Here is a 114,756-nt window from a genome sequence, read left to right as displayed (position 1 = left end):
CCACGGCGCCTTCGGCGCGCTGGCGTTCGGCATCGGCACCAGCCAGGTCGAGCACGTCCTGGCCACCCAGACGCTGCCGCTGGCCCCCTTCAAGACCATGGCCATCACCGTCGACGGCGAACTGCCCGACGGCGTCACCGCCAAGGACCTCATCCTCGCCATCATCGCGAGGATCGGCACCGGCGGCGGCCAGGGCTACGTCCTGGAATACCGCGGCTCCGCCATCGAGAAGCTGTCGATGGAAGCCCGCATGACCATCTGCAACATGTCCATCGAGGCCGGTGCCCGCGCGGGCATGATCGCCCCGGACAAGACCACGTTCGACTACCTGGAAGGGCGCGCCCACGCCCCCCGGGGCGAGGACTGGGACGCGGCGGTCGCGTACTGGAAGACCCTCAAGTCCGACGAGGACGCGGTCTTCGACGCCGAGGTCGTCATCAAGGCCGACGAACTGGCCCCGTTCGTCACCTGGGGCACCAACCCCGGCCAGGGCGCGCCCCTGTCGGCCAACGTCCCCGACCCGGCTTCGTACGAGGACGCTTCGGAGCGCCTGGCCGCCGAAAAGGCCCTGGAATACATGGGGTTGACCGCGGGCCAGCCGCTGCGCGACATCGACGTCGACACCGTCTTCGTAGGTTCGTGCACCAACGGCCGCATCGAGGACCTGCGCAACGCCGCGGCCGTCATCGAGGGCCGCAAAGTCGCCGACGGCGTACGGATGCTGGTCGTCCCCGGCTCGGTCCGGGTCGCCCTGCAAGCCATGGACGAGGGCCTGGACAAGGTGTTCACGGCCGCCGGCGCCGAATGGCGGCACGCGGGCTGCTCGATGTGCCTCGGCATGAACCCGGACCAGCTGGCCCCCGGCGAGCGCTCCGCGTCCACCTCCAACCGCAACTTCGAGGGCAGGCAGGGCAAGGGCGGCCGCACCCACCTGGTGTCGCCCCAGGTCGCCGCCGCGACCGCGGTCCTCGGCCATCTGGGCTCGCCCGCCGACCTGTCCGACGCCCGTACCCCCGTGGAGGCCTGAGAACCATGGAAGCTTTCACCACGCACACCGGCCGGGCCGTTCCGCTGCGCCGCTCCAACGTCGACACCGACCAGATCATCCCGGCCCACTGGCTGAAGAAGGTCACCCGGGACGGCTTCGAGGACGGCCTCTTCGAGGCCTGGCGCAAGGACCCCGAGTTCGTCCTGAACAAGCCCGAGCGCGAGGGCGCCACGGTTTTGGTGGCCGGCCCCGACTTCGGCACCGGCTCCTCCCGCGAGCACGCGGTGTGGGCGCTCCAGAACTTCGGCTTCAAAACCGTGATCTCGTCCCGCTTCGCCGACATCTTCCGTGGCAACTCGCTGAAGAACGGGCTGCTCACCGTAGTTCTCGACCAGAAAGTCGTGGACGCGCTGTGGGAGCTGACCGAGCGCGATCCCGACGCCGAAATCACCGTTGACCTGGAGGATCGCCAAGTTCGCGCGGAAGGCGTCACCGCCGACTTCGAACTCGACGAGAACGCCCGCTGGCGGCTCCTGAACGGCCTGGACGACATCTCCATCACGCTCCAGAACGAGCCGGACATCGCCACCTACGAGGCCCGTCGACCGGCTCACAAGCCGAGCACGATCCAGGCCTGAACCGCCTATTGACCCCCCTTCGGCTGCATCGCGCCCCCTGATTTCCGGATTGATTTCCGGGCAGGGGGCGCGTCGCGTTTTGGGCTCCGGGGGTGACGTCAACTAGCCTTGTGCGCAGGGCAGATGGCCGGATAGTCGCTTGCGCGACCGAGGGGGCGTACGGACGTCCCCGAGTCGCCGGATTCGCTCAGTTGCCCCCGCCGGAGGTGACAACTCGCCTCAGATGGCACAATCGACGCATGGAACGCGACAGCCAACTCAAGCTCTACGGGCTGGTGGCGGACCAACTGAAAGAAGCGCACACAAGGGTGCGCGAACTGCAAGTCCCGGAGGGCGTACGGATGGCGCTGTCCCGGAAGCTGCTGGTCATAACAGCGGCTGCCAAACACGATCTCGCCGATGCGGCAAGGCGTCTGGACCGGTTGTTGAAGGACCTCGACGAGGGCCGATTCCCCGAAGGCGACTGAGCCGTAAGGAACTAGGCGAGAGCCGACTTCGTTGCGGCACTAGGGTGATTAGCCCGTTTCGTGTTTGATTTGCGGTATATATCTGCCTAACGTGCGAAAAGGCCTGGACACTTTCGCTCAGGCAATGTCTCCGAAGGGGAAGACGTGAACAAGGCGCAGCTCGTAGAAGCGATTGCCGACAAGGTCGGCGGCCGTCAGCAGGCCGCGGACGCGGTGGACGCGGTGCTGGACGCGGTCGTCCGCGCAGTCGTCGCCGGGGACCGCGTCTCGGTCACCGGTTTCGGCTCGTTCGAGAAGGTCGACCGCCCGGCCCGTTACGCCCGCAACCCGCAGACGGGTGAGCGCGTCCGGGTCAAGAAGACCTCGGTTCCGCGCTTCCGCGCGGGCCAGGGCTTCAAGGACCTCGTCGCGGGCTCGAAGAAGCTCCCGAAGAACGACGTGGCCGTCAAGAAGGCCCCCAAGGGCAGCCTCTCGGGCGGTACTTCCACCCGGACGACCGTCAAGAAGGCCGCGGCCAAGAAGGCCACGACCGCCAAGAAGGCGACCGCCAAGAAGACCGCGGCGGTGAAGAAGACCGCTGCCGCGAAGACCACGGCGGCGAAGAAGACCACCGCCAAGAAGGCGACCGCCAAGAAGACGACGGCGACCGCCAAGAAGGCCGCGCCGGCGAAGACCGCGACCGCCAAGAAGGCCACCGCGAAGAAGACCGCGCCGGCCAAGAAGACCGTCGCGAAGAAGGCGCCCGCGAAGAAGACCACGGCGCGCAAGACCACCGCCAAGAAGGCGACCGCTCGCAAGAAGTAGTCACCAGCGGCAAGGCTCAAGCGCCGGGCCGGGCTCCCCTCGGGGAGACCCGGCCCGCGGCCGTTTCCGGCCAAGTCGCCGCGCGGCCGCCCCGCAGGGCCCGCCGCGCGGGGCTCAGAACGTTTGCAGCGTCACCAGCGTGATGCGGAGTTCCGCGCCCGAGCCCTCGGTCTCGATACGGACCCGCTGCCCGGCCCGCAACAGCCGCAGCCCGCCCGCGTCGAAGGCCGGCGCCCCGAAGTCCACCGGGGTGCCGTCGTCGAGCAGCACACTGCCGCTGCGGGTCTCGGAGTCGTATGTGTACGCGGTCGCCTGCATACCGGTCAGCCTAGGGCCTGTCCGGCGGATCCGGTCGCCGTCGGGAGACCTCGGCAGACGGGCGGGCCGGGACCGCGCGCCCCAGGCGGGATCCGCCGGTCGGGCCCCTAGTGCCCCCGTACGGGGTCCAGGGCGCCCAGCAGGGCCGTGGTGGACGGGCCCACCCCCAGGGTGAGGGCGGTGCGCAGATCGGCGCCGGTGTCCACGTCCCGGCGTACCGATTCCACGTCCGCGAGCAGGATTTCGCCGGCGCCCGATGCCGAATGGGCCGTTCGTGAGGGGCCGCCGAAGAACGGGTCCAAATCCTTGCCGGGAAGGGCCGAAAGGAAAGTCGTGCCGATTCCGGCCGCGTCCGCGAGAAATGCCCGCGGAAATGCCCCGGCCGCGGCGAGCACCCGGCCCAGCTCGGCGGGGCGCAGCGCGGGCAGGTCCGCGTTGAGGGCGGCCACGGGGAGCGCCCGGCGCGCGCGTACCCGGCGCGCCCCGTGCGCGAGGGCCGCGTTGAGACCGGCGCCGGGGGAGTCGGGCACGACGCGGGCGCCGAGCGCGGCCAGTTCGGCCCCGGCCAGGCGGTCGTCCGTGACGACCGCCACATCGCGCACCGCCGGGCAGGCGAGGGCGGCCGCCACGGTGTCGCGCGCGAACGCCAGGGCGAGCCGCGGCCGCAACTCGTCGCCGACGGCGGCCGCGAGCCTGCTCTTGGCCAGCGCCAAGGGCTTGAGGGGGATGACGAGGGACCAGCGGGCAGCTGTGGCGGTGTTCGTGGCGTCCCCTCCGTCCGGGCGCCGCCCCGGGTCGGCCGGACGGCGGCGGCTTCATTGTCACCCGCCCGGACGGCCGCCGTGCGGACCGGGGCGTACGGTGTTCTCGACAGACCAGGGGCCTGGGGCGACACTTGCCCCCAGCAGCAACCCAGCGTCCGTTCCCCCGGGTCCCGCAGCGGCCCGGCCGGGGTCCACAGAGGAAGGTGTCCGAGTGTCCCGCCGCAGAATCGGCTTCTGGTACCGCCTGGCGGCGGTCATCGCAAAACCGCCGCTGGTCGTTCTGTTCAAGCGGGACTGGCGGGGAATGGACAACATTCCGGCCGACGGCGGATTCATCACCGCCATCAATCACAACTCGTATCTGGACATGTTCTCGTACGGGCATTTCCAATACAACACCGGACGCGTGCCCCGATTTTTGGCGAAGGCCGCGCTTTTCAAGGCACCCGGTGTGGGGATCCTGCTGCGCGGGACGGGGCAGATTCCCGTCTACCGCGAGTCGACCAACGCGGTCGGCGCCTTCCGGGCCGCCGTGGACGCCGTGGAGCGCGGTGAATGCGTCGCGTTCTACCCCGAGGGCACCCTCACCCGCGACCCCGGCCAGTGGCCGATGACCGCGAAGACCGGTGTCGCGCGGGCCGCCATGCTGACGCGGGCGCCCGTCATCCCGGTCGCCCAGTGGGGCGCCAACCTGGCGATGCCGCCGTACGCCAAGGAGAAGAAGGTCCGCTTCTTCCCGCGCAAGACCCTCCAGGTGAAGGCCGGTCCGCCGGTCGACCTCGACCGGTACTACGACAAGGAACCGACGCCCGAGGTCCTCAGGGAGGTCACCGAGGTCATCATGGCCGCGATCACCTCCCTGCTGGAGGAGTTGCGGGGCGAGCAGGCCCCGGAGAAACCGTACGATCTGCGCGAAGTCCGCGCACGGCAGCGCCGCGAGGCCGCCGGGGAGGGCTCCAAGTGACACACGGCACCACCAAGGCAGCGGTCTTCGGGACGGGTTCGTGGGGCACGGCGTTCGCCGTGGTCCTCGCCGACGCGGGCTGCGACGTGACCCTGTGGGCCCGCCGCCCCGACCTCGTCGAAGCGGTCAACTCCACCCGCACCAACCCGGACTACCTGCCCGGCATCGAACTCCCCGCGTCGGTACGGGCCACCACCGACCCCGCCGAGGCCGCGGCCGGCGCCGACTTCACCGTCCTCGCCGTCCCCTCGCAGACGCTCCGCGACAACCTCGCCGCCTGGGCGCCGCTGCTGGCCCCCGACACCGTGCTCGTCTCCCTGATGAAGGGCGTCGAACTCGGCACCGCCAAGCGGATGAGCGAGGTCATCGCCGAGGTGGCCAAGGTCTCGGAGGACCGCGTCGCCGTGGTCACCGGGCCCAACCTGGCCAAGGAGATCGCCAAGCGGATGCCGGCCGCGGCCGTCGTCGCCTGCCGCGACGAGGCCGTCGCCCAGCGCCTCCAGGCCGCCTGCCACACCCCGTACTTCCGCCCGTACACCAACACCGACGTGGTCGGCTGCGAACTGGGCGGCGCCGTCAAGAACGTCATCGGGCTCGCCGTCGGCATCGCCGACGGGATGGGCCTCGGCGACAACGCCAAGGGCTCGCTCATCACCCGCGGCCTCGCCGAAACTACCCGGCTCGGCCTCGCGATGGGCGCCGACCCGCTGACGTTCTCCGGACTCGCGGGCCTCGGTGACCTCGTCGCCACCTGCTCCTCGCCGCTCTCGCGCAACCACACCTTCGGCACCAACCTCGGCAAGGGCATGACGCTCCAGGAGACCATCGCGGTCACCAAGCAGACCGCCGAGGGCGTCAAGTCCTGTGAATCCGTGCTGGATCTGGCCCGTCGGCACGGGGTGGACATGCCCATCACGGAGACCGTCGTCGGCATCGTCCACGAGGGGAAGCCGCCGGTCGTCGCGCTCAAGGAGCTCATGAGCCGCAGCGCCAAGGCCGAGCGGCGCTGACCGCGCCGGGCCCCGCGGCCGTGGATCCGACGCTTCGAACGGGTACCCTCAACGCGATATGAGCAGCGAGAACCTCCCCCAGAGCCCTGAGAAGCAGTTCCGCAAGCCGCGGGTGGCCGTGGTGTTCGGCGGCCGCAGTTCGGAACACGGCATCTCGGTCGTGACCGCCGGTGCGGTGCTGCGCGCCATCGACCGTACGAAGTACGACGTGCTGCCCATCGGCATCACGACGGACGGCCGCTGGGCGCTCACCGCCGACGAACCGGAGCGGATGGCGATCACCGACCGGCGCACCCCCAGCGTCGAGGAGCTCGCCGAGTCCCCCGAGGGCGGCGTGGTCCTGCCCGTGGACCCGGGCAGTCGCGAAGTCGTCTACAGCGAGCCCGGATCGGTTCCCAAGGCGCTCGGCGAGGTCGACGTCGTCTTCCCGATGCTGCACGGCCCCTACGGCGAGGACGGCACCCTCCAGGGCCTCCTGGAACTGTCCGGCATCCCGTACGTCGGCGCGGGTGTCCTCGCCTCGGCCGTCGGCCAGGACAAGGAGTACATGAAGCGCGTCTTCACCTCCTTCGGGCTGCCCGTCGGGCCCTACCTGGTGGTGCGTCCGCGCGAGTGGGAGCAGGACGAGAAGGGCGCCCGCCAGCGCATCGCGGACTTCGCGGGTGAGCACGGCTGGCCGCTGTTCATCAAGCCGTCCCGGGCCGGCTCCTCGTTCGGCATCACCAAGGTCGACTCCTTCGAGGGCCTGGACGAGGCCATCACCGAGGCCCGCCGCCACGACCCCAAGTTCCTCGTCGAATCGCTGCTGCGGGGCCGCGAGATCGAGTGCGGGGTCCTGGAGTTCGAGGACGGGCCGCGGGCGAGCGTGCCGGCCGAGATCCCGCCGGTGACCGCCCACGACTTCTACGACTTCGAGGCCAAGTACATCGACTCGGCGGCCGGCATCGTGCCCGCCCCGATCGGTGAGGACGCCACCGCCGAGGTGCAGCGCCTGGCCGTCGAGGCCTTCGAGGCGGCCTCCTGCGAGGGCCTGGTCCGCGCGGACTTCTTCCTCCAGGACAACGGCGAGTTCGTCATCAACGAGATCAACACCATGCCGGGCTTCACGCCGATCTCGATGTACCCGCGGATGTGGCAGGAGAGCGGCGTCGAGTACGCGGACCTGGTCGACAAGCTCATCCAGGCGGCGCTGCGCCGGCCGACGGGGCTGCGCTAGGGCACGTCGAGCGTCTTGGGGATCGCCTTGTCGACAGGGGCGCCGAACGGCTGGAGCACGGAGGCGTCGTGCTCGTACCGCGCCCCTGTCAGCAACTCGACGTAGGGCTCCCGGTACTGGGTGATGAAGCGCGGCCCCTGCGCGCGTGCCTGCACGGTCCAGGAGACCCCCTCCACCTGGACCCCGGGGTACTTCGGATCCGCCACCTCGTCGGGGCGCGGGATCCCGCAGCGCAGTACGATCTCCGCGTCCCCGTCCCCCCACCGGGCCGTCAGCGGCGACTCCGGGGAGGGGTCGTGCCGCTTCTGGCCGGCCACGGTGTCGGGCAGGAGCTTGTCCAGGGCCGTGCAGGCGGCCGCTTCCTTCGCCGAGGGCGACGGAACCGCCACCTTCGCGGAGGCGTCGGACGAAGAACAGCCCGCGGCCGCCAGGAGGGCGACCACGGGCAGGACGAGAAGCGGCCGGCGGAAGGAAGTCACCGGCCCAGGGTAAGCGGGGGCTACAGATGGACGACCGGGCAGGTCAGGGTTCTGGTGATGCCGTCCACCTGCTGGACCTTGGCGACCACCATGCGGCCCAGTTCGTCGACCGTCTCGGCCTGGGCCCGCACGATCACGTCGTAGGGCCCGGTCACGTCTTCGGCCTGGATGACCCCCGGGAGCTTTGCGATGGCCTCGGCGACGGTCGACGCCTTGCCCACCTCGGTCTGAATGAGGATGTACGCCTGTACCACGGAACCTCCAGGGCGGCCACGAGGATCATGTGGGGGAGAGAAAGAGACGCCACGGTACCGCGTCGCCCCGGGCGACGGGGAGACCCGCGCGAGCGGCCGCTCGTGCCGAGCAGCGAGAGCGGCCCTGAAGTTGACGTATGTGTTGACGGTACCCATGCACGTGACCGCTCGCGACCGCAAGCGCACGGGGGCAGAAGAGGTACGACGATGAGAGGTGGGACACGGTGAAAGGCACTGTGGGCGAGTTGGGGGAGTTCGGGCTCATCAGGGAGCTGACCTCGCGGCTCACCACCACCCCCGCGGTCCGGCTGGGGCCGGGCGACGACGCCGCGGTCGTGACCGCACCCGACCGCAGGGTGGTCGCCAGCACGGACATCCTCCTGGAGGGGCGGCACTTCCGCCGCGACTGGTCGACCGCGTACGACGTGGGCCGCAAGGCCGCCGCGCAGAACTTGGCCGACATCGCCGCCATGGGCGCGGTGCCGACCGCGGTGCTCCTCGGCCTGGTGGTGCCGGCCGAACTGCCGGTGACCTGGCCCACCGAGCTGATGGACGGCATCCGCGACGAGTGCCAGGTCGCGGGCGCCGCCGTGGTCGGCGGCGACGTGGTGCGCGGGGACACGATCACCGTGGCCATCACCGCGCTCGGCGACCTCCGCAACCACGAGCCGGTGACCCGGGCCGGCGCCAAGCCCGGCGACGTCGTCGCGGTGACGGGCTGGCTGGGCTGGTCCGCGGCGGGCTACGCGGTGCTCTCGCGCGGCTTCCGCTCGCCCCGCGCCTTCGTCGAGGCCCACCGCCGCCCCGAACCCCCGTACCACGCGGGCCCCGCCGCGGCCGGGCTCGGCGCCACCGCCATGACCGACGTCAGCGACGGCCTGGTCGCAGACCTCGGGCACATCGCCGAGTCCAGCAAGGTCCGCATCGACCTGCGGTCCGGGCTCATCGACATCCCGACGCAGATGAGCGACATCGGGCAGGCCGTCGGCGTGGACCCGTTGCAGTGGGTGCTCACCGGCGGCGAGGACCACGCGATCGTCGCGACGTTCCCGCCGGACGTGAAGCTGCCCGCCCGCTGGAAGGTCATCGGGGAGGTCCTCAACCCGTCCGCGCTGCCCACGGTCACCGTGGACGGCGCCCCCTGGACCAGCAAGGGCGGCTGGGACCACTTCGGGGACGATCCCGAATGAGCCCCCGCACCCCCCGCATCCCCCGTGTGCTGACCGTCGCCGGGTCCGACTCCGGCGGCGGCGCAGGCGTCCAGGCCGACCTCAAGACGATGCTGGCGCTCGGCGTGCACGGCATGAGCGTGCTCACCGCCGTCACCGCGCAGAACTCGCTGGGCGTCCAGGGCGCCTGGGACCTTCCGGCGGAGGCGGTGCGGGCCCAGTACCGGGCCGTCGTCGACGACATCGGCGTCCAGGCCGTGAAGACCGGGATGCTCTCGTCGGCCGTCCTCGTCGCGGCGGTCGCCGAGCTGCTGGCCGGCACCGACGCCCCCGTCGTCGTGGACCCCGTGGGCGTCTCCAAGCACGGCGACCCGCTGCTCGCGGCCGAGGCGCTCGACTCCGTACGCACCGAGCTGCTGCCCACCGCGACCGTCGCCACCCCCAACCTGGACGAGGTGGCGCAGCTCACCGGTGTCCGGGTCCAGGACGAGGACGGAATGCGGCGGGCGGCCGACGCGATCCTGGAGTTCGGGCCGCGCTGGGCGCTCATCAAGGGCGGACACTTCCCCGGTGACGCGGTCGACCTGCTCAGCGACGGCACCGAGGAGCACTGGCTGCGGGCCCCGCGCCTGGACAACCGGCACACCCACGGCACCGGCTGCACGCTCGCCTCCGCCATCGCCTCGGGCCTGGCCAAGGGCCTCGCGGTCCCGGAGGCGGTCCGGGCGGCCAAGGAGTACGTCACGGGCGCGATCGCCGCGGGGTTCGCGCTCGGCGGGGGTATCGGCCCGGTCGACCACGGCTGGCGCTTCCGCTAGCACAGGAGCAGGAGCAGGAGCGGGTTTCGGCGCCCGCTCCTGCGGGCCGCCCGGCTCCGGGTACGGCAAAAAGCCGGTCCACCGAGGTGGACCGGCTTTTCAAGGCAACCGCAGGGGCTGCGCTACGACAGACGTCGCAATTAGCGCGAGACCTTGCCGGCCTTGATGCACGAGGTGCAGACGTTGAGCCGCTTCGGCGTCCGACCGACCACGGCACGCACACGCTGGATGTTCGGGTTCCAGCGACGAGACGTACGGCGGTGCGAGTGCGAAATGTTGTTGCCGAAGCTCGGCCCCTTGCCGCAGACGTCGCAGTTGGCAGCCACGGGTCACTCCAAAAGCTTCAGATGCATTAAATGCACTTACAGTGAATCCGGCGCACCGGAATCAGAGATCTGAAGTGGCTTGCCGGGGGAATTGGCCCGACTCTCGCCGGGCAACCGAAGCAGCATACAACGCCTGCTCCTGAGATACGAAACTACCACGGTCCCGGCCGCCCCCGCCCCGGCCCCCGGCCGCACCGGGTCTACCCTGCGCTCAGAGCCTGTGTCCGCACCCCCGACACGGGCTCTCATCCGCTCCCCGCCCACAAGGAGGACCACCAGGTGCCGCAGACCTTCGATGCCGTCGCGGTACGCGGCTGGTGCGCGCTGGCGCTGGACGCACTGGGCCGGGACCGCGAGGCGATCGACGCGATCAACGTGTATCCGGTCGCGGACGGAGACACCGGCACCAACCTCTATCTGACGATGGAGTCCGCGGCACAGGCCGTCGAGGCCGTCTTCGCGGCCTACCCCGAGCCGCCCGTGTACGCCGGCGTCCCGCCCACCGCCGACGTCGTACGGGCCATGGCGCACGGCGCCCTGATCGGCGCCCGCGGCAACTCCGGCACGATCCTCGCCCAGCTCCTGCGGGGCATGGCCGAGGTCGTCGCGGCGGGCGAGGGCGATCTGGCCCTGGCCCTCGACCGGGCCGCGTCCGCCGCCTACCAGGCGGTCGCCCACCCCGTCGAGGGCACCGTCCTCACCGTGGCCACCGCCGCCGCGAAGGCCGCCGCGGGCTCGAACGGCACCCCGGCGGCGGTGGCACAGGCCGCCTACGCGGGCGCCCGCGACGCCCTGGACGCCACGCCGTCGCAGCTGGCCGCCCTCGGGCGCGCGGGCGTGGTGGACGCGGGCGGGCGCGGTCTGGTCACGATGCTGGGCGCCCTCGTCCAGGCCCTCTCCGGCGAGGCCCCCGTGGCCCGCCGCGAGGCTCCGGTGCCGGTGCCCGTCGACGACTGCCCGGCCGAGGCGGCCGGGGCGGGGCCCGCCTTCGAGGTGATCTACCTCCTGGACGCCGACGACGCGGCCGTGGACCGGCTGCGCGCCCGGCTCGACCGGCTGGGCGAATCCCTGGTGGTCGTCGGCGGCGACGGCCTGTGGAACGTCCACGTCCACGTCGACGACGCGGGCGCCGCAGTGGAGGCCGGGGTCGAGGCGGGCCGGCCCCACCGGATCCGCATCACGCACTTCGAGCAGCGGAGCGCGGTCGAGCCGCCCCGCGAACAGGTCCAGCGGGCCGTCGTCGCCGTCGTACCCGGCGAGGGGCTGGCGGGGCTGTGCTCCGAGGCCGGCGCGACGACCGTGCTCGCCCGGCCCGGCGAGGCCCCGGCGAGCGGCGAACTCGTCGAGGCGATCCGGCGCGCGCACGCCCGCGAGGTCGTGCTCCTGCCGAACGACGCCGAGCTGCGCCACACGGCCGCGGCCGCCGTGGAGCAGGCCCGTGCCGAGGGCATCCGGGTCGCGCTCATCCCGACCCGGGCCGCGGTCCAGGGCATCGCGGCGCTCGCCGTGCACGCCCCCGAGCGGCGCTTCGACGAGGACGTCGTCGCGATGACGTCGGCGGCCGGTGCCACCCGCCACGCCGAACTCGCCGTCGCGGAACGGCAGTCGTGGACCATGGCCGGCGTCTGCCAGGCCGGGGACGTGCTCGGCCTCATCGACGGGGACGTCGTCGTCATCGGCCAGGACCTCGCCGCCACCGCCCGTACCGTCCTGGACCGGATGCTGGCGGCGGGCGGCGAACTGGTCACCCTCGTCCTGTCCGCCGACGCCCCGCCGGACCTGGCCGCCCAGCTCGAATCGCACGTCAGCAGGGCCCACTTGGCGGTCGACACCGTGGTGTACGAGGGCGGCCGCCAAGGGGTGCCGCTGCTGATCGGCGTGGAGTAGCACCCCGGTCGCGGGGGCCCGTGCCGTGCGCGGCACGGGCTTGACCAGCGGTTATCCACAGGCTTTGGCGGGCTGTCAGTCCGGTGGTGTGCAATGGATCGCGTGCCTGCGCTCGAAGAACCACTGAAGAAGCTGCTCGGCGGACCCACCGCGAAGGTGATGGCCGAGCACCTCGACCTGCACACGGTCGGCGACCTCCTGCACCACTACCCCCGGCGCTACGAGGAGCGCGGCCAGCTCACCAAGCTGGCCGAGCTGCCCCTGGACGAGGACGTCACGGTCGTCGCCCAGGTCGCCGACGCCCGGGTGCACACCTTCAACGGCGGGCGCGGCCAGCGCCTGGAGATCACCATCACCGACGGCAGCGGCCGGCTCCAGCTGGTCTTCTTCGGGCGCGGCATCCACAAGCCGCACAAGGAACTGCTGCCCGGCAGCCGGGCGATGTTCGCCGGCAAGGTGTCGATGTTCAACCGGCGCATGCAGCTCGCCCACCCCACCTACGCGAAGCTCGGCGCCGACGCGGCCGAGGGCGAGGACACGGCGGACATCGACTCGTGGGCGGGCGCGCTGATCCCGATCTACCCGGCCTGCAAGGGCCTGGAGTCCTGGAAGATCGCCAAGGCGGTCGACGCGGTGCTGCCCAGCGCCCAGGAGGCCGTCGACCCGCTCCCCGAGTCCCTGCGCGAGGGGCGCGGCTTCGTGCCGCTGCCCGAGGCCCTGCTCAAGGTCCACCGGCCGCACACCAAGGCCGACATCGAGGACGCGCGTCAGCGCCTCAAGTGGGACGAGGCCTTCGTCCTCCAGGTGGCGCTCGCCCGCCGCCGCCACGCGGACGGCCAACTCCCCGCCGTGGCAAGGCGACCGGCCCCCGGCGGCCTGCTCGACGCCTTCGACGCCAAGCTGCCCTTCACGCTCACCGAGGGACAGGAGAAGGTATCCGCGGAGATCTTCGGCGACCTGGCGACCGAGCACCCCATGCACCGCCTGCTCCAGGGCGAGGTCGGCTCCGGCAAGACGATGGTCGCGCTGCGCGCCATGCTCGCCGTCGTCGACTCCGGGGGACAGGCCGCGATGCTCGCGCCCACCGAGGTCCTCGCCCAGCAGCACCACCGCTCGATCACCGAGATGATGGGCGAGCTCGCCGAGGGCGGCCTGCTCGGCGGGTCCGAGCAGGGCACCAAGGTCGTGCTGCTCACCGGCTCGATGGGGATGCCGGCCCGGCGCCAGGCCCTGCTCGACCTGGTCACCGGCGAGGCGGGCCTGGTCATCGGCACGCACGCCCTGATCGAGGACAAGGTGCAGTTCCACGACCTGGGCCTGGTCGTCGTCGACGAGCAGCACCGCTTCGGCGTCGAGCAGCGCGACGCCCTGCGCGGCAAGGGCAAGCAGCCCCCGCACCTGCTCGTCATGACGGCCACGCCCATCCCGCGCACGGTCGCCATGACCGTCTTCGGCGACCTGGAGACCTCCGTCCTCGACCAGCTGCCCGCCGGCCGCTCGCCCATCGCCAGCCACGTCGTCCCCGCCCAGGACAAGCCGCACTTCCTGGCCCGTGCCTGGGAGCGGGTCCGCGAGGAGGTCGACAAGGGACACCAGGCGTACGTGGTGTGCCCGCGCATCGGGGACGACGAGGAGGAGGCGAAGACCGCCAAGGGCACGAAGAAGGCGGAGGACGCCGAGACCGCCGACAAGCGGCCCCCGCTCGCCGTGATCGAGACCGCCGGCCAGTTGGCCAAGGGGCCCCTCCAGGGCCTGCGCGTCGAGATCCTGCACGGCAGGATGCAGCCGGACGACAAGGACGCCGTGATGCGCCGGTTCGGCGCCGGCGAGGTGGACGTCCTGGTGGCCACCACCGTCATCGAGGTCGGGGTGAACGTGCCGAACGCCACCGCGATGGTGATCATGGACGCCGACCGCTTCGGCGTCTCCCAGCTCCACCAGCTGCGCGGCCGCGTCGGCCGTGGCTCCGCGCCCGGCCTCTGCCTGCTCGTCACCGACATGCCCGAGGCGAGCCCGGCCCGGGCCCGGCTCAACGCCGTCGCCGGCACGCTCGACGGCTTCGAGCTCTCCCGCATCGACCTCGAACAGCGCCGCGAGGGCGATGTGCTGGGCCAGGCCCAGTCCGGCGTCCGCTCCTCCCTGCGGATGCTCACCGTCATCGATGACGAGGAGGTCATCGCCGCGGCCCGCGAGGAGGCCGTCACGGTGGTCGCCGCCGACCCCGAGCTTGAGCATCTGCCGGGCCTGCGCACGGCTCTGGACGCCCTGCTCGACAAGGACCGCGAGCAGTACCTCGACAAGGGCTGAGAGACTGGGGGAGCACATCCGACGCGGGAACCGCACGGACCGCAGGAACCGCACGGGCAACCTCACGGACCGCACGCGCAGACCGCACGGACAACCTCACGGCCCGCAGGGACCGCATGGACACGGACAAGGACTGAGATGACCCGCGTGATCGCCGGCCGGGCCGGTGGACGCCGCCTGGCCGTACCGCCGGGCACCGGCACCCGCCCCACCTCCGACCGGGCGCGCGAGGGCCTCTTCTCCACCTGGGAGGCGCTGCTCGGCACGCTCGACGGCATCCGGGTCGCCGATCTGTACGCCGGGTCGGGAGCCGTGGGCCTGGAGGCGCTCTCGCGGGGCGCGGCCCACGCCCTGCTCGTGGAGGCCGACACCCGAGCCGCCCGCACGGTCCGCGAGAACGTGGCCGCGCTCAAACTGCCGGGCGCCGAGGTGCGTACCGGCAAAGCGGAGCAGATCGTGACAGGACCGGCGCCCGCCGACCCCTACGACGTGGTCTTCCTCGATCCGCCGTACGCCGTCACCGATGACGATCTTCGGGAGATCCTGCTCACACTCGGTCGTGGGGGCTGGCTCACGGAGGACTGTCTCGTCACCGTGGAGCGCAGCACCAGAGGCGGAGCCTTCGGCTGGCCCGAAGGGTTCGAAGCGCTGCGGGCCCGTCGTTACGGCGAGGGCACGCTTTGGTACGGTCGCGCCGCCTCCACGTGCGAGAACGCACCACGAGACACCCCATGACCGGACCGGAGAGCGAGGGACATCAGTTGCGCCGCGCCGTCTGTCCGGGGTCCTTTGACCCCATCACCAACGGACACCTCGACATCATCGCCCGCGCCTCCCGGCTGTACGACGTCGTACATGTCGCGGTGATGATCAACCAGTCGAAGCAGGGCCTGTTCGCCATCGAGCAGCGGATCGAGCTGATCCGTGAGGTGACGGCCGACCTCGGCAACGTGGAGGTCGAGTCCTTCCACGGCCTGCTCGTCGACTTCTGCAAGGAGCGGGACATCCCCGCGATCGTCAAGGGCCTGCGGGCCGTCAGCGACTTCGACTACGAGTTGCAGATGGCCCAGATGAACAACGGGCTCTCCGGCGTCGAGACCCTGTTCGTGCCGACCAATCCGACGTACAGCTTCCTGTCGTCCTCCTTGGTCAAGGAGGTGGCGACCTGGGGCGGAGACGTCTCCCACCTGCTGCCGGCCGCCGTCCAGGAGGCCCTGGTCGCCCGGCTCGCCGAGAAGCGCGCGGCCGAGCGGTAGGGAGCGGATCGCTGACAGTCCGTCATCCGGTGTCGGGCGGGCGCCGACTGGCCTTACAGTCGTCCCGTCCGTCTCCAATCCCTTAGAAGAGTGGCGATCACCGGTGGACGTGCAGAAGAAGCTCGACGAGATCGTCGAGGTGGTCGGCAGCGCCCGGTCCATGCCCATGTCGGCCTCGTGCGTGGTCAACCGCGCCGACCTCCTCGCGATGCTGGAAGAAGTGCGCCAGGCCCTGCCCGGCTCGCTCGCCCAGGCCCAGGAGCTCATCGGCGGCCGGGAGCAGATGGTCGAGCAGGCCCGCCAGGAGGCCGAGCGGATCATCGAGTCCGCGCACGCGCAGCGGGGCACGCTGATCTCGGACACCGCCGTCGCCCGCCAGTCCCAGGACGAGGCCGACCGCATCCTCGACGAGGCCCGCCGGGAGGCCGAGGAGATCCGCGCCGAGGCCGACGACTACGTCGACTCCAAGCTCGCCAACTTCGAGGTCGTCCTCACCAAGACCATCGGCTCGGTCGACCGCGGCCGGGAGAAGCTGCTCGGCCGCGGCCCCGGCCTGGACGACCAGGGCCACACGGACGAGGACGCCCCCGAGTACAGCTCGGACCCGGGGACCCTGATCCACCGGGCGGACGAGTACGTCGACGCCAAGCTGGGTGCCTTCGAGGCGGTGCTGGCCAAGACCCTCGAAGCGGTCGGCCGCGGCCGGCTCAAGCTGCACGGCAGGACCGCGTCCGACGAGCTGGGCGCCCACATGGCCGCCCAGGACGCGGCGGGCGGACTGCACCAGCACACCAGCGACGCCGACTATCTGGCCGGCCTGGCCGAACTCGCCGAGCCCGAGCCGGCCGCCGCCCACGCCGCCGCCGAGCCGCACATCCCGGCCCAGCAGCAGCCCCCGGCCTACGACCCCTACGGCTACCAGCAGCCGCAGCAGGACCCGTACGCCTACCAGCCCCAGGCCCAGCAGCACGACCCGTACGCGCAGTACGGGTACGCGCAGCAGGATCCGTACGGCTACGACCAGGGCCAGCAGTACGCGGCCGCGGACGCCGGGCAGTACGGGATGCCTCCACAGCCGCAGCACCAGCCGCAGCAGGCCGCGCTCGACGAGACCAGCCTCTTCGACACCAGCATGATCGACCTGGACCAGCTGCGCGCCTACGAACAGAGCCACGGGCAGAACCGCTCCTAGCCCGTCGGAACAGCGTCGGAACGGCCCGCCGGACAGCCCGCCGTCGCCGGCCGGAACGGGGCAACCGGACCGGATTGGGTCTATCGCGGCCGGTCCAGTATCCTGGTTCTTCGGTCGCGCGTACGTCCGCGATCCAAGCTGCCCGATTCGCTGCGCGAAGCCGGTGGCAGCCACTCCACGAACCTGAAAGCGGGAAGAACCCTGAGCACGCGCCTCGACCACCGCAATCCCCTCGTGTTCGACACACACGAGCTGGGACGGCGTCCCGGTGCGCTCCAGCGTCTGACCCGCACCGTGGAGGCCCCGAAGGAACTCGGGATTCCCGAGGTCATCCACGTGCCCGAGGGCAGGCCCGTGGACATTGAGCTCCGCCTGGAGTCGGTCATGGAAGGGGTGCTTGTCACAGGCACCGCCCGTGCATCGGCCGAGGGTGAGTGCGTAAGGTGTCTGGAGCCGCTTCAGCAGGACGTTGAAGTGGATTTCCAGGAAATGTTCTCGTACCCCGACACCGACGACCGGGGCCGCCGCAAGGCAGCCGCGGACGACGATGCCGAGGACGACGAGGACATGATTCCGCTTGAGGACGGCCTGTTCGACCTTGAGCCTTTGCTGCGTGATGCGGTAGTGCTCGCACTGCCGATGCAGCCGGTGTGCCGGGAGGACTGCCCGGGGCTGTGTTCCGAATGTGGAGCGCGCCTGGCGGACGACCCGGACCACCACCATGACGCCGTCGACATTCGTTGGGCGGCACTGCAGGGACTCGCCGGGACCATCCAGGACGGCGAGAAGGACAACATGAGCGGCACTGCGTCTGACGTGCAGGATGCCGCCGAGAAGCAGGAGAAGTAGCCGTGGCTGTTCCGAAGCGGAAGATGTCGCGCAGCAACACGCGCCACCGCCGGTCGCAGTGGAAGGCTGCGGTCCCCACCCTGGTTGCGTGCGAGAGCTGCCATGCGCCGAAGCTCCAGCACATCGCGTGCCCGAGCTGCGGTACGTACAACAAGCGCCAGGTCCTCGAAGTCTGAGCGGCTGGTGAGAGGCCCGATGTCTGAGTCCAACGCCAAAAAGGCGGACAACAACACGGCCTCGTCCCACACGCTTCTGGAAGGGCGGCTCGGGTATCAACTTGAGTCCGCCCTTCTGGTGCGTGCGCTCACCCACCGTTCGTACGCGTACGAGAACGGCGGTCTGCCGACCAATGAGCGGCTTGAGTTCCTCGGGGACTCGGTGCTCGGTCTGGTCGTCACGGACACGCTGTACCGCACCCACCCCGACCTTCCGGAAGGCCAGCTGGCCAAGCTCCGGGCTGCGGTGGTCAATTCTCGTGCGCTCGCGGAAGTGGGCCGTGGGCTCGAACTCGGCTCCTTCATCCGGCTCGGCCGGGGTGAAGAGGGCACGGGCGGCCGGGACAAGGCTTCCATCCTCGCCGACACCCTCGAAGCGGTGATCGGCGCTGTCTATCTCGACCAGGGTCTTGAGGCGGCGTCCGTGCTCGTCCACAAGCTGTTCGACCCCCTGATCGAGAAGTCCTCGAACCTCGGAGCCGGCCTGGACTGGAAGACCAGTCTCCAGGAGCTGACGGCGGCCGAAGGGCTCGGCGTCCCCGAGTACCTGGTCTCCGAAACCGGACCCGACCACGAGAAGACCTTCACTGCTGCCGCCCGCGTCGGTGGTGTCTCGTACGGCACCGGCACCGGCCGCAGCAAGAAGGAAGCGGAGCAGCAGGCCGCCGAGTCGGCGTGGCGGGCCATTCGCGCCGCTGCCGACGAGCGGGCCAAGACGGTGGCCGAGGCTCCCGTCGCCGCTCCGGCCGATGGCGGGTCGCCGACCCCCGCCGCCGGCGGCACGGCGGCCTGACCGCCCCTTCCTCGCGCACCCCGTCCGGCGCTCCGGCGCCGGGCGGGGTTTCGTGCTGCCGGGGGCCGCCGCGACCCCACCGGCGCCGCGGGGGTAATCTGCGCCCATGCCTGAGCTGCCTGAAGTCGAAGTGGTCCGGCGCGGTCTGGAACGCTGGGTGGCCGGGCGCACCGTGGCGGACGTCGAGGTGCTGCATCCCCGCGCGGTACGCCGTCACCTCGCCGGGGGCGACGATTTCGCGGCCCGGCTCAAGGGCCACCGGATCGGAGTCGCGCGTCGGCGCGGCAAGTACCTGTGGCTGCCGCTCGCGGACACCGACGCCTCCGTGCTCGGACACCTCGGGATGAGCGGTCAGCTCCTGGTGCAGCCGACGGACGCACCGGACGAGAAGCACCTGCGCATCCGGGTGCGCTTCCAGGACGACGCGGGCACCGAGCTGCGCTTCGTCGACCAGCGCACCTTCGGCGGCCTCTCGCTGCACGACAACACCCCCGACGGCCTTCCGGACGTCATCGCGCACATCGCCCGGGACCCGCTGGACCCCGAGTTCGACGACGAGGCCTTCTTCGTGGCGCTGCGGCTCAAGCGCACCACGGTCAAACGGGCCCTGCTCGATCAATCGCTCATCAGCGGTGTGGGCAACATCTACGCCGACGAGGCGCTCTGGCGCGCGAGGCTGCACTACGACCGTCCGACCGCGACCCTGAACCGCCCCAAGGCGGCCGAACTCCTGGGCCACGCACGGGACGTGATGAACGCGGCGCTCGCCGTCGGCGGCACCAGCTTCGACAGCCTCTACGTCAACGTCAACGGCGAATCCGGCTACTTCGACCGCTCGCTCGACGCCTACGGCCGCGAGGGCGAGCCGTGCCGGCGCTGCGGAACGCCGATGCGCAGGCGGGCCTGGATGAACCGGTCCAGCTACTTCTGCCCGAAGTGTCAGCGGGTCCCGCGCGCCACGTCGTAGCTCTGCTGCGCGTCGAGCACCGACGGCATCCTGTCCTCCACGAAGTGGATGAGCGCGAGCAGCCGTTCGGCCACCTCGCGCCCCAGCGGGGTCAGTTCGTAGTCGACCCGGGGCGGATTGGTGGGCTGCGCCTCGCGGTGGACGAGCCCGTCGCGCTCCAGTGAGTGCAGCGTCTGGGAGAGCATCTTCTCGCTGACGCCGTCGACCCGCCGCCGCAGCTCGTTGAAGCGGAGGCTCCCCTCGTGCAGCGCGCCCAGCGTCAGGCTGCCCCAGCGTCCCGTGACGTCCTCCAGGGTGCGCCGCGACGGACAGGACTTGGCGAACACGTTGAACGCGAGGTCGCCGTCGGCGCCGTCCTCGACGGTGACCCCGCCCGTGCGGGTGGAACTGGGGGAAGTCTCATCCATACCGTCACCATACGCCCCGACAGCGATTCCGCCCAGGTTGCGCTAACCAAAAGTTAGTGCTTACCTGAGTGCAGCGCCAACGGCGTCGCCGCCGCTGCACCGGCCCCGGCCCGCGCGCCTGCTCAGCCGCCCTGCCACGCCTTGTTCCATGCCCTGTCGCATGCCTTTGAGGGGAACCGCCGTGCTCACTCCTGTCGTCTCGATCGCCTACCACTCCGGCTACGGCCACACCGCCGTCCTCGCCGAGGCCGTCCGTACCGCGGCCGCCGAGGCCGGGGCCACCGTGCACTTCGTCAACGTCGACACCATCACCGAGGCCGAGTGGGAGCTGCTCGACGGCTCGGACGCCATCGTGTTCGGCTCGCCCACCTACATGGGGACCGCCTCCGGCGCCTTCCACCAGTTCGCCGAGGCCAGCTCGAAGCGCTGGTTCACCGACGCCTGGCAGGACAAGCTCGCCGCCGGCTTCACCAACTCCGGCTCCAAGAGCGGCGACAAGGGCCACACCCTGCAGTTCTTCCAGACCCTCGCCGCCCAGCACGGCATGCACTGGGTCAACCTCGGCCTGAAGCCCGGCTGGAACGTCTCGACGGGCTCCGAGCACGACCTGAACCGGCTCGGCTTCTTCGCCGGGGCCGGCGCCCAGACCAACAACGACGAGGGACCCGAGGCCGTCCACAAGGCCGACATCGCGACCGCCGAACACCTCGGCCGCCGCATCGCCGGGACCGCCCGGGTCTTCGTCGCGGGCCGGGCGGCCGTCGGCGCCTGACGGTCCCGGCCGGACGGTACTCGCGCGCCCCCACCGGGTGATCGAATTCCGCACAGCCGAAAGGGCCCCCTCCGTTCGTGACGGAGGGGGCCCTTTCGCGTTCCCGCGCGTACTCCCGGTGCGCCTTGCGGTGTCTACGGTCGAATTACCGAACCTGGGTGACGAATGACCGAGTGAATGGATCAATTGCGCCCATGCGCGGTGCGCCCGGGCGAATGATCAAAAGCCGAAGTCCTGGGTCCACCACGGGCCTCCGGGGCCGAAGTGCACACCGACGCCCAGGGACTTGTACGCGCAGTTGAGGATGTTCGCGCGATGGCCCGGGCTGTTCATCCAGGCGTCCATCACGGCTTTGGCGTCGGCCTGACCGCGGGCGATGTTCTCGCCGCCGAGGCCCTGCACGCCGGCCTTCGCGGCCCGGTCCCACGGGGTGTGGCCGTCCGGGTCGGTGTGGTCGAAGAAACCACGGGCCGCCATGTCGTCACTGAAGGCGGTGGCCAGCGCGGCCAGCGCCGGGTCCGCCGCCACGGGACTGCAACCCGCCTGCGCCCGCTGCTGGTTGACCAGGGACATCACGGTCGCGGCGGCCGACACCTCGGCGCTCGGCAGCTGCACGCGCTGCGCGGGCGCGGCGGTCGGCGGGCTGCTCGGGGGAGTCGCCGGCTTCGACGGCGCGGGGGCCGGGGCCTCGGACTTCTTCTGCGGGGCGGGCGGCGCGGAGGGAGCGGTGGAGGCCGGCGCCGACGGCGTGGCCGAGGCGCTGGGGGAGGAGGGCGCGGCTGACGGCGCCGACGACGCGGCCCGGCTCGACCCGGCCGGCGTGGGCGCCGCCTCGGTCGGCTTCCGCGACTCGCTGCCCTGCGGCCGTACGTCGGGGGTGCGGCTCGCCTGGACCCGGGGGCCGGTCATCGTGTCGCCGCTCACCTTGTACGTACCGCCGCCGGGCAGCAGACCCGAGGCGACGGCCACGGCACCCACGGCCACCGCCGCGGAGACGCCGAGCAGCCCGGTGCGCACGGGCGCGGCGGCCCGCTTCCTCCGGCGTGACCCACCCCGGGGCCGCGCGCCCTGCCCCGCCGGGGCTTCGGCGGGCGCGGGGTCGGCGGCGGAGCGACGATGGCGTCCCATCTGCGGTGCCTTCCTCAATGCCGGGGCAATGCCTGACGCATTGCCGCTCGGGCCGCGGTCGGCCCGAAATGATCAAATAGCCACTAACCCATACGGGTGAGGCCGATTGCGTCGCGACTGTACGCCATGGCCCATGGGGGCGAAGTGCCGCGTGAGCAATTGGCCGGTTAGCGTGCACGTATGAACGAAGATGCGCACGGAGATGTTCGAGTCACGGCCTGGGTGCGCGGGCGAGTACAGCAAGTCGGCTTCCGCTGGTTCACCAGGGCAAATGCTCTGGAGATCGGCGGCCTCCGAGGGTTCGCCCTCAATCTGGACGACGGGCGCGTCCAGGTCGTCGCCGAGGGGCCACGTGAGAATTGCCACCGTTTGCTGGAGTGGCTTCGCTCCGGCGACACACCGGGGCGGGTCGACGGAGTGACCGAGATCTGGGACACAGCCCGCGGCGGTTACGACAGCTTCGCGATCCGCTGAGCCGGGGCCCCGTCGTGCGCGAGCCGGCCGAGGTGACACCCCGCGTCCGGCTCGCAACCACGCGCTGACCTCGAACGATCTGGCTGTTGCCATCTCGCGTCCGGCGTGGAAGGCTGCGGCAGTAAGGACGATCTCCACGCCCCCGGGGCTCCGAGGAGAGGCAGCGCCGCCCGGTTCGCGGCCGCGTGCCCCCGGATTGCCCATGGATACGGGGCGTGATCGTGTTGACCGTCAAACTTTTTGGTGAGACTCTGGAAGCCCCGCGCACCTTAGCTGTTTGGCATGAAGAACCGCAGTCAAGTCCAAGCACCGCGGGTGCGATTCCCTCACGACCCACACCGCTTCGGTCGGTCACTCAGTGTGGAGGACCATCCATCATGGCAAAGGCGCTTCTCGGTTACGTCGGCGGTTCCGACCCGCGACTCCTCGCCGAGATGCGACGGCTCCAGCAGCGCGTCCAGGACCTTGAGTCCGAGCTCAACCGGATTCAGTCCGAGAACGACGTGCTCGCCGCTGCCGCCGCTTCGCACCGCGGAGATTCGCTGCTCGAAGGCATCGACATCGACGTCCCCCAGGCGGAGCCCGCCCTCACCTGATCCAGAGGTGGGAGAGGCTTCGTTCTCTCGTCGAGATCGAGAGATCCGCAAGACCTGCAATGTATTGCAAGGGACGCTTCGGCGTCCCTTCTTTCTTTCCGCCGGCGGGTGCCGAAGGGGTGGCCCGCCTTTCCCTTCACGCTCTGATCTGCCCTGGACCTTCCTGGGCGAAACCGGGAGCTGAAGGTAGAGTCCGGCGGCGTGCACCTCAAGGCCCTCACCCTGCGCGGATTCAAATCATTCGCCTCCGCGACCACGCTGAAGTTCGAGCCGGGCATCACCTGTGTGGTGGGGCCCAATGGATCAGGCAAGTCCAATGTCGTGGACGCGCTGAGTTGGGTCATGGGTGAGCAGGGCGCCAAGTCGTTGCGCGGCGGAAAGATGGAGGACGTCATCTTCGCCGGGACGACCGGCCGCCCGCCGCTGGGCCGGGCCGAGGTCTCCCTCACCATCGACAATTCCGACGGCGCGCTGCCCATCGAATACGCCGAAGTCACCATCACGCGGATCATGTTCCGCAACGGCGGCAGCGAATACCAGATCAACGGAGACACCTGCCGGCTCCTCGACATCCAGGAACTGCTCTCCGACTCCGGCATCGGCCGCGAGATGCACGTCATCGTCGGACAGGGCCAGCTCGACTCCGTGCTGCACGCCGACCCGATGGGCCGGCGCGCCTTCATCGAGGAGGCGGCCGGCGTCCTCAAGCACCGCAAGCGCAAGGAGAAGGCGCTGCGGAAGCTGGACGCGATGAAGGCCAATCTGGCCCGTGTCCAGGACCTCACCGACGAGCTGCGCCGCCAGCTCAAACCGCTCGGCCGGCAGGCCGCCGTGGCCCGCCGCGCCGCCGTCATCCAGGCCGACCTGCGCGACGCCCGGCTGCGGCTGCTCGCCGACGACCTCGTCCGCATGCGGCAGGCGCTCAGCGCCGAGATCGCCGACGAGGCCGAACTGCTGCGCCGCAAGGAGAGCGCGGCCGCCGACCTCAAGGCGGCCCTCGCCTGTGAGGCCCAACTGGAGGAACAGGTAAGGCGGTTGGCGCCCCGGCTCCAGCGTGCCCAGCAGGCCTGGTACGAGCTGTCCCAGCTGGCCGAGCGGGTGCGCGGCACGATCTCGCTCGCCGACGCCCGGGTCAAGAGCGCGCGCGCCCAGCCCCCCGAGGAACGGCGCGGCCGCGACCCCGAGGACATGGAGCGCGAGGCCGCCCGGATCCGTGAACAGGAGGCCGAGCTGGAGGCCGCGCTCGAAGCGGCCGAGCACGCCCTGGAGGACACCTCGGCCCACCGCGCGGACCTGGAGCGGGAACTCGCCGCCGAGGAACGGCGTTTGAAGGATGTGGCCCGGGCCATCGCGGACCGCCGGGAAGGGCTCGCGCGGCTGCACGGCCAGGTCAACGCGGCGCGCGGCCGGGCGGGTTCCGCCCAGGCCGAGATCGACCGGCTTGCCGCCGCGCGCGACGAGGCGGGCGAGCGGGCCGCGCTCGCCCAGGAGGAGTACGAGCGGCTCAAGGCCGAGGTGGACGGCCTCGAAGCCGACGACACCGAGCTCGCCGGCGCCCATGACGCGGCCAAGCGGGAGCTGGCCGCGGCCGAGGCGGCGCTGGGCGGCGCCCGCGAGGAAGCCACCGCCGCAGAGCGGAAACGTGCCGCCGTCGCCGCCCGGCACGACGCCCTCGCGCTCGGACTGCGCCGCAAGGACGGCACGGGCGCGCTGCTCGGCGCCCGCGAGGCGCTGACCGGACTGCTCGGCCCCGCCGCCGAACTGCTCACCGTGGCCCCCGGCTACGAGGTGCCGCTCGCCGCGGCCCTCGGGGTCGCCGCCGACGCGATCGCGGTCAGCGGCCCCTCCTCGGCCGCCGAGGCCATCCGGCTGCTGCGCAAGCAGGACGCGGGCCGCGCCGCCCTGCTCCTGAGCGGCGCCCCCGAGGACGAGGACGAGCGGCCGGCGCGCGGCGAGGGCCCGCCCCGCGCCGCCGACCTCGTGCGCGGACCCGCCGAACTGATGCCGGCCGTACGGCACTTGCTGCGCGGGGTGGTCGTGGTCGCCACCCTGGAGGACGCCGAGGACCTCGTCTACGCGCGGCCCGCACTCACCGCCGTCACCGCCGACGGCGATGTACTCGGCGCCCACTTCGCGCACGGCGGCTCGGCCGGCGCACCCAGCCTCCTGGAGGTCCAGGCCGCCGTCGACGAGGCCGCCGCCGAGCTCGCCGACCTGGCCGTACGCTGCGAGGAGCTGGCCGGGGTCCAGCGGGCGGCGGAGGAGCGCCGTGGCCAACTGGCCCTGGAGGTCGAGGAGTTGGGGGAGCGGAGGCGGGCCGCCGAGAAGGCGCGGTCCGCGGTGGCCCAGCAGCTCGGGCGGCTCGCCGGGCAGGCCCGTGGCGCGGCGGGCGAGGCCGAGCGGACCGCTGCCGCCACGGCCCGCGCCCAGGAGGCGCTGGAGCGGGCGACCGAGGAGGCCGAAGAGCTGGCCGAGCGGCTTCTGGTCGCGGAAGAGCTGCCGGTCGAGGAGGAGCCCGACACCTCGGTGCGCGACCGGCTCGCGGCGGACGGCGCCAACGCCCGCCAGACCGAGATGGAGGCCCGCCTCCAGGCCCGTACCCACGAGGAGCGCGTCAAGGCGCTCGCCGGGCGGGCCGAGGCGCTCGACCGCGGGGCCAGGGCCGAGCGCGAGGCACGGGCCCGGGCCGAGCAGCGGCGCGCCCGGCTGCGGCACGAGGCGGCGGTCGCCGAGGCCGTCGCCTCGGGTGCCCGGACGCTGCTCGCCCATGTCGAGGTGTCCCTGGTGCGGGCCGACCGGGAGCGGGCCGGCGCGGAGACCGCGAAGGGGGAGCGGGAACAGGAGCTGGCCGCGGCCCGCGGGGCCGGCCGGGACCTGAAGGCGGAGCTCGACAAACTCACTGATTCAGTTCACCGCGGCGAGGTACTAGGAGCTGAGAAGCGGCTGCGGATCGAGCAGCTGGAGACCAAGGCGCTGGAGGAGCTGGGGGTCGAGCCGGCCGGGCTCGTGGCCGAGTACGGGCCCGACCAGTCGGTGGCCCCCTCTCCGCCCGCCGAGGGAGAGGAGCTGCCGGATGACCCACTGCACCCGCGCAACCAGCCCGTCCCGTATGTGCGGACCGAGCAGGAGAAGCGGCTCAAGGCAGCCGAACGGGCGTATCAGCAGCTCGGAAAGGTCAATCCGCTCGCCCTTGAGGAGTTCGCGGCCCTGGAGGAGCGCCACAAGTTCCTTTCCGAGCAGCTGGAGGACCTCAAGAAGACCCGGGCCGACCTCCTTCAAGTCGTGAAGGAGGTGGACGAGCGGGTCGAGCAGGTCTTCACCGAGGCCTACCGGGACACGGCCAGGGAGTTCGAGGGTGTGTTCTCGCGGCTCTTCCCGGGTGGCGAGGGCCGGCTGATCCTGACCGACCCGGGCAACATGCTGGCCACCGGAGTCGACGTGGAGGCACGTCCGCCGGGCAAGAAGGTCAAGCGTCTCTCGCTGCTCTCGGGCGGCGAGCGGTCCCTGACCGCGGTGGCCCTGCTCGTCTCCATCTTCAAGGCCAGGCCCAGCCCGTTCTATGTGATGGACGAGGTCGAGGCCGCCCTGGACGACACCAACCTCCAGCGGCTCATCCGGATCATGCAGGAGCTCCAGGAGTCCTCCCAGCTGATCGTGATCACGCACCAGAAGCGGACGATGGAGGTCGCCGACGCGCTGTACGGCGTCTCGATGCAGGGCGACGGCGTCTCCAAGGTCATCAGCCAGCGGCTCCGCTGAACGCGGTGGAGCCGGGCAGTCGGCGCGCCCCGAGCAGTTGTTCAAGTCTTGAAAGAATCCTGGCGGGTCGTCCCCGAAAATTCGCAACCGACCAGGTATTGACTTAGAAACTTGAAGGCATAGTCTCTGCAACGTTGTCTTTACGTTCAAGTGGTGGGTGACCGGAAGTTGTGCGCCACTTAAACGGAGTCCCCTCACCCCCGGCGGCGTTGCCGGGCGGCCCCAGGAGTACACGTGACCAGTACCGCGCAGGCGCAGGCGTCCGGAGGCGGCCACTCCGCCCCGGACCACCTCGGCCATGTCATCTTCATCACGGCGGCTGCCGCGATGGGCGGCTTCCTCTTCGGCTACGACAGTTCCGTGATCAACGGCGCCGTAGAGGCGATCCGTGACCGGTACTCCATCGGCTCCGGGACGCTCGCCCAGGTCATCGCCATCGCCCTGATCGGCTGTGCGATCGGTGCCGCCACCGCGGGCCGGATCGCCGACCGCATCGGCCGCATCCGCTGCATGCAGATCGCGGCGACCCTCTTCACCATCAGCGCCGTCGGCTCCGCACTGCCGTTCGCGCTGTGGGACCTCGCCTTCTGGCGGATCATCGGCGGCTTCGCCATCGGCATGGCCTCGGTCATCGGCCCGGCCTACATCGCCGAGGTCGCCCCGCCCGCCTACCGCGGCCGGCTCGGCTCCTTCCAGCAGGCCGCCATCGTCATCGGCATCGCGATCTCCCAGCTCGTCAACTGGGGCATCCTCAACGCCGCGCACGGCGACCAGCGCGGCAAGCTCATGGGCCTGGAGGCCTGGCAGGTCATGCTCGGAGTGATGGTCGTCCCGGCCGTCCTGTACGGGCTGCTCTCCTTCGCCATCCCCGAGTCGCCGCGCTTCCTCATCTCGGTCGGCCGTGACGCCGACGCCAAGAAGGTCCTTGCCGACGTCGAGGGCAAGGACGTCGACCTGGACGCCCGCGTCGCCGAGATCGAGCACGCGATGCGCTCCGAGCACAAGTCGAGCTTCAAGGACCTGCTCGGCTCGAAGATGGGCTTCCTGCCCATCGTCTGGGTCGGCATCGGCCTCTCGGTCTTCCAGCAGCTCGTCGGCATCAACGTCGCGTTCTACTACTCCTCGACGCTGTGGCAGTCCGTCGGCATCGACCCGTCGAGCTCGTTCTTCTACTCGTTCACCACGTCGATCATCAACATCATCGGCACCGTGATCGCGATGGTCCTGGTCGACCGGGTCGGCCGCAAGCCGCTCGCGCTCGTCGGCTCCATCGGCATGGCGATCGCCCTCGCGGTGGAGGCCTGGGCGTTCTCCGCCCACCTCGTCGACGGCAAGCTCCCCAACACCGAGGGCGTCGTGGCACTGATCGCCGCCCACGTCTTCGTGCTCTTCTTCGCCCTGTCCTGGGGCGTGGTGGTCTGGGTCTTCCTCGGCGAGATGTTCCCGAACCGGATCCGCGCCGCCGCCCTCGGCGTGGCCGCGGCCGCCCAGTGGATCGCCAACTGGGCCATCACCGCGAGCTTCCCGAGCCTGTCGGACTGGAACCTGTCCGGCACGTACGTCATCTACGCGATCTTCGCCGCGCTCTCGATCCCCTTCGTGCTCCGGTACGTCAAGGAGACCAAGGGCAAGGCGTTGGAGGAGATGGGCTAATCCCCGCTGCCCCTCTCTCCTCTCGCCCAACCGCCCCGGCTCGCCCGTCGAGCCGGAGCGGTTGGGTGCTGAATTCCTGATTCCGGGTCATCCGTGCCACGCTCTTGATCATGGAAAAGAGAACCGACCCCGTCGCCGTCTTCACCTTCGTCGGCGTCGGCGCGGCCGTGCTGCTCCCGGGGATATCGCTGCGCGAAGACGCCTCGCCCGTCCTGGGGTTCGTGATCACCGGCCTGCTCTTCCTCGTCGTCAACCAGGCCATCCGGTGCTACCCGACGGACATCCGCAGCGCCCCGCCCGTCATGCTCCTGATCCTCGGGGCCGTCGGCGTCGTCCAGGACACGCTCCTGTGGCTGCTCGCCGGATGGGTCGGCGGCAAGGTGGACGGGTACGAGGTCGACGGCTTCGGGACGGCCCTGCTCGGCGGACTGATCGTTCGGACCGTGGTGCTCGCCCTCATGGCTCTCGCACCGCGCCGGACGGAAGACGCGGAACCGGCCTAGAGCGCCGGAAGCACCCGGTCGCAGAACAGGTGGAGGCTGTTCCAGGCCTCGTCGATGGGCATGCCGCCGCACAGGGGGTGCAGGACGAGACTGTCGGAGCCCAGCGTGGCGCACTGCTCCGGGGTCAGCACCCGGTAGACGCCCTCGGCGCGCAGTTCGGCCACCGTCGTCGCCGCGGACTTCACCGCCGAGCGGATGTCCTTGGACTGCCAGGACGCGTACATCCGCGCCTCGTGCAGGAAGTGCCGGCCGTACTCGGCCCAGGTCCGGTCGGGGTCCTCACTGATGTGCAGCAGGGGCGTCGCCGCCGCCGGCATCATGCAGAAACCCTCGGTGCCGTACTCGGCGAGCTTCTCGTTGTAGTACGCCTCCAGGTCGGGCAGATGGGCGCTCGGGAAGAACGGCAGGCCGAGCCGGGCCGCCCGGTTCGCGGCCGCCCACGAGGAGCCGCCGACCAGGAGCATCGGATGCGGCTCGGTGAACGGGCGCGGGGTGATCCGCACTTGACGGCCCCGGAAGGTGAACTCCTCGCCGCTCCACGCCTTCAGGAGGGTTTCCAGGAGTTCGTCCTGGAGCTTGCCGCGCCGGCCCCACTCCACGCCCTGCTGCTCGTACTCGGCGGGCCGGTAGCCGATCCCGGAGACCGTCACCAGGCGGCCGCCGCTCACCAGGTCGAGCACCGCGATGTCCTCGGCCAGCCGCAGCGGGTCGTACAGCGGCCCGATGATCGCCGAGACCGTCACCGCGATGCGGCGGGTGGCGCCGAAGACCGCGCCCGCGAAGGCGAAGGGGGAGGGCAGCCAGTTGTTGTCCGTGCCGTGGTGCTCCTCGGTCTGGACGGTGTCGACGCCCCGGTCGTCGGCGAACGCCGCCATCTCCAGGGCCGCCCGGTAGCGGGCGGACAGCGACTGGGAGGTGGCGTCCGGGTCCACCAGGTTCATGCGTACGACCGTGAACGGCATGGAAAAGTCCCCCTCCACCGGGCGGGTTCCAGGGGAACCCCGGGCGAAGGGGGACGGTAGCTGACGAGGCGTCAGACAGCCAGGGTCTCGGCGGACTTGGCGGCGTCGGAGGTGCCGGGAGCCTCGGCCCCGACCACCGGCGGCTTGGGCAGCACGACGTACAGCAGGCCGGAGATCACGATGGTGGCGACCCAGCCGAGGCCGTACTCACCGACCGGGTTGTTCGCGGAGAGCGGGCCCGTGAACCAGTCGGACTTGGTGAACATCAGGCCGCCGACCAGGCCCACCGCCCAGGCGATGACAGCGGCGGGGGAGAAGCCGGCCTTGTACCAGTAGGCGCTCGTACGCGTCGTGTCGAGCAGCGCCTTCGCGTCGTACTCGGTGCGGCGCAGCATGTCCGCGCCGAACACGCCGACCCAGGCCGAGAACGCGACGGCGAGCAGCGAGAGGAAGGCGATGAAGGAGCCCATGAAGCTGGTGGCGACCAGCATCAGGATGCCGCCGAAGACCAGCGAGATGACCGCGTTGACGGAGACCGCCCAGTGCCGCGGGATCTTGAAGCCGAGGGTCTGCGCGGTGAAGCCCGCCGAGTACATCGACATCGAGTTGATGAGCAGCATGCCGACGAGCGCGATCAGCAGGTAGGGCACCGCGATCCACATGGGCAGGATCTCGCCGAGGAAGGACACCGGGTCGGCGGCCGAGGCGAGGTCCGGCGTCGAGACGGCCATGACCGCGCCCATCAGGACCATGGGAAGCACCACGATGCCGGCGCCGCCGATCGAGTTGCCCACGATCGCCTTCGAGGAGGCGGTGCGGGGCAGGTAGCGGGCGAAGTCGGGGGCGGAGGGGATCCAGCTGACACCGCCCGCGGCGATCATGCCGATGCCCGCGACCATCAGCGAGGTCTTGCCCGCCGGCTGGTGGACGACGGCGGACCAGTCGGTGTTCAGCACCAGGTAGACGAGCACCAGGACCGAGAACGCGCCGAACAGGAACGTCGCGTACTTGTTGCACTTCTGGACGACGTGGATGCCGAGGCCCGAGATGGCGAACGTGATGACCACGAAGACGGCGAGCGTGACGATGATCAGGAACGTGTTGCTCTTGATCCCGAAGAGGATGTCGAGCACGGTCAGCACCGCATAGGCGCCGGTCACCGCGTTGATGGTCTCCCAGCCCCAGCGCGCCACCCAGATCAGGGAGCCGGGCAGCAGATTGCCGCGCTGGCCGAACACCGCGCGCGACAGCGCCATGCCGGGGGCGCCGCCGCGCTTGCCCGCGATCCCGATGAGCCCGACCAGGCCGTACGAGAGGATGGGCGCGCACACGGCGACCACGATCGCCTGCCAGAAGTTGAGCTTGTACGCGACGACGAGGCTGGCGCCCATCGTGAGCAGCAGCACGCTGATGTTCGCGGCGACCCAGGTGGGGAAGAGCTCGCGGGTTCTGGCGGTGCGCTCCGCGTCCGGCACGGGCTCCAGGCCACGTGTTTCCAGGGCGCTCTGCGCTTCGTCGGGGGAGCCGGTGTCGTTCATGGGGGTGGAGTTCCGTGCCTCTCGCTCGGCTCGACGCTGAGCCGGTGGGGGTAGTCGAAGGGGACTCTACGCGCGTTGATGCAGCTACCTCTATCGTACTTTAATCTGACACCTGCCCCATAATTCCCTTCCGTTCTCGGAGGAAGGTACAAACTGGGCCCTCGCGGACTCGTACCCGATACTGGGAGCGTTATGGAATTCGTCATCCTTGCTGTAGTCATCGCCCTGGTCGCGGTCGGCGCGATCAGCGGGCTCGTGGTCAGCAGCCGCAAGAAGAAGCAGCTGCCGCCCACCGCGCCGCCGAGCACGCCGACCATCACAGCCCCGCCCGCAGAGCCTCAGGTCGGTGAGGACGCCGCGGAGACGGCGGAGGAACCGCGCCGCACCATCGAGGAGGTCGGCCTTCCCGAGGCTCCCGCCACCCCGGTCGTCATCGAGGAGCCCGCCGCCCCCGAGGCGCCGGCGCTCGATGTGCCGGAGCCGACCGCCGGCCGGCTCGTCCGGCTGCGGGCCCGCCTCGCCCGCTCGCAGAACTCGCTCGGCAAGGGTCTGCTCACCCTGCTCTCCCGCGAACACCTCGACGAGGACACCTGGGAGGAGATCGAGGACACCCTGCTGACCGCCGACGTCGGCGTCGCGCCCACCCAGGAGCTGGTCGACCGGCTCCGCGAGCGCGTCCGGGTGCTCGGCACCCGCACCCCCGACGACCTGCGCACCCTGCTGCGCGAGGAACTCCTCTCCCTGCTCGGCACGGACTTCGACCGCGAGGTCAAGACCGAGGGCGGCGAGACCGTCCCCGGCGTCGTCATGGTCGTCGGCGTGAACGGCACCGGCAAGACCACCACCACCGGCAAGCTCGCCCGTGTCCTGGTCGCCGACGGCAAGTCCGTCGTGCTCGGCGCGGCCGACACCTTCCGTGCCGCCGCCGCCGACCAGCTCCAGACCTGGGGCGAGCGCGTCGGCGCCCGTACCGTGCGCGGCCCCGAGGGCGGCGACCCCGCCTCGATCGCGTTCGACGCCGTCAAGGAGGGCATCGCCGAGGGCGCGGACGTCGTGCTCATCGACACCGCGGGCCGGCTGCACACCAAGACCGGCCTCATGGACGAGCTCGGCAAGGTCAAGCGCGTCGTGGAGAAGCACGGCCCGCTCGACGAGGTGTTGCTGGTGCTCGACGCCACGACCGGGCAGAACGGCCTGGTCCAGGCCCGCGTGTTCGCCGAGGTCGTCGACATCACCGGCATCGTCCTGACCAAGCTCGACGGCACCGCCAAGGGCGGCATCGTCATCGCCGTCCAGCGCGAACTGGGCGTCCCCGTCAAGCTCGTCGGACTCGGCGAGGGCGCGGACGACCTGGCCCCGTTCGAGCCGGAGGCGTTCGTCGACGCGCTGATCGGCGACTGAGCCCCGTCCCTGGCACACCGACGCCCCGCCGCATCTGCCCGATGCGGCGGGGCGTCGGCGCGTTCACGGCCTAGGCCGCCGAACGGTGGCAGATGTACGCCAGCGTGCCGAGCAGGAGGCGGGCCTCCGGGGGGCGGGTCGCGGTGTCGAGCGACGGCGGGCGCAGCCAGTTCACCTCGCCCGACGGCGGCGCCGGCACATAGCTGCCGCGCGGCGGGCAGCGCAGGTCGAGGACCGCGTCGTCCCAGCCCATCCGGTAGAGCAGCCGGGGGAGTTCGGCGCAGGCGCCCGGCGCGACGTAGAAGTGGGTGCGGCCGGTGGGCGTCGAGGACACCGGGCCCAGGGGCAGCCCCATGCGCTCCAGGCGCACCAGTGCCCGCCGGCCCGCGGGGGCCGCCACGTCCAGCACGTCGAAGGTCCGCCCGACCGGCAGCAGCACCGCGGCGCCCGGGCACTGCGACCAGGCCTCGGTGACGTCGTCGAGCGTGGCCCCCGCCGGGACCTCGGGCGTGAAGGCGAGCGGATGGGCGCCCGGCTCCGTGCACGTGGAACTGCCGCACGAGCAGGCGCCGTTCAGGGCCCGGGCGCCCGGCGCCACGGCCCAGCCCCACAGGCCGGTGTACTCGGCGACGGCCGTGACCTCGCTGGTGCGGGTCGTGCGTGTGGAGCGGCCGCGGCGCCAAGAGCCGGGCCGGGTCTCCCTGATGCCCCGGCTGCCGCCGATCGTGAAGCCCATGCCCCCTCCAACGGGTCTGCCGCGTCGGTGGTTACGACGCCAGTGACGTGGTCGTGACGATCCGGAGTTTTCCCGTCACTTTCCGTTTCCGCCAGGTCGGACGCGGTCGTGAAAGGGGTGGTGCGATGCGCTTCGTGCGCCCCGGCTCACTCCGCTCCACCCGACGCTGATCGTCATGTGTCAAGTGAATCGCGCCTGGCGGCAAGGGAGTTCATTCGATGGGGTGGCGAATGGTGGCGTTTCTGGAATCGCCATGGCCGGACGGGTGATCGTAGGATTACCGTCGGTACACAGACCTGGGGGGTGGGCGCACCCGTGGGTATGCCGGAGGCAAGGCGGTTTCCGGTCCGAGCGGGTGCAACCGCGGGACAGGGGGCCCAACTAGCGGCATTCTGATAGGGGTTCGCGCGATCGACGCACAACCGACGCACATGAGGCTTCAGCAGATTGGGGGCGTTCCAGTGGGCGGCAGTGGGGCTAGCGGGACGAGCGCCGGAAAGCGCCCCAACGAACAGCTGGGTTCGTGGTTCGTACGGAGCGGCTGGTCGAAGGGCGAGCTGGCGCGCCAGGTGAACCGGCGGGCGCGCCAGATGGGCGCCCACCACATCAGCACCGACACCTCCAGAGTCCGGCGCTGGCTCGACGGCGAGATGCCGCGCGAGCCCATTCCGCGCATCCTCTCGGAGCTGTTCTCGGAGCGCTTCGGGAGCATCGTCGCGATCGAGGACCTCGGCCTGCGCCAGGCCCACCAGTCGCCCTCGGTGTCCGGTGTCGACCTGCCCTGGGCCGGGCCCCAGACGGTGTCGCTGCTCAGCGAGTTCTCGCGCAGCGACCTCATGCTCGCCCGGCGCGGCTTCCTCGGCACCTCGCTGATGCTGGCCGCGGGCCCCGCCCTGATCGAGCCCATGCAGCGCTGGCTCGTGCCCTCCCTCGCGGGCGAGCCCGGGCCCCCGGAGACCGCCGCCAGCGCGCGGCGCCCCTCCCGGCTCTCCCGGCCCGAGCTGGAACTGCTCGAATCCACCACCGCGATGTTCCGCCAGTGGGACGCCCAGTGCGGCGGCGGACTGCGCCGCAAGGCCGTGGTCGGCCAGCTCCACGAGGTGACCGACCTGCTCCAGGAACCCCAGCCGGCCGACACCTCCAAGCGCCTGTTCAAGTGCGCGGCCGAACTCGCGGAGCTCGCGGGCTGGATGAGCTACGACGTCGGCCTCCAGCCCACCGCCCAGAAGTACTTCGTGCTGGCTCTGCACGCCGCCAAGGAGGCGGGCGACAAGCCGCTCGGCTCGTACATCCTGTCCTCCATGAGCCGCCAGATGATCCACCTCGGCCGGCCCGACGACGCGCTCGAACTCATCCACCTCGCCCAGTACGGCAGCCGCGACTGCGCCACCGCCCGCACCCAGGCCATGCTGTACGCGATGGAGGCCCGCGCCTACGCCAACATGGGCCAGCCCAGCAAGACCAAGCGCGCCGCCCGGATGGCCGAGGACACCTTCGGTGACGCCGGGCTCGACGGCGAGCCGGATCCCGACTGGATCCGCTTCTTCTCCGAGGCGGAGCTCAACGGGGAGAACGCCCACTCCTACCGCGACCTCGCCTATGTGGCCGGCCGCAGCCCCACCTACGCCTCGCTCGCCGAGCCCGTCATGGAACGGGCGGTCGCCCTGTTCGGCAAGGACGAGGAGCACCAGCGCAGCTACGCCCTGAACCTCATCGGGATGGCCACCGTGCACCTGCTCAAGCGGGAGCCCGAGCAGTCGACCGTGCTGGCCGAGCAGGCCCTCAGGGTCGCCAAACGGGTCCGCTCCGAGCGGGTCAACACCCGGCTGCGCAAGACCGTCGACACCGCCGCGCGCGACTTCTCGGACGTGGCCGAGGTGGTGCGGATGACCGACCTGCTCACCAAGGAGCTGCCCGAGACGGCCGAGGCCGTCTGACCCGCCCGCCGTCGCCCGGCCCCGCGACGGCATACAAGACCCCGGCCGCGACACCTACCCCGTTCAGCCCGACTCGGCTCCCCCACGCCAGGTCAAACGGGTGGCGTCGCGGCCGGTCCGCCAGGTGCGGGCGCCTTCGGAGGGCGGCCGCCGCACCCCGGCCGATCCGGCAGTTCACGGGCGCGTAACACGCCCGCCTCCTTCGTCACCGCGGTGAAACATCGAGCGGCATCGACGGAAACCGCGCTGGGACAACCTCATGGCGCATAACCGGCCCCCGGCCAGTTCCCGCCCGAGTAACGCCCCCGCACGGGCCGTACCGACGACGAGGAGACGCCGATGCCTCCAGGCATCACGCTCGCGGCTGCCGCTCCGCAGCTGTCCAGCGCCAACACCGGATTCATGCTGATCTGCTCAGCGCTGGTGATGATCATGACGCCCGGCCTCGCCTTCTTCTACGGAGGCATGGTCCGCGTCAAGAGCACCCTCAACATGCTGATGATGAGCTTCATCAGCCTCGGCATCGTCACGATCCTGTGGGTGCTCTACGGATTCAGCCTGACCTTCGGCGAGAGCAACGGCTTCATCGGCTGGTCCAAGGACTACTTCGGGCTCAGCGGCATCGGCCTCGTCCAGCTCTGGCCCGGATACACCATCCCGATCTACGTCTTCGCCGTGTTCCAGCTGATGTTCGCGGTCATCACGCCCGCGCTCATAAGCGGGGCGCTCGCCGACCGCGTCAAGTTCACCGCCTGGTCCCTGTTCACCGCCCTGTGGGTCACCGTCGTCTACTTCCCCGTCGCGCACTGGGTGTGGGCCTCGGACGGCTGGCTCTTCAAGAAGGGCGTCATCGACTTCGCCGGCGGCACCGCCGTGCACATCAACGCGGGTGCGGCCGCCCTCGGCGTGATCCTCGTCATCGGCAAGCGGGTCGGCTTCAAGAAGGATCCGATGCGGCCGCACAGCCTGCCGCTCGTCATGCTCGGCGCGGCCCTGCTGTGGTTCGGCTGGTTCGGCTTCAACGCCGGCTCCTGGCTCGGCAACGACGACGGCGTGGGCGCCGTGATGTTCGTCAACACCCAGGTCGCCACGGCCGCGGCCATGCTCGCCTGGCTGCTCTACGAGAAACTGCGCCACGGCTCCTTCACCACCCTCGGCGCCGCCTCCGGCGCGGTCGCGGGCCTCGTCGCGATCACCCCCGCGGGCGGCTGCGTCAGCCCGCTGGGCGCGATCGCGGTCGGCGCTATCGCGGGCGTCCTGTGCGCCATGGCCGTCGGCCTCAAGTACCGCTTCGGATTCGACGACTCGCTCGACGTCGTCGGCGTCCACATGGTCGGCGGGATCACCGGCTCGCTGCTCATCGGCCTCTTCGCCACCGGCGGCGTACAGTCCACCGCCAAGGGCCTCTTCTACGGAGGCGGCCTCGACCAGCTCGGCAAGCAGGCCATCGGAGTCGGCGCGGTCCTCGGCTACTCCCTCGTGGTCTCCGCGGTCCTCGCCTTCGCCCTCGACAAGACGATCGGGATGCGGGTGCCGGAGGACGACGAGGTCTCCGGCATCGACCAGGTCGAGCACGCCGAGACCGCGTACGACTTCAGCGGCGCGGGCGGCGGCACCATTCCCCGCAAGGCCGTGCCGGTCCCGGGTGACGTGGCAGCGAACAAGAAGGTGGACGCATGAGGCTCATCACCGCGGTCGTCAAACCGCACCGGCTCGACGAGATCAAGGAGGCCCTCCATGCCTTCGGCGTCCAGGGCCTGACCGTCACCGAGGCCAGCGGCTACGGCCGCCAGCGCGGCCACACCGAGGTCTACCGCGGCGCCGAGTACACCGTCGACCTCGTCCCCAAGATCCGCATAGAGGTCCTGGTCGAGGACGAGGACGCCGAGGAACTCATCGACGTCGTGGTCAAGGCGGCCCGCACCGGAAAGATCGGCGACGGCAAGGTGTGGAGCGTGCCCGTCGAGACCGCGGTCCGGGTACGGACCGGCGAACGCGGACCTGACGCACTGTAGGGGCGTCCGGTGGGCCCCGGCGGGGCCGTGCCCACCGACGACACCCCGGGAACACGGCAAGGAGCTGCTGGGTGACGAGCGTTGAAGTGAGTACCGGATCCAACGACGGCGACTCGGAGCCCGGTGGTTACGCGGCGGCCCGGCTGCGCCTTCTCACCGAGAAGGGGCGGTCCGGGCCGCCGCGCCGCACGGCCCTGTCCCGGCTGACCGACGCCTGGCTGGCCACCCTGTTCGCCGGCGCGGTCGAGGGGGCCGGGGTGGGCGGGGCCGCCCTGGTCGCGGTCGGCGGCTACGGACGCGGCGAACTCTCCCCGCGCAGCGACCTCGATCTGCTGCTCCTGCACGACGGGCGGGCCGACGCCGGGGCCCTCGCCCTGCTCGCCGACCGGCTTTGGTACCCGGTGTGGGACCTCGGCCTCGCCCTCGACCACTCGGTGCGCACCCCCGCCCAGGCCCGCAAAACGGCCGGCGAGGACCTCAAGGTGCAGCTCGGCCTCCTGGACGCCCGCCATGTGGCCGGCGACCTCGGCCTCACCACGGCGCTGCGCACCACCGTCCTCGCCGACTGGCGCAACACCGCCCCCAGGCGGCTGCCCGAGCTCGACGAGCTGTGCCGCGAACGGGCCCAGCGCCAGGGCGAGTTGCAGTACCTGCTCGAAGGCGACCTCAAGGAGGCCAGGGGCGGGCTGCGGGACGCGACCGCCCTGCGCGCGGTCGCCGCCTCCTGGCTCGCGGACGCCCCTCGCGAAGGCCTCGCCGAGGCCCGGCGCCGGCTGCTCGACGTGCGCGACGCGCTGCACCTGTGCACCGGCCGCGCCACCGACCGCCTCGCCCTCCAGGAGCAGGACGCGGTGGCGGCCGAACTGGCGCTCCTGGACGCTGATGTGATGCTCCGTCAGGTATCGGAGTCGGCCCGCGTCATCTCCTACGCCGGTGACGTCACCTGGCGCGAGGTCGGCCGCGTGCTGCGCGCCCGCTCCGCCCGCCCCCGGCTGCGCCAGCTGTTCGGCGGCGGGCGCCCCGGCGCCCCCGAACGCACCCCGCTCGCCGAAGGCGTCGTCGAACAGGACGGTGAGGTCGTCCTCGCGCTCGCCGCCCGCCCCGAGAAGGATCCCGTCCTCGCGCTGCGCGCCGCCGCCGCGGCCGCCCAGGCGGGCCTGCCCATCTCCCTGCACGCCGTACGCCGTCTGGCGGCCACGGCGGCCCCGCTGCCTACGCCCTGGCCCGCGGAGGCCCGCGACCGGCTCGTCTCGCTGCTCGGCGCGGGCGAGTCCACCGTCCCCGTGTGGGAGGCCCTCGAAGCGGAAGGGCTCGTCACCGCGCTGCTTCCCGACTGGGAACGGGTGCGCTGCCGGCCCCAGCGCAACGCCGTGCACACCTGGACGGTGGACCGCCACCTCGTCGAGACCGCGGTACGCGCCTCCCGGCTCACCCGCCGGGTGCACCGCCCCGACCTGCTCCTGGTCGCCGCCCTCCTGCACGACATCGGCAAGGGCTGGCCCGGCGACCACTCGGTGGCCGGCGAGACCATCGCCCGCGACGTCGCCACCCGGATCGGCTTCGACGCCGCCGACGTGGCCGTCGTCGCCACCCTCGTACGCCATCACCTGCTGCTCATCGAGACCGCGACCCGGCGCGACCTGGACGACCCGGTCACCGTGCGCTCGGTCGCCGAGGCCGTCGGCTCGACGGGCACCCTGGAACTGCTGCACGCCCTCACCGAGGCGGACGCGCTGGCCACCGGGCCGGCCGCCTGGTCGTCGTGGCGCGGCTCCCTCGTCGCGGACCTGGTCAAGCGGGCCTCGGCGGTCCTCGCGGGCGAGCCCGCCGACCCCGAACCCCCCGCGGTCACCGCCGAACAGGAACGCCTCGCCGTGGAAGCCCACCGCACCGGCGGCCCCGTCCTCGCGGTGCGGGCCCGCGCCGACGGCCCGGACGAACACGAACCCCTCGGCGTCGAGCTGCTCATCGCCGTCCCCGACCAGCCCGCCGTGCTGCCCCTGACGGCCGGGGTGCTGGCCCTGCACCGCCTCACCGTCCGCGCCGCCGACCTGCGCGCGGTCGAGCTCCCCGACCCGGTCGGCGGCCCGGTCCTGCTCCTGGACTGGCGGGTGGCCGCGGCCTACGGCTCGCTGCCGCAGGCCGCCCGGCTGCGGGCCGACCTGGTGCGGGCGCTCGACGGCTCCCTCGACATCGAGGCCCGCCTGGCCGAACGCGAGGCCGCCTACCCGCGCCGCCGCGCCGCCCCGGCCCCGCCGGCCCGGGTGACCGTCGCACCCTCGGCCTCCCGGCACGCCACCGTCATCGAGGTCCGCGCCCAGGACGTCCCCGGTCTTCTGCACCGCATCGGACACGCCCTGGAGGGCGCGGGCGTACGGGTGCGCTCCGCACACGTCTCGACGCTCGGCTCCAACGCCGTGGACGCCTTCTATGTCACGGACGCGGAGGGCGCGGCCCTCGGCGCGGGGGAGGCGGCCCGGGTGGCGGGGCAGCTGGAGGCGGCCCTGGGAGAGGTGCCCCGGCCCGCGTGAGCAAGCCCGGCGGGGGAAGGGCTGTGCAGGCACCCCCGCGTACCCCCACCCGCCGGGATACCCTGGGGTTCGTTCACCCGACCGCCCCACGAGCCGAGGACCCGCGACCACCGTGTTCGATACCCTTTCCGACCGCCTGAGTGCGACGTTCAAGAACCTCCGGGGCAAAGGACGCTTGAGCGAGGCGGACATCGACGCCACGGCGCGCGAGATCCGCATCGCTCTGCTTGAGGCCGACGTCGCGCTGCCCGTAGTCCGCGCCTTCATCAAGCAGGTCAAGGAGCGCGCGTCCGGCATCGAGGTCTCCCAGGCCCTCAATCCCGCCCAGCAGGTCATCAAGATCGTCAACGAGGAGCTCATCGGCATCCTCGGCGGCGAGACCCGGCGCCTGCGGTTCGCCAAGACCGCGCCGACCGTGATCATGCTCGCGGGCCTCCAGGGTGCCGGTAAGACCACCCTCGCCGGAAAGCTCGGCAAGTGGCTGAAGGGGCAGGGCCACTCCCCGCTCCTGGTGGCCTGTGACCTCCAGCGCCCCAACGCCGTCAACCAGCTGAGCGTCGTCGCCGAGCGCGCCGGAGTCGCGGTCTACGCGCCGGAGCCGGGCAACGGCGTCGGCGACCCGGTCAAGGTCGCCAAGGACTCCATCGAGTACGCCCGTTCCAAGCAGTACGACGTCGTCGTGGTCGACACCGCCGGACGCCTCGGCATCGACCAGGAGCTGATGCAGCAGGCCGCGGACATCCGCGACGCCGTCAGCCCCGACGAGGTCCTCTTCGTCGTCGACGCGATGATCGGCCAGGACGCGGTCAACACCGCCGAGGCCTTCCGCGACGGCGTCGGCTTCGACGGCGTGGTGCTCTCCAAGCTCGACGGCGACGCCCGCGGCGGTGCGGCGCTCTCGATCGCCCACGTCACGGGCAAGCAGATCATGTTCGCCTCCAACGGCGAGAAGCTGGAGGACTTCGACGCCTTCCACCCGGACCGGATGGCGTCCCGCATCCTCGACATGGGTGACCTGCTCACCCTGATCGAGCAGGCGGAGAAGACGTTCAGCCAGGCCGAGGCCGAGAAGATGGCCTCCAAGCTGGCGTCCAGCAAGGGCGGGAAGGACTTCACGCTCGACGACTTCCTGGCCCAGATGGAGCAGGTCCGCAAGATGGGCTCCATCTCCAAGCTGCTCGGCATGCTGCCCGGCATGGGGCAGATCAAGGACCAGATCAACAACATCGACGAGCGCGACGTGGACCGCACCGCGGCCATCATCAAGTCGATGACCCCCGGCGAGCGCCACGACCCGACCATCATCAACGGCTCGCGCCGCGCCCGTATCGCCAGGGGCTCCGGCGTCGAGGTCAGCGCGGTCAAGAACCTCGTCGAGCGGTTCTTCGACGCCCGCAAGATGATGTCCCGGATGGCCCAGGGCGGCGGCATGCCGGGCATGCCGGGGATGCCGGGCATGGGCGGCGGCCCCGGCCGGCAGAAGAAGCAGGTCAAGCAGGGCAAGGGCAAGCGCAAGAGCGGCAACCCGATGAAGCGCAAGGCCGAGGAGGCCGCGGCCGCCGAGCGCAAGGCGCAGGGCGGCGCGCTCGGGCTTCCCTCCGCCGAGGAGCAGAAGAACTTCGAGCTGCCCGACGAGTTCAAGAAGTTCATGGGCTGACCGCCCGCGTACGACTGTGTGGGGCGCCTTCCGGTGGATCGGGAAGGCGCCCCACGCGTATGCGGGCACCCCGTCAGGACCCGCCCGGAATGCCTTATTTATGCGGGTCTCCAATAATGGCGCGTACCGGCCATGAGGAGAGCACGTGCCCACTTCCGTACCCCCGCGCGACCGCCCCGACCAGCCGTGGCGCTCGGAAGGGGCGCCCCCGCCGCCCGCGCCGAAGAAGAAGATGCCCGGCGGCTGGGGCCGGCTGATCCTCACCGCCCTGATCGTCTACCTGATCACCAACCTGATCCTGTCGTTCTTCAACGACGGCGACGAGCCGACCGTCTCGTACACCGAGTTCAGCAAGCAGGTCACGGCCGGAAACGTCTCCAAGATCTACGCCAAGGGCGACGCCATCCAGGGCCAGCTCAAGAACAAGGCGCCCGTCCCCTCCGGCGAGGGCAGCGGCGACTACACGAAGTTCACCACCCAGCGCCCCACCTTCGCCGACGACGACCTGTGGGCCCAGCTGACCAAGCAGAACGTCACCGTCACCGCCGAGCCCGTCGTCGAACACCGCAGCTTCCTCGCCAACCTGCTCATCTCGCTCGCCCCGATGCTGCTGCTCGTCGTCCTGTGGCTGTTCATCGCCCGGCGCATGAGCGCGGGCCTCGGCGGGGGCGCCGGCGGGATGCTCGGCCGCAAGACGCCGCCCAAACCGGTCGAGATGGCCGAGGACAAGCGCACCACGTTCAAGGACGTGGCCGGCATCGACGAGGTCGAGGGCGAGCTCAACGACGTCGTCGACTTCCTCAAGAACCCCGGCGCCTACCACGAGATGGGCGCCCGCATGCCCGGCGGCGTCCTGCTCGCGGGCCCGCCCGGCACCGGCAAGACGCTGCTCGCGCGGGCCGTCGCGGGGGAGGCCGGGGTGCCGTTCTTCTCGGCGTCGGCCTCCGAGTTCATCGAGATGATCGTGGGCGTCGGCGCCTCCCGGGTCCGCGAACTGTTCGCCGAGGCCCGCAAGGTCGCCCCCGCGATCGTCTTCATCGACGAGATCGACACCATCGGCCGGGCCCGCGGCTCCGGCTCCGGCATGGGCGGCCACGACGAACGCGAACAGACCCTCAACCAGATCCTCACCGAGATGGACGGCTTCACCGGCTCCGAAGGCGTCATCGTGCTCGCCGCCACCAACCGGGCCGACGTCCTGGACCCGGCGCTCACCCGGCCCGGCCGCTTCGACCGCATCGTCCACGTCAGCCCGCCCGACCGGGGCGGCCGCGAGGCGATCTTGAAGATCCACACCCGTGAGATCCCGATGGCGCCGAACGTCGACCTGGAACAGGTCGCCCGCACCACCCCCGGCATGACCGGAGCCGACCTCGCCAACCTCGCCAACGAGGCGGCCCTGCTCGCCGTCAAGCGCCAGCAGCGCGAGGTCACCCAGTCCGACCTCTCCGACGCCCTCGAAAAGGTCCAACTCGGCGCGGAGCGGCCCCTGGTGATGCCGTACGAGGAGCGCCGGCGCACCGCGTACCACGAGAGCGGGCACGCGCTGCTCGGCATGCTCCAGCCCGGCGCCGACCCGGTCCGCAAGGTCACCATCGTGCCGCGCGGCCGCGCCCTCGGCGTCACCCTGTCGACCCCGGACGCCGACAAGTACGCCTACACCGAGGAATATCTGCGCGGCCGCGTCATCGGGGCGCTCGGCGGCATGGCGGCCGAGCAGATCGTCTTCGACGTCATCACCACCGGCGCCGAGAACGACCTGGAACAGGTCACCAACATCGTGCGCGGCATGGTCGGCCGCTGGGGCATGAGCGAGAAGATCGGCCCGCTGTCCGCGCTGCCGGGCGACGCCCAGCAGGCGTACGGGCTCTCGGCGGCGCCCGGCACCCTGGACACCATCGCCGTCGAAATGCGCCGCATCGTCGACGAGTGCTACGACAAGGCGTGCCGCCTCCTGCGCGAGAACCGCGACAAGCTGGACGCCCTCGCGGAGGCCCTGCTCGCCAACGAGACCCTGGAGGAGGCCGCGGCCTACCGCGCGGCCGGCATCCCGCGCCTGTCGAAAACGGAGGCCTAGCCGCGCGCGGACCCCGGGCGCCCCCAACTCCCTTACTTCGCAAGGTGGTTACCGGAAGCTCACGGCGTGCGGGCGATCAGATAGCGGAAGACGTTCGGCATCCACACCGTGCCGTCGCGGCGCACGTGCCCGTGCAGCGCCTCGACGATCTCCTTCTCCACCTGCGCCTGATCGGTGGCGCGGGCCGCCGCGTCGAAGGCGCCGGTCGACATCAGACCCCGTATCGCGCTGTCCAGATCCGCGTAGCCGAACGGGCACGCCACCCGGCCGGAACCGTCCGGCCTGAGCCCCGCGCGGGCCGCCACGTCCTCCAGGTCGTCGCGCAGGCTCGGCCGCCAGCGCGGCGCATCGCTCACGCGGGTCGTGAGCCGGGTCGCCACCCGCAGCACCGCCGAGGTGGCACACCGCTCCGGCGGCCCCCATCCGGCGAGCACCACGGGGCTGTCGCGCTCCGCGAGCCCCACGGCCTCCTCCAGGGCGGGCACCAGGTCTTCCGTATCGCCGGCCGCACAGCCGACGGGCTCGAAGGCGGTGATCACGTCGAACGGGGGCGAGTCCGGTTCCGCCGCGTCGGCGGGACCGCCCGCGACCAGCCGGGCCGCACCCCGCCCCGTGGCGCCCCGGCGCCCGGAATCCGGGGCCAGCCGCTCGCGCGCCAGCGCCAGTCGCGCGGCCCGCTCCGGGCCGTCCACGCCGGTCACCGCCGCGCCGCGCGAGGCCGCGATCAGCAGGGCGAGCCCCGAGCCGCAGCCGAGGCCGAGCAGCCGGGTCTGCGGGCCCACGTCGAGCCGTTCGTAGGCCGCCTCGAAGAGGGGGACGAGCATCCGTTCCTGGATCTCCGCCCAGTCCCGCGCGCGCCCGGTCGTGCCCGCCGAAGGGGCGGTGGCCGTGCGGGAGTGATGCCGGACGAGCGTTGGTGTCATGGAAAGCGCCCCAATCCGCCGAGAGGTCAGCTGTGCCCTGATTGACAGCCCCCCGTGAATGTCCGTACGCACTTCCCCCGTATGCCAGGGAACTCCGCATCCCGGCCCGCGTCCAGAGGGCGGAGCCATCAACCGCGCCCCAGCCCCCGGCCGGAAGGCGATTCACGCTCCACCACGCGGGCGCCGTACCATTCGCGCCATGGCAAAGGCACCCGTTCTCACGCCCCAGGCGGAAGACTTTCCGCGCTGGTACCAGGATCTGATCAACAAGGCCGAGCTCGCGGACAACGGCCCGGTGCGCGGCACCATGGTGATCCGACCGTACGGCTACGGCCTCTGGGAGCGGATGCAGCAGGAGATGGACGCGCGCATCAAGGACGCAGGCGCCCAGAACGCCTACTTCCCGCTCTTCATCCCCCAGTCTTACCTGACTCGCGAAGCTGAGCACGTCGAGGGCTTCGCGCCCGAGCTCGCGGTGGTCACCCACGGTGGCGGCAAGGAGCTCGAAGAGCCCGTCGTGGTCCGCCCCACCTCCGAGACGATCATCAACGCCTCCTTCTCGAAGTGGGTCCAGAGCTACCGCGACCTGCCGCTGCTCATCAACCAGTGGGCGAACGTGGTCCGTTGGGAGATGCGCCCGCGCGTCTTCCTCCGTACGAGCGAATTCCTGTGGCAGGAGGGGCACACCGCCCACGCCACCTACGAGGAGGCCCGCGACTACGCCGCGCGCATCCACCGGGACGTCTACGCCGACTTCATGATCAACGTGCTCGGCATCGACGTCGTCCTCGGCCGCAAGACCGCCAAGGAACGCTTCGCCGGAGCCATCAACACCCTCACCCTGGAAGGGATGATGGGCGACGGCAAGGCCCTTCAGATGGGCACCAGCCACGAACTGGGCACCAACTTCGCCAAGGCCTTCAACACCCAGTACCTGTCCAAGGACGGCAACCAGGAGCTGGTCTGGCAGACCTCCTGGGGCGTCTCCACCCGCATGGTCGGCGGCCTGATCATGTCGCACGGCGACGACAGCGGGCTGCGGGTGCCGCCGCGGCTCGCCGCCGTCCAGGTCGTCGTGATGGCGATCAAGGGCGACGAGGCCGTCGCCAAGGTCCGCGAGGTCGGCGACCGGCTCAAGGCCGCGGGCCTGCGCGTCCAGGTCGACGACCGGATCGACACCCCCTTCGGCCGCCGCGCCGTCGACTGGGAGCTCAAGGGCGTCCCGGTACGCGTCGAGATCGGCCCCCGCGACCTGGAGGCGGGCACCGCGATGCTGGCCCGCCGCATCCCCGGCGGCAAGGAACCCGTCTCCCTCGACGCCCTCGCCGAACTGCTGCCCGCCCTCCTCGAAGAGGACCAGGCGCTGCTCCTGGAGCAGTCCCGCGAGCGCCGCGAGTCCCGCACGAGCGACGTCGCCACCCTCGCCGAGGCGGCCGAAGCCGCGATCGCCGGCGGCTGGGCACGCATCCCGTGGGCCGACCTCGGCCCCGAGGGAGAGGCCAAGCTCGCCGAACAGGCCGTTTCCGTACGGTGCCTGGTGGCCGAGGACGGGTCCGTGCCCGACGCCGACGACGCACCCGGTACCGTCGCGATCGTGGCCCGCGCCTACTGAGACCGCGCCCGCGCCCCCGGGGGAGCCCGGCCGGCACAGGTGGCGCACAGGCCACCGACAGTCGGCCGAAACCCCTCTTGCGCGCCGGCCGGCGACGTCCGACAACGGTCGTTCCGGCGTGGGAAGTTCCCCTACACGCCGGGGCGTACCCGCCGCTACGTCATACCTTGGTGTGAGCTGTGAGCCTTCTCCGCAGATCAGCGCACCCGCCCTCGTCCGCACGCATCAATGCCAACTGACGGGTACGAGCAAATTATTTGGGATGCCCCGGAATAGGAACACAGCGGCCCTGCGGCTCGTTGTCACGACGTGAGCACGACACCACCTGTTCTCGCCGCAGAGCTGGCACAGGCGTGGGCCGACATTCAGCGGTACCACTCCGAGCTGCCGGACCTAGCCGCGCCCGAGTCCCTGATCGGAGAGTCGTCGTCCGCCTGTGGCGCCGAGCTCTCCTTCGAGCGACTGCTCCATGAGGCAGTCCACGGCATTGCCGCCGCCCGCGGTGTACGCGACACCTCCCGCGCCGGCCGCTATCACAACCGGAGGTTCCTGGCGATCGCCGAGGAGCTCGGCCTCGACCATCCGGAGGAGCCGCATCCCAGCAGCGGCTTCTCCCTGGTCACGCTGAACGCCGAGGCAAGGCGCCGCTACCGGCCCACCATCGAACGGCTGCAGCGTGCGCTCAAGGCGCACACCGTCGCCACCGCCGCCGACACCAAGCGCTCCTTCCGCGGGCCGGCCGCCCGGCACGGCTCCTCCGGAGGCGGCGTCCGGGTCAAGGCGGTCTGCGACTGCGGGCGCAACGTACGGGTCGTCCCGTCCGTGCTCGCCCAGGCGCCGATCGTCTGCGGCGGCTGCGGCAAGCCGTTCCGCATCCCGGAAGGGGCCGAGGTGGTCGCCGCGGCCGGCTGACCCCGGGCCCGGCCGCCGGCAGGGGCGGCAGGTCCGGGGGAGCGGGCCGCCCGGGGGTGCCCCACGGACCCCCGGCGTGCGCACTCCAGGCGTGTGGCACAATGGCTAGCTGTACTCGACAGCCGCATAGGAACCCTCTCGCCTCCGGCTGACGCGTCCATCGGGCACCCGAGTACCGCAACCCCACGTGGCATCTCATGTGCCCAACCACGTCAAGACCAGGAGACACCACTCCAGTGGCAGTCAAGATCAAGCTCAAGCGCCTCGGCAAGATTCGCCAGCCGCACTACCGCATCGTCGTCGCCGACGCCCGCACTCGCCGTGACGGTCGCGCGATCGAGGAAATCGGTCTGTACCACCCGACGTACAACCCGTCGCGCATCGAGGTCGACGCCGAGCGTGCGCAGTACTGGCTGTCCGTCGGCGCCCAGCCGACCGAGGCCGTCCTCGCCATCCTGAAGCTCACCGGCGACTGGCAGGCGCACAAGGGCCTCCCGGCCCCCGCGCCGCTGCTCCAGCCGGAGGCGAAGGAAGACAAGCGCGCTTCCTTCGAGGCCTTCGCCAAGACCCTTGAGGGCGACGACGCCAAGGGTGAGGCCATCACCCAGAAGGCGAAGAAGACCGAGAAGAAGGCGGACGAGGCCGAGGCCGCCGCCGAGTCGACCGAGGCCTGAGCATGCTCGAGGAGGCTCTCGAGCACCTCGTGAAGGGCATCGTCGACAACCCCGACGACGTGCAGGTCGCCTCGCGCAACCTGCGCCGGGGGCGCGTGCTGGAGGTCCGGGTCCACCCCGACGACCTCGGCAAGGTGATCGGCCGCAACGGCCGCACCGCTCGCGCCCTGCGCACCGTCGTGGGCGCAATCGGCGGTCGTGGTATCCGCGTCGACCTCGTCGACGTGGACCAGGTCCGCTGACCAGTAGGGTCGCTTTACCTAGATACGCCGGCTCCGGGCCGGGGAGGGCTACTCGCCCGCCCCGGCCCGTAGTCGTATTCCGGGCCATAGTGGTACGAAGGCCGCGGCCGTCACGAGGCCGCAGTTGTCCGAAGGAGAAGCAAGCGTGCAGTTGGTAGTCGCGCGGATCGGCCGCGCCCACGGCATCAAGGGCGAGGTCACCGTCGAGGTGCGCACCGACGAGCCCGAGCTGAGGCTCGGCCCCGGCGCCGTCCTCACCACCGACCCGGCGTCGGCGGGCCCGCTCACCATCGAGACCGGCCGGGTGCACAGCGGCCGGCTGCTGCTGCGCTTCGAGGGCGTGCGCGACCGCACTGCCGCCGAGGCCCTGCGCAACACCCTGCTCATCGCCGACGTCGACCCGGCCGAGCTGCCGGAAGAGCCCGACGAGTACTACGACCACCAGCTCATGGACCTGGACGTGGTCCTCGCCGACGGCACCGAGGTCGGCCGCATCACCGAGATCACCCACCTGCCCTCGCAGGACCTCTTCATCGTGGAGCGGCCCGACGGCAGCGAGGTCATGATCCCCTTCGTCGAGCAGATCGTCACCGAGATCGACCTCCAGGAGCAGCGCGCGGTCATCGACCCGCCGCCCGGCCTGATCGACGACCGCGCCGTGATCGCCTCCGCACGCGACGAGGAGACCGACGCGTCCCAAGAGCCCGGCACGGGTTCCCGGAACACCGAGGACGCCGGCTGATGCGGCTCGACGTCGTCACGATCTTCCCCGAGTACCTCGAACCGCTGAACGTCTCCCTGGTCGGCAAGGCCCGGGCCCGCGGGCAGCTCGACGTCCACGTCCACGACCTGCGGGACTGGACGTACGACCGGCACAACACGGTCGACGACACCCCTTACGGCGGCGGCCCGGGCATGGTCATGAAGACCGAGCCCTGGGGCGACTGCCTGGACGAGGCGCTCGCGAACGGTTACGAATCCGGCGCGACCGGCCCGGTCCTGGTCGTCCCCACGCCCAGCGGCCGCCCCTTCACCCAGGAACTCGCCGTCGAACTCGCCGAGCGGCCCTGGCTGATCTTCACGCCGGCCCGCTACGAGGGCATCGACCGCCGCGTCATGGACGAGTACGCCACCCGGCTGCCCGTGTACGAGGTGTCCATCGGCGACTACGTCCTGGCCGGCGGCGAGGCCGCGGTCCTGGTGATCACCGAGGCGGTGGCCCGGCTGCTGCCCGGCGTCCTCGGCAACGCCGAGTCCCACCGCGACGACTCCTTCGCGCCCGGCGCCATGGCCAACCTCCTCGAAGGGCCCGTCTACACCAAGCCCCCCGAGTGGCGCGGCCACGGCATCCCCGAGGTCCTGCTCAGCGGCCACCACGGCAAGATCGCGCGCTGGCGCCGGGACGAGGCGTTCAAGCGCACCGCCCAGCACCGGCCCGACCTCATCGAGCGCTGTGCGGCCACAGCCTTCGACAAGAAGGACCGCGAAACCCTCTCCATCCTCGGCTGGGCCCCCGAGCCCGGCGGCCGATTTTGGCGCAGGCCGCCGGACGTGGAAGAATAGGCCGCTGCCGTACGCTCAGCCGGCGCCCCTGCCACAGGGGGAACGACGCCCGCCCTTCGCGCACAGCACCCCATTCATCTCGAATTCCGCTGATGACCTGTGGCATCAGTGAGGAAGTAGTCAGTCATGGCAAGCCTGCTCGACTCCGTCAACGCCGCCACGCTGCGCAGCGACGTCCCGTCGTTCCGCCCGGGTGACACCGTCAACGTCCACGTCCGCGTGATCGAGGGCAACCGCTCCCGTATCCAGCAGTTCAAGGGCGTAGTCATCCGCCGCCAGGGCGCCGGTGTCTCCGAGACCTTCACGGTCCGCAAGGTCTCCTTCTCCGTCGGCGTCGAGCGCACCTTCCCGGTGAACTCCCCGATCTTCGAGAAGATCGAGGTCGTGACCCGCGGTGACGTCCGTCGCGCCAAGCTCTACTACCTCCGTGAGCTGCGCGGCAAGGCCGCGAAGATCAAGGAGAAGCGCGACCGCTGAGCCCCGGCTCACACCCGCGCACGGGCCTGACGGCGGCCGGATAAGCTCTGGCCCCGATGGACACCGAAGCACAGCACACGGAGCGCGACCCCTCCGCGGCCCCCGAACCGGGGCCGGCGCAGGGGCCGCGCTCCGCGCGTTTCTCCACCCTGGCCGGCCTCCTGGAAGGCCCCTGGCGCAAGACCGGGGCGCTGTTCGCGCTCTGCGTCGTCTTCCTGCTGCTGCTCAGCCACTTCGTGGTGCAGCCCTTCCTCGTCCCCAGCGGCTCGATGGAGAACACCCTCCAGGTCGGCGACCGGATCCTCGTCAACAAGCTCGCCTACCGCTTCGGGGGCACGCCCCGGCGCGGTGACGTCGTCGTCTTCGACGGACGGGGTTCCTTCGTACGAGAAGGCGACGAAGGGAACCCGTTGGGGCGTGCGGTGCGTTCAGCAGGAGCGGCCCTCGGCCTGACCGAGCCCGCCGAGACCGACTACGTCAAGCGCGTCATCGGCGTGGGCGGCGACCACGTGGTGTGCTGCGACCGGCGGGGGAGGATCCAGGTGAACGGCACGGCCGTCGACGAGCCCTATCTGCACCCCGGAGACCGCCCCTCCCAGGTGCCCTTCGACATCGTCGTGCCCGACGGCACCCTGTGGGTCCTCGGCGACCACCGCTCCCGCTCCAGCGACTCCCGCGACCACCTCGGCGACCCCGGCGGCGGCATGGTCCCGGTGGACCGCGTCATCGGCCGGGCCGACTGGATCGGCTGGCCCCTCGGCCGCTGGACCTCCCTCGGCGACTCCGGTGCCTTCACGGACGTACGGGACCCGGGCGGGGCCCATGGGTAGCCACGGGCGCTCGCGCCCCGCCGCCCCCGCGGGCGGCGACCAGCCACTGCCCACCGGCACCCGGCCCACCTCCGCCCCGGCCGCCCCCGGCCGGCGCGGCCAGAGCGGCCGGGCCGAGCGGCGCAGGCTCGCCCGCAAGGTCAAGCGGCGCAGACGCCGCTCCGCGGTGCGCGAGATACCGCTGCTGATCACCGTCGCGCTGCTCATCGCGCTGGTCCTGAAGACGTTCCTCGTCCAGGCCTTCGTGATTCCCTCCGGCTCGATGCAGCAGACCATCACCATCGGCGACCGCGTCCTCGTCGACAAGCTCACCCCCTGGTTCGGCTCCCAGCCCGAACGGGGCGACGTCGTCGTCTTCAAGGACCCCGGTGGCTGGCTGAAGGACGAACCGAAGACGTCCTCCGGCCAGGACCCCGTCGTCGTCAAACAGGTCAAGGAGGGCCTGACCTTCATCGGACTGCTGCCCTCCGACAACGAGCAGGACCTCATCAAGCGCGTCATCGGAGTCGGCGGCGACACCGTCAGATGCTGCGACAAGGACGGCAAGGTAACCGTCAACGGGCATGCCCTCGACGAGCCGTACGTCTTCACGCCCTCCACCGATCCGCCCGCCCTCATCCAATTCGAGGTAAAGGTTCCCCAGGGCCGGATCTTCGTCATGGGGGACCACCGGTCCAACTCCGCGGACTCCCGCTACCACCTCGACGACGGTCGGCACGGCACCGTGCCGGTGAGCGGTGTGGTGGGCCGCGCAGTGGTCGTGGCCTGGCCTTTCTCGCACTGGCGCAGACTCGAAGTGCCACCCACCTTCGGCTCGGTGGCCGCCGCGCCCGGCGGTTCCGCGGGGGCCGAGTCGCATAGGGTGTCGTCCCGGGATCCGGCGGCGCAGCCGGACCAAGCGACCCAGCCCCCGACCCCTGCGGAACTCCCGCTCGTTATGGGGGTGGTGGGCCTGAGCCTCGTACGGGCCAGGCGGTGGCACAGAGTGAGGAGTGGATGTGGGGGATTTGGCGGTCGGCGCACGATCCGGACGCGAAGAGCCGGAGGAGCGGCCGGAGCAGCAGCTCGCCGATTCCTCCCCGGGCGGTCCCGCGGCGGGCCACGGCATTGCGGACCCGGCGAACAGCCCCCCGGCCGAGCACCTGGTGCCGGTGCAGGACAGCGGCCGGGGCGACGGCGGATCCGGTGGCGAAGGACCCGGTGAGGGCGAGGGGCGCACCCCCAAGAAACCGCGCTCCTTCTGGAAGGAACTGCCGCTGCTCATCGGCATCGCGCTGGTGCTCGCCCTGTTGATCAAGACGTTCCTCGTCCAGGCCTTCTCGATCCCGTCCGACTCGATGCAGGACACCCTCCAGCGCGGGGACCGGGTCCTGGTCGACAAGCTCACGCCGTGGTTCGGCGCCGAGCCGCAGCGCGGCGAGGTCGTCGTCTTCCACGACCCGGGCGGCTGGCTCGACGGCGAGCCCACGCCGAACCCGAACGCCGCGCAGAAGTTCCTCTCCTTCATCGGCCTGATGCCGTCCGCCGAGGAGAAGGACCTGATCAAGCGGGTCATCGCGGTCGGCGGCGACACCGTCGAGTGCAAGAAGGGCGGCCCGGTCACGGTCAACGGCAAGACCCTGAAGGAGCCGTACATCTTCCCGGGCGACAGCGCCTGCGACGACATGCCGTTCGGGCCGATCAAGGTGCCCAAGGGCCGGATCTGGGTGATGGGCGACCACCGCCAGAACTCGCTGGACTCCCGCTACCACCAGGAACTGACCGGTGCCGGCACGGTCTCCACCGACGAGGTCGTCGGCCGCGCCTTCACCATCGCCTGGCCGCTCAACCGCATCGACTGGCTCGGCGTCCCCGACACCTTCGACCAGCCGGGCCTGAGCGCGATGGGCACCGCGGCGCCCGCCGCCGTCGGTCTCGCGGGCGCGGTGCCGATGGTGCTGTGGCGCCGCCGCAAGCTCGTTCAAGCGCAGGTCAAGGCGGAAACCCCGGCAGCCAAGGGCTGACCCGCGGGCATACCGCCGGGTAGGGTGCGGTCCCGGAATGTCGATCTCCGGGGTCCCGGGACGCCACGCGCGTCCCGGGGCGCTGCCGGCAAGGGAGCGCTGCGATGAGCGGTAACGGACAGGACCGCGACGGCCACGGCCGCAGTCTCGGCAGTGTGCTGTCGGGGGTGGCCGTGGCCGTCGGCTGCGTCCTCTTCCTCGGCGGCTTCGCCTGGGGCGCCGTGCAGTACAAGCCGTACACCGTGCCCACCCAGTCCATGTCGCCGACCGTGAAGGCGGGCGACCGGGTGCTCGCCCAGCGCATATCCGGCGGCGATGTACGGCGTGGTGACGTCGTGGTCTTCAACGACCCGAAGTGGGCCAACGTGCCCATGCTCAAGCGCGTCGTCGGCATCGGCGGCGACCACGTCGCCTGCTGTGGCACGGACGGCCGCCTCACCATCAACGGCAAGCCCCTGGACGAACCGTATCTGCACGGCGCGCAGGCCTCCGGTACGCCCTTCGACGCCAAGGTCCCGGCAGGCCAGGTCTTCCTCCTCGGTGACGACCGGCTCGTCTCGCTCGACTCCCGGGTCCACCTGGACGACGCCGCCAACGGCTCGGTCCCGCTGAGCACGGTGACCGCCCGCGTGGACGCCGTCGCCTGGCCCATGGACGGCATGCTGGCGCGGCCCACGAGCTTCGCGGAACTGCCCGGCGGCATCTCCTCGCCCGGGCCCCTGAAACTGGTCCTGGGCGCCATCGTGGCCGGCGCGGTCCTGATCGTGGCCGGCGCCGCCCACGGCCCCCTCGCCGGCCTCGCCCGCCGCCGCAGGAACCGCACCACAGCGCCCGCCGGAAGGTGAACCCCGTGACCGCACCGCGCAAGGTCGCCCGGGTCGTTCTGCTCGACCCCGACAACCGCATCCTGCTCATGCACGGCTACGAGCCCGAAGACCCCGCCGACACCTGGTGGTTCACCCCCGGCGGCGGCCTGGAGGGCGACGAGACCCGCGCCGAGGCGGCCCTGCGCGAACTCGCGGAGGAGACCGGGATCACAGACGTCGAACTCGGCCCCGTCCTGTGGCAGCGCGTCTGCTCGTTCCCCTTCGACGGGCGCCGCTGGGACCAGGACGAGTGGTACTACCTGGCCCGCACCACCCAGACCGAGGCCGCCCCGACCGGCCTGACGGAACTGGAGCGGCGCAGCACCTCGGGGCTGAGGTGGTGGACCTCCGCCGAACTGTCAGCGGCGCGTGAGACGGTGTACCCGACCAGGCTCGCCGAGCTGCTGCGCACGCTGCTCGACGAGGGTCCTCCGCACGCGCCGGTGGTCCTGGCCCCGGAAATCGTCTAGGGGCCCAGGGGGCTGACGCACAATAGGGGGACGCACGGCTGAAGGGGAACATGCCATGAGCGCCGAGGACCTCGAAAAGTACGAGACCGAGATGGAGCTGAAGCTCTACCGGGAGTACCGCGACGTCGTCGGTCTGTTCAAATACGTGATCGAGACCGAGCGCCGTTTCTACCTCACCAACGACTACGAGATGCAGGTGCACTCGGTCCAGGGCGAGGTGTTCTTCGAGGTGTCGATGGCGGACGCCTGGGTGTGGGACATGTACCGGCCGGCCAGGTTCGTCAAGCAGGTCCGGGTCCTGACCTTCAAGGACGTGAACATCGAGGAGCTGAACAAGAGCGATCTCGAACTGCCGGGGGGCTGAGCGCGGACGCGGTGAACAGCAGGGCACTGCCGCGGTGAAGGCCGCGGTGAACGGCCGGGCACTGCCGCGGTGAAGGGCTGAGCTCTGGCCGCGGGTGAGGGGCCGAGCGGGCCGGGGAGACGGAGTGAGCTCTGGCCGCGGCAAGGGGCCGAGCGGGCCGGGGCGACGGGCTGAGCGGGGGCGCGGGACGGCGGAGGAACCCCTTCGGGTGGCGGAGTTTTCCACAACCGGAGGGTTGTCCACCAAGATCCACTTCCCGGCGCCGGATGCGTGAGAGTCGGTGCCGGAGGTGGTGCCGGATGAACGCTCGCGGAGCTCTCGGAAAATACGGCGAAGACCTGGCGGTACGGCTGCTCGAAGCGGCCGGAATGACGATCCTGCAACGCAACTGGCGCTGCGGCAGGACCGGCGAGATCGACATCGTCGCCCACGACGACACGTCCCCCGGCGGGCCCGTGCTCGTCATCTGCGAGGTCAAGACACGCAGGGCCGGCGCCTACGAACACCCCATGGCCGCCGTCACCCCCGCCAAGGCCGACCGCCTCAAACGCCTCGCCGGCCACTGGCTCGCCGACCACGGAGGACCACCTCCCGGCGGCGTACGCGTCGACCTCGTCGGCGTCCTCCTGCCCCGCAAGGGCGCACCCCGCGCCGAGCACGTGCGGGGGGTGGCCTGACATGGGATTCGCTCGCACCTGCTCGGTCGCCCTCGTCGGCGTCGAAGGAGTCGTCGTCGAGGTCCAGGCCGACCTCGAACCCGGCGTCGCCGCCTTCACCCTCGTCGGCCTCCCCGACAAGAGCCTCGCGGAGAGCCGCGACCGGGTACGGGCCGCCGTCGTCAACTCCGGCGACACCTGGCCCCAGAAGAAGCTCACCGTCGGCCTCAGCCCCGCATCCGTCCCCAAGAGCGGCGCCGGCTTCGACCTCGCCATCGCCTGCGCGATCCTCGGCGCCGCCGAACGCATCGACCCCCGCGAACTCACCGACCTCGTCATGATCGGCGAGCTCGGCCTCGACGGCCGCGTACGGCCCGTGCGGGGCATCCTGCCCGCCGTCCTCGCCGCCGCCGAAGCCGGCTACGAACAAGTCGTCGTCCCCGAACAGACCGCCGCCGAAGCGGCCCTCGTCCCCGGCATCTCCGTCCTCGGGGTGCGCAGCCTGCGCCAACTCGTCGCCGTCCTCACCGACGAGCCCGTACCCGAAGAAGAACCAGCCGAGAAGGGCCGCCCCGACGCGATGCTGGCCGGCCTCGTCGTCCCCGGCGCCGGAGCGGGCACCGGCCTCGCCGCCGGCCCCCGCGACGCCGACCTCGACCTCCTCGACGTCGCGGGCCAGCACGCCGCCCGCGCCGCCCTCGAAATCGCCGCCGCGGGAGGCCACCACCTGCTGCTCTCCGGCCCCCCGGGAGCCGGCAAAACCATGCTCGCCGAACGGCTCCCCGGCATCCTGCCGCCCCTCACCCGCCAGGAATCCCTCGAAGTCACCGCCGTCCACTCCGTCGCCGGAATCCTCCCGCCCGGCGAACCCCTCGTCCGCCGCGCCCCCTACTGCGCCCCGCACCACTCCGCCACCATGCAGTCCCTCGTCGGCGGCGGCAACGGCCTGCCGCGCCCCGGCGCCGTATCCGTCGCCCACCGAGGCGTGCTCTTCCTCGACGAAGCGCCCGAATTCGCCGGCAAAGCCCTCGACGCCCTCCGCCAGCCCCTCGAATCGGGCCACGTCGTCATCGCCCGCAGCGCCGGAGTCATCCGGCTCCCCGCCCGGTTCCAGATGATCCTCGCCGCCAACCCCTGCCCCTGCGGCCGCCACACCCTGCACGGCGCGGGCTGCGAATGTCCCGCCTCCATGATCCGCCGCTACCAGGCCAGACTCTCCGGCCCCCTCCTCGACCGCGTCGACCTCCGCGTCGAAGTCGAACCAGTACGCCGCGAAGACCTCCTCGGCGGAGGCGGCCGCGGCGAGCCCAGCGCCGTCGTCGCAGCCCGCGTCCTCGCCGCCCGCGAGCGCACCGCGGCCCGCCTGGAGGACACCCCCTGGAGCAGCAACAGCGAAGTCCCCGGACACGAACTGCGCACCCGATGGCTCACCGCCCCCGGCGCCCTCACCGGCGCCGAACGCGACATGGAGCGCGGCCTGCTCACGGCCCGCGGACTCGACCGGGTCCTGCGCGTCGCCTGGACCATCGCCGACCTCGCCGGGCACGACCGCCCCGACGCGGACCACGTCGCCCTCGCCCTGGAGCTGCGCACCGGCATCTCCCGAGGCGCCCCCATGCCGGTGGGGGTGAGCCTGTGAGCACGTATGACGACGAGCACACGGGCCGAGAGGAGCCCCTGGCGGCCGGCCCGCCTGTCCGCACGCCAGTCGGCATGCCTTTCGACAACCCTTCCGGTACGTCTTCCGGCCGGGAGCACCCCGGTCCGGGTTCCAATCCCGTACCCGATCCCGTACCCGGTGCCGTACCCGGACTCGAACCCAGGTCCCGGGCGAACCGCACCGGGGCGGACCCCGAACGCCTGGCCAGAGCCGCCCTCACCCGCGTCATCGAACCCGGCGACGAACGCGGCGGCCGCTGGCTGCGAACCTTCGGCGCCGTCGAGCTGCTGCGCCGCCTCACCTCGCCCGAAGGGCCCGAGGACGATCCGCCCGGCGCCAGCGCGGCCCGGCTCGACGCCCACCGCCGCCGGGCCGCCCTGGCCGACCCCGAAAGAGACCTGGCGACCGCCGCGACGGTCGGCGCGCGCTTCCTCGTCCCCGGCGACGAGGAATGGCCGAGCCAACTCGACGACCTCGCCGACGCCCGACCCGTCGGCCTGTGGGTGCGGGGCCATGCCGACCTGCGGATATGGGCACTGCGCTCCGTCGCCGTGGTCGGCGCCCGGGCCTGCACGCCCTACGGGGCCCACATGGGTGCCGTGCTCGGCTCCGGGCTGGCCGAAAAGGGATGGGTCGTCGTGTCCGGGGCCGCCGCCGGCATCGACGGAGCCGTGCACCGCGGCGCCCTGGCCGCCGGGGGAGCCACCATCGCCGTCCTCGCCTGCGGAGTCGACGTCATCTACCCGCGCGGACACGCCGAGTTGATCGCACGCATCGCCGAACAGGGCCTCCTCGTGGGCGAATTGCCGCCGGGAGACCACCCGACACCCAGCAGATTCATTCTGCGCAACCGGGTCATCGCCGCCCTCACCCGCGGCACCGTGGTCGTCGAGGCCGAGTACCGCAGCGGCTCGCTCGTCACCGCCCGCGCCGCGCAGAAACTCGGCCGCTTCACGATGGGCGTCCCCGGCCCCGCCACCAGCGGACTCTCGGCCGGCGTCCACGAACTTTTGCGCGGTGAGGCCACCCTGGTCACCGACGCGGCGGAAATCGTCGAACTCGTTGGAGAGATGGGTGAACTCGCCCCCGCCCGCCGTGGCCCCGTACTGCCCCGGGACCTTCTCGCCCCAGCCGCCGCACGTGTCCTGGAAGCGTTGCCCTCCCGCGGCACCGCTGCCATCCGCGACCTCGCCCGCGAGGCCGGAACCAGTACGGACGAAGCGCTCGGCCGTCTCTACGAACTGCACTCGCTCGGCTTCGTCGAACGCGTCGGTGACAACTGGAGGTTGACGCCGGGCACGCTCCAGGCCGCGGCTGCCCGGCGAGGCGGTGCTTGACCAGGGGCATTCGGGTGACAAGGTGAGCAGGCGATGTCCACCACGGGCCGCACGGCAGCGCCTTCCGGGCCGGCGCGCGGCACCGCGGCCCCCACCTGCGCGTGCGCCGGTAACGGCCGGTGCGACCGGGCCCGCCCACCCGGCGCTCGCGCACCGCGACGGTCCAGTCACGCTACGCTCACAAGGATCCCCGACCGGAAACAACCCCCGCTCACGTCACAGCAGAACGGCTCAAGGCAACGCATGCCCCAGCACATCTCCGGGTCTGATCGCACGGCAGCTCCCCCGGCTGCCCGCGGCAGCGGCACCGTGCGGCCACCGGCACCCTCGTCCGTCGACGAGCTGTGGCGGTCGTACAAGGCCACCGGCGACGAGCGGCTGCGCGAGCAGTTGATCCTGCACTACTCGCCCCTGGTCAAGTACGTCGCGGGACGCGTGAGCGTGGGCCTGCCGCCCAACGTCGAACAGGCCGACTTCGTCTCCTCCGGAGTCTTCGGGCTCATCGACGCGATCGAGAAGTTCGACATCGAGCGGGCCATCAAGTTCGAGACGTACGCCATCACCCGGATCCGCGGCGCGATGATCGACGAGCTCCGCGCCCTCGACTGGATCCCGCGCTCCGTACGTCAGAAGGCACGCGCCGTCGAGCGTGCCTACGCGACCCTCGAAGCGCAGCTCAGACGCACCCCGTCGGAGGCGGAAGTCGCCTCCGAAATGGGCATCGCCGTCGAGGAACTGCACGCCGTATTCAGCCAGTTGTCGCTCGCCAACGTCGTGGCGCTCGAAGAGCTGCTGCACGTCGGAGGCGAGAGCGGCGACCGGCTCAGCCTCATGGACACGCTGGAGGACACCTCCGCCGACGACCCCGTCGAGGTCGCCGAGGACCGGGAGCTGCGCCGGCTGCTCGCCCGCGCGATCAACACGCTGCCCGAGCGTGAGAAGACCGTGGTCACGCTCTACTACTACGAGGGCCTCACCCTCGCCGAGATCGGCAATGTCCTCGGGGTCACCGAGAGCAGGGTGAGCCAGATCCACACCAAATCGGTGCTTCAGCTGAGGGCCAAACTGGCGGACGTCGGGCGCTGAGGGGCCCAGGCGAATCGTCCCTGCCGATCCCGTTCGGCGCCCGGCCGTAAAGTGGAGCAGTGCCCAGGATCCGAGCGGCCTCCGTGGCCGAGCACCGCACCATGCAGCGCGACGCCCTGCTGGACGCCGCACGATCGCTGCTGTCCGAAGGCGGAACGGAAGCGCTGACCTTCCCCGCCTTGGCCGAGCGCACGGGGCTCGCCCGCTCCTCCGTGTACGAGTACTTCCGCTCGCGCGCCGCGGTCGTCGAGGAACTGTGCGCCGTCGACTTCCCGCTGTGGGCCGCCGAGATCGAAGGCGCGATGCAGCGGGCCGACACCCCCGAGGGCAAGGTCGAGGCGTACGTACGCCACCAGCTCGGCCTTGTCGGCGACCAGCGCCACCGGGCCGTGGTCGCCATCTCCGCCAGCGAACTCGACGCCGGGGCCCGCGAGAAGATCCGCGCCGCCCACGGCGGCCTCATCGCCATGATCGTCGAAGCCCTGGCCGACCTGGACCACGACCAGCCCCGGCTGGCCGCGGTCCTCCTCCAGGGCATCGTCGACGCGGCGGTCCGCCGCATCGAAGCAGCGCCGACGGAGTCCCCCGCCGCGATCGCGGACGCGGCAGTGGCGATGGCTTTGACGGGCGTCAGAGGCTGATGCTGGGGGGCTCCCCCCCGCCCCCCGCCCCCCTCCCCACACCTTCCCCACCCCCTCACCCCGGCTCAACCACCCCCACTACCGGCAGCAGCCGTGATCGTGCGGCCCGGTGTAGGAGCAGGAGCGGGTTCATGTAGATGTCGCCTCTTCTCAGCCCCCAGTGCAGACAGCCCTGTGGGCAGTGCGAGGGGGCTTCGGTGGTGGTGGCGACCACCTCGCCCGCGGTTACCTCTTCGCCCTCCTTCACCTCGGCCCGCACTGGTTCGTAGGTCGTTCGCAGCGGGGCTCCCCCTGGTGGGGGTGCCGTACCCGACAGAGTGATCGTGAGGACGCCCCGGCCTGCCACCTGCCCCGCGAAGGTGACGCGGCCGGGGGCGGCGGCGCGGACGGGGGTGCCTGGAGGCGCGGCGAGGTCGATGCCGCGGTGACCGGGGCCGTACGGCATGGACGGCGGTGCCCAGGGGTGGATCACCGCGGGCGGGACGACCGGCCAGGCGGCCGCGGTGGTCAGGGCGGTCAGGGTCAGCAGAAGTGGCCGGTGTCTGGGGGAGTGCCTGTGGAAGTACATGGGGAACAGGGTCCCGGGCGGGAGCGATCGGCGTGGATCTTGCTCGGTAGCTGTGGAGTACTCCCCGGTTGTGGACAACGCCGTCACCCGGCACTGCGCGGGCCCTGTTCAACGCCGTCCCCCGCACTGCGCGGGCCTGTTCAAGGTCCTTACCCCGCACCGTGCGGGCCTGTTCAAGGTCCTTACCCCGCACCGTGCGGGTCCCGAACAAGGCCCTCACCCGGCCCCGTGCGGGTCCCGTACCAGGTCGCCACCCAGCACGGCGCGAGTTCCGTACAGCGCCGTCACCCGGCACTGTGCGGGTCCCGTACACTTCTTGTGGCGATCCGGGTGACCGGATCGACTTCGCACGCCCCGCCGGCGGTCTCACCACCATCGCCGGCCGCGCCTCTCGGTCCTCAACCCACGCAGGGTCCAGGGCACGGCGCACCGGGGCGTCAGGCGCGGCAGCCGACCGGCGGCCGCGGTAACCGAGTACCTCAAGGAGTACGGCCATGGCCGTCGTCACGATGCGGGAGCTGCTGGAAAGCGGCGTCCACTTCGGTCACCAGACCCGTCGTTGGAACCCGAAGATGAAGCGCTTCATCTTCACGGAGCGCAACGGCATCTACATCATCGACCTGCTCCAGTCGCTGTCGTACATCGACCGCGCCTACGAGTTCGTCAAGGAGACCGTCGCGCACGGCGGCTCCATCATGTTCGTCGGCACCAAGAAGCAGGCGCAGGAAGCGATCGCCGAGCAGGCGACGCGCGTGGGCATGCCCTACGTCAACCAGCGCTGGCTCGGCGGCATGCTGACCAACTTCTCCACCGTCTACAAGCGTCTGCAGCGCCTCAAGGAGCTTGAGCAGATCGACTTCGAGGACGTCGCGGCCTCGGGTCTCACCAAGAAGGAGCTCCTGGTCCTCTCGCGCGAGAAGGCCAAGCTGGAGAAGACCCTCGGTGGTATCCGCGAGATGTCGAAGGTTCCCAGCGCCGTCTGGATCGTCGACACCAAGAAGGAGCACATCGCCGTCGGTGAGGCGCGCAAGCTCCACATCCCGGTCGTCGCGATCCTCGACACGAACTGCGACCCCGACGAGGTCGACTACAAGATCCCGGGCAACGACGACGCGATCCGTTCCGTCACCCTGCTCACCCGCGTGATCGCCGACGCCGTCGCCGAGGGCCTCATCGCCCGTTCCGGTGCCGCCACGGGCGACTCGAAGCCGGGCGAGAAGGCGGCCGGCGAGCCGCTCGCCGAGTGGGAGCGCGACCTGCTTGAGGGCGACAAGAAGGCTGACTCCGAGGAGTCCGCCGAGGCTGCGGCCCCCGCGGCCGAGGCTGCTCCGGCCGCCGAGGCCGAGAAGCCGGCCGAGGCCGCTGCCGAGGCTCCGGCCGCCGAGGCCACCGAGGCTCCGGCCGCGGACGCCGAGCAGGCCTGACCCCTTAACCGGGAACCACAGGTTCGGTAGTTGACGGCGGGGGCCACAAGCCCCCGCCGTCGACCCGTAGCCCCGCAGATCTTCGTAGATCTTTCTAGACTCCGAGAGAGAAACACAGACTCATGGCGAACTACACCGCCGCTGACGTCAAGAAGCTCCGTGAGCTCACCGGCGCCGGCATGATGGACTGCAAGAAGGCCCTGGACGAGGCCGACGGCAGCGTCGACAAGGCCGTCGAGGCCCTGCGCATCAAGGGTCAGAAGGGCGTCGCCAAGCGCGAGGGCCGTTCTGCCGAGAACGGCGCCGTCGTCTCCCTCATCTCCGAGGACAAGACTTCCGGCGTCCTGGTCGAGCTGAAGTGCGAGACGGACTTCGTCGCCAAGGGTGACAAGTTCCAGGCCGTCGCCGCCGAGCTGGCCAAGCACGTCGCCGCCACCTCCCCGGCCGACATCGCCGCGCTGCTCGCCTCCGAGATCGAGGCCGGCAAGACCGTGCAGGCGTTCGTGGACGAGGCCAACGCCAACCTCGGCGAGAAGATCGTCCTGGACCGCTTCGCGCAGTTCACGGGCGGCTACGTGGCCGCGTACATGCACCGCACCATGCCTGACCTGCCGCCGCAGATCGGTGTCCTTGTCGAGCTCGACAAGGAGAACGCCGAGGTCGCCAAGGGCGTCGCCCAGCACATCGCCGCCTTCGCGCCGAAGTACCTCACCCGTGAGGACGTTCCGGCCGAGGTCGTCGAGACCGAGCGTCGCGTCGCCGAGGAGACCACCCGCGCCGAGGGCAAGCCCGAGGCCGCGCTCCCGAAGATCGTCGAGGGTCGCGTGAACGGCTTCTTCAAGGACGCCACGCTCCTCGGCCAGCCGTACGCGCTGGACAACAAGAAGTCCGTCGAGCAGGTTCTGAAGGAGGCGGGTGTCACCCTGAAGCGCTTCTCGCGCATCAAGGTCGGCATCTGAGTCCGTTCGGCGTTCGACACTAGACCCCGCTAGGGTCTGAGGCAGTCGTCCGCGCACGCGACGGACGACGGCAGATCTGACGAGGAGGCCATTGCCGCTAGGGACCACGAGTACCCACCGGCAATGGCCTTCTTCGTATGTGCACGAGGAGATCCCCATGAATCAGGGCGCGGACGCCGCCAAGGCCGATCACTCGGCCGACCACAAGCGCGATGACGGCAAGGTGGCCGGGCGCTTCATGCTGAAGCTTTCCGGTGAGGCGTTCGCCGGCGGTGGGGGGCTCGGTGTCGACCCCGACGTCGTGCACAACATCGCCCGCGAGATCGCCGCAGTCGTCCGGGACGGGGCGGAGATCGCCGTCGTCATCGGCGGAGGCAACTTCTTCCGGGGCGCCGAGCTCCAGCAGCGCGGCATGGACCGGGCCCGCTCGGACTACATGGGCATGCTCGGCACGGTCATGAACTGCCTCGCCCTCCAGGACTTCCTGGAGAAGGAGGGCATCGACTCGCGCGTCCAGACCGCCATCACGATGGGCCAGGTCGCCGAGCCGTACATTCCGCTGCGGGCCGTGCGCCACCTGGAGAAAGGCCGCGTCGTGATCTTCGGCGCGGGCATGGGCATGCCGTACTTCTCCACCGACACCACCGCCGCCCAGCGTGCCCTGGAGATCGACGCCGAGGCCATGCTGATGGGCAAGAACGGTGTGGACGGGGTCTACGACTCCGACCCCCGGACCAACCCCGACGCGGTGAAGTTCGACGCCCTTGAGTACGGCGAGGTCATCACCCGGGACCTGAAGGTCGCGGACATGACCGCGATCACCCTGTGCCGCGACAACAACCTCCCGATCCTCGTCTTCGAGCTCCTGACGGCCGGCAACATCGCGCGCGCCGTCAAGGGTGAGAAGATCGGCACGCTCGTGAGCGACCAGGGCACCCGGGCCTGACCGGGGGATGGACAATCCCCTGCCGGTCGGACACCGTGCAGGGAAAGACGCTGGTTATCCAGGGCCCAAGGGGCTCAGGTCGCACTGAGAACTCCCGGCCCACCCAAGACATGCAGGAGCAAGTGGTGATCGAAGAAATCCTCCTCGAAGCCGAGGAGAAGATGGAGAAGGCCGTTGTGGTCGCCAAGGAGGACTTCGCCGCGATCCGCACCGGCCGTGCGCACCCGGCCATGTTCAACAAGATCGTGGCGGACTACTACGGCGCGCTGACGCCGATCAACCAGCTCGCCTCGTTCTCCGTACCGGAGCCGCGCATGGCGGTCGTGACCCCGTTCGACAAGAGCGCGCTGCGCAACATCGAGCAGGCCATCCGCGACTCGGACCTGGGCGTCAACCCCAGCAACGACGGCAGCATCATCCGCGTGAACTTCCCGGAGCTGACCGAGGAGCGCCGCAAGGACTACATCAAGGTCGCGCGCACCAAGGCCGAGGACTCCAAGGTGTCGATCCGCGCCGTGCGCCGCAAGGCGAAGGACGCCCTCGACAAGCTCGTCAAGGACAAGGAGTCCGGCGAGGACGAGGTCCGCCGTGCGGAGAAGGAGCTCGACGACACCACCGCCAAGTACGTGGCGCAGGTCGACGAGCTGCTCAAGCACAAGGAAGCCGAGCTGCTAGAGGTCTGATGAACGACTCTTCCTGGGGGGCTCCGCCGAGACCCGAATACTGGGGAACCCCCGAGGGGCCTTCCCAGGGGGCGTTCCCGGCGGGGCCTGCATACGATGCGTATGACGCCCCGCCGGTGTCGCGGACACAGCCGATGCCGGTCGTGCCCGACCTCGGCCGAGGCGCCGAAGACCGCGAACGTGACCTGGGGGCCGCTCTGCCGGGCGGCCCTGACTTCCGCGACGAGCCGCCGCAGGAGCCCATGGCAAGCCCTCCGCCCGTGCCGCCCGTGCCCGCCCAGCCGGAGAAGAAGAAGGCGGGCCGCGATCTGCGCTCCGCGATAGGGGTCGGCGTCGGCCTCGGCGTGGTCATCATCGCGTCGCTGTTCATCGTGAAGGCCGTCTTCGTCGGGGTCATCGCGGTCGCCGTCGTCGTCGGGCTGTGGGAGCTGACCAGCCGCCTCCAGGAGCGCAAGGAGATCAAGGCGCCCCTGGTGCCGCTCGCGGTCGGCGGCGCGGCGATGGTCGTCGCCGGGTACGTCGGCGGCGCCGAGGGCGCGTGGGTGGCGATGGCGCTCACCTCGCTCGCGGTGCTCGTGTGGCGGATGACCGAGCCGCCCGAGAACTACCTGCGGGACGTCACCGCGGGCGTCTTCGCCGCGTTCTACGTGCCGTTCCTCGCCACGTTCGTGGCGATGCTGCTCACCGCGGACGACGGCCCCTGGCGGGTGCTCACCTTCCTGCTCCTGACCGTGGTCAGCGACACGGGTGCGTACGCCATCGGCTGGCGCTTCGGCAAGCACAAGCTGGCCCCGCGCATCAGCCCCGGAAAGACCCGCGAGGGACTGTTCGGAGCGGTGTCGTTCGCGATGGTGGCGGGCGCCCTGTGCATGCAGTTCCTCATCGACGACGGCACCTGGTGGCAGGGCCTGCTGCTCGGCCTCGCGGTCGCCGCGAGCGCCACGCTCGGCGACCTCGGCGAGTCGATGATCAAGCGGGACCTGGGCATCAAGGACATGGGCACGCTGCTTCCCGGCCACGGCGGCATCATGGACCGCCTCGACTCCCTGCTGCCCACGGCCCCGGTGGTGTGGCTGCTGTTGGCGGTCTTCGTAGGAACTGGCTGACCTGCGTTTTCTTATCGCTTTGAACGGTTGAGGGCTCCTCGTCCACAGGACGGCGAGCCCTTTTCCGTACGTCTGAGACACTTGAGGAACCATGCCCAAGCCCGGAGAACTCACTTTCGTCGCCCCCCGCGGAGCCAAGAAGCCGCCGCGGCACCTCGCCGACCTCTCGCCCGCCGAGCGCAAGGAAGCCGTCGCCGCGATCGGCGAGAAGCCGTTCCGCGCCAAGCAGCTCTCGCAGCACTACTTCGCGCGGTACGCGCACGACCCGGCGGAGTGGACCGACATCCCGCTCGCCGCGCGCGGCCGGCTCCAGGAGGAGCTGCTGCCCGACCTGATGTCCGTCGTGCGGCACATCTCCTGCGACGACGACACCACCCGCAAGACGCTGTGGAAGCTGCACGACGGGACGCTCGTCGAGTCCGTCCTGATGCGCTACCCGGACCGGGTGACCATGTGCATCTCCTCGCAGGCCGGCTGCGGCATGAACTGCCCGTTCTGTGCCACCGGCCAGGCGGGCCTGGACCGCAACCTGTCGACCGCCGAGATCGTGCACCAGATCGTCGACGGCATGCGCGCGCTGCGCGACGGCGAGGTGCCCGGCGGCCCGGCGCGCCTGTCCAACATCGTCTTCATGGGCATGGGCGAGCCGCTCGCCAACTACAAGCGGGTCGTCGGCGCGATCCGCCGCCTCACCGACCCCGAGCCGGACGGCCTGGGCCTGTCCCAGCGCGGCATCACCGTCTCCACCGTGGGCCTGGTCCCGGCCATGCACCGCTTCGCCGACGAGGGCTTCAAGTGCCGCCTCGCGGTGAGCCTGCACGCCCCCGACGACGAGCTGCGCGACACCCTCGTCCCGGTCAACACCCGCTGGAAGGTCCGCGAGGTCCTCGACGCCGCGTGGGAGTACGCCGAGAAGTCCGGGCGCCGCATCTCCATCGAGTACGCCCTGATCCGCGACATCAACGACCAGGCGTGGCGCGGTGATCTGCTCGGCCGGCTCCTCAAGGGCAAGCGGGTGCACGTCAACCTCATCCCGCTGAACCCGACGCCGGGCTCCCAGTGGACGGCCTCGCGGCCCGAGGACGAGAAGGCGTTCGTCGAGGCCATCGCGGCCCACGGCGTGCCCGTCACCGTCCGCGACACCCGCGGCCAGGAGATCGACGGAGCCTGCGGCCAGCTCGCCGCCTCCGAGCGGTAGCCCGCAGCGGGCCGACGAGGGGCCGGCATCCGTAGGGGCGCCGGCCCGGGGCCGTGCCGGGGCCGTTGTCCGAAGGGCAGAACGGCCGGAGGCAGGTCAGGGGGCCCGTGTAACCTGGCTGGAAACATCTGCATATTCCGACAGGGGAGCGCCACAGCGCTGAGAGTGCGGTACCCGCAAGGGATACGGACCGCAGACCCTCTGAACCTTGCCCCGGTCATTCGGGGTAGGAAGTTCGGCGATTACTCAAGCTGTTGCGCCCTGCCCGCACGACCCCGCGTCGTGCGGGCAGGGCCGCGTCTCTTCCTGGTCATCTCCAGGAGGAATGAAGAAATGCGCAGTACCAAGAGGCTCGCGGCCGGCGCGCTCGCCGCCGCCCTCGGGGTCACCACGCTCGCGGCCTGCGGCGGATCGGACGGCACGAAGGCGTCCGGTACGGCCAGTGGGTCCGGCGGCAAGACCGTGACGCTCGTCAGCCACGACTCGTTCAACGCCTCCGCCCCGGTCCTCAAGGCGTTCACCGCCGAGACGGGGTACACCGTCAAGGTCCTCAAGAGCGGGGACGCGGGCGCGGCCCTCAACCAGGAGATCCTCACCAAGGGCTCCCCGCGCGGCGACGTGTTCTTCGGCGTCGACAACACCCTGCTCTCGCGCGCCCTCGACAACGGCATCTTCACCTCGTACGAGGCCAAGGGCCTGGACCGGGTGCCCGCCGATGTCCAGCTGGACAAGGACAAGCACCGGGTCACGCCCGTCGACACCGGCGACATCTGCGTCAATTACGACAAGAAGTACTTCGCGGACAACAAGCTCAGCCCGCCGCAGTCCTTCGACGACCTGATCAAGCCCGAGTACAAGGACCTCCTCGTCACGGAGAACGTGGCGACCTCGTCCCCGGGCCTCGGCTTCATGCTCGGCTCGGTCGCCAAGTACGGGGACGGCGGCTGGCAGGACTACTGGAAGAAGCTGAAGGCCAACGGCGTCAAGGTCGTCGACGGCTGGGAGCAGGCCTACAACACGGACTTCTCCGGCTCGGCCGGCGGCAAGAAGGCCAAGGGCGACCGCCCGCTGGTCGTCTCCTACGCCTCCAGCCCGCCCGCCGAGGTGATCTACGCCGACCCGAAGCCGGCGGAAGCCCCCACCGGCGTCGCCACCGGCACCTGCTTCCGCCAGACCGAGTTCGCGGGCCTGCTCAAGGGCGCCAAGAACGAGGCCGGCGGCAAGGCGCTCCTGGACTTCCTGATCTCCAAGAAGTTCCAGGAGGACATGCCGCTCCAGATGTTCGTGGACCCGGTCGCCAAGGACGCCGCCCTGCCCGCGGAGTTCACGAAGTACGGCGCGAAGATCACCGAGTCGACGACCGTCGCCCCCGACAAGATCGCCAAGAACCGTGACCAGTGGGTCAAGACGTGGTCCTCGCTCGTCCTGAAGTAGACGACCCCGAGCCGGACCGCCCCGAGCCGGACCACCCCGAGCCGGACCGCCCCGGGGGCGAGGCGCGGCCGGGCGCGGCGCGGCGCGGTGCGCTGCGCCGCGGCGGGGTGCGCTTCGCGCTCATGGCGCCGCCGCTCGTGTTCTTCGCGCTGTTCTTCGCCTGGCCCGTGGCCGCCATCGTCGGCCGCGGGCTCAAGGCGGACGGCGCCTGGCAGTTCGGCCGGGTCACCGAGGTCCTCGGCGACCCGGACATCGGCCACGTCCTGTGGTTCACCACCTGGCAGGCACTCGCCTCCACCGCGCTGACCCTCGTGATCGCCCTGCCCGGCGCCTATGTCTTCGCCCGCCTCGACTTCCCCGGCAAACAGCTCCTGCGGGCCGCGGTCACCGTCCCGTTCGTGCTGCCGACCGTCGTCGTGGGCACCGCGTTCCTGGCGCTGCTCGGCCGCGGCGGGCTGCTCGACCAGCTGTGGGGCGTGCGCCTGGACACCACGGTGTGGGCGATCCTGCTCGCGCACGTCTTCTTCAACTACGCGGTCGTCGTACGCACCGTCGGCGGCCTGTGGTCCCAGCTCGACCCCCGCCAGGAGGAGGCCGCCCGCGTCCTCGGCGCGTCCCGCCTCGCGGCCTGGCGCAAGGTCACGCTGCCCGCGCTCGGCCCGGCGGTCGCCGCGGCCGCGCTCATGGTCTTCCTCTTCACCTTCACCTCCTTCGGCGTCGTCCAGATCCTCGGCGGCCCCACCTTCTCCACCCTCGAAGTGGAGATCTACCGCCAGACCGCCGAACTCCTCGACCTGCCGACCGCGGCCGTCCTCACGATCGTGCAGTTCGCGGCGGTGGGCGCGATCCTCGCCGTGCACGCCTGGACGGTACGCCGCCGCGAGAGCGCCCTGAAGCTCGTGGACCCCGCCCAGACGGCACGCCGACCGAGCGGCGCCGCCCAACGCGCCCTGCTCGCCTCGGTCCTGGCGGTCGTCGCCCTGCTGATCCTGCTGCCCATCGGTGTCCTGATCCAGCGCTCCCTGGACACCCCCGACGGCTACGGATTCGGCTACTACCGGGCGCTCCAGGCCGCCGGTGACAACGGGAGCTTCCTCGTGCCGCCCATCGAGGCGATCGGGAACTCGCTCCAATACGCCCTCGCGGCCACCGCCATCGCGCTGGTCGTCGGCGGGCTCGCGGCGGCCGCCCTCGCCCGGCGCGGCACCGGCCGCCTCATGCGGAGCTTCGACGCTCTCCTCATGCTGCCGCTCGGCGTCTCCGCCGTGACCGTCGGCTTCGGCTTCCTGATCACCCTCGACAAGCCGCCGCTCGATCTCAGGACCTCCTGGATCCTGGTGCCGCTCGCCCAGGCGCTCGTGGGCACGCCCTTCGTCGTACGGATCATGCTGCCGGTGCTGCGCGCGGTGGACGGCCGGCTGCGCGAGGCGGCGGCCGTGCTCGGCGCGTCCCCGCTGCGGGCCTGGCGCGAGGTGGACCTGCCGCTGGTGCGCCGGGCGCTCCTGGTCGCGGCGGGGTTCGCCTTCGCGGTCTCGCTCGGCGAATTCGGCGCGACCGTCTTCATCGCCCGGCCCGACCACCCGACGCTGCCCGTCGCGGTGGCCCGCCTGCTCGGCCGGGCCGGCGACCTCAACTACGGCCAGGCGATGGCCCTCAGCACGATTCTGATGGTGGTGTGCGCGGTGTCGTTGCTCGTCCTGGAACGCATCCGGACCGACCGGAGCGGGGAGTTCTGATGCTGAAGCTCGACGGTGCGACCGTACGGTTTCGACAGCGGGCCGCGCTCGACGCGGTCGACCTGGAGGTCGCCGACCACGAGACGGTGTGCGTGCTCGGGCCCAGCGGCAGCGGCAAGTCGACCCTGCTGCGGGTTGTCGCGGGTCTCCAACCCCTGGACGCCGGACGGGTGTTGCTCGGCGGCGCGGACCAGGCCGGGGTGCCGGTGCACAAGCGCGGGCTCGGCCTGATGTTCCAGGACCACCAGCTCTTCCCGCAGCGTGACGTCGCCGGGAACGTGGCGTTCGGGCTGCGCATGCGGGGCGCCGCGCGGGCCGAACAGGCTTCCCGGGTACGGGAGTTGCTCGCCCTGGTCGGTCTTCCCGGGGCGGAGCGGCGGGCCGTCGCCGCGCTCTCCGGCGGTGAGCAGCAGCGCGTCGCCCTCGCCCGGGCGCTGGCGCCCTCGCCGCGCCTGCTCATGCTGGACGAACCGCTGGGCCAGCTCGACCGCACCCTGCGCGAGCGACTGGTCGTCGAACTCCGTTCCCTGTTCGGCCAGTTGGGCACGACGGTCCTTGCCGTCACGCACGACCAGGGCGAGGCCTTCGCCCTGGCCGACCGGGTCGTGGTGATGCGGGACGGCCGCATCGCGCAGACCGGTACGCCCCTGGAGGTCTGGCAGCGCCCCGCCTCCGAGTTCGTGGCCCGCTTCCTGGGCTTCGAGAACGTGGTGCCGGCGACGGTGACGGGGGCGGTGGCGGCCACCCCCTGGGGGAAGGTGCCGGTTCCCTCCGGCTCTCCTCAGGGCGAGATGCGCCTGCTGCTCCGCCCCGCGGGCATCCGGCTCGTCCCCTCCCGGGACGGCCTGCCCTGCGAGGTCGTCGCGCGCACGTTCCGGGGCAACCACGTGGCCCTCCAACTGCGGCCGGGGGCCGGGCCGTTGCTGGAGGCCGAGTGCGACTTGGCGGGGGCGCCGGAGGTCGGCTCCGGGGTGGGAGTCGCCTTCGCGGCGGGCGGGGTCGTGGTCCTGGCGGAGGAGTAGCGGCCCTGCGACCCGGATCGCTCCGGGCCCGGCCCCACCCCCCGGGCGCTCGTGTTGGGCCTGGCCCTGGTTCTGCGGGGGCCCGCCCCAGCCCCTCCCCGTCCTCCCTTCCCGGCTGCAACACTCTGCGGCCGCGCCGCGTGGCTCCGGGGCGGAACGTGGGGGTGGGCGCGACTCCGGGGGCTGCGCCCCGGGCCCCTTGGCTCGGGTGCGGATCGCGCGTGGCTGCTCGCGCAGTTCCCCGCGCCCCCAACCCGGTTCTCCAACCCGGTTCTCGTCCGTCCGCCGTGCGCGGCTGGTCGCGCAGTTCCTCGCGCCCCTGTAGGTGGCACCGAATGTCTCGGTGCGGGCCGGCGTCGGGCATTTTCAGCCCGTCCGGCGTTTGAGGACGAGCGCCGTTCAGGCGCGATACGGGGTCCGGGGCGGAGCCCCGAACCGGGGGGTGCAGGGGGCGGAGCCCCCTGTGGGGGTTCGAGGGGCGCAGCCCCTCAAGGGGGTCTGGGGCGGAGCCCCAGGGGCTGAACCCTTCAACCCGGCCGCACGGGCGGGAGGGTGGGCAAACATCCCCCCCCCAGGCGGAGCCAAGGGCGGCTAGCCGACCCGGGCCGGCTCCTTCGGGGCCACGGCGTCCGCCGTGTCGGGCGTGCCGAACCACGCCACCGCCACCGCCCCGCCGACCGCCAGCACGAAGCCGAGGACCGCCATCCAGGCGAGCCCCGCCCGGGACGCGTCCCCGAGCCACAGCACCCCGATCGCCCCCGGCAGCACCGTCTCGCCCACCACCAGCGCCGCCGTCGCCCCGTTCACCGAGCCGATCTGCAGAGCCACCGTGTGCAGGTACATCCCGCCGATGCCGGCGACCAGAATCGCGTAGAGGGCCGGGTCGGCGAGGAGGGTCCCGGCGTCGAAGGGGTCCACGCCGTCCAGGATCCGTACGCCCACCCCGAGCGCACCGAAGCCGAGCCCGGAGAGCAGCCCCGCCAGGATCGCGGCGCGCGAGCCCAGGAGACGTACGACCACGGTGCCCCCGGCCATCAGGAGGAGCGCGATCGCCAGCAGCCACCAATGCGTGGCCGACTCGGTGTGCCCGCTGCCCTCGTGACCCGCCGCCGAGGCGAGCAGCACCAGCGCCGAGCAGACCACCCCGATCGACGTCCACTCCGCACGGCTCAGCCGGATGCCGAGCAGCTTGACGCTGAGCACCGCCGTGATCACCAGGTTCGCGCTGATCACCGTCTGGGAGAGGAAGAGGGGCAGCAGCCGGGCGGCCAGTGCGCCGAGCCCGAACCCGACGAAGTCGAGGACCGTACCGACGATGAACTCCCAGGTCATCGCGGCCTTGGCGGTGGACGACAGGCTCGGCCCGCCGTGCTGGGTCCGGTCGGCGGCGGCCGCGTCGCGGTGGGCGGACTTGCGGGACCCGACGGCTTGCAGGACCGAGCCCGTGCCGTAACAGACCGAGGCGGCGATGGCGGTCAGCAGACCGAGCAGCACAGAGGACTCCGTTCCTGGCGGGGGCAACTCGTTCGCCCCACTCCGCTTTACCAGACGTTTACCGCCCTTTGGGAGTTGCCTGAGGATCGTCCCTTTTCCGGACGGCTGCGAAGGTGACCGGTGCGGACGCGACCACGGACACCACCACCACGCCCGCGCCGCGCTAGCGCGCCATGCGGGCCAGCGCGTCGGGTGCCTCGGCGACCGAGTCGACCAGGGCGATCCGGGCCGCCATCGGCCGGTCCTTCGCGAGCGCCTGGAGCAGCGGCCAGGTCGGCAACTCCTGCGTCCAGTGCGCCCGGTCGACGAGGACCATCGGCGTCGGCGTCCCGCGCGACTCGTAGTAGTTCGGCGTCGCGTTGTCGAAGATCTCCTGTACGGTCCCGGCCGCGCCCGGCAGGAAGACGACGCCCGCGTTGGAGCGGGCGAGCAGCCCGTCCTCGCGCGTGGCGTTCGCGAAGTACTTGGCGATGGCGCCCGCGAAGGCGTTCGGCGGCTCATGACCGTAGAACCAGGTGGGGATGCCCACCGAGGTGCCGCCGCGCGGCCACTTCGCCCGCACCTCGAAGGCGGCGCGCGCCCAGGCGGACACCGAAGGCCTGAACGAGGGCTCCCCGGCCAGGAGTTGGAGTGCCGAGGCCAGCATCGCGTCGTCGAAGGGGGCCGCGTACGCCCCCAGGTTCGCGGCCTCCATGGCACCCGGGCCGCCGCCGGTGGCCACGGTGAACCCGGCACGGGCCAGGGTGCGGCCGAGTACGGCCGCCCCTTCGTACTCGGCCGTGCCGCGCCCCATCGCGTGACCGCCCATCACACCCACCACCCGCGCCCCGACGAGCAGTTCGTCGAGCGCGTCCGAGATCGCGTCGTCGTGGATGGAGCGCAGCATCGAGGAGAATATGTCGCCGTCCGCCCTGGTCCGCTGGAACCAGTCGTACGACAGGGCGTCCGGGGTCCCCTCATAGCCCTGCGTGAGCCCCTCGAAGAGCTCGGTGGGGGAGTAGAGCGCGCCCCGGTAGGGGTCGAACGGCAGGTCCGGTACGGGCGGGAAGACGAGTGCGCCGTCGGCGCGCACCTTGGCGGCCGCGTCCGGTTCCATCGCGCAGCCGAGGAACACCGCGCCCGCGGTGTCGACACCGAGGAGGGCGGACGTACGCCCCGTCAGGTCGACCGACTGGACGCGGTACCCGGCGAGTTCGCCCCGCTCGGCCGCCGCGTCGAACTCGGCCAGCGATTCGATCTCGGTGTCGCTGCCCACGGGGAACTTCGCTTCGTCTTCCGGCACGCCCACATGCTAGGCGCTGCCCGGTCCGGGCCCTCCGGGCGGGTCCGCGAAGGCGGGAGCCACTCGGCCCGCGCCATCCACAGCGGCCCCGGAGACCTGTCGGGCCCCCGCCGCCCGCAGGCGCGCCTACCGCAGCGGCAGCGCCGCGACTTCCGCGATGAGCACCGTGAGCGGGGTGAGGACCGCCAGCAGGGCCGCCGCCCGCAGGAACGCGGCGGTCCGCAGCACCGCCACCGGCGTGCCGAGGGACACCAGAGCGGCCGTGGTGTCGGAGCGGGCATGGCGCGACTCCAGGGCCGCGGTCAGCAGGGTCGCCACGGTGCAGCTCATCACCAGGGCCGCGCCGAGGCCGGTCAGCGGGCCGAAGGGGTGTGGGCCCGCCCGGTCGCCGTACAGGGTGGCCGCGGCGATCGCCCCGGCGGCCACCGCGCACACCACCCCGAGCGGCCGCCCGATGCGCCGGGCCTCCGCCATCAGGACCCGGCCGGCGAGCAGCCGGGCCGCGCTGGGCCGGGCCAGCTGGAGCAGCCGTCCGCAGAAGTGGGCCAGGGCCGGCCCCGCCAGGGCGAGGCCGAGCACGGTGATCGCCCAGCCGGCGAGCACCCCGGCCGGGGTGCCCTCGGGATGGCCCGGCATCGGGAAGGCGGCGCCCTGCGCGCCCCGGCTCGCGTACGTCTCGACCGCCAGGCCCGCCGCGACCAGCGCGAAGCCCCACGGCAGTCCGGCCGGTGCGGGCGCCGGCTCCTCGGGGTGCACCGGATCGCTGGTGCGTCCGGCGCGCGGGGTGCGCGGGCGCAGGGCGAGCCCGGCCGCGACGGACGCCGTCACCGGAAGCACCGCGAGCAGGGTCAGGGCACCCGCCAGCGGCATCGGTTCGTCGGCGGCGAGCAGCCCGGCGGCCGCGCCGTCGAAGGGCAGCCCGTCGATGTCGCCGCGCAGATGCAGATACACCAGGAGCGCCACCACCGAGCCCAGGGTGCAGGTCACCGCCGTGGACGCGGCGGCGATCGCGGCGAGCCGCGCCGGGCCGAGGCCGACGGCGGAGAGCCCGGTGCGCGGCCGGGTGCTCGGGTCGGTGCGGGCGACCGCGACCGCGAAGTGCACGGTCGCCGCCAGCGGAACCGCGCACCACAGCAGCCGCAGCACCGAACTGCCGGAATGGCCGACCGCGTATCCGAGCGTGCACAGGAGCAGGAAGCCCACCCCGGCGGACGCGGCGGCCACCAGCAGGCGGCGCAGCAGGACCAGGGGGTGGGTACCGCGGGCTAGACGGAGAGCGAGCACGCGGCGATACCCTCCGTTTGCGAAGTGCCACTGTTCTCACGGGAGTTGACCCGACGCCCGTCGATGAGGACCACCGTGCGGTCGGCGAGGGCGGCCACGTCCGTGTCGTGGGTGGCGATGATCGTGGTGATGTGGTGCGAGCGGGCCGCGGTGAGCAGGGTGCGCAGCACCTGGGCGCGGTCGGCGCTGTGCAGGGTCGCGGTGGGCTCGTCGGCGAACAGGACGGTCGGCTCGGTGATCAGGGCGCGCGCGATCGCCACGCGCTGGCGCTCCGCCTGGAGCAGGGCGTGCGGGCGCTTCTTGGCGCAGGTGTCGACGTCGAGGCGCTCCAGCCACTCCAGGGTGGTCTTCTTCGCGCTCCGGTGCGAGACGCCCCGCAGCAGCAGCGGCAGGGCCGCGTTCTCCCAGGCGCTCAGCTCGGGGACCAGGGCGGGCTCCGGGTCGATCCAGGCGAACCGGTCGCGCCGCAGCCGCTCGCGGGCCGCCGTGCCCAGGGTGTGCACGGCCCCGCTGTTGAACCACACCTCGCCCTCGTCCGGCACGACCGCGCCCGACAGGCAGCGCAGCAGGGTCGTCTTGCCCGAGCCGCGCGGGCCGCCGACGGCGAGGATCTCGCCCTCGCGAGCCTCCACGCTGACCCCGGTCAGCGCGGGCGAGCCGCTGTGGGAGTGATGCAGGGAACGTGCCCACAGCACGTCGTTGTCCGGCGGAGCCACCATGGTGCACACCTCGGTTCAGATCAGATTTCCTGCTCCCCGTACGGGGGAACGAAGGCAGGGCCGATCGGTCACTGGGCACGCTAGGCACTGGGGTGTGGCTGCCATGACAGCACGCGGCCCGGCCGCCCCCATCTCACTCGGATGGGCGCGGCCGGGCCGTGGGCGGGACGGGTCAGAGCTTCGTCCAGGCCTCCGTCAGGACCTGACGCAGGACGCCCTCGATCTCGTCGAAGGTGTTCTGGTCGGAGATCAGCGGCGGGGCCAGCTGGACGACCGGGTCGCCGCGGTCGTCGGCCCGGCAGTACAGGCCGTTGTCGTACAGCGCCTTGGAGAGGAAGCCGTACAGGACGCGCTCGGTCTCCTCGTCGTTGAACGTCTCCTTGGTGGCCTTGTCCTTCACCAGTTCGATGCCGTAGAAGAAGCCGTTGCCGCGGACGTCGCCGACTATCGGCAGGTCGTGCAGCTTCTTGAGGGTGTCGAAGAAGGCGCCCTCGTTGTCGAGCACGTGCTGGTTGAGGCCCTCGCGCTCGAAGATGTCGAGGTTGGCCAGGCCCACCGCCGCGGAGACCGGGTGGCCGCCGAAGGTGTAGCCGTGCAGGAAGGTGTTGTCACCCTTGTAGAACGGCTCGGCCAGCCTGTCCGAGATGATGCAGGCGCCGATCGGGGAGTAGCCCGAGGTCATGCCCTTGGCGCAGGTGATCATGTCCGGCACGTAGTCGAACTTGTCACAGGCGAACATCGTGCCCAGGCGGCCGAAGGCGCAGATGACCTCGTCGGAGACGAGCAGCACGTCGTACTTGTCGCAGATCTCGCGGACCCGCTGGAAGTAGCCGGGCGGCGGCGGGAAGCAGCCGCCCGCGTTCTGCACCGGCTCCAGGAAGACGGCGGCGACGGTCTCGGGGCCCTCGAAGAGGATCTCCTGCTCGATCTGGTCGGCGGCCCAGCGGCCGAAGGCCACCGGGTCCTCGCCGTGGATCGGGGCGCGGTAGATGTTGGTGTTGGGCACCTTGTGCGCGCCGGGGACCAGCGGCTCGAAGGGCGCCTTGAGGGCGGGCAGACCGGTGATGGACAGGGCGCCCTGCGGGGTGCCGTGGTAGGCGACCGCGCGCGAGATGACCTTGTACTTCGTGTGGTTGCCGGTGAGCTTGTGGTACTGCTTGGCCAGCTTCCACGCGGTCTCGACGGCCTCGCCGCCACCGGTGGTGAAGAAGACCTTGTTGAGGTCGCCCGGCGCGTAGTTCGCGAGGCGCTCGGCGAGCTCGACGGCCTTGGGGTGGGCGTAGGACCACACCGGGAAGAAGGCCAGCTCCTGCGCCTGCTTGTAGGCGGTCTCGGCGAGCTCGTGACGGCCGTGGCCGGCGTTGACGACGAACAGGCCCGACAGGCCGTCCAGGTACTTCTTGCCCTTGTCGTCGTAGATGTAGGTGCCTTCGCCACGGACGATGGTGGGAACGGGCGCGTTCTCGTACGACGACATGCGGGTGAAGTGCATCCACAGGTGGTCGTAGGCGGTCTGGCTGAGGTCCTTGCTCACGGCTATCGGGTTCCCCACATATAGGTCTGCTTCTTCAGCTTGAGATAGACGAAGCTCTCGGTGGAACGCACGCCGGGGAGGGCGCGGATCCTCTTGTTGATCACTTCGAGGAGGTGGTCGTCGTCCTCGCAGACGACCTCCACCATCAGGTCGAAGGAGCCCGCGGTCATCACCACGTACTCGCATTCGGCCATGGCCGTCAGCGCCTCCGCCACGGGGTCGAGGTCGCCCTCGACGCGGATGCCGACCATCGCCTGCCGCCGGAATCCCACGGTGAGCGGGTCGGTGACGGCGACGATCTGCATGACGCCCTGGTCGAGCAGCTTCTGCACGCGCTGGCGCACAGCCGCCTCGGACAGGCCCACGGCCTTGCCGATCGCGGCGTAGGGACGGCGTCCGTCCTCCTGGAGCTGCTCGATGATCGCCAGGGAGACGGCGTCGATCGACGGGGACTGTCCGTTCCCGATCCTGGGTTCTGTGCTTCGGCTGGCCACGGAGCCACTGTGCACCCGAGTCGTCCGTCCCGCAACCCCAAAGCGATGAAATTCGTTGTTCTGTGACCTCCAGGGAACTGAATCCGAAGTTCGCGGGCGGTAGGTCTGTCGAAAGCGTCACCTCACCGACTAGGGTGGGGTGTCTCACCCATCGGACATCGGACCGGGAGGCCAGCGAAGTGACCACCGAACTGCGTCGTTTGCGCAACTACATCGACGGAGAGTTCCGCGATGCTGCCGACGGGCGGACCATCGAGGTGGTCAATCCGGCCACGGGACAGCCCTACGCGACATCGCCGCTCTCCGGCCAGGAGGACGTCGACGCCGCCATGGCGGCCGCCGCCCGGGCGTTCCCCGCCTGGCGCGACTCGACCCCCGCCGAGCGCCAGCGCGTGCTGCTCAAGATCGCGGACGCCATCGAGGAGCGGGCCGAGGAGCTGATCGCGGCCGAGTCGGAGAACACCGGTAAGCCGCTTGAGCTCACCCGCACCGAAGAGGTGCCGCCCATGGTGGACCAGATCCGCTTCTTCGCCGGCGCCGCCCGGCTGCTCGAAGGCCGCAGCGCCGGCGAGTACATGGAGGGTCTGACCTCGATCGTCCGCCGCGAGCCGGTCGGCGTCTGCGCGCAGGTCGCGCCGTGGAACTACCCCATGATGATGGCGGTCTGGAAGTTCGCCCCGGCGCTCGCCGCGGGCAACACCGTCGTCCTCAAGCCGTCGGACACCACCCCCGCCTCGACCGTTCTGCTCGCCGAGATCATCGGCGCGATCGTCCCCAAGGGCGTCTTCAACGTCATCTGCGGCGACCGCGACACCGGCCGCGCGATGGTCGAGCACAAGACCCCGGCGATGGCCTCCATCACCGGTTCGGTACGGGCCGGCATGCAGGTCGCCGAGTCCGCCGCCAAGGACGTCAAGCGCGTCCACTTGGAGCTGGGCGGCAAGGCCCCGGTCGTCGTCTTCGAGGACGCCGACATCGCCAAGGCCGTCGAGGACATCGCCGTCGCGGGCTACTTCAATGCCGGCCAGGACTGTACGGCCGCGACCCGCGTGCTCGTGCACGAGTCGATCCACGACGAGTTCGTGGCCGCGCTCGCCAAGACGGCCGCCGAGACCAGGACCGGGCAGCCGGACGACGAGGACGTGCTGTACGGCCCGCTCAACAACGCCAACCAGCTCAAGCAGGTCGCCGGGTTCATCGACCGGCTGCCCGCCCACGCCAAGGTCGAGGCGGGCGGCCACCAGGTCGGCGAGCAGGGCTACTTCTACGCCCCGACCGTCGTCTCCGGTCTGAAGCAGGACGACGAGATCATCCAGAACGAGGTGTTCGGACCGGTCATCACCGTCCAGTCGTTCACCGACGAGGCCCAGGCCCTCCAGTACGCGAACGACGTCGAGTACGCGCTGGCCTCCTCGGTGTGGACCAAGGACCACGCCCGCGCCATGCGGATGTCGAAGAACCTCGACTTCGGCTGCGTGTGGATCAACACCCACATCCCGCTGGTCGCCGAGATGCCGCACGGCGGCTTCAAGAAGTCCGGCTACGGCAAGGACCTCTCCGCGTACGGCTTCGAGGACTACACCCGCATCAAGCACGTGATGACGTCCATCGAGGGCTGAGCCGCGGCCTGAACGGCGCATCGGGGCGGGGGAGTTGTCCCCCGCCCCTTTTCGCTGCCGTCATGCCCCGACAGGGTGTCTGGCCCGGGGCTCGGGGCTGTACGCAGCGTCCATTGAACGCGGTGGACGCGGGAGGCATCCTGCCGGAATGCGACCGACCGCGTTCCCCGCAGCCAGCCCCCTGTCCCGCCGCAGCCTGCTGCGCGCCCTCGGCGGCGGCGCCGCGCTGGCCGCACTGGCCGGCTGCGGGGTCCCTGCGGCGTACGTCGAACCGGGCGACCGGGCCGGGCGCGACCGTTCGGCCGCCGACAAGTCCCTCACCTTCGCCAACTGGCCGCTCTACATAGACGTCGACGACAACGACGCCTCCCGGCGGCCCACCCTGGACGCGTTCACCAGGAGCACCGGGATCTCCGTCACGTACACCGAGGAGATCAACGACAACGACGAGTTCTTCGGGAAGATCAGCCCGGCCCTGATGAACCACCAGGAGACCGGCCGGGACCTGATGGTCATCAGTGACTGGATGGCCGCCCGGTTCGTCCGGCTCGGCTGGGTGCAGCAGATGGACCGCGCCAAGCAGCCCAACGTCACCCGCTACCTCGACCCCCAGCTGCGCACCCCCGCCTTCGACAACGGACGTCTGCACAGCGTCCCGTGGCAGTCCGGGATCACCGGCATCGCGTACAACAAGAAGAAGCTCGGCCGCGAGATCCAGCACGTCGGCGACCTGTGGGACCCGAGGCTCGCGGGCAAGGTGACGCTGTTCTCCGGCCTCGACGAGTCCTTCGCGCTCCTGATGCAGGGCGACGGCGTCGACATCACCAAGTGGACGGCCGACGACTTCCACCGGATGTGCGACCGGGTCGAGAAGCAGGTCGCGAAGAAGCAGATCCGCCGCTTCACCGGCAACGACTACACCAGCGACCTCAACAAGGGCGACGTACTGGCCTGTCAGGCCTACAGCGGCGATGTGTTCCAGCTCCAGGCCGACAACCCCGACATCGAGTTCGTGGTGCCCCAGGAGGGTGCCGAGCTGTGGGCGGAGTCGATGATGATCCCCAACCTGGCCCGTCACAAGGCGAACGCGGAGGCCCTGGTCGACTACTACTACGACCCCCAGGTCGCGGCCGAACTCGCCGCCTCGGTCAACTACGTGTGCCCGGTGCCGGCCGCCCGCGAGGTCCTCGCCTCCTCCAAGGACAAGGACGAGGCCCAGCTGGCCGAGGACCCCCTGATCTTCCCGGACGACGCGATGCGGCGGCGCCTCGCCATCGCCCGGGACATCACCTCCGAGGAGCGCGTCGAGTTCGCCAAGCGCTGGAACGAGATCGTGGGGCTCTAGGGGCGCCCCGTTGTTTTGAACGCGTTCAATACGGGCGTACGCTGCGATCATGAGCGAGCGAAACGCCCTGTTGCGGCGTACCCGCGTATGGCTGGCCGTGTTCGTCGTCTGCCTCGTGCTGAGCGGGCTGACGGCGTTCCCCCTGGTGCACGAACTGCACTGGACGCAGTCCCTGTTGCACCAGACTCCGCTCGGCGGCCGGCTGCCGGGGCTGACCGGCTGGATCGGTTCGGTGTGATCCCGCTGTACGTGGTGCGGCGCAAGATCAAGGCCTTGGAGGCGATGGGGGAGCGGGCGCCGGTGCCGGCCTGAGGACGGCGGGCGCCAGGACGTGAGCGGGGCGGGCCTCAGGAGGGGGTCGGGGCGCCGAAGGCCGCGAGCATGACCTTCGTCGCGGTGGGGTTCATGTCCGCGCCCTTCGCGTCCGTGGAGTTGACGCTGTACACCAGGGTCCGGGCGAGGGTGCCGGTGGGGGACAGTACGCCCGCGATCACCGTGTTGTAGCCCCAGCGGCCGCCGGTCTTGCCCCACACGTCCCGCCCGCCGAGCCGTATCGTCGACAGGCCCGCGCTGTACGCGGCCGGCTTGCCCGTCCCCCAGTCCCGCACCGCGGGGTCGGGCAGCGTGAACATCTCCTTTAGCCGGGCGCCGTGCACCACCCGGCCGGTGAACAGGGCGTCCGTGAAGCGCTCCAGGTCGGCCGTGGTGGAGATCAGGTCCCCCGCCGCGAAGGTGTCGCCCGCGCCCCACACCGTCACGTCCCGCAGCTCCGTCGAGCCGTCCGGCGCGGTGAACACCTGGTAGCCGTGGTTGTGCGGGCCCCTGAGGACGGGGTCCGCGCCGGGCACGTAGGTGTCCGTCAGGTGCAGTGGCCGCACGATGCGGGTGGCGAGCTGATGGGCGTAGGAGTCATGGGTGATCCGCTCAAGGAGCAGCCCGGCCACGGTGTAGCCGATGTTGTCGTAGTGCTGTGCGGTGCCGGGCGCGAAGTCCGGCTTCCGTGCGGTCGCCGCACGCACCACGTCCGCCGGGTCGCGGGCCTCGAAGCGGTGCGCGTACAGGTACTCCAAGGAGTCGTCGGGCGAACCGACCGACGGTATCCCGCTGGTGTGGTTCAGGAGTTGACGGACCGTCACCCCGGCATAGGCCGCCGGGACCAGGTCGGGCAGATAGCCGCGCACCGGGCGGTCGAGGGCGACCCTGCCCTCGCCCGCGAGTTGCAGCACCATCGCCGCGGTGAACACCTTGGTGACCGATCCGGCCCGGAAGCGCCCGGCCGGGTCCGCCGGGGCGTCGCTCACCAGGTCGTGCACCCCGGCGCTGCCCCGCCAGCTTCCCTCCGAGCCGCCGACGCGGACCAGCGCCGCCGTCGCGTCCGCCCCCGGCCTTCCCGCGTCCGCGATGGCTGCGCGCAGTGCGGCGGTGTCGGGTCCGGTGACGGTGCGATGGGCGGCGGCCCCGGCGGGCGCGGGTGAGGGGGCCGCGACGGCGGGGGCCGCCGAGAGGCCCAGGACCAGGGCGGTGGCGAGCAGGGTGGTGCGGCTGCGGGCGTTCATGCGGTGGCCTTCGTGATCGAGGGAGGTGGTGCCGATGAACCCCATCCTGCTGATCGCGCGCCGCGTACGGATCGCCGCGACGAGCGGTTTCCGAGCGCCCGGCTCCTCACCACTACGGGGGAGTTGGAGCCCCGGACTCCCTCGCTCGGGGGAGCCCGGTCAGGACGGCGCGGCCACGGCGATCAGACCCGTCTCGTACGCGCAGATCACCGCCTGGACGCGGTCGCGCAGCCCCAGCTTCGCCAGCACATGGCCGACGTGCGTCTTCACCGTGTGCTCGGAGACGGTGAGTTCGGCCGCGATCTCGGCGTTGGACAGGCCCCGGCCGAGCAGCAGCAGCGTCTCGCGCTCGCGGGAGGTCAGCGCGGCGAGCCGCTCCGAGGCGGCCGGGACGGTGGGCCGCGAGGTGTACTCGGCGATCAGCCGCCGCGCCACCGACGGGGCGAGCAACGCGTCCCCGGCCGCCACCACCCGCACCGCGTGCACCAGATCGTCCCGCCGGACATCCTTGAGCAGGAAGCCGCTCGCCCCGGCGTGCAGCGCCTCGTAGACGTACTCGTCGGAGTCGAAGGTGGTCAGCATCACCGTGCGGCACGCCCCGGCGGCGCTGATCGCACGGCAGGCCTCGATGCCGTCCAGACGCGGCATCCGGATGTCGAGCAGCGCCACATCGGGCGCGAGGCGGCGGACCGCCTCGACCGCCTGCGCGCCGTCACCTGCCTCGGCCACCACCTCGATGTCCGGCTGGACGTCCAGGATCAGCGCGAAGCCACTGCGCACCAGCTCCTGGTCGTCGGCCACCACCACACGGATCGTCACGGCCCCACCTCCGCCGAGGAGGGTACCGAGCGGGGGCCGGGCATGCGCGGTGGCAGCGGCAGGACGGCCCGCACCGCGAAGCCCCGGCCGTCCGGGCCCGGGCCCGCCGAGGCGCTGCCGCCCTGCGCCGCCGCCCGCTCGCGGATGCCGATCAGGCCGTGCCCGGTACCGGGTCCGGACCCGGTACCGCATCCGTCGTCCAGAACATCGATCGTCAACGTGCTCTCCGTGCAGGTCAGTTGGACCGATATCACCGAAGCTCCCGCATGCTTGACCGCGTTCGTCAGGGCCTCCTGCACGATCCGGTACACCGTCGCTTCGGTGTCCAGGGGGAGCGGGCCGGGCGCGCCCGTCGTCCGGTACGTGACCACGGGGCCGCCCAGGGACACCCGCTGGACCAGCGCGGGCAGCGCGGAGAGGCCCGGCTGCGGTTCGCGCGGGGCGGCCGGGGCGTCCTCCTCGCGGAGCAGCCCGAGCATCCGGCGCAGCTGGACCATCGCGTCCCGGCCGGTCTCGGAGATCGCCTCGAACGCGGCCTCCGCCCGGGCGGGCGCGGCCCGTACCGCGAGCGGGCCCGCCTCGGCCTGCACGATCATGATGCTGACCGCGTGCGAGAGGATGTCGTGCATCTCCCGGGCGATCCGGGCCCGTTCACGGGCCGCGGCCTGTTCGGCCTCGATGCGGTTGGCCCGCTCCAGCTGTGCTGCCCGGTCCTCGACGGCCGCGGTGTAGGCCTGCCTGGTGTGGGTGAGCCGCCCGAGCGCGTACGCGGCACCGAAGACGAAGAAGGAGAACATCAGCTCCTTGGCGTCCCCGGTGTTGAGCGCCACCGACGGCACGATGAGCACCGCGACGAGCGCGGCCACCCCGACCCGCTCGCGCGCGGGGGAGAGCGCCGCGACCGAGTACACGGCGATGAGCCCGGGGTAGGGGAGAGGCTGGCCCGGCCCGTCCAGGGTCAGCTTGTACACCGCCCCCGCCGCCAGGACCGCGAGCGTGACCGCGACCGGGGCCCGGCGCCGCCACACCAGCGGGAGCACGCTCAGGGAGGTCAGGGCGTAGTCGGCCCAGGTGGACGGGGGCAGCCCGTCGGGACGGGCCACCACGAACGGGATCGACATGGCCACCTGTACGAGCAGGGCGAGGCCGACGTCGACCGTCCGGGCGTTCGCCGCCCGCAGCCGTGCCGCCGGTCGTGCCGTCAGCCGTGCCACCAGCTGTTCAGCCGGCCGTTCAGTACCGCCCACCCCGTGCCCCCCATCGGCCTTCCCTCTTCTCCGCCCGCACGTGTCCCCGTCGGGCGGCAACCGCCCCGCCCGTACCGGCCCCGGCTACCGCCCCGACAGGACGGCGGTCAGGGTGTCCAGGCGGTTGGTGGTGATCGCGTCCACCCCGTAGCCGATCAGCCGGCGCTGGGTGCGGGCGGTGTCCGCCGTCCAGGCCGAGACGCGGAGGCCGTCCCGGTGGGCCCGCGCCACCAGGTCCGAACTCAGCAGGCCGAAGCGGTAGTTGAGCCAGCGGGGCTTCACGGCTTCGACCAGGGCGGGGCGCGGCGGGGCGGGCTTGGTCCAGGTCAGGGCGATCTCCGCGTGCGGGTCGGCGCGACGCACCCACAGCATGGCGACCGGCCCGGCGCAGTAGTAGACCCGCTCGCCCGCACCGCACTCGCGGACCGTGTGCACCACCTTGCGCACCGACGCCTCGGTGGCGCCGGGCAGATCCAGCATCACCCGGTGCGCCCCGGCCGCCATCAGCGCCTGCCGCAGGGTGGGCACCCCGCCGCCGGTGACCTCGGCGACCTCCGCGTGCGGGAGCTCGGCCAGCGGACGGTCGAAGTCCCACAGCCGCTTCAGCGTCTCGTCGTGCAACAGCACGGGCACGCCGTCCCGGGTGGTGCGGACATCGATCTCGACCGCGTCGGCGCCCCGCTCCAGGGCCGAGGCGATGGAGGGGAGCGTGTTCTCGCGGACGCGGTACGGGTCGCCGCGGTGGGCCACGGCTGTCACGGTGCGCATGGGGTCATTGTGCGGAGCGGCGCCGGGAGCGGCCAGCCGGAGCCCGGCGCCGGAGGGTCAGCGGGCCAGCCACTTCGCGGTGTAGTCGTCGATCTCCCCGGCGAGCTTCGTCTTGCCGGCGGGGTCGAGGAAGGACGCCTCGACGGCGTTCTTGGCGAGGTCGGCGACCCCCCGCTCGTCCAGTTCCAGGAGCCGGGCCGCGACCGCGTACTCGTTGTTGAGGTCGCTGCCGAACATCGGCGGGTCGTCGCTGTTGATGGTGACCAGGACGCCCGCGGCCACCATCTCCTTAATGGGGTGCTGGTCCAGGTCGGGCACCACACGCGTCGCCAGGTTGGACGTCGGGCAGACCTCCAGGGCGATCCGGTGCTCGGCGAGGTGCTTGAGCAGGGCCGGGTCCTGGGTGGCGCTGGTGCCGTGGCCGATGCGCTCCGCGCGCAGGTCGATCAGCGCGTCCCAGATGGACTGCGGGCCCGTGGACTCGCCCGAGTGCGGTACGGAGTGCAGCCCGGCGGCGATCGCCCGGTCGAAGTACGGCTTGAACTGCGGTCGGGGCACGCCGATCTCCGGGCCGCCCAGACCGAAGGAGACCAGCCCCTCCGGGCGCACCCCGTCCTCGGTGGCGAGGCGGGCCGTCTCGGCGGCGGCGTCCAGACCGGCCTCGCCCGGGATGTCGAAGCACCAGCGCAGGACCGTGCCGAACTCGGCCTCGGCGGCCCGGCGGGCGTCCTCGATCGCGTCCATGAAGGCGCGCTCGTCGATGCCCCGGCGGGTGGAGGAGAACGGCGTGATGGTCAGCTCGGCGTAGCGGACGTTCTGCCGGGCCATGTCACGGGCCACCTCGTAGGTGAGAAGGCGCACATCCTCCGGGGTGCGGATCAGGTCGACGACCGAGAGGTAGACCTCGATGAAGTGCGCGAAGTCCGTGAACGTGAAGTAGTCGGCGAGCGCCTCGGGATCGGTGGGGACCTTCGAGTCCGCGTGGCGGGCGGCGAGTTCGGCCACGATGCGCGGTGAGGCCGATCCCACGTGGTGCACGTGAAGTTCGGCCTTGGGCAGCCCCGCGATGAAGGGGTGCAGGTCGGTCATGGGGTCCTCCATGGGTCTGCCGCGAGGGTCCTCGCGCGAGGGGCGTCGTACGGCCTTCGCCGGTCGGGGATCATGGTAGGCCGGGCACACGCGCCCGGAACCGTTGGCCGTAGCATGACGGAACCACGATGGGGGAGGCCCATGTCAGACAACACCCAGCAGCCGTCGGGAGGCCAGGAGCCCCGCGACCCCTGGGCTCCGCCGGAGCGCAAGGTCCCGCTGGACAAGCCGTCGGTGCACGACCAGCAGACGGTCATATCCATGCCGGGCACTCCGACCGAGGGCCAGTACCCCGCCCCGCCGCAGGCTGCCCCCGGCGCCCCGGCCCAGGCCCCGTTCCCGGGCGCGCCCGGGCAGCAGGCCCCCGGCACCGGGTACGGCGCCCCGACCCCGCCGCCCGCACCGGGCCAGGCGGCCCCCGGCAGTTACGGCTACCCCGCCTACCCGCAGCAGCCCGGGCAGGGCTACCCGGGATACCCGGGCCAGCAGCCCGGGTACGGCTACCCGGGGTTCACCGGCGTCGCCCCGCCGCAGAACGGGTTCGGCATCGCAGCGATGGTGCTCGGCATCGTCGGATGTGTCCTCATGCTCTGCACCGTCGGCATCGCCGGCATCGTGATCGGGACGCTCGCCCTGATCTTCGGTCTGCTCGGCAAGGGCCGGGTCAGGCGCGGTGAGGCGAACAACCGGGGGCAGTCCCTGACCGGCATCATCATGGGCATCATCGCCATCGTGATCGGCGTCGGGATTCTCGTCCTGGTGATCGCGACCCGTTCGTTCGACCACACCACCCGGTACGACGACTACTCGAACTTCCTGTCGTCGGCCGTCGCGGCCCGCTGAGGAAGCGTCGCCGGGGGACTCTCCGGGGGAGAGGGCCGAGGGGATCCGAGGACGTCACCCCGTGCGGGGGAGGCCGCCGCGGCCTCTTTCGCCCGGGGTCCGCTCTGCCCGGCCGTACGAGTGGGCCGCCGCCTCAGCGCCGCAGCCGCTCCCGCGCCTCCGTCAGGGCGAAGCCCAGCAGGTTCAGGCCGCGCCACCGCTCCGGGTCCGCCGCCTCCGGCGCGTCCGCCGCCAGGCCTATGCCCCAGATCCGGTCCAGCGGGCTGGCCTCGACCAGGACCCGCTTCCCGGTGCCGAGCAGATAGCCCCGCAGCGCCTCGTCCTGACCGAACTTGTGCAGGCTGCCGGCCAGCACGATGCCGTACCGCTCCCGGCGCCACACCTCGTCGTCGAAGTCCCGCACCAGGCGTCCCGCCTTCTTCGCGAGCGCCGGATTCGCCGCCCCGATCGCCGCGCGCTCCGCGTCCGGGTCGCCGAACAGCCGGGCCTTCGACGCCATCATCCAGTGCTCGGCCGTCGCGTACCGGACGCCGTCGACCGTGAAGGGCGAGGGCCACCACTGGCTGAAACAGCTCGGTCCCAGTGACCCGTCCCGCTGCGGGCGGTGCCCCCAGAAGTGCAGATACTCGATCCGGTCACCCTTATTGACCTGCGCGATCAGCGCGTCCAGCGCCGCCCGGTCCCCCGTGTCCTCGTTCATGCATGCGAGTCTGGCACGCGCCACTGACACTCCGTCGGGCCATGACGGCTCCGACGCGACACATGGTCGACAGATTCCGTCGCGTAACCAAAAGGCAACAACGGAATCACTTGTTGGCCAGATGTGCCTCTGTCAGGATCGGCACTCAAATCGAGCTGAAGCTACGAAGAACGTGGGCGACATGGACACCGACACCGGCAGCGGCAACAGCACCCCCGCCAAGGACCGCTTCCCCGCGCAGGACCGCTTCGCGGCCGGCGCCCAGTACATCGGGGGGCGGCTGCGCCCCGGCACCTCCGGGCGCGAGCACGCGGTCGTCGATCCGGCCACCGGGGACACGGTCTACACGTACGAGCTCGCGGGCACCGCCGATGTCGACGCCGCGGTCGCCGCGGCCAAGGAGGCCTTCCCCGGCTGGTCCGGCGCCACCCCCGGCGAGCGCTCCGCCGCCCTGCACCGGTTCGCGGAGGTGCTCGCCGAGCGCGCCGAGGAGTTCGCGCGGGCCGAGTCCCTCCAGTGCGGCAAGCCGATCAAACTGAGCCGCGAGTTCGACGTGCCCGGCACCATCGACAACACCGCGTTCTTCGCGGGCGCGGCGCGGCACCTGGAGGGCCGGTCGGCCGGGGAGTACGAGGGCGACCACACCTCGTACGTACGCCGCGAGCCCATCGGTGTCGTCGGCTCCATCGCGCCCTGGAACTACCCGCTCCAGATGGCCGCCTGGAAGATCCTCCCGGCGATCGCGGCCGGCAACACCATCGTCCTCAAGCCCGCCGAGACCACCCCGCTGACCTCGCTCCTGTTCGCCGAGGCCGCCAAGGAGGCCGGCATCCCGGACGGTGTGATCAACATCGTCACCGGTGCCGGCCAGGACGCGGGCGAGCACCTCGTCGGGCACCCCGACGTCGTCATGACCTCCTTCACCGGGTCCACCGGGGTCGGCAAGCGCGTCGCCGAGATCGCCACCCGGACCGTCAAGCGCCTCCACCTGGAGCTCGGCGGCAAGGCCCCCTTCGTGGTCTTCGACGACGCCGACCTGGACGCCGCCGTGCACGGCGCGGTCGCCGCCTCGCTCATCAACTCCGGCCAGGACTGCACCGCCGCCACCCGCGCCTACGTCCAGCGCCCGCTGTACGAGGCCTTCGTCGAGCAGGTCGCCGCCCTGATGGAGACCGTCCGGCTCGGCGACCCCTTCCGCGAGGACACCGACCTCGGCCCGCTGATCTCGCACGTCCACCGCGACCGCGTCGCCGCTTTCGTCGAGCGGGCCAGGAGCTATGCCCGGGTCGTCACCGGCGGCGAGGCCCCCGAGGGCGACGGCGCCTACTACCGGCCCACCCTCATCGTGGACGCGCCCCAGGACAGCGAGGTCGTCCAGGACGAGATCTTCGGCCCGGTCCTGGTGGTGCTGCCCTTCGACAGCGACGACGAGGGCATCGCGCTCGCCAACGACACCCCCTACGGCCTCGCCGCCTCCGCCTGGAGCCGCGACGTGTACCGCACCGGGCGGGCCACCCGCGAGATCAAGGCGGGCTGCGTCTGGATCAACGACCACATCCCGATCCTCAGCGAGATGCCGCACGGCGGCTACAAGGCGAGCGGCTACGGAAAGGACATGTCGGCGTATTCCTTCGAGGAGTACACCCAGGTCAAGCACGTGATGTACGACAACACAGCGGTCGCCAGGAAGGACTGGCACCGCACGATCTTCGGGGACCGATAAAGAGGCGGCCCGACCAGGCCACCGAACCCACCCGAAAGGGCATTCAGCGCATGGAGCAGTACGAGCCCGAAAGCCTGTCAGCGGCCCAACTGGCCGCCATGGGACGCAGCTTGACCAACGGCCGGGGCGCCCTGACCCGCCGTTCGCTGCTGCGCGCCTCGGCTGTCGGCGCGCTCACCGTGGGCGGCCTCGCCACCCTGAGCGCGTGCGGCATCCCGGCGGCCAAGAAGGAGAACGGCACCGGACCGTCCAACACGGACCACTCCGCCCAGGAGAAGGAGGTCAACTTCTCCAACTGGACGCAGTACATGGACATCAGCGACGACAAGAAGCACCATCCGACGCTGGACGAGTTCACCCGCCGCACCGGCATCCAGGTCAAGTACACCGAGGACATCAACGACAACGTCGAGTTCTTCGGGAAGATCAAGCCGCAGCTCGCGGCCGGCCAGGACACCGGCCGGGACCTGATGGTGCTCACCGACTGGCTCGCCGCCCGGCTCATCCGCCTCGGCTGGGCGCAGCAGCTCGACCCCGCGCACCTGCCCCACGCCTACGCCAACCTCGCCCCCCAGTTCCGCTCGCCCGACTGGGACCCCGGCCGCGCCTACTCCTACCCCTGGACCGGCATCCCGACCGTCATCGCCTACAACTCCAAGGCGACCGGCGGCAAGAAGGTCGACTCCGTCACCCAGCTGCTCGACGACCCCACCCTGAAGGGCCGCGTCGGCTTCCTGTCCGAGATGCGCGACACCATCGGCATGACCCTGCTCGACCTCGGCAAGGACCCCGCCAAGTTCACCGACGCCGACTTCGACGCCGCGATCGGGCGGCTCCAGAAGGGCGTCGACTCCCAGCAGATCCGCCGCTTCACCGGCAACGACTACACCGGCGACCTGGTGAAGGGCGATCTGGCGGCCTGTGTCGCCTGGGGCGGCGACGTGACCCAGCTGCGCGCCGACAACCCGGACATCAAGTACGCGATTCCGGCCGCGGGTTACATGACCTCAAGCGACAACCTGCTCGTCCCGGCGAAGGCCCGGCACCAGAGCAACGCGGAGAAGCTCATCGACTACTACTACGAGCTGCCGGTCGCCGCGAAGCTCGCCGCGTTCATCAACTACCAGTGCCCGGTCGACGGGGTGCGCGACGAACTCGCCAAGATCGACCCGGCCCTCGCGGCGAACGAACTGATCCTGCCGGACAAGGCGATGGCCGCGAAGTCCCACTCCTTCCGCTCGCTCAGCGAGGCCGAGGAGACGGCGTACGAGCAGAAGTTCTCCAAGCTCATCGGAGCGTGAGCGCTCCGCGGGGCCCGAGTTCACCGGTGCCGGGCCCGTTGTTGCTGGTCGTTCCCCCAAGTTCTCGGCTTCGCTCGAACAGGGGTGACCCCCATCGCGGCGCAGCCGCACGACGTCACAGCCCCGCCCCCTTCGGGGCGCTCGGCCCCCCTCCCTCCCCCTCGACACCCCCTGGGACCCCACCCATGACTGACAGCACCGCCGGCGGCGATGTCCGCCTCACCGGGATCAGCAAGACGTACGGCTCCTTCACCGCCGTCCATCCGCTCGAACTGACCGTCCCGCAGGGCTCGTTCTTCGCCCTGCTCGGTGCGTCCGGCTGCGGCAAGACCACCACGCTGCGCATGATCGCCGGTCTTGAGGAGCCGAGCACCGGCACGGTCTTCCTCGGCGACAAGGACGTCACCGACCTGCCGCCCTACAAGCGGCCGGTGAACACCGTCTTCCAGTCGTACGCCCTCTTCCCGCACCTGAACGTCACCGAGAACATCGCCTTCGGGCTGCGCCGGCGGGGCATCAAGTCGGTGAAGAAGCAGGTCGACGACATGCTGGAGCTCGTCCAGCTCGGCGACTTCGCCCAGCGCAAGCCGCACCAGCTCTCCGGCGGCCAGCAGCAGCGCGTCGCGGTCGCCCGCGCGCTCATCAACCACCCCCAGGTGCTGCTCCTGGACGAGCCGCTCGGCGCCCTCGACCTCAAGCTGCGCCGCCAGATGCAACTGGAGCTCAAGCGCATCCAGACCGAGGTCGGCATCACCTTCGTGCACGTCACCCACGACCAGGAGGAGGCCATGACGATGGCCGACACGGTCGCGGTGATGAGCGGCGGCCGGGTCGAACAGCTCGGCGCCCCGGCCGAGTTGTACGAGAACCCGAAGACCACGTTCGTGGCGAACTTCCTCGGTACCTCCAACCTCATCGAGGCCGAGGTGGCCGAGAAGAGCGGCGAGGACCTCGTGGTCACCGCGGGCGGCGCCAAACTGCGGCTGCCCGGCGGACGATGTTCGGCCCCCACGACGAGCGGCGGCAAGCTCCTGGTCGGCGTGCGCCCCGAGAAGATCTCGCTCGCCCACCGCGACGACGAGGGCGCGATCGCCGACGGCCGCAACCGCGTCACCGGCCGCATCGTCGACTCGTCCTTCATCGGCGTCTCCACCCAGTACCTCATCGACTCCCCGGCGGGCAGCGGCCTTTCGGTGTACGAGCAGAACATCGAGCGCGACACCCGTCTCGTGCCCGGCGCCGAGGTCGTCCTGCACTGGAACCCGGCGCACACCTTCGGCCTGGACGCGGCGCAGGCCATCGACGCGGGCGTCGAGAAGGTCGAGGACGCCGCGTGACCGCCCTGGCCGAGGCGCCCGCGGAACCCACCGTGCGCAAGGCGTCCACCCGCAAGCGGCTCGTCCCGTACTGGCTGCTGCTGCCCGGCATCCTCTGGCTGATCGTGTTCTTCGCGCTGCCGATGGTGTACCAGGCCTCGACCTCCGTACAGACGGGCTCACTGGAGAAGGGCTTCCAGGTCACCTGGCACTTCCAGACGTACTGGGACGCCTTCAAGGAGTACTACCCGCAGTTCATCCGCTCCCTGCTCTACGCGGGCACGGCGACGCTGCTCTGTCTGCTGCTCGGCTATCCGCTGGCCTACCTGATCGCCTTCAAGGCGGGCCGCTGGCGCAACATCGTCCTCATCCTGGTCATCGCGCCGTTCTTCACCAGCTTCCTCATCCGCACCCTCGCCTGGAAGACGATCCTGGCCGACGGCGGGCCCGTGGTGCACGCGCTCGGCGCCCTGCACATCCTCGACGTCACCAACTGGCTGGGCTGGACCGAGGGCAGCCGGGTCCTGGCCACGCCGATGGCGGTGGTCTGCGGACTCACCTACAACTTCCTGCCGTTCATGATCCTGCCGCTGTACACCTCCCTGGAGCGCATCGACTCCCGGCTGCACGAGGCGGCCGGCGACCTGTACGCGACCCCGGCCACCACCTTCCGCAAGGTGACCTTCCCGCTGTCGATGCCCGGTGTCGTCTCCGGCACGCTGCTCACCTTCATCCCGGCGAGCGGTGACTACGTGAACGCCGAACTGCTCGGCTCCACCGACCAGAAGATGGTCGGCAACGTCATCCAGTCGCAGTTCCTGCGCGTCCTGGACTATCCGACGGCCGCGGCCCTCTCCTTCATCCTCATGGCCATCGTCCTGATCATGGTCACCGTCTACATCCGCCGAGCCGGGACGGAGGACTTGGTCTGATGACTCTCATGCCCATGGTCAAGTGGCTGCGCCGCAACCTCGTGGTCATCGCGGGGCTCGCGACCCTCGCGTATCTGATCCTGCCGAACGTCGTCGTGATGGTGTTCTCGTTCAACAAGCCGAACGGGCGCTTCAACTACTCGTGGACCCGGTTCTCGACGGACGCCTGGAAGGACCCCTGCGGGGTCGCCGACATGTGCGGCTCGCTCTCGCTCTCGTTGCAGATCGCCTTCTGGGCGACGATCGGCGCGACCGCGCTCGGCACGATGATCGCCTTCGCCCTGGTCCGCTACCGCTTCCGGGCGCGCGGCGCGATCAACTCGCTGATCTTCCTGCCGATGGCGATGCCCGAGGTCGTGATGGCCGCCTCGCTGCTGACGCTCTTCCTCAACATGGGCGCACAGCTGGGCTTCTGGACCATTCTCATCGCGCACATCATGTTCTGCCTCAGCTTCGTCGTCACCGCCGTCAAGGCCCGGGTGATGTCCATGGACCCGAGACTCGAAGAGGCCGCGCGCGACCTCTACGCGGGCCCGGTCCAGACGTTCCTGCGGGTGACGCTGCCGATCGCCTCGCCCGGCATCGCGGCGGGCGCGCTGCTCGCCTTCGCGCTCTCCTTCGACGACTTCATCATCACCAACTTCAACGCGGGCTCCACCGTGACCTTCCCGATGTTCGTGTGGGGCTCGGCGCAGCGCGGCACGCCCGTGCAGATCAACGTCATCGGGACGGCGATGTTCCTCGTTGCCGTCGTGGTGGTCACCGCCGGACAATTCATTGCGAACCGGCGCAAGAACAGCGCGAAAGCGTAACCGTACGCAGTTCCTGAGGGAGTTGGAAATCATGGCCGTGACCCGAGCCATGAAGAGCGCAGCACGGCAGTCCCTGGCGGGCGCGAAGCCCGTCCCCTTCTGGCTGGAGGACCCCGGCCGCCCCGAGGCGCTGCCCGCCCTCACCGGCGACGAGAGGTGCGACCTGCTCGTCGTCGGCGGTGGCTACAGCGGGCTGTGGACCGCGCTCATCGCCAAGGAGCGCGAGCCCGGCCGCGATGTCGTCCTCATCGAGGGCAAGGAGATCGGCTGGGCCGCCTCCGGCCGCAACGGCGGTTTCTGCGCCGCCTCGCTCACCCACGGCCTGGGCAACGGCCTGGCCCGCTGGCCCGACGAGCTCGCCCGGCTCGAAGAACTCGGCGCCGCCAACCTCGACGCCATCGAGGCGGCCGTCGGCCGCTACGAGATCGACTGCGACTTCGAGCGCACCGGCGAGATCGACGTGGCCACCGAGCCGCACCAGCTGGAGGAGCTGCACGAGATGTACGAGGAGGCGACCGGGCTCGGCTTCGGCGGGCTCGAACTCCTCGACGAGCGGGCGCTGCGCGCCCAGGTCGACTCGCCCACCTTCCTCGGCGGCCTCTGGGACCGCGACGGCGTCGCCATGCTCCACCCGGCCAAGCTCGTCTGGGGCCTGAAGCGGGCCTGCCTGGAGCTCGGCGTACGGATCTACGAGCACACCCCGGGCCTCTCGCTGGCCCGCGTCGACAGGGGCATGGGCGTGCGCACCCCGTACGGCAAGGTGCGGGCCGAGCAGGTCGCGCTCGGCACCAATGTGTTCCCCTCGCTGGTCAAGCGGCTGCGGCCGTACACGGTCCCGGTGTACGACTACGCGCTGATGACCGAGCCGCTCGACGCGGCCCAGCTCGCCTCGATCGGCTGGCAGGGGCGCCAGGGCCTCGGGGACGCGGCCAACCAGTTCCACTACTTCCGGCTCTCCGCAGACAACCGGATCCTGTGGGGCGGTTACGACGCGATCTACCCGTACGGCGGGAAGGTGCGCAGCGAGTACGACGACCGGCCCGAGACGTACGCCAAGCTCGCCGAGCAGTTCTTCCACTGCTTCCCGCAGCTGGAGGGGCTCCGCTTCGGCCATGCGTGGGGCGGCGCGATCGACACCTGCTCGCGGTTCTCGGCGTTCTTCGGCACGGCCCACGGCGGCCGGGTCTCCTACGCCGCCGGGTACACCGGGCTCGGGGTGGGCGCGACCCGCTTCGGCGCCGATGTGATGCTCGACCTGCTCGCCGGGGAGCACACCGAGCGCACCGAGCTGGAGATGGTGCGCACCAAGCCGCTGCCGTTCCCGCCGGAGCCGGTGGCGTGGGCGGGCATCGGCATCACCAAGTGGTCGCTGGCCCGGGCCGACGAGCGGGGCGGCCGGCGCAATCTGTGGCTCAAGGCGATGGACCGGGTCGGCCTGGGCTTCGACAGCTGACGGCCCCGGGCCGCAACAGGGCTTCACCCTGCGACAGTTGAGTGCTTGATCATCTCGTACGCCCCCGGTCACGCCGGGGGCGTACCCCTTTCGATCACCGTGTGACCCAGCTCACTACCGATTGGTAGGCGAAGTCGCGTCATAGCCCGGCCCGGGGCCGCTCTCTCCCGTGGACGCACTGGCTGTGCCCAGTGGAGCGGGTTGATCGGAGGGACGGCAATGACTGCCTCGGGGTCGAAGACCGCGGTGGAATGGCTGGCGTCGGTGGCGCCGGATCCCGACGCCTGCCGGTGGGAGTGGGAGCGCAACCCCCTGGGGGTCGCCCTCCTGCCGGCCGGCCGGCGCTGGGACGTACTGATCCTGCCGGGCGAGCTCGGGCACCACACGTTCGATGTGCTGGCCCGGCTCGTGGACCGGCCGGGTCCCGTGCTCGTCGACTTCGGCGACGCGCGCATGGGCTTCTTCGTGCCGCCCGGCACCGCCGCGCGCTGGCTCGGCACGGGGGTGCGGGGTGCGGGCCGCGGCACCTGGATCGTGGTGCCCTACCCCGGCCGGGCGACCGGCGGGGTGCGCTGGCTGGTGCCGCCCGACGGCTCGGGCACCCTCACCGACCCCACCCTCCTGGAGCTGGCGATGCACGAGGCGGCGGCCCGGATCGCGCGCGACGGGGACAACCGGGACAAGGGGGAATGAGTGGGGGCGGACGGCTGCCGGAAGCCTTGACAACCGGATTGGTCTGGACCATGTTGTGCGCACTTCGTGTCTCAATACCCCCTTGCCTGGAGGCAGTTGTGGACCGCACCAGACATCCGGCCCTCCGGTCATCCCTCTGTGCCGCCCTGACGGCGGCCGCCCTCGGCGCGGCCGGACTCGTCGCCGCGGCGCCGTCCGCGCAGGCCGCCGACACCGACCTCATCCGCAACGGCGGCTTCGAATCCGGGCTCGACGGCTGGAGCTGTACCGCGGGCAGCGGCGCGGTGGTCACCTCGCCCGTGCACGGCGGCGGCCACGCCCTGAAGGCCACCCCGGCCGGCAGCGACAACGCGCAGTGTTCCCAGAGCGTCGCCGTCCAGCCCAACTCCACGTACACGCTGAGCAGTTGGGTGCAGGGCAGCTATGTCTACCTCGGGGCGTCCGGTACCGGGACCACCGATGTGTCGACCTGGACCCAGTCCGCGCCGTCCTGGCAGCAGCTGACGACCACCTTCAAGACCGGCGCGAGCACCACATCGGTGACCGTCTACACCCACGGCTGGTACGGCACCGCCGCCTACGGGGCCGACGACGTGAGCCTGATCGGACCCGGCGGCGCCCCCGTCCAGATACCGTCCGCCCCCACCGGACTCACCGCCTCGGGTGCCACCTCCTCCGGCATCGGCCTGAGCTGGTCCCCGGTCACCGGCGCAACCGGCTACAACGTGTACCGCGACGGCGCCAAAGTGGCTTCCGCGAGCGGGACTTCGGCCACCGTCACCGGCCTCGCGCCCAGCACCGCGTACAGCTTCCAGGTCACCGCGACCAACAGCGCGGGCGAGTCGCCCAAGTCGGCCGCCGTCAGCGCGAGCACCACCGGCGGCGGCACGACCCCGCCGCCCTCGGGGCACGCGCTGGTCGGCTATCTGCACGCCTCCTTCGCCAACGGCGCCGGCTACACGCGCATGGCGGACGTGCCCGACGACTGGAACATCATCGACCTGGCCTTCGGCGAGCCGACCTCCCCGACCTCCGGCGACATCCGCTTCACCCCGTGTCCGGTCAGCGCATGCCCGACCGCGGAATCGCTCGCCGACTTCAAGGCGGCCATCAAGGCCAAGCAGGCCGCGGGCAAGAAGGTGCTGATCTCCATCGGCGGCCAGAACGGCCAGGTCCAGCTGACCACGACCGCCGCCCGCGACACCTTCGTCTCCTCCGTCTCGAAGATCATCGACGACTACGGCCTGGACGGCCTCGACGTCGACTTCGAGGGCCACTCCCTCTCGCTCAACACCGGCGACACGGACTTCCGGAGCCCCACAACTCCCGTCATCGTCAACCTCATTGACGCCCTGAAGACCCTCAAGGCCAAGTACGGCTCCAGGTTCGTCCTGACCATGGCCCCGGAGACGTTCTTCGTGCAGATGGGCTACCAGTACTACGGCTCGGGCCCCTGGGGCGGACAGGACCCGCGCTGCGGCGCCTATCTGCCGGTGATCTACGCGCTGCGCGACTCGCTCACGCTGCTGCACGTCCAGGACTACAACTCGGGTTCGATCATGGGACTCGACAACCAGTACCACTCGATGGGCGGCGCGGACTTCCACATCGCCATGACCGACATGCTGCTCACCGGCTTCCCGGTCGCGGGCGACACCGCCAAGGTGTTCCCGGCGCTGCGGCCCGACCAGGTCGCCATCGGCCTGCCCGCCTCCACTCAGGCCGGCAACGGCTGGACCAGCCCCGCCGAGGTCACCAAGACCCTGGACTGCCTGACGAAGAAGGCGAACTGCGGCACGTACCAGACCCACGGCAGCTGGCCGGGGCTGCGCGGCCTGATGACGTGGTCCATCAACTGGGACCGGTTCAACGGCGGCGAGTTCTCGAAGAACTTCGACGCATACCCGTGGAGCTGAGCACCAGGAGCGCCCCGCACAGGCAGCAGCTGGCCAGCACGTCCAGGGGCCAGTGGTAGCCGTGCAGCACCAGGCCGCTGCCCGTCGCCGCCGTCAGGACCCCGGCGGCGACGGGCAGCACCCGGCGGCGGCGCACGACGGGGGAGAGCAGCAGCGCGACCGAGCCGTACGCCACCATCGCGGTCGCGGTGTGGCCCGAGGGGTAGTAGCCGGTGGCGGGATCGAACGGGCCGGGCCGGGCGGTCCACTCCTTCAGCGGCACCACGAGCAGCGGTACCAGGGCCATCGTGGCGGCGGCGATCAGGGCCCGGCGGCGCAGTCCGCGCCACAGGGCGTAGCCGATCGCGAGGGCCAGCACCGGCAGGGCGACCGGCATGCTGCCGAGGTCGGAGAGCCCCTCGGCGAGCCAGGAGGGGCCGTGGCCGGTGAGCGAGGGGTCGAGGCGCTCGTCGAGACGGCGCAGCGGACCGTCGGAGACGACCTGCCAGGTGATGCACGCGAACACGCAGAGCAGCGTGACGAAGAGGAAAGCCGGCCGCCCCGGAACAGGGGGGGAGGTTCCGGGGCGGCCGCCTTGACCGGCGTGCCGCTCGCCCCGGGGGGTGTGGGGCGGTCGGCCGGCCGATCGGTGAGGAGTTCCGGAGCCAGGGGCTCCAGTGGTGTGCGCGAGGGCACGACCAGGGCAGGGCTGGGGAAGCTCCGCTCTGGAATCGCTCGCAGTCCCCTGCGGGCGGGGTGTTTCTCTCATCTGCCGAAACCGTACGGCAGACAGCGGGGGACCGACAGCGGGAACTCCATCCCGCCATTGGCCCCCCACACCTTCTTCACAGGCGGTACCGGTTGCTCGGCGTCACACGCCGGCGAAGGCCTGCTCGATGATGTCGAGGCCCTCGTTCAGCAGGTCCTCGCCGATGACCAGCGGCGGCAGGAAGCGCAGCACGTTGCCGTAGGTGCCGCAGGTCAGGACCAGGAGGCCCTCCGCGTGGCAGGCCTTGGCGAGCGCGCCGGCGGCCTGAGGGTTCGGGGTCTTCGAGGCGCGGTCCTTGACCAGCTCGATGGCGATCATGGCGCCGCGGCCGCGGATGTCGCCGATGATGTCGTACTTCTCGGCGATGGTGGCGAGACGGGCCTTCATGACCTCCTCGATGCGCTTGGCCTTGCCGTTGAGGTCGAGCTCCTTCATCGTCTCGATCGCGCCGAGCGCGGCGGCGCAGGCCACCGGGTTGCCGCCGTAGGTGCCGCCGAGGCCGCCCGCGTGAGCGGAGTCCATGATCTCGGCGCGGCCCGTCACGGCGGCGAGCGGCATGCCGCCCGCGATGCCCTTGGCGGTGGTGATCAGGTCGGGGACGATGCCCTCGTCCTCACAGGCGAACCACTGGCCGGTGCGGCAGAAGCCGGACTGGATCTCGTCCGCCACGAACACGATGCCGTTGTCCTTGGCGAACTGGCTGATCGCCGGCAGGAAGCCCTTGGCCGGCTCGATGAAGCCGCCCTCGCCGAGCACCGGCTCGATGATGATCGCGGCGACGTTGTCCGCGCCGATCTGCTTGTTGATCATGTCGATGGCCTGCGCGGACGCCTCGGCGCCCGCGTTCTCCGGGCCGGTGAGCCAGCGGTAGCCGTAGGCCACCGGCACCCGGTAGACCTCGGGCGCGAACGGGCCGAAGCCGTTCTTGTACGGCATGTTCTTGGACGTCAGCGCCATCGTCAGGTTGGTGCGGCCGTGGTAGCCGTGGTCGAAGACGACGACGGCCTGGCGCTTGGTGTACGCACGGGCGATCTTGACGGCGTTCTCGACGGCCTCGGCGCCCGAGTTGAACAGGGCGGACTTCTTGGCGTGGTCGCCCGGGGTCAGCTCGGCGAGCTGCTCCGCGACGGCGACGTAGCCCTCGTACGGCGTGACCATGAAGCAGGTGTGCGTGAAGTCCTGCAACTGGGCGCTCGCGCGGCGCACCACGGCCTCGGCGGAGGCGCCGACCGAGGTCACCGCGATGCCGGAGCCGAAGTCGATCAGGCGGTTGCCGTCGACGTCCTCGATGATGCCGCCGCCCGCGCGCGCGGTGAAGACGGGCAGCGTGGAGCCCACACCGGCGGCGACCGCCGCGAGACGGCGGGCCTGAAGCTCCTGCGACTTCGGGCCGGGGATGGCGGTGACGACGCGGCGCTCCTGCGGGATCGCGCTCATGAGGGGCTCCTGGAGATTTTCTGGGGGATTCGGACGCTTCCTTGGCTTTCTTGGCAGGCTAGGGCGCGCGGACGGCCCGTGGCATGCGCCGTTCGGTAGTGGTGGGGGTGTGTCCCTTGTCCTCGGCGGACAGTTCCCCCGGGCGGGCGCGCGGTGCGCGGCAGCGGTGAACCGTCGTGCGCGGGCACTAGATTGAGCGTTCGCACCGCTCGGAACGGACCTGGCTGGTCAGGGGGCAAGGGGTCGATGGACACCGAAGGCACGTACGACGCACGCGGCACCCGTTCGGGGTCGGTCCCGCGCCCCGCCGGACCGCCGCCCCGCCCGGCGCTCCCGCCCCGCCCCGTCGAGGCGCCCACCGCCGGAACCTCGCTCGGCGACTGGCTCCGCACCCCGCGCGCCCCCGCCGAGCCGGGCCTGTGGCGCTTCGGCCACGAGCCGCGCCCCGACGCGGACCCGGACCGGGTGCCGGACCGGGCGCTGATCGGCGGCGCGCTGGTGGCCTTCCTCGCCGCAGTCCTGGTCTGGTCGCTGTGGAGCAACGGCTACATCCCGCACAGCCGGGTGCTGCTCGAACTGTTCACACCGGCCGAATGGTGGAGCTACCCCCGGCCGCCCCAGTCGGTCACCGCGATCCGGGTCTACGACAGCCTGTTCGCGGCGCTGCTGATCTTCGTGTTCGGGCGGATGGGGAACTGGCTGGAGCTCTTCCGCCGCTACGCGGTCGATTGCCCCCAGCCCGAACGCACCCTGCGCACGGCCCTGGCCGGGGCGGTGGCGGTGTGGCTCGTGATCGGCACCCACCTGTTCCCGTTCTTCATCGCTATCTGGAGTCTGCTCCCGTCGGCCTGGACCACCGTCGACGGCGAACAAGCGGTGGTCGTCTTCGTCAACTACGCCTTGTACGTCCTGGTCGGCGGCGCGGTGCTCTGGCCCTTCGCCAAGGAGGGGGACTGGCTGAGCCACTTCCGGGCGCGCAAACCCGCCGCGAAGGCACCGGCCGCGCCCCCCGCCGCACCCGTGACCTCGCCCGCCGACTGGCCCCAGCTGCGCTCCGCCGGGCTCGCCGCCGCGGCCGACCGGCTGGTGGCCGAGGAGCGGTCCGGGCGCATGAACGACGTCGACTGCGTACGCATCCGGCGGGCCTGGACGACCGTGAAGGCCGACCCCGCCCGGCTCGGCGCGTTCTCCGAAGCCGTCGCGGGTCAGGGCGCGCGGGCCTGTCTGCACCCCTCCGGCGACCGCGATCTGCCCGCCCGCGCGGCCACCCACGACCTGCTCACCTCGCAGGTACGGATCGGCCGCTACCCCGACACCGACCGCACCCCGGCAACCCGCCGGGGCGCGGGCGCCGCGATCGACCCGGGCTCGCTCGGCTCCTCGCTGCTGGCGATCGGCCCGTTCGGCTCCGGGAAGACCCGGCACCTGGTGCGGCCCGTCGTGGAGTCGCTCGCGCTCCAGGCGCTGGCCGGGAAGGCCGCCGTCGTCGCGGTGTGCGCGGCGGGCACCCCGCTCGGCCCGGACGCCGGCTACGACGTCGTGATCAAGCCCGGCGACCCGTCCTCGGCGTACGACCTCGACCTGTACGGCGGTGCCACCGACCCCGACGAGGCGGCGGCCCTGCTCGCCGAGGCCTTCGCGGGCGACCTCGCCGAGGTCGACGCACGGCGGGCCGCGACCGTCCTCGCCCAGCTGCTCGGGCCCTACCGCGCGGCCCACCAGCGCTTCCCCTCCGTGCCCGTGCTGCGCGAGCTGCTCGACGGCTCGCCCGGCGCGCTCGCGGACCTGCGGGCCCGGCTCGACGACGAGACCCACCGCGCCTATCACCGGGAACTCGACGCGAGGGAGCGGCAGTTGGGAACCCCGGGCGACCCGGGGCCGGCGCTCGCCGCGCGCGTCGCGGTGCTCGACCGCCCCGCTTTCGAGGGCTTCTTCGACACCACCGGCGAGAGCCGGCCGTTCTCGCTGCGCGCCCTGGAACACCCGCTGCGGGTCCGCGTCGACGTGCCCGAACGCGCCCACCCGGAGGCGGCGCACCTGCTGACCCGGCTGATCCTGGCCCAGTTCACCATCGGCGCGACCGCCCGCGTGGACCGCTCGCTCTTCGCCTTCCTCGCCCTCGACGACGCCACGCACGCGGTCACCGCCGAGTCCGTACGGGGCCTGCAGCGGCTGCGGAACTGCAACGCCGGGGTGCTGCTCACGCTGCGCGCGCTCGGTGACGTCCCCGAACGGCTGCACACCTCGCTGCTCGGCTCGGTCGGCTGCCACATGGCGTTCGCCGGGCTCAGCACCTGGGACGGGCGGCTGTTCGCGCAGGCGTGGGGCACCGAATGGGTGGAGACCACCGAGGTGGCCAAGCACACCGTCTTCGCCGATCAGCCGCTCACCCGGGCGGTCCACGCGCTGCGCAAACTCGTCACCGGCAAGGCGGTCACCACCGATGCCGTCACCGTGCGCAAGGTCGAGCGCGAACGCTGGTCGGCCTCCGAGCTCGCCCACCAGGTGCCCGCGGGGCACGCGGTGCTCTCGCTGACCACCGTGAAGGGAGAGCACGCGCCGCCCCTGCTGGTCGATCTCCGGGGATGACGGGCTACGGGGACGACGACGGTCTACGGGGACGACGATCCGCAGGGGTGACGACCCGCGGGGTGACCATCCGCGGGACGGAACGAGGCCGGTACCGGACGGTCGAAGGGCCCCGGGTATCTGGCCGGGCTGGCAAAATGGGAGTGTGCGTTCATACGGGACGTAGTAATGGCCCGCGGTACGCCCGTCCCGTAAGCCCCGCGTACGTCTCGTCCTTTCCCGTCGAAGGTAGCCGGTCCCATGCCGCCCACGCTCGCCTCGCTCGTCCAGCACTCGGCGCTCAAGCTCACCGTGCGCGCCGGCGAGGAACACCTGGACCGCCCGGTGCGCTGGGCCCACGTCAGCGAACTCGCCGACCCCGTCCCGTACATGGAGGGCGGCGAGCTGTTGCTCATCACCGCGATGACGCTGGACGCGGCGGACCCGCAGGCGATGCGCCGCTATGTGCGCAGGCTCTCGCGGGCCGGGGTGGTCGGGCTCGGCTTCGCGATCGGCGTCAACTACGACACCGTCCCGGACGCGCTCCTTGAGGCTGCCCGCGAGGAGGGCCTGCCCCTCTTGGAGGTGCCCCGGCGCACCCCGTTCCTGGCCATCTCCAAGGCGGTCTCGGCGGCCATCTCGGCCGACCAGTACCGCGCGGTCACCGCGGGCTTCGAGGCGCAGCGCGAGCTCACGAAGGCGGCGCTGTCCGACGGCCCGGCCGTCCTGATCGCCAAGCTCGCCGCCCATGTCGACGGCTGGGCGGCCCTGTACGACACCTCGGGCGCGGTCGTGGCCGCCGCCCCCGAGTGGGCCGCGCGCCGCGCCGCCCGGCTCACCGGTGACGTGGCCCGGCTGCGCGAGCGCGCGGCCCCGGCCAGTGCGGTGGTCGGCGGCGCCGACGAGGCCTCCGGGGACCGCGTCGAGCTCCAGTCGCTCGGCACCGGGCGCCGGGTGCGCGGCGCGCTCGCCGTCGGCACGGGCGCGCCGCTCGGCACCGCGGAGCGGTACGCGGTCCACTCGGCGGTCGCCCTGCTCACCCTCACCACCGAACGCTCCCGCTCGCTCCAGGCCGCCGAGCAGCGCCTGGGCGCGGCCATCGTGCGGATGCTGCTCTCCGGTCAGCAGGACCACGCCCGCGCGGTCGCGGGGGACCTGTACGGCGGTCTCCTGGACGCGCCGTTCCGCCTGGTCATCGCCGAGCCGGTGGGCGACGGCGGCCCGGCGGGGCTCGGCGCGCTCGCCGAGGCGATGGAGTCGGCGGCCGCGCGCTGCGGCGAGGCGGTCCTGGTGGTGCCGGAGGCCACGCGGCTCGTCGTGCTCGCCGCGGACGGCGGCGAGGCGGTCGCGGCCTGCCTCGCCCACGAGGGCGCCGAGGGCGAGGAGGTCGTCGTCGGGCTCTCCGCGCCGGCCGGGCCGATCGCGGCGGCCTCCGCGTACAAGCAGGCCGAGCAGGCGCTGTCGGTCGCCCGCCGTCGGGGCAAGCCGCTCGTCGAGCACGAGGAACTGGTGGCGGGGTCGGTGCTGCCGCTCCTCGCGGACGACGCGGTGCGGGCGTTCGCGGACGGGATGCTGCGGGCGCTGTACGAGCACGACGCGACGGGGCGGGGGGACTTGGTGGCCTCGCTGCGGGCGTGGCTCTCGCGGCACGGGCAGTGGGACGCGGCGGCCGCGGACCTCGGGGTGCACCGGCACACCCTGCGGTACCGGATGCGCCGCGTGGAGGAGATCCTGGGCCGCTCCCTGGACGACCCGGACGTCCGCATGGAGCTCTGGCTCGCCCTGAAGGCGACCTCGGCCCCCGCCCTGGATTGACCCGGTCTCCTGGGGCTCCGCCCCGGACCCCGGAAGTTCGCCCCGCCCCCTCCCGAAACCCGCCGGGGGTGCGCAGAGGTGGTGACGTCTTCTCCTGCGGGCCGCAGGTGGCCGGTCGCGCGGTTCCCCGCGCCCCCGGCGGCGCGGGTGCGGGCCGGTACGGGCGACCTCAGCCCGTCCGGCGTTCGAGGACGAGCGCCGTTCAGGCGCGAACGGGGTCCGGGGGCGCGGCCCCAGGGTCCCTCGCCCTCGGGGTTGGCGACAAAGCGGCGTAAGCCGCAGCCGCACCACTCCACCCCGGACAAACACACACCCCCGCCCCGCGCCCTACCGTGAGGGCATGACTTCTACCCACGCCTTCTGGCTCGCCGGCCGCGAGGCCACCGGCGACGACAGCTTCGATGTCACCTCGCCCTGGGACGGCCGTCACGTCGCCTCGGTCAGCGTCCCCACCGACGCCCAGGTCGAGGAGGCCGTGGCCGCAGCGCACGCCGTCGTGGAGGAGTTCGCGGCGACCCCGGCGCACGTCCGCGCCGCAGCCCTGGACCACGTCTCCAAGCGCCTGACCGAGCGCACCGAGGAGATCGCCCAGCTGATCTCCGCCGAGAACGGCAAGCCGATCAAGTGGGCCCGCGGCGAGGTCGGCCGCGCGGTGTCCGTGTTCCGCTTCGCCGCGGAGGAGGCCCGCCGCTTCAACGGCGGCGAGGCCCAGCGCCTGGACACCGACGGCGGCGGCGTGGGCCGTCTCGCCCTGACCCGCCGCTTCCCCAAGGGCGTCGTCCTCGGCATCGCGCCGTTCAACTTCCCGCTCAACCTGTGTGCCCACAAGGTCGCCCCGGCCATCGCGGTCGGCGCCCCGATCGTCCTGAAGCCGGCCCCCGCGACCCCGCTCTCGGGCCTCATCCTGGGCGAGCTGCTCGCCGAGACCGAGCTGCCCGCCGGCTCGTGGAGCATCCTGCCGGTCGCCAACGACAAGATGCCGGCCCTGGTGCAGGACGACCGCCTCCCGGTCATCTCCTTCACCGGCTCCGACAAGGTCGGCTACGCGATCATGGACTCGGTGCCGCGCAAGCACTGCACCCTGGAACTCGGCGGCAACGGCGCGGCCGTCGTGCTCGCCGACTGGGCCTCCGAGGAGGACCTGGACTGGGCGGCGACCCGCATCGCCACCTTCTCCAACTACCAGGGCGGCCAGTCCTGCATCTCCGTGCAGCGCGTGATCGCGGACGCCGCCGTGTACGACCGGCTGCTCCCGAAGATCGTCGCGGCCGTCGAGGCGCAGGTCACCGGTGACCCGGCCGACTCCGCCACCGACGTCGGCCCGCTGGTCAGCGAGGACGCCGCCCGGCGCGTCGAGTCCTGGGTCGACGAGGCCGTCGCGGCCGGTGCCGAGCTGCTCGCCGGCGGCAAGCGCGACGGCGCCTCCTACGCGCCGACCGTGCTGACCGAGGTCCCGGCCGGCACCACCCTCGCCTGCGAGGAGGTCTTCGGACCGGTCCTCACCGTGCAGAAGGTGGACGGCGAGGCCGAGGCGTTCGCCGCGGTCAACTCCTCCAAGTACGGCCTCCAGGCAGGGGTGTTCACGCACGACGTGCAGACCGCCTTCCGCGCCCACCGGGCCCTGGAGGTCGGCGGCGTGATCGTCGGCGACGTGCCGTCCTACCGCGCCGACCAGATGCCGTACGGCGGCGCCAAGGCCTCCGGCGTCGGCCGCGAGGGCGTCCGCTACGCGATGGACGACTACACCTACGAGCGCGTCCTCGTCCTGACGGGCCTCGCCCTGTAGTACCGATGGGCCCTCGCCCCGTAGTGCACGGGCGACGTGAGACCGGCGGCCGGAACCCACTGTGCGGGGGTTCCGGCCGCCGTCGTACGTCCGGGCGGACGTGAGGGGTGGTCCAAGTGCCGTGGATGGGGTACATACGGTCGAGTAGCACCACCCGGTAACGGGCAGCCGCCCGCACCCGTCAGCCCGCGGCGAGGAGAACCCCTCAATGACCGCACCACAGCACACGCCCAAGGTCTCCGAGCGCGAGGCGCGCCAGGTCGCCGAGGCCGCCCGCGAACAGGACTGGCGCAAGCCCAGCTTCGCGAAGGAACTCTTCCTCGGCCGGCTGCGCCTCGACCTGATCCATCCCCACCCCCAGCCCGCCCCCGAGGACGTGGAGCGCGGCGAGGCCTTCCTCGCCAAGATGCGCGACTTCTGCGAGACCCGGGTCGACGGCCGCCTCATCGAGCGCCAGTCGCAGATCCCCGACGAGGTCGTGAACGGGCTCAAGGAGCTCGGCGCCTTCGGGATGAAGATCGACACGAAGTACGGCGGCCAGGGGCTGACCCAGGTCTACTACAACAAGGCGCTCACGCTCGCCGGTTCGGCCAGCCCCGCGATCGGCGCGCTGCTCTCGGCGCACCAGTCGATCGGCGTGCCCCAGCCGCTGAAGCTGTTCGGCACCCAGGAGCAGAAGGACGCCTTCCTGCCGCGCTGCGCCCGTACCGACATCTCGGCGTTCCTGCTCACCGAGCCCGACGTGGGCTCCGACCCGGCCCGGCTCGCCACCGCCGCGGTGCCGGACGGCGAGGACACGTACGTCTTGGACGGCGTGAAGCTGTGGACCACCAACGGGGTCGTCGCCGACCTGCTCGTGGTGATGGCCCGGGTGCCGAAGTCCGAGGGGCACAAGGGCGGCATCACCGCCTTCGTCGTGGAGGCGGACTCCCCGGGCGTCACGGTCGAGAACCGCAACGCGTTCATGGGGCTGCGCGGCATCGAGAACGGCGTCACCCGCTTCCACCAGGTCCGCGTCCCGGCCGCCAACCGGATCGGGCCCGAGGGCTCCGGCCTCAAGATCGCCCTCACCACGCTCAACACCGGCCGGCTCTCGCTGCCCGCGATGTGCGTCGGCGGCGGCAAGTGGGCTCTGAAGATCGCCCGCGAATGGGCGGGGGTGCGCGAGCAGTGGGGCCGCCCGGTCGCCCGGCACGAGGCGGTCGGCGCCAAGATCTCCTTCATCGCCGCGACCACGTTCGCCCTCGAAGCGATGACCGACCTCTCCGCGCAGATGGCCGACGAGAACCGCAACGACATCCGCATCGAGGCCGCCCTCGCCAAGCTGTACGGGTCCGAGATGGGCTGGCTCATGACGGACGAGCTGGTCCAGATCCGCGGCGGCCGCGGCTTCGAGACGGCGGACTCGCTGGCCGCCCGGGGCGAGCGGGCCGTGCCCGCCGAGCAGATGCTCCGGGACATGCGGATCAACCGGATCTTCGAGGGCTCGACGGAGATCATGCACCTGCTCATCGCCCGCGAGGCGGTGGACGCCCACCTGTCCGTGGCCGGCGACCTCATCGACCCGGACAAGTCCCTCCAGGACAAGGCGAAGGCGGGCGTGGGAGCGGCCGGGTTCTACGCCAAGTGGCTGCCCAAACTGGTCGCCGGGCCCGGTCAACTCCCCAGCGCCTACAGCGAGTTCGGGCCGCTGGCCCAGCATCTGCGGTACGCCGAGCGCGCCGCGCGCAAGCTCGCCCGCTCGACGTTCTACGCGATGTCGCGCTGGCAGGGCCGGATGGAGACCAAGCAGGGCTTCCTCGGCCGGATCGTCGACATCGGGGCCGAACTGTTCGCGATGAGCGCGGCCTGCGTTCGGGCCGAGCACCTGCGCGCGGCCGGCGAGAACGGCCGCGAGGCGGTCCAGCTGGCGGACACCTTCTGCCGCCAGTCGCGCATCCGCGTGGAGGAGCTCTTCACCCGGCTGTGGAGCAACACCGACGACCTCGACCGCAAGGTCGTCGACGAGGTCCTCGCCGGGGCCTACACCTGGCTGGAGGAGGGCGTCATCGACCCGTCGGACGACGGCGCGTGGATCGCGGACGCGACCCCGGGCCCGGCCAAGCGCGACAACGTCCACCGCCCGATCCGCTGACCCGTGCCCGGCGGGCCGGAGCGAGTGCCTCCGCTCCGGCGCCGGGCCCCCTGGGCGCCGTCCCGACAGCGGGGTACGGGACGGCGCCCGCACTCGCCCGCGGGCACCGCTTCCACCCGCCTCCCGACCCCGCCCGCGCACTCATCCCGGGCTTATTGTCAGGAGCGCTGTTCGGGCGCACAGCCGATGCGGCAACAATGGGGGCATGAGCGACAGCCCAGCCCCCCTCGCCGACCCCCACATCACCTTCGACCCGGTCGAAGGCCGACGCGATGTGGTGGTCCTCGGATCCACCGGATCCATCGGTACCCAGGCCATCGACCTGGTCCTGCGCAACCCCGACCGCTTCCGCGTCACCGCGCTCTCCGCGGCCGGCGGCCGGGTCGAGCTGCTCGCCGAGCAGGCCCGACGGCTGCGGGTGCGCACCGTCGCGGTGGCCCGCGAGGACACCGTGCCGGCGCTGCGCGCGGCACTCGCGGCGCAGTACGCGGGCGAGCCGCTCCCCGAGATCCTGGCCGGCCCCGACGCGGCGACCGAACTCGCGGCGTCCCCCTGCCACACCGTCCTGAACGGGATCACCGGCTCGATCGGCCTCGCCCCGACGCTGGCCGCGCTCACGGCCGGCCGCACGCTCGCGCTGGCCAACAAGGAGTCGCTGATCGTCGGCGGCCCGCTCGTCAAGGCGATCGCGAAGCCCGGTCAGATCATCCCGGTCGACTCCGAGCACGCCGCCCTCTTCCAGGCCCTCGCCGCCGGAAAGCGCGCCGATGTGCGCAAGCTCGTCGTCACCGCATCGGGCGGCCCGTTCCGCGGGCGTACCAGGAGCGAACTCGCCGACGTCACCCCCAGCGACGCGCTCGCCCACCCCACCTGGGCGATGGGCCCGGTGATCACCGTCAACTCGGCGACCCTGGTCAACAAGGGCCTGGAGGTGATCGAGGCCCACCTGCTCTACGACATCCCGTTCGAGCGCATCGAGGTCGTCGTGCACCCCCAGTCCTATGTGCACTCCATGGTCGAGTTCACCGACGGCTCCACGCTGGCGCAGGCCACCCCGCCCGACATGCGCGGGCCGATCGCCCTCGGGCTCGGCTGGCCCGAGCGGGTGCCGGACGCGGCCCCCGCCTTCGACTGGACCAAGGCCTCGACCTGGGAGTTCTACCCGCTCGACAACGAGGCCTTCCCCTCGGTGGGACTCGCCCGGCACGTCGGGGAACTGGGCGGGACGGCTCCGGCGGTGTTCAATGCCGCGAACGAGGAGTGCGTGGACGCGTTCCTGGCCGGGCGGCTCCCCTTCAGCGGGATCATGGAGACGGTGACGGAGGTCGTCACCGAACACGGGACGCCGGCCGCGGGAACTTCCCTCACGGTCTCGGACGTCCTGGAAGCGGAGACCTGGGCACGCGCCCGGGCCCGGGAACTCGCGGTGAAGGCGACAGCGGAGGCACGCGCATGACGATCCTGTTGACGGTCCTCGGCATAGCGCTCTTCGCCGTGGGGCTGCTCATCTCCATCGCGTGGCACGAGCTCGGCCACCTCTCCACGGCCAAGCTCTTCGGCATCCGCGTGCCGCAGTACATGGTCGGCTTCGGCCCGACCATCTGGTCGCGCACGAAGGGCGACACCGAGTACGGCATCAAGGCGGTGCCGGCCGGCGGCTACATCCGCATGATCGGCATGTTCCCGCCCGGTGCCGACGGCCGCATCGAGGCCCGCTCGACCTCGCCGTTCCGCGGCATGATCGAGGACGCGCGGGCCGCCGCCTTCGAGGAGCTCCAGCCCGGCGACGAGGACCGGCTCTTCTACACGCGCAAGCCGTGGAAGCGCGTCATCGTCATGTTCGCCGGCCCGTTCATGAACCTGATCCTCGCGGTCGCGATCTTCCTCAGCGTGCTCATGGGCTTCGGCATGGCGACCCAGACCACCCAGGTCGCCGGCGTGCAGAAGTGCGTGATCGCGCAGAGCGAGAAGCGCCAGACCTGTCAGCCCGGTGACGCGGTGTCGCCCGCCGAGGCGGCCGGCCTGAAGAACGGCGACACCATCGTCGCCTTCAACGGCAAGCCCGTGAAGGACTGGTCCGACCTCTCCGACCGCATCCGCCAGACCATCGGCCCGGCCACCATCACCGTGGAGCGCGCCGGGCAGCAGGTCACCCTGCATCCGACGCTCGCCAAGAACATGGTGGCGAAGAAGGACGGGAACGGCGACGTCGTGCCGGACCAGTACGTCCCGGCCGGCTACCTCGGCTTCGCCCCCAAGTCCGAGATCAAGCCGCTCACCTTCGGCCAGTCCGTGGACCGCATGGGCGAGATGGTGCAGAACGGCGTCCACTCGATCGTCGCCCTGCCCGGCAAGATCCCGGACCTGTGGAACGCGGCCTTCGACGGCGGCGAGCGCAAGGCCGACTCCCCGGTCGGCGTGGTCGGCGCGGCCCGTCTCAGCGGCGAGGTGCTCAACCTGGACGCCCCGACGCCGAACATCATCGCGACGTTCCTGTTCCTGCTCGCGGGCTTCAACCTGTCGCTGTTCCTGTTCAACATGCTGCCGCTGCTCCCGCTGGACGGCGGCCACATCGCGGGCGCCCTGTGGGAGTCGCTACGCCGCAACGTCGCCCGGGTCTTCAAGCGCGCCGACCCGGGCCCGTTCGACGTGGCGAAGCTGATGCCCGTCGCGTACGTGGTGGCCGGGATCTTCATCTGCTTCACGCTGCTCGTCCTCGTGGCGGACGTGGTGAACCCGGTGAAGATCACCTGACGGCGCCGGGGGAGATCCCTGCCGTACGCGTCCGCCGTAGGCATCCGCCGTACGGCGCCGGACGCGTACGGCGCGTGAACCGGGGCGGCTCCGGGCGCATGGAGCGCCCGGAGCCGCCCCTTCGCGTGAACTCGGGGGCAGGGTGTGCCCCGGGCCCCTTGGGTGACGTAACCTCGAAGGCTGGAGCCCGCCGATCTCGGGACCTTGATCCACACCTTGGGGTTGCACAGCAGATGACTGCGATTTCACTGGGAATGCCGTCCGTACCGACCAAGCTGGCCGAGCGTCGCAAGAGCCGTCAGATCCAGGTCGGTTCCGTGGCGGTCGGCGGGGACGCACCCGTCTCGGTGCAGTCCATGACCACGACGAGGACGTCGGACATCGGTGCGACGTTGCAGCAGATCGCCGAGTTGACGGCGTCGGGCTGCCAGATCGTCCGCGTCGCCTGCCCGACGCAGGACGACGCGGACGCGCTGGCCACGATCGCGCGGAAGTCGCAGATCCCGGTGATCGCGGACATCCACTTCCAGCCGAAGTACGTGTTCGCCGCGATCGACGCGGGATGCGCGGCGGTGCGCGTGAACCCGGGCAACATCAAGCAGTTCGACGACAAGGTCAAGGAGATCGCGCTGGCGGCGAAGGACGCCGGCACGCCGATCCGGATCGGCGTCAACGCGGGCTCGCTGGACGCGCGGCTGCTGAAGAAGTACGGCAAGGCGACGCCGGAGGCGCTCGTCGAGTCCGCGCTGTGGGAGGCCTCGCTCTTCGAGGAGCACGGCTTCCGCGACATCAAGATCTCGGTCAAGCACAACGACCCGGTCGTGATGGTGAATGCCTACCGGCAGCTGGCCGCGCAGAGCGACTACCCGCTGCACCTGGGTGTGACCGAGGCGGGCCCGGCGTTCCAGGGCACGATCAAGTCGGCGGTCGCGTTCGGCGCGCTGCTCGCGGAGGGCATCGGCGACACGATCCGCGTCTCGCTCTCGGCCCCGCCGGCCGAGGAGATCAAGGTCGGCATCCAGATCCTGGAGGCCCTGAACCTGCGCCAGCGCCGCCTGGAGATCGTGTCCTGCCCCTCCTGCGGGCGGGCCCAGGTGGACGTCTACAAGCTGGCCGAGGAGGTCACGGCGGGCCTTGAGGGCATGGAGGTTCCGCTGCGGGTCGCGGTCATGGGCTGCGTCGTGAACGGGCCCGGCGAGGCGCGTGAGGCGGACCTGGGTGTCGCCTCCGGCAACGGCAAGGGCCAGATCTTCGTCAAGGGCGAGGTCATCAAGACGGTGCCGGAGTCGAAGATCGTGGAGACGCTGATCGACGAGGCGATGAAGATCGCGGAGCAGATGGAGCGCGACGGGGTCGCCTCCGGCGAGCCCCAGATCTCGGTGGCCGGCTGACTTTTCCCCCGACCCCGCCTTCCCGGCTGCCGCGTTGCTCCGGGGGGCGGGGTCGCTGCTGCCCGGGGTGCGCCGGGGCTCCGCCCGCCCCGGGCCCCGGGTTCTTGCCCCGCCCCGCCCCTTCCCGCAACCCTCCGGGGGTGAAGTGGGTGGGTGGGCTTCCGGGGGCTGCGCCCCGGGCCCCCTGGTTCGACTGCGGACCGTGCGTGGCTGGTCGCGCCCACCGCGGCGGGAGCCGCGCAGACGTCTCAGCCCCGCGCCCCTAAGAGCTTGGTGCTGGCCCGCGTCGGGCATCTTCAGCCCGTCATGGGGGTCCCCCTGGCCCTTGAGGCCTTGGGGGAGGTCGAGGACGCGCGCCGTTCAGGCGCCAACGGGGGTCTGGGGGCGGAGCCTCAGGGGGACGGAACCAGCCAACCCCGGGCAACGGGCGGCAGGTGGGAAAACCTCCGGGGGTCCGGGGCGGAGCCCCAGGAAAGCGGGGGCGCCGGGACGGCGGGTACAGTGCGGAGATCAGCAGCCCGTCCCGTGAGGCCCCCTCGTGTTGATGCAGACCACCACCCGGGTCCTCGAACCCGGCGACCTCGGCGCGGCGCTCGCCATCCTGGAGAGCGACCCGGTCGCCAACGCGTTCGTGACGTCCCGCGTACAGATCGCCGGCCTCGACCCCTGGCGCCTCGGCGGCGAGATGTGGGGCTGGTACGCGGACGGCCGGCTCCGCTCCCTGTGCTACTCCGGCGCCAATCTCGTACCGATCTGCGCCACCCCCGAGGCGGTACGTTCCTTCGCCGACCGGGCCCGCCGCACCGGCCGCCGCTGCTCCTCCATCGTCGGCCCCGCCGAGGCCACCGCCCGGCTGTGGCAGCTGCTCGAACCGCACTGGGGCCCGGCCCGCGACGTACGCCCGCACCAGCCCCTGATGGTCGCCGAGCACATGCCCGACGACATCACCCCCGACCCGTACGTCCGTCGCATCCGCAAGGACGAGATGGACGTGATCATGCCGGCCTGCGTCGCCATGTTCACCGAGGAGGTCGGGGTCTCCCCGATGGCCGGTGACGGCGGCCTGCTCTACCAGGCCCGGGTCGCCGAACTGGTCGGCTCCGGGCGGTCGTTCGCCCGGGTCGAGGACGGCAGGGTCGTCTTCAAGGCCGAGATCGGCGCCGCCACCAACCAGGCCTGCCAGATCCAGGGCGTCTGGGTCGCCCCCGAACACCGGGGCAAGGGCCTGTCCACCACCGGCATGGCGGCCGTCCTGCGGTACGCCCTCGCGGACGTCGCGCCGGTCGTGAGTCTGTACGTGAACGACTTCAACGCCCCCGCCCGCGCCTGCTACCGCCGGGTCGGCTTCCGTGAGACCGGAGCATTCATGAGCGTGCTGTTCTGAGGTTAGGGTGCGCCCATGGCTCCTGACTCTGAGGTACTGGTCGGCCCGCTCGACCTCGCGGCCCGCGTGGACGAGGCGCTCGCCGTGCAGGCGGTCGCCTTCGGACTCGGCGCCGAAGAGGTGGGGGTCCGCCGGCACATCGTGCTGCGCCACCTCACCTACCCCGGCGCCCGGGCGCTCGGAGCCACCACCGCCGACGGCCGCCTGGCGGGCTTCGTCTACGGGATGCCCAACGACCGGGCGCACTGGTGGTCCACCGTCGTCGAGCCGTATCTGCGCAACAAGAACACCGAGCACTGGCTGGACGACTCCTTCGTGATCACCGAGCTGCACGTCCACCCGGCCTTCCAGGGCCGTGGCCTGGGCCGGGCGCTCATCACCACCATCACCGACACCGCCACCGAACCCTGCTCGATCCTCTCCGCGATCGACACCGAGAGCCCGGCCCGGGCCCTCTACCGCTCCCTCGGCTACGCGGACCTGGCCGGCCAGGTCCAATTCCCGAGCGCGGCCCGGCCGTACGTCGTGATGGGTGCCCCCCTCCCGCTGCTGCGGAGCGGGCCGCCTCGGTAAACGGATTT

104 protein-coding genes, 1 pseudogene and 1 riboswitch (1 of these 106 cut by a window edge) are annotated in these 114,756 nt (G+C 71.4%); of the genes and pseudogenes, 79 read left to right on the top strand and 26 right to left on the bottom strand.

Annotated features, from left to right (window positions below):
* The 4 genes from leuC to ACFYNP_RS26410 form a co-directional block, all read left to right on the top strand.
* On the top strand, positions 1–1,027 hold the 3' portion of the coding sequence (gene leuC / locus ACFYNP_RS26425) for a 3-isopropylmalate dehydratase large subunit (protein WP_388788779.1). It extends 398 nt beyond the left edge of the window; 1,027 of the gene's 1,425 nt are visible here — the last part of the coding sequence; its start codon lies off the left edge, out of view; the stop codon is at positions 1,025–1,027.
* A 5-nt stretch (positions 1,028–1,032) separates the two neighbouring features.
* Positions 1,033–1,626, top strand: a complete 594-nt coding sequence (leuD, locus tag ACFYNP_RS26420; RefSeq protein ID WP_388412159.1) for a 3-isopropylmalate dehydratase small subunit — start codon at positions 1,033–1,035, stop codon at positions 1,624–1,626.
* Between the two features lie 239 nt (positions 1,627–1,865).
* Positions 1,866–2,093: a hypothetical protein gene (locus ACFYNP_RS26415; protein WP_100577918.1), complete on the top strand. Its 228-nt coding sequence runs from the start codon at positions 1,866–1,868 to the stop codon at positions 2,091–2,093.
* A 144-nt stretch (positions 2,094–2,237) separates the two neighbouring features.
* On the top strand, positions 2,238–2,897 hold the full coding sequence (locus ACFYNP_RS26410; RefSeq protein ID WP_100577919.1) for an HU family DNA-binding protein: 660 nt from the start codon (positions 2,238–2,240) through the stop codon (positions 2,895–2,897).
* A gap of 114 nt (positions 2,898–3,011) precedes the next feature.
* Here ACFYNP_RS26410 and ACFYNP_RS26405 read toward each other — a convergent pair whose 3' ends face one another.
* Positions 3,012–3,215 (bottom strand): hypothetical protein, encoded by a 204-nt coding sequence (locus tag ACFYNP_RS26405; protein WP_100577920.1) that lies wholly within the window; start codon positions 3,213–3,215, stop codon positions 3,012–3,014.
* A 107-nt stretch (positions 3,216–3,322) separates the two neighbouring features.
* Positions 3,323–3,943, bottom strand: a complete 621-nt coding sequence (gene cofC / locus ACFYNP_RS26400) for a 2-phospho-L-lactate guanylyltransferase (protein WP_388788871.1) — start codon at positions 3,941–3,943, stop codon at positions 3,323–3,325.
* A gap of 247 nt (positions 3,944–4,190) precedes the next feature.
* Between cofC and ACFYNP_RS26395 the strand changes: the two genes are divergently transcribed.
* From ACFYNP_RS26395 to ACFYNP_RS26385, 3 genes are read left to right on the top strand one after another with little or no spacing between them, the layout of a single operon-like run.
* Positions 4,191–4,943, top strand: a complete 753-nt coding sequence (locus ACFYNP_RS26395) for a lysophospholipid acyltransferase family protein (protein WP_388412162.1) — start codon at positions 4,191–4,193, stop codon at positions 4,941–4,943.
* On the top strand, positions 4,940–5,953 hold the full coding sequence (locus tag ACFYNP_RS26390) for an NAD(P)H-dependent glycerol-3-phosphate dehydrogenase (protein WP_388788776.1): 1,014 nt from the start codon (positions 4,940–4,942) through the stop codon (positions 5,951–5,953). Before ACFYNP_RS26395 ends, ACFYNP_RS26390 begins: the two co-directional genes overlap by 4 nt.
* Positions 5,954–6,011: 58 nt before the next feature.
* Positions 6,012–7,169, top strand: a complete 1,158-nt coding sequence (locus ACFYNP_RS26385; RefSeq protein WP_388412166.1) for a D-alanine--D-alanine ligase family protein — start codon at positions 6,012–6,014, stop codon at positions 7,167–7,169.
* Here ACFYNP_RS26385 and ACFYNP_RS26380 read toward each other — a convergent pair.
* Both ACFYNP_RS26380 and ACFYNP_RS26375 read right to left on the bottom strand, forming a co-directional pair.
* On the bottom strand, positions 7,166–7,648 hold the full coding sequence (locus tag ACFYNP_RS26380; protein WP_388788773.1) for a DUF3515 domain-containing protein: 483 nt from the start codon (positions 7,646–7,648) through the stop codon (positions 7,166–7,168). The two genes, ACFYNP_RS26385 and ACFYNP_RS26380, sit on opposite strands and share 4 nt — an antisense overlap.
* Positions 7,649–7,668: 20 nt before the next feature.
* Positions 7,669–7,902 carry an Lrp/AsnC family transcriptional regulator gene (locus ACFYNP_RS26375; RefSeq protein ID WP_100577926.1) on the bottom strand — a complete coding sequence of 78 codons (234 nt, stop codon included), beginning with the start codon at positions 7,900–7,902 and terminating at the stop codon, positions 7,669–7,671.
* Positions 7,903–8,126: 224 nt separating this feature from the next.
* On the opposite strand from ACFYNP_RS26375, the gene ACFYNP_RS26370 reads away from it, so the two are divergent.
* Positions 8,127–9,092, top strand: a complete 966-nt coding sequence (locus ACFYNP_RS26370) for a thiamine-phosphate kinase (protein ID WP_388412170.1) — start codon at positions 8,127–8,129, stop codon at positions 9,090–9,092.
* Positions 9,089–9,889: a bifunctional hydroxymethylpyrimidine kinase/phosphomethylpyrimidine kinase gene (gene thiD, locus ACFYNP_RS26365; RefSeq protein ID WP_388412172.1), complete on the top strand. Its 801-nt coding sequence runs from the start codon at positions 9,089–9,091 to the stop codon at positions 9,887–9,889. The genes ACFYNP_RS26370 and thiD overlap by 4 nt, the downstream gene beginning before the upstream one ends.
* A gap of 140 nt (positions 9,890–10,029) precedes the next feature.
* Here the strand turns inward: thiD and rpmB are convergent, their stop codons facing one another.
* The gene (gene rpmB / locus ACFYNP_RS26360; protein WP_003951095.1) at positions 10,030–10,215 is read right to left on the bottom strand and encodes a 50S ribosomal protein L28; all 186 of its coding nucleotides are present in this window, start codon (positions 10,213–10,215) and stop codon (positions 10,030–10,032) included.
* Positions 10,216–10,494: 279 nt separating this feature from the next.
* On the opposite strand from rpmB, the gene ACFYNP_RS26355 reads away from it, so the two are divergent.
* From ACFYNP_RS26355 to mutM, 9 genes are all read left to right on the top strand, one after another.
* Positions 10,495–12,102: a DAK2 domain-containing protein gene (locus ACFYNP_RS26355; RefSeq protein WP_388788770.1), complete on the top strand. Its 1,608-nt coding sequence runs from the start codon at positions 10,495–10,497 to the stop codon at positions 12,100–12,102.
* A 93-nt stretch (positions 12,103–12,195) separates the two neighbouring features.
* Complete coding sequence (gene recG / locus ACFYNP_RS26350) at positions 12,196–14,409, top strand: ATP-dependent DNA helicase RecG (protein ID WP_388788767.1); 2,214 nt, start codon at positions 12,196–12,198, stop codon at positions 14,407–14,409.
* A 138-nt stretch (positions 14,410–14,547) separates the two neighbouring features.
* Positions 14,548–15,144, top strand: coding sequence for a 16S rRNA (guanine(966)-N(2))-methyltransferase RsmD (gene rsmD / locus ACFYNP_RS26345; protein ID WP_388788764.1), 597 nt, complete (start codon positions 14,548–14,550; stop codon positions 15,142–15,144).
* A 26-nt stretch (positions 15,145–15,170) separates the two neighbouring features.
* Positions 15,171–15,665, top strand: a complete 495-nt coding sequence (gene coaD / locus ACFYNP_RS26340; RefSeq protein ID WP_388412395.1) for a pantetheine-phosphate adenylyltransferase — start codon at positions 15,171–15,173, stop codon at positions 15,663–15,665.
* Between the two features lie 103 nt (positions 15,666–15,768).
* A complete protein-coding gene (locus ACFYNP_RS26335) occupies positions 15,769–16,857 on the top strand; it encodes an ATP synthase F0 subunit B (protein WP_388788761.1) in 1,089 nt (362 codons plus the stop codon).
* A gap of 201 nt (positions 16,858–17,058) precedes the next feature.
* Positions 17,059–17,706, top strand: a complete 648-nt coding sequence (locus ACFYNP_RS26330) for a DUF177 domain-containing protein (RefSeq protein WP_161250822.1) — start codon at positions 17,059–17,061, stop codon at positions 17,704–17,706.
* 2 nt (positions 17,707–17,708) lie between these two features.
* The gene (rpmF, locus tag ACFYNP_RS26325; protein ID WP_100577935.1) at positions 17,709–17,882 is read left to right on the top strand and encodes a 50S ribosomal protein L32; all 174 of its coding nucleotides are present in this window, start codon (positions 17,709–17,711) and stop codon (positions 17,880–17,882) included.
* A 19-nt stretch (positions 17,883–17,901) separates the two neighbouring features.
* Entirely contained in the window at positions 17,902–18,714 is an 813-nt protein-coding gene (gene rnc, locus ACFYNP_RS26320) for a ribonuclease III (RefSeq protein WP_388412182.1), read from the top strand.
* Positions 18,715–18,820: 106 nt separating this feature from the next.
* Complete coding sequence (gene mutM / locus ACFYNP_RS26315) at positions 18,821–19,681, top strand: bifunctional DNA-formamidopyrimidine glycosylase/DNA-(apurinic or apyrimidinic site) lyase (RefSeq protein ID WP_388412184.1); 861 nt, start codon at positions 18,821–18,823, stop codon at positions 19,679–19,681.
* On the opposite strand, the gene ACFYNP_RS26310 is transcribed toward mutM, so the two are convergent.
* The gene (locus ACFYNP_RS26310; RefSeq protein WP_388412186.1) at positions 19,654–20,088 is read right to left on the bottom strand and encodes a winged helix-turn-helix transcriptional regulator; all 435 of its coding nucleotides are present in this window, start codon (positions 20,086–20,088) and stop codon (positions 19,654–19,656) included. The two genes, mutM and ACFYNP_RS26310, sit on opposite strands and share 28 nt — an antisense overlap.
* 181 nt (positions 20,089–20,269) lie before the next feature.
* On the opposite strand from ACFYNP_RS26310, the gene ACFYNP_RS26305 reads away from it, so the two are divergent.
* Complete coding sequence (locus ACFYNP_RS26305; RefSeq protein ID WP_388412187.1) at positions 20,270–20,860, top strand: flavodoxin family protein; 591 nt, start codon at positions 20,270–20,272, stop codon at positions 20,858–20,860.
* A gap of 219 nt (positions 20,861–21,079) precedes the next feature.
* On the opposite strand, the gene ACFYNP_RS26300 is transcribed toward ACFYNP_RS26305, so the two are convergent.
* Complete coding sequence (locus ACFYNP_RS26300; protein ID WP_388788759.1) at positions 21,080–21,988, bottom strand: CAP domain-containing protein; 909 nt, start codon at positions 21,986–21,988, stop codon at positions 21,080–21,082.
* A 180-nt stretch (positions 21,989–22,168) separates the two neighbouring features.
* Between ACFYNP_RS26300 and ACFYNP_RS26295 the strand changes: the two genes are divergently transcribed.
* From ACFYNP_RS26295 to ACFYNP_RS26275, 5 genes are all read left to right on the top strand, one after another.
* Positions 22,169–22,462 carry an acylphosphatase gene (locus ACFYNP_RS26295; protein ID WP_100577941.1) on the top strand — a complete coding sequence of 98 codons (294 nt, stop codon included), beginning with the start codon at positions 22,169–22,171 and terminating at the stop codon, positions 22,460–22,462.
* A 377-nt stretch (positions 22,463–22,839) separates the two neighbouring features.
* On the top strand, positions 22,840–23,058 hold the full coding sequence (locus tag ACFYNP_RS26290) for a hypothetical protein (RefSeq protein ID WP_100578044.1): 219 nt from the start codon (positions 22,840–22,842) through the stop codon (positions 23,056–23,058).
* Positions 23,059–23,259: 201 nt separating this feature from the next.
* Positions 23,260–26,817, top strand: coding sequence for a chromosome segregation protein SMC (gene smc, locus ACFYNP_RS26285; protein WP_388788756.1), 3,558 nt, complete (start codon positions 23,260–23,262; stop codon positions 26,815–26,817).
* A 234-nt stretch (positions 26,818–27,051) separates the two neighbouring features.
* The gene (locus tag ACFYNP_RS26280; protein WP_388412193.1) at positions 27,052–28,470 is read left to right on the top strand and encodes a sugar porter family MFS transporter; all 1,419 of its coding nucleotides are present in this window, start codon (positions 27,052–27,054) and stop codon (positions 28,468–28,470) included.
* A 110-nt stretch (positions 28,471–28,580) separates the two neighbouring features.
* A complete protein-coding gene (locus ACFYNP_RS26275; protein WP_388788753.1) occupies positions 28,581–28,973 on the top strand; it encodes a phage holin family protein in 393 nt (130 codons plus the stop codon).
* Here ACFYNP_RS26275 and ACFYNP_RS26270 read toward each other — a convergent pair.
* The gene (locus ACFYNP_RS26270; RefSeq protein WP_388788751.1) at positions 28,970–29,935 is read right to left on the bottom strand and encodes an LLM class flavin-dependent oxidoreductase; all 966 of its coding nucleotides are present in this window, start codon (positions 29,933–29,935) and stop codon (positions 28,970–28,972) included. The two genes, ACFYNP_RS26275 and ACFYNP_RS26270, sit on opposite strands and share 4 nt — an antisense overlap.
* Positions 29,936–30,006: 71 nt before the next feature.
* Positions 30,007–31,473 carry a cytosine permease gene (locus ACFYNP_RS26265; RefSeq protein ID WP_388788748.1) on the bottom strand — a complete coding sequence of 489 codons (1,467 nt, stop codon included), beginning with the start codon at positions 31,471–31,473 and terminating at the stop codon, positions 30,007–30,009.
* Between the two features lie 192 nt (positions 31,474–31,665).
* Here ACFYNP_RS26265 and ftsY point away from each other — a divergent pair, with 192 nt between their 5' ends.
* Positions 31,666–32,874 (top strand): signal recognition particle-docking protein FtsY, encoded by a 1,209-nt coding sequence (ftsY, locus tag ACFYNP_RS26260; RefSeq protein ID WP_388788745.1) that lies wholly within the window; start codon positions 31,666–31,668, stop codon positions 32,872–32,874.
* A gap of 70 nt (positions 32,875–32,944) precedes the next feature.
* Here the strand turns inward: ftsY and ACFYNP_RS26255 are convergent, their stop codons facing one another.
* The gene (locus tag ACFYNP_RS26255) at positions 32,945–33,610 is read right to left on the bottom strand and encodes a bifunctional DNA primase/polymerase (RefSeq protein ID WP_388412203.1); all 666 of its coding nucleotides are present in this window, start codon (positions 33,608–33,610) and stop codon (positions 32,945–32,947) included.
* 461 nt (positions 33,611–34,071) lie between these two features.
* On the opposite strand from ACFYNP_RS26255, the gene ACFYNP_RS26250 reads away from it, so the two are divergent.
* The 6 genes from ACFYNP_RS26250 (at position 34,072) to ftsH (ending at position 43,827) form a co-directional block, all read left to right on the top strand.
* Positions 34,072–35,547 (top strand): hypothetical protein, encoded by a 1,476-nt coding sequence (locus tag ACFYNP_RS26250; protein ID WP_388412399.1) that lies wholly within the window; start codon positions 34,072–34,074, stop codon positions 35,545–35,547.
* Between the two features lie 339 nt (positions 35,548–35,886).
* Positions 35,887–37,227, top strand: coding sequence for an ammonium transporter (locus tag ACFYNP_RS26245; RefSeq protein ID WP_388412205.1), 1,341 nt, complete (start codon positions 35,887–35,889; stop codon positions 37,225–37,227).
* Complete coding sequence (locus ACFYNP_RS26240; RefSeq protein WP_100577951.1) at positions 37,224–37,562, top strand: P-II family nitrogen regulator; 339 nt, start codon at positions 37,224–37,226, stop codon at positions 37,560–37,562. Before ACFYNP_RS26245 ends, ACFYNP_RS26240 begins: the two co-directional genes overlap by 4 nt.
* Positions 37,563–37,633: 71 nt before the next feature.
* On the top strand, positions 37,634–40,093 hold the full coding sequence (locus ACFYNP_RS26235) for a [protein-PII] uridylyltransferase (protein ID WP_388788741.1): 2,460 nt from the start codon (positions 37,634–37,636) through the stop codon (positions 40,091–40,093).
* Positions 40,094–40,205: 112 nt separating this feature from the next.
* Positions 40,206–41,750, top strand: a complete 1,545-nt coding sequence (ffh, locus tag ACFYNP_RS26230; RefSeq protein ID WP_388788738.1) for a signal recognition particle protein — start codon at positions 40,206–40,208, stop codon at positions 41,748–41,750.
* 145 nt (positions 41,751–41,895) lie between these two features.
* Positions 41,896–43,827: an ATP-dependent zinc metalloprotease FtsH gene (gene ftsH / locus ACFYNP_RS26225; protein ID WP_388412212.1), complete on the top strand. Its 1,932-nt coding sequence runs from the start codon at positions 41,896–41,898 to the stop codon at positions 43,825–43,827.
* A 59-nt stretch (positions 43,828–43,886) separates the two neighbouring features.
* On the opposite strand, the gene ACFYNP_RS26220 is transcribed toward ftsH, so the two are convergent.
* Positions 43,887–44,750, bottom strand: a complete 864-nt coding sequence (locus ACFYNP_RS26220) for an SAM-dependent methyltransferase (RefSeq protein ID WP_388788736.1) — start codon at positions 44,748–44,750, stop codon at positions 43,887–43,889.
* Between the two features lie 199 nt (positions 44,751–44,949).
* Here ACFYNP_RS26220 and proS point away from each other — a divergent pair, with 199 nt between their 5' ends.
* From proS to ACFYNP_RS26130, 18 genes and pseudogenes are all read left to right on the top strand, one after another.
* The gene (gene proS, locus ACFYNP_RS26215) at positions 44,950–46,362 is read left to right on the top strand and encodes a proline--tRNA ligase (protein ID WP_388412216.1); all 1,413 of its coding nucleotides are present in this window, start codon (positions 44,950–44,952) and stop codon (positions 46,360–46,362) included.
* Positions 46,363–46,671: 309 nt separating this feature from the next.
* A complete protein-coding gene (locus ACFYNP_RS26210) occupies positions 46,672–47,274 on the top strand; it encodes a hypothetical protein (protein WP_100577957.1) in 603 nt (200 codons plus the stop codon).
* Between the two features lie 236 nt (positions 47,275–47,510).
* Entirely contained in the window at positions 47,511–47,948 is a 438-nt protein-coding gene (gene rpsP / locus ACFYNP_RS26205) for a 30S ribosomal protein S16 (RefSeq protein ID WP_161245001.1), read from the top strand.
* Between the two features lie 2 nt (positions 47,949–47,950).
* Positions 47,951–48,190 carry an RNA-binding protein gene (locus tag ACFYNP_RS26200; protein ID WP_005311361.1) on the top strand — a complete coding sequence of 80 codons (240 nt, stop codon included), beginning with the start codon at positions 47,951–47,953 and terminating at the stop codon, positions 48,188–48,190.
* A 145-nt stretch (positions 48,191–48,335) separates the two neighbouring features.
* Positions 48,336–48,932, top strand: a complete 597-nt coding sequence (rimM, locus tag ACFYNP_RS26195) for a ribosome maturation factor RimM (RefSeq protein ID WP_388788733.1) — start codon at positions 48,336–48,338, stop codon at positions 48,930–48,932.
* Positions 48,932–49,753, top strand: coding sequence for a tRNA (guanosine(37)-N1)-methyltransferase TrmD (gene trmD / locus ACFYNP_RS26190; RefSeq protein ID WP_388788731.1), 822 nt, complete (start codon positions 48,932–48,934; stop codon positions 49,751–49,753). The genes rimM and trmD overlap by 1 nt, the downstream gene beginning before the upstream one ends.
* Positions 49,754–49,879: 126 nt before the next feature.
* The gene (gene rplS / locus ACFYNP_RS26185) at positions 49,880–50,230 is read left to right on the top strand and encodes a 50S ribosomal protein L19 (protein ID WP_100577961.1); all 351 of its coding nucleotides are present in this window, start codon (positions 49,880–49,882) and stop codon (positions 50,228–50,230) included.
* 56 nt (positions 50,231–50,286) lie between these two features.
* Positions 50,287–51,060 carry a signal peptidase I gene (gene lepB / locus ACFYNP_RS26180; protein WP_388412221.1) on the top strand — a complete coding sequence of 258 codons (774 nt, stop codon included), beginning with the start codon at positions 50,287–50,289 and terminating at the stop codon, positions 51,058–51,060.
* Positions 51,053–52,165 (top strand): annotated as a pseudogene (lepB, locus tag ACFYNP_RS26175) (signal peptidase I); the annotation flags it as partial. The gene lepB (ACFYNP_RS26180) and the pseudogene lepB (ACFYNP_RS26175), both read left to right, overlap by 8 nt.
* A complete protein-coding gene (gene lepB / locus ACFYNP_RS26170; protein WP_388412401.1) occupies positions 52,068–53,063 on the top strand; it encodes a signal peptidase I in 996 nt (331 codons plus the stop codon). The pseudogene lepB (ACFYNP_RS26175) and the gene lepB (ACFYNP_RS26170), both read left to right, overlap by 98 nt.
* A gap of 104 nt (positions 53,064–53,167) precedes the next feature.
* Positions 53,168–53,908 carry a signal peptidase I gene (gene lepB / locus ACFYNP_RS26165; RefSeq protein ID WP_388412223.1) on the top strand — a complete coding sequence of 247 codons (741 nt, stop codon included), beginning with the start codon at positions 53,168–53,170 and terminating at the stop codon, positions 53,906–53,908.
* A 5-nt stretch (positions 53,909–53,913) separates the two neighbouring features.
* Complete coding sequence (locus tag ACFYNP_RS26160; RefSeq protein WP_388788728.1) at positions 53,914–54,399, top strand: NUDIX hydrolase; 486 nt, start codon at positions 53,914–53,916, stop codon at positions 54,397–54,399.
* 55 nt (positions 54,400–54,454) lie between these two features.
* A complete protein-coding gene (locus tag ACFYNP_RS26155; protein ID WP_003965949.1) occupies positions 54,455–54,763 on the top strand; it encodes a DUF2469 domain-containing protein in 309 nt (102 codons plus the stop codon).
* Positions 54,764–55,062: 299 nt separating this feature from the next.
* Entirely contained in the window at positions 55,063–55,440 is a 378-nt protein-coding gene (locus ACFYNP_RS26150; RefSeq protein ID WP_388412227.1) for a YraN family protein, read from the top strand.
* 1 nt (position 55,441) lies between these two features.
* Complete coding sequence (locus tag ACFYNP_RS26145) at positions 55,442–57,058, top strand: YifB family Mg chelatase-like AAA ATPase (RefSeq protein WP_388788725.1); 1,617 nt, start codon at positions 55,442–55,444, stop codon at positions 57,056–57,058.
* Between the two features lie 74 nt (positions 57,059–57,132).
* On the top strand, positions 57,133–58,416 hold the full coding sequence (dprA, locus tag ACFYNP_RS26140; RefSeq protein WP_388788722.1) for a DNA-processing protein DprA: 1,284 nt from the start codon (positions 57,133–57,135) through the stop codon (positions 58,414–58,416).
* A gap of 243 nt (positions 58,417–58,659) precedes the next feature.
* The gene (whiG, locus tag ACFYNP_RS26135) at positions 58,660–59,502 is read left to right on the top strand and encodes an RNA polymerase sigma factor WhiG (RefSeq protein ID WP_388412231.1); all 843 of its coding nucleotides are present in this window, start codon (positions 58,660–58,662) and stop codon (positions 59,500–59,502) included.
* Positions 59,503–59,585: 83 nt separating this feature from the next.
* A complete protein-coding gene (locus tag ACFYNP_RS26130) occupies positions 59,586–60,143 on the top strand; it encodes a TetR/AcrR family transcriptional regulator (RefSeq protein WP_388412405.1) in 558 nt (185 codons plus the stop codon).
* Between the two features lie 55 nt (positions 60,144–60,198).
* Here the strand turns inward: ACFYNP_RS26130 and ACFYNP_RS26125 are convergent, their stop codons facing one another.
* On the bottom strand, positions 60,199–60,711 hold the full coding sequence (locus ACFYNP_RS26125) for a murein hydrolase activator EnvC family protein (protein WP_388788719.1): 513 nt from the start codon (positions 60,709–60,711) through the stop codon (positions 60,199–60,201).
* 494 nt (positions 60,712–61,205) lie between these two features.
* Between ACFYNP_RS26125 and rpsB the strand changes: the two genes are divergently transcribed.
* From rpsB to ACFYNP_RS26080, 9 genes are all read left to right on the top strand, one after another.
* Positions 61,206–62,135, top strand: a complete 930-nt coding sequence (rpsB, locus tag ACFYNP_RS26120) for a 30S ribosomal protein S2 (protein WP_161246451.1) — start codon at positions 61,206–61,208, stop codon at positions 62,133–62,135.
* Between the two features lie 122 nt (positions 62,136–62,257).
* Positions 62,258–63,094, top strand: coding sequence for a translation elongation factor Ts (tsf, locus tag ACFYNP_RS26115; protein ID WP_388412237.1), 837 nt, complete (start codon positions 62,258–62,260; stop codon positions 63,092–63,094).
* Between the two features lie 157 nt (positions 63,095–63,251).
* Positions 63,252–64,040: a UMP kinase gene (pyrH, locus tag ACFYNP_RS26110; RefSeq protein WP_199846591.1), complete on the top strand. Its 789-nt coding sequence runs from the start codon at positions 63,252–63,254 to the stop codon at positions 64,038–64,040.
* A 125-nt stretch (positions 64,041–64,165) separates the two neighbouring features.
* Positions 64,166–64,723 (top strand): ribosome recycling factor, encoded by a 558-nt coding sequence (frr, locus tag ACFYNP_RS26105; protein WP_053729268.1) that lies wholly within the window; start codon positions 64,166–64,168, stop codon positions 64,721–64,723.
* Positions 64,723–65,829, top strand: a complete 1,107-nt coding sequence (locus ACFYNP_RS26100; protein ID WP_388412240.1) for a phosphatidate cytidylyltransferase — start codon at positions 64,723–64,725, stop codon at positions 65,827–65,829. The genes frr and ACFYNP_RS26100 overlap by 1 nt, the downstream gene beginning before the upstream one ends.
* A gap of 91 nt (positions 65,830–65,920) precedes the next feature.
* Entirely contained in the window at positions 65,921–67,027 is a 1,107-nt protein-coding gene (rlmN, locus tag ACFYNP_RS26095; RefSeq protein ID WP_388412242.1) for a 23S rRNA (adenine(2503)-C(2))-methyltransferase RlmN, read from the top strand.
* 132 nt (positions 67,028–67,159) lie between these two features.
* Positions 67,160–67,278: riboswitch (TPP riboswitch) on the top strand.
* An 82-nt stretch (positions 67,279–67,360) separates the two neighbouring features.
* Positions 67,361–68,461, top strand: coding sequence for a thiamine ABC transporter substrate binding subunit (locus ACFYNP_RS26090; protein WP_388788716.1), 1,101 nt, complete (start codon positions 67,361–67,363; stop codon positions 68,459–68,461).
* Positions 68,462–68,583: 122 nt separating this feature from the next.
* Positions 68,584–70,197: an ABC transporter permease gene (locus ACFYNP_RS26085; protein WP_388788866.1), complete on the top strand. Its 1,614-nt coding sequence runs from the start codon at positions 68,584–68,586 to the stop codon at positions 70,195–70,197.
* A complete protein-coding gene (locus tag ACFYNP_RS26080) occupies positions 70,197–71,219 on the top strand; it encodes an ABC transporter ATP-binding protein (protein ID WP_388788713.1) in 1,023 nt (340 codons plus the stop codon). The genes ACFYNP_RS26085 and ACFYNP_RS26080 overlap by 1 nt, the downstream gene beginning before the upstream one ends.
* Positions 71,220–71,810: 591 nt before the next feature.
* Here ACFYNP_RS26080 and ACFYNP_RS26075 read toward each other — a convergent pair.
* The 6 genes from ACFYNP_RS26075 to ACFYNP_RS26050 all read right to left on the bottom strand — a co-directional run bounded on the left by ACFYNP_RS26075 (position 71,811) and on the right by ACFYNP_RS26050 (position 78,026).
* A complete protein-coding gene (locus ACFYNP_RS26075; RefSeq protein ID WP_388412248.1) occupies positions 71,811–72,713 on the bottom strand; it encodes a hypothetical protein in 903 nt (300 codons plus the stop codon).
* A gap of 163 nt (positions 72,714–72,876) precedes the next feature.
* Complete coding sequence (locus ACFYNP_RS26070; protein ID WP_388788710.1) at positions 72,877–73,995, bottom strand: LOG family protein; 1,119 nt, start codon at positions 73,993–73,995, stop codon at positions 72,877–72,879.
* Between the two features lie 126 nt (positions 73,996–74,121).
* Entirely contained in the window at positions 74,122–75,279 is a 1,158-nt protein-coding gene (locus ACFYNP_RS26065; RefSeq protein WP_388788708.1) for a hypothetical protein, read from the bottom strand.
* Positions 75,261–75,998, bottom strand: coding sequence for an ABC transporter ATP-binding protein (locus ACFYNP_RS26060; RefSeq protein WP_388412253.1), 738 nt, complete (start codon positions 75,996–75,998; stop codon positions 75,261–75,263). Before ACFYNP_RS26060 ends, ACFYNP_RS26065 begins: the two co-directional genes overlap by 19 nt.
* Before the next feature lie 172 nt (positions 75,999–76,170).
* A complete protein-coding gene (locus ACFYNP_RS26055; protein WP_161245330.1) occupies positions 76,171–77,550 on the bottom strand; it encodes an aspartate aminotransferase family protein in 1,380 nt (459 codons plus the stop codon).
* The gene (locus tag ACFYNP_RS26050) at positions 77,535–78,026 is read right to left on the bottom strand and encodes an Lrp/AsnC family transcriptional regulator (protein ID WP_199827074.1); all 492 of its coding nucleotides are present in this window, start codon (positions 78,024–78,026) and stop codon (positions 77,535–77,537) included. The genes ACFYNP_RS26055 and ACFYNP_RS26050 overlap by 16 nt, the downstream gene beginning before the upstream one ends.
* A gap of 179 nt (positions 78,027–78,205) precedes the next feature.
* On the opposite strand from ACFYNP_RS26050, the gene ACFYNP_RS26045 reads away from it, so the two are divergent.
* From ACFYNP_RS26045 to ACFYNP_RS26035, 3 genes are all read left to right on the top strand, one after another.
* Complete coding sequence (locus ACFYNP_RS26045; RefSeq protein ID WP_388412255.1) at positions 78,206–79,645, top strand: gamma-aminobutyraldehyde dehydrogenase; 1,440 nt, start codon at positions 78,206–78,208, stop codon at positions 79,643–79,645.
* 148 nt (positions 79,646–79,793) lie between these two features.
* Positions 79,794–80,990, top strand: coding sequence for a PotD/PotF family extracellular solute-binding protein (locus ACFYNP_RS26040; protein WP_388412256.1), 1,197 nt, complete (start codon positions 79,794–79,796; stop codon positions 80,988–80,990).
* A 49-nt stretch (positions 80,991–81,039) separates the two neighbouring features.
* Positions 81,040–81,228 (top strand): hypothetical protein, encoded by a 189-nt coding sequence (locus ACFYNP_RS26035; RefSeq protein WP_388788705.1) that lies wholly within the window; start codon positions 81,040–81,042, stop codon positions 81,226–81,228.
* A gap of 109 nt (positions 81,229–81,337) precedes the next feature.
* Here the strand turns inward: ACFYNP_RS26035 and ACFYNP_RS26030 are convergent, their stop codons facing one another.
* From ACFYNP_RS26030 to ACFYNP_RS26010, 5 genes are all read right to left on the bottom strand, one after another.
* Positions 81,338–82,546, bottom strand: a complete 1,209-nt coding sequence (locus tag ACFYNP_RS26030; RefSeq protein ID WP_388788702.1) for a serine hydrolase domain-containing protein — start codon at positions 82,544–82,546, stop codon at positions 81,338–81,340.
* A gap of 159 nt (positions 82,547–82,705) precedes the next feature.
* Positions 82,706–83,365: a response regulator gene (locus tag ACFYNP_RS26025; protein ID WP_388788699.1), complete on the bottom strand. Its 660-nt coding sequence runs from the start codon at positions 83,363–83,365 to the stop codon at positions 82,706–82,708.
* Positions 83,362–84,486: a sensor histidine kinase gene (locus ACFYNP_RS26020; RefSeq protein WP_388788863.1), complete on the bottom strand. Its 1,125-nt coding sequence runs from the start codon at positions 84,484–84,486 to the stop codon at positions 83,362–83,364. The genes ACFYNP_RS26025 and ACFYNP_RS26020 overlap by 4 nt, the downstream gene beginning before the upstream one ends.
* A 210-nt stretch (positions 84,487–84,696) precedes the next feature.
* Positions 84,697–85,380, bottom strand: a complete 684-nt coding sequence (locus ACFYNP_RS26015; RefSeq protein ID WP_388412260.1) for a glycerophosphodiester phosphodiesterase — start codon at positions 85,378–85,380, stop codon at positions 84,697–84,699.
* 57 nt (positions 85,381–85,437) lie between these two features.
* A complete protein-coding gene (locus tag ACFYNP_RS26010) occupies positions 85,438–86,559 on the bottom strand; it encodes an adenosine deaminase (RefSeq protein ID WP_388412262.1) in 1,122 nt (373 codons plus the stop codon).
* A gap of 51 nt (positions 86,560–86,610) precedes the next feature.
* Here ACFYNP_RS26010 and ACFYNP_RS26005 point away from each other — a divergent pair, with 51 nt between their 5' ends.
* Positions 86,611–87,312: a DUF4190 domain-containing protein gene (locus ACFYNP_RS26005; RefSeq protein ID WP_388412264.1), complete on the top strand. Its 702-nt coding sequence runs from the start codon at positions 86,611–86,613 to the stop codon at positions 87,310–87,312.
* Between the two features lie 133 nt (positions 87,313–87,445).
* On the opposite strand, the gene ACFYNP_RS26000 is transcribed toward ACFYNP_RS26005, so the two are convergent.
* Complete coding sequence (locus tag ACFYNP_RS26000) at positions 87,446–88,012, bottom strand: NADAR family protein (RefSeq protein ID WP_388788697.1); 567 nt, start codon at positions 88,010–88,012, stop codon at positions 87,446–87,448.
* A 181-nt stretch (positions 88,013–88,193) separates the two neighbouring features.
* On the opposite strand from ACFYNP_RS26000, the gene ACFYNP_RS25995 reads away from it, so the two are divergent.
* The 8 genes from ACFYNP_RS25995 (at position 88,194) to ACFYNP_RS25960 (ending at position 98,158) form a co-directional block, all read left to right on the top strand.
* A complete protein-coding gene (locus tag ACFYNP_RS25995; RefSeq protein ID WP_388788694.1) occupies positions 88,194–89,735 on the top strand; it encodes a gamma-aminobutyraldehyde dehydrogenase in 1,542 nt (513 codons plus the stop codon).
* Positions 89,736–89,785: 50 nt separating this feature from the next.
* On the top strand, positions 89,786–91,036 hold the full coding sequence (locus ACFYNP_RS25990; protein ID WP_388412269.1) for a spermidine/putrescine ABC transporter substrate-binding protein: 1,251 nt from the start codon (positions 89,786–89,788) through the stop codon (positions 91,034–91,036).
* A 185-nt stretch (positions 91,037–91,221) separates the two neighbouring features.
* Positions 91,222–92,373: an ABC transporter ATP-binding protein gene (locus ACFYNP_RS25985; RefSeq protein ID WP_388788692.1), complete on the top strand. Its 1,152-nt coding sequence runs from the start codon at positions 91,222–91,224 to the stop codon at positions 92,371–92,373.
* On the top strand, positions 92,370–93,284 hold the full coding sequence (locus ACFYNP_RS25980; RefSeq protein ID WP_388788688.1) for an ABC transporter permease: 915 nt from the start codon (positions 92,370–92,372) through the stop codon (positions 93,282–93,284). Before ACFYNP_RS25985 ends, ACFYNP_RS25980 begins: the two co-directional genes overlap by 4 nt.
* 8 nt (positions 93,285–93,292) lie before the next feature.
* Complete coding sequence (locus ACFYNP_RS25975) at positions 93,293–94,096, top strand: ABC transporter permease (RefSeq protein ID WP_388412409.1); 804 nt, start codon at positions 93,293–93,295, stop codon at positions 94,094–94,096.
* 31 nt (positions 94,097–94,127) lie between these two features.
* Entirely contained in the window at positions 94,128–95,549 is a 1,422-nt protein-coding gene (locus tag ACFYNP_RS25970; RefSeq protein ID WP_388788686.1) for an NAD(P)/FAD-dependent oxidoreductase, read from the top strand.
* A 219-nt stretch (positions 95,550–95,768) separates the two neighbouring features.
* Positions 95,769–96,242 (top strand): hypothetical protein, encoded by a 474-nt coding sequence (locus ACFYNP_RS25965; protein ID WP_388788683.1) that lies wholly within the window; start codon positions 95,769–95,771, stop codon positions 96,240–96,242.
* A 98-nt stretch (positions 96,243–96,340) separates the two neighbouring features.
* Positions 96,341–98,158, top strand: a complete 1,818-nt coding sequence (locus ACFYNP_RS25960; protein WP_388788680.1) for a chitinase — start codon at positions 96,341–96,343, stop codon at positions 98,156–98,158.
* Here ACFYNP_RS25960 and ACFYNP_RS25955 read toward each other — a convergent pair.
* Complete coding sequence (locus ACFYNP_RS25955; RefSeq protein ID WP_388788677.1) at positions 98,109–98,906, bottom strand: phosphatase PAP2 family protein; 798 nt, start codon at positions 98,904–98,906, stop codon at positions 98,109–98,111. The two genes, ACFYNP_RS25960 and ACFYNP_RS25955, sit on opposite strands and share 50 nt — an antisense overlap.
* A 102-nt stretch (positions 98,907–99,008) precedes the next feature.
* Positions 99,009–100,343: a 4-aminobutyrate--2-oxoglutarate transaminase gene (gene gabT, locus ACFYNP_RS25950; protein WP_388788674.1), complete on the bottom strand. Its 1,335-nt coding sequence runs from the start codon at positions 100,341–100,343 to the stop codon at positions 99,009–99,011.
* 246 nt (positions 100,344–100,589) lie between these two features.
* On the opposite strand from gabT, the gene ACFYNP_RS25945 reads away from it, so the two are divergent.
* The 9 genes from ACFYNP_RS25945 (at position 100,590) to ACFYNP_RS25905 (ending at position 114,748) form a co-directional block, all read left to right on the top strand.
* Positions 100,590–102,932 (top strand): ATP/GTP-binding protein, encoded by a 2,343-nt coding sequence (locus ACFYNP_RS25945; protein ID WP_388788671.1) that lies wholly within the window; start codon positions 100,590–100,592, stop codon positions 102,930–102,932.
* 240 nt (positions 102,933–103,172) lie between these two features.
* Complete coding sequence (locus ACFYNP_RS25940) at positions 103,173–104,726, top strand: PucR family transcriptional regulator (protein ID WP_388788668.1); 1,554 nt, start codon at positions 103,173–103,175, stop codon at positions 104,724–104,726.
* A 340-nt stretch (positions 104,727–105,066) separates the two neighbouring features.
* Positions 105,067–106,512: an aldehyde dehydrogenase family protein gene (locus ACFYNP_RS25935; RefSeq protein ID WP_388412284.1), complete on the top strand. Its 1,446-nt coding sequence runs from the start codon at positions 105,067–105,069 to the stop codon at positions 106,510–106,512.
* Between the two features lie 208 nt (positions 106,513–106,720).
* The gene (locus ACFYNP_RS25930; RefSeq protein ID WP_388788665.1) at positions 106,721–108,646 is read left to right on the top strand and encodes an acyl-CoA dehydrogenase family protein; all 1,926 of its coding nucleotides are present in this window, start codon (positions 106,721–106,723) and stop codon (positions 108,644–108,646) included.
* Positions 108,647–108,851: 205 nt separating this feature from the next.
* A complete protein-coding gene (gene dxr / locus ACFYNP_RS25925) occupies positions 108,852–110,102 on the top strand; it encodes a 1-deoxy-D-xylulose-5-phosphate reductoisomerase (protein ID WP_161250404.1) in 1,251 nt (416 codons plus the stop codon).
* A complete protein-coding gene (locus tag ACFYNP_RS25920; protein ID WP_388788662.1) occupies positions 110,099–111,400 on the top strand; it encodes a M50 family metallopeptidase in 1,302 nt (433 codons plus the stop codon). Before dxr ends, ACFYNP_RS25920 begins: the two co-directional genes overlap by 4 nt.
* Positions 111,401–111,633: 233 nt before the next feature.
* The gene (ispG, locus tag ACFYNP_RS25915; RefSeq protein ID WP_100577998.1) at positions 111,634–112,791 is read left to right on the top strand and encodes a flavodoxin-dependent (E)-4-hydroxy-3-methylbut-2-enyl-diphosphate synthase; all 1,158 of its coding nucleotides are present in this window, start codon (positions 111,634–111,636) and stop codon (positions 112,789–112,791) included.
* Positions 112,792–113,329: 538 nt separating this feature from the next.
* Entirely contained in the window at positions 113,330–114,175 is an 846-nt protein-coding gene (locus ACFYNP_RS25910; protein ID WP_388412292.1) for a GNAT family N-acetyltransferase, read from the top strand.
* A gap of 15 nt (positions 114,176–114,190) precedes the next feature.
* A complete protein-coding gene (locus ACFYNP_RS25905; RefSeq protein WP_388788660.1) occupies positions 114,191–114,748 on the top strand; it encodes a GNAT family N-acetyltransferase in 558 nt (185 codons plus the stop codon).
* The last annotated feature ends 8 nt before the right edge of the window (positions 114,749–114,756 follow it).

The organism is Streptomyces sp. NPDC006691, assembly GCF_042869955.1.
Lineage (GTDB): Bacteria > Actinomycetota > Actinomycetes > Streptomycetales > Streptomycetaceae > Streptomyces.
The sequence above is the reverse complement of the archived record's forward strand: the minus strand, read 5'-3'. Positions and strand labels throughout refer to the sequence as shown.

Bases quoted from the DNA above. Each gene is read 5' to 3' on its own strand.
- dprA (WP_388788722.1), top strand. From the start codon at position 57,133: ATGCCTTTCGACAACCCTTCCGGTACGTCTTCCGGCCGGGAGCACCCC.
- ACFYNP_RS25935 (WP_388412284.1), top strand. From the start codon at position 105,067: ATGACTTCTACCCACGCCTTCTGGCTCGCCGGCCGCGAGGCCACCGGC.
- ACFYNP_RS25905 (WP_388788660.1), top strand. From the start codon at position 114,191: ATGGCTCCTGACTCTGAGGTACTGGTCGGCCCGCTCGACCTCGCGGCC.
- ACFYNP_RS26200 (WP_005311361.1), top strand. From the start codon at position 47,951: ATGCTCGAGGAGGCTCTCGAGCACCTCGTGAAGGGCATCGTCGACAAC.
- rplS (WP_100577961.1), top strand. From the start codon at position 49,880: ATGGCAAGCCTGCTCGACTCCGTCAACGCCGCCACGCTGCGCAGCGAC.
- ACFYNP_RS26290 (WP_100578044.1), top strand. From the start codon at position 22,840: ATGGCAAAGGCGCTTCTCGGTTACGTCGGCGGTTCCGACCCGCGACTC.
- whiG (WP_388412231.1), top strand. From the start codon at position 58,660: ATGCCCCAGCACATCTCCGGGTCTGATCGCACGGCAGCTCCCCCGGCT.
- ACFYNP_RS26145 (WP_388788725.1), top strand. From the start codon at position 55,442: ATGGGATTCGCTCGCACCTGCTCGGTCGCCCTCGTCGGCGTCGAAGGA.
- ACFYNP_RS26015 (WP_388412260.1), bottom strand. From the start codon at position 85,380: ATGCGCACCGTGACAGCCGTGGCCCACCGCGGCGACCCGTACCGCGTC.
- ACFYNP_RS26035 (WP_388788705.1), top strand. From the start codon at position 81,040: ATGAGCGAGCGAAACGCCCTGTTGCGGCGTACCCGCGTATGGCTGGCC.
- ACFYNP_RS26240 (WP_100577951.1), top strand. From the start codon at position 37,224: ATGAGGCTCATCACCGCGGTCGTCAAACCGCACCGGCTCGACGAGATC.
- rpsB (WP_161246451.1), top strand. From the start codon at position 61,206: ATGGCCGTCGTCACGATGCGGGAGCTGCTGGAAAGCGGCGTCCACTTC.
- ACFYNP_RS25930 (WP_388788665.1), top strand. From the start codon at position 106,721: ATGACCGCACCACAGCACACGCCCAAGGTCTCCGAGCGCGAGGCGCGC.
- ACFYNP_RS26030 (WP_388788702.1), bottom strand. From the start codon at position 82,546: ATGAACGCCCGCAGCCGCACCACCCTGCTCGCCACCGCCCTGGTCCTG.
- leuD (WP_388412159.1), top strand. From the start codon at position 1,033: ATGGAAGCTTTCACCACGCACACCGGCCGGGCCGTTCCGCTGCGCCGC.
- trmD (WP_388788731.1), top strand. From the start codon at position 48,932: ATGCGGCTCGACGTCGTCACGATCTTCCCCGAGTACCTCGAACCGCTG.
- rnc (WP_388412182.1), top strand. From the start codon at position 17,902: ATGTCTGAGTCCAACGCCAAAAAGGCGGACAACAACACGGCCTCGTCC.
- pyrH (WP_199846591.1), top strand. From the start codon at position 63,252: ATGAATCAGGGCGCGGACGCCGCCAAGGCCGATCACTCGGCCGACCAC.
- lepB (WP_388412221.1), top strand. From the start codon at position 50,287: ATGGACACCGAAGCACAGCACACGGAGCGCGACCCCTCCGCGGCCCCC.
- ACFYNP_RS26060 (WP_388412253.1), bottom strand. From the start codon at position 75,998: ATGGTGGCTCCGCCGGACAACGACGTGCTGTGGGCACGTTCCCTGCAT.
- ACFYNP_RS26155 (WP_003965949.1), top strand. From the start codon at position 54,455: ATGAGCGCCGAGGACCTCGAAAAGTACGAGACCGAGATGGAGCTGAAG.
- ACFYNP_RS26150 (WP_388412227.1), top strand. From the start codon at position 55,063: ATGAACGCTCGCGGAGCTCTCGGAAAATACGGCGAAGACCTGGCGGTA.
- ACFYNP_RS25990 (WP_388412269.1), top strand. From the start codon at position 89,786: ATGGAGCAGTACGAGCCCGAAAGCCTGTCAGCGGCCCAACTGGCCGCC.
- ACFYNP_RS26040 (WP_388412256.1), top strand. From the start codon at position 79,794: ATGCGACCGACCGCGTTCCCCGCAGCCAGCCCCCTGTCCCGCCGCAGC.
- ACFYNP_RS26385 (WP_388412166.1), top strand. From the start codon at position 6,012: ATGAGCAGCGAGAACCTCCCCCAGAGCCCTGAGAAGCAGTTCCGCAAG.
- dxr (WP_161250404.1), top strand. From the start codon at position 108,852: ATGAGCGACAGCCCAGCCCCCCTCGCCGACCCCCACATCACCTTCGAC.
- lepB (WP_388412223.1), top strand. From the start codon at position 53,168: ATGAGCGGTAACGGACAGGACCGCGACGGCCACGGCCGCAGTCTCGGC.
- rlmN (WP_388412242.1), top strand. From the start codon at position 65,921: ATGCCCAAGCCCGGAGAACTCACTTTCGTCGCCCCCCGCGGAGCCAAG.
- ACFYNP_RS25940 (WP_388788668.1), top strand. From the start codon at position 103,173: ATGCCGCCCACGCTCGCCTCGCTCGTCCAGCACTCGGCGCTCAAGCTC.
- ACFYNP_RS26085 (WP_388788866.1), top strand. From the start codon at position 68,584: ATGGCGCCGCCGCTCGTGTTCTTCGCGCTGTTCTTCGCCTGGCCCGTG.
- ACFYNP_RS26275 (WP_388788753.1), top strand. From the start codon at position 28,581: ATGGAAAAGAGAACCGACCCCGTCGCCGTCTTCACCTTCGTCGGCGTC.
- ACFYNP_RS26310 (WP_388412186.1), bottom strand. From the start codon at position 20,088: ATGGATGAGACTTCCCCCAGTTCCACCCGCACGGGCGGGGTCACCGTC.
- ACFYNP_RS26100 (WP_388412240.1), top strand. From the start codon at position 64,723: ATGAACGACTCTTCCTGGGGGGCTCCGCCGAGACCCGAATACTGGGGA.
- ACFYNP_RS25920 (WP_388788662.1), top strand. From the start codon at position 110,099: ATGACGATCCTGTTGACGGTCCTCGGCATAGCGCTCTTCGCCGTGGGG.
- recG (WP_388788767.1), top strand. From the start codon at position 12,196: ATGGATCGCGTGCCTGCGCTCGAAGAACCACTGAAGAAGCTGCTCGGC.
- ACFYNP_RS25945 (WP_388788671.1), top strand. From the start codon at position 100,590: ATGGACACCGAAGGCACGTACGACGCACGCGGCACCCGTTCGGGGTCG.
- ACFYNP_RS25985 (WP_388788692.1), top strand. From the start codon at position 91,222: ATGACTGACAGCACCGCCGGCGGCGATGTCCGCCTCACCGGGATCAGC.
- ACFYNP_RS26245 (WP_388412205.1), top strand. From the start codon at position 35,887: ATGCCTCCAGGCATCACGCTCGCGGCTGCCGCTCCGCAGCTGTCCAGC.
- ACFYNP_RS26020 (WP_388788863.1), bottom strand. From the start codon at position 84,486: ATGTCGATCCCGTTCGTGGTGGCCCGTCCCGACGGGCTGCCCCCGTCC.
- mutM (WP_388412184.1), top strand. From the start codon at position 18,821: ATGCCTGAGCTGCCTGAAGTCGAAGTGGTCCGGCGCGGTCTGGAACGC.
- ACFYNP_RS25965 (WP_388788683.1), top strand. From the start codon at position 95,769: ATGACTGCCTCGGGGTCGAAGACCGCGGTGGAATGGCTGGCGTCGGTG.
- proS (WP_388412216.1), top strand. From the start codon at position 44,950: ATGGCAAAGGCACCCGTTCTCACGCCCCAGGCGGAAGACTTTCCGCGC.
- ACFYNP_RS25970 (WP_388788686.1), top strand. From the start codon at position 94,128: ATGGCCGTGACCCGAGCCATGAAGAGCGCAGCACGGCAGTCCCTGGCG.
- ACFYNP_RS26005 (WP_388412264.1), top strand. From the start codon at position 86,611: ATGTCAGACAACACCCAGCAGCCGTCGGGAGGCCAGGAGCCCCGCGAC.
- rsmD (WP_388788764.1), top strand. From the start codon at position 14,548: ATGACCCGCGTGATCGCCGGCCGGGCCGGTGGACGCCGCCTGGCCGTA.
- thiD (WP_388412172.1), top strand. From the start codon at position 9,089: ATGAGCCCCCGCACCCCCCGCATCCCCCGTGTGCTGACCGTCGCCGGG.
- ACFYNP_RS26415 (WP_100577918.1), top strand. From the start codon at position 1,866: ATGGAACGCGACAGCCAACTCAAGCTCTACGGGCTGGTGGCGGACCAA.
- ACFYNP_RS26000 (WP_388788697.1), bottom strand. From the start codon at position 88,012: ATGAACGAGGACACGGGGGACCGGGCGGCGCTGGACGCGCTGATCGCG.
- ACFYNP_RS26405 (WP_100577920.1), bottom strand. From the start codon at position 3,215: ATGCAGGCGACCGCGTACACATACGACTCCGAGACCCGCAGCGGCAGT.
- ACFYNP_RS25995 (WP_388788694.1), top strand. From the start codon at position 88,194: ATGGACACCGACACCGGCAGCGGCAACAGCACCCCCGCCAAGGACCGC.
- gabT (WP_388788674.1), bottom strand. From the start codon at position 100,343: ATGAGCGCGATCCCGCAGGAGCGCCGCGTCGTCACCGCCATCCCCGGC.
- ACFYNP_RS26295 (WP_100577941.1), top strand. From the start codon at position 22,169: ATGAACGAAGATGCGCACGGAGATGTTCGAGTCACGGCCTGGGTGCGC.
- ACFYNP_RS26220 (WP_388788736.1), bottom strand. From the start codon at position 44,750: ATGACACCAACGCTCGTCCGGCATCACTCCCGCACGGCCACCGCCCCT.
- ACFYNP_RS26125 (WP_388788719.1), bottom strand. From the start codon at position 60,711: ATGTACTTCCACAGGCACTCCCCCAGACACCGGCCACTTCTGCTGACC.
- ACFYNP_RS26090 (WP_388788716.1), top strand. From the start codon at position 67,361: ATGCGCAGTACCAAGAGGCTCGCGGCCGGCGCGCTCGCCGCCGCCCTC.
- ispG (WP_100577998.1), top strand. From the start codon at position 111,634: ATGACTGCGATTTCACTGGGAATGCCGTCCGTACCGACCAAGCTGGCC.
- ftsY (WP_388788745.1), top strand. From the start codon at position 31,666: ATGGAATTCGTCATCCTTGCTGTAGTCATCGCCCTGGTCGCGGTCGGC.
- ACFYNP_RS26300 (WP_388788759.1), bottom strand. From the start codon at position 21,988: ATGGGACGCCATCGTCGCTCCGCCGCCGACCCCGCGCCCGCCGAAGCC.
- ACFYNP_RS25975 (WP_388412409.1), top strand. From the start codon at position 93,293: ATGCCCATGGTCAAGTGGCTGCGCCGCAACCTCGTGGTCATCGCGGGG.
- ACFYNP_RS26265 (WP_388788748.1), bottom strand. From the start codon at position 31,473: ATGAACGACACCGGCTCCCCCGACGAAGCGCAGAGCGCCCTGGAAACA.
- ACFYNP_RS25955 (WP_388788677.1), bottom strand. From the start codon at position 98,906: ATGAGAGAAACACCCCGCCCGCAGGGGACTGCGAGCGATTCCAGAGCG.
- ACFYNP_RS26255 (WP_388412203.1), bottom strand. From the start codon at position 33,610: ATGGGCTTCACGATCGGCGGCAGCCGGGGCATCAGGGAGACCCGGCCC.
- tsf (WP_388412237.1), top strand. From the start codon at position 62,258: ATGGCGAACTACACCGCCGCTGACGTCAAGAAGCTCCGTGAGCTCACC.
- ACFYNP_RS26080 (WP_388788713.1), top strand. From the start codon at position 70,197: ATGCTGAAGCTCGACGGTGCGACCGTACGGTTTCGACAGCGGGCCGCG.
- ACFYNP_RS26270 (WP_388788751.1), bottom strand. From the start codon at position 29,935: ATGCCGTTCACGGTCGTACGCATGAACCTGGTGGACCCGGACGCCACC.